The organism is Kosakonia oryzae, assembly GCF_001658025.2.
GTDB classification, from domain to species: domain Bacteria; phylum Pseudomonadota; class Gammaproteobacteria; order Enterobacterales; family Enterobacteriaceae; genus Kosakonia; species Kosakonia oryzae.
In genome coordinates this window covers 4,706,996-4,822,338 of the sequence record NZ_CP014007.2, presented here as the reverse complement: position 1 = coordinate 4,822,338, position 115,343 = coordinate 4,706,996, and the positions used below count along the sequence as shown (strand labels likewise).

General features: G+C 52.8%; 103 protein-coding genes, 1 tRNA gene and 1 pseudogene (2 of these 105 running past the window's edge). 47 read left to right on the top strand and 58 right to left on the bottom strand.

Features of this window, described 5'->3' with window-relative positions; translation table 11 throughout:
• The 5 genes in view from AWR26_RS22855 to AWR26_RS22835 are tightly spaced (at most 56 nt apart) and all read left to right on the top strand, a layout consistent with a single transcriptional unit that may run on beyond the window.
• Positions 1 to 938: the 3' portion of an amidohydrolase/deacetylase family metallohydrolase gene (locus AWR26_RS22855; RefSeq protein ID WP_064568658.1), read on the top strand. Its footprint begins 196 nt before the window's first position; only the last 938 of its 1,134 coding nucleotides appear in the window; its start codon lies off the left edge, out of view; it ends in the stop codon at positions 936 to 938.
• The gene (locus AWR26_RS22850; RefSeq protein ID WP_064568657.1) at positions 922 to 2,037 is read left to right on the top strand and encodes a DgaE family pyridoxal phosphate-dependent ammonia lyase; all 1,116 of its coding nucleotides are present in this window, start codon (positions 922 to 924) and stop codon (positions 2,035 to 2,037) included. Before AWR26_RS22855 ends, AWR26_RS22850 begins: the two co-directional genes overlap by 17 nt.
• Positions 2,034 to 2,774 (top strand): 2-dehydro-3-deoxy-phosphogluconate aldolase, encoded by a 741-nt coding sequence (gene dagF, locus AWR26_RS22845; protein WP_064568656.1) that lies wholly within the window; start codon positions 2,034 to 2,036, stop codon positions 2,772 to 2,774. The genes AWR26_RS22850 and dagF overlap by 4 nt, the downstream gene beginning before the upstream one ends.
• A gap of 56 nt (positions 2,775 to 2,830) precedes the next feature.
• Complete coding sequence (locus tag AWR26_RS22840; RefSeq protein WP_064568655.1) at positions 2,831 to 3,976, top strand: lactonase family protein; 1,146 nt, start codon at positions 2,831 to 2,833, stop codon at positions 3,974 to 3,976.
• Positions 3,977 to 3,990: 14 nt separating this feature from the next.
• Entirely contained in the window at positions 3,991 to 5,901 is a 1,911-nt protein-coding gene (locus AWR26_RS22835; RefSeq protein WP_064568654.1) for a BglG family transcription antiterminator, read from the top strand.
• A gap of 36 nt (positions 5,902 to 5,937) precedes the next feature.
• On the opposite strand, the gene AWR26_RS22830 is transcribed toward AWR26_RS22835, so the two are convergent.
• Positions 5,938 to 6,771, bottom strand: a complete 834-nt coding sequence (locus AWR26_RS22830) for an oxidoreductase (RefSeq protein WP_064568653.1) — start codon at positions 6,769 to 6,771, stop codon at positions 5,938 to 5,940.
• 109 nt (positions 6,772 to 6,880) lie between these two features.
• On the opposite strand from AWR26_RS22830, the gene AWR26_RS22825 reads away from it, so the two are divergent.
• From AWR26_RS22825 to AWR26_RS22815, 3 genes are all read left to right on the top strand, one after another.
• Positions 6,881 to 7,816, top strand: coding sequence for an AraC family transcriptional regulator (locus AWR26_RS22825; protein ID WP_064568652.1), 936 nt, complete (start codon positions 6,881 to 6,883; stop codon positions 7,814 to 7,816).
• 86 nt (positions 7,817 to 7,902) lie between these two features.
• The gene (locus tag AWR26_RS22820) at positions 7,903 to 8,145 is read left to right on the top strand and encodes a type II toxin-antitoxin system RelB/DinJ family antitoxin (protein ID WP_007372820.1); all 243 of its coding nucleotides are present in this window, start codon (positions 7,903 to 7,905) and stop codon (positions 8,143 to 8,145) included.
• Positions 8,135 to 8,419, top strand: coding sequence for a type II toxin-antitoxin system RelE family toxin (locus AWR26_RS22815; protein WP_064568651.1), 285 nt, complete (start codon positions 8,135 to 8,137; stop codon positions 8,417 to 8,419). The genes AWR26_RS22820 and AWR26_RS22815 overlap by 11 nt, the downstream gene beginning before the upstream one ends.
• A gap of 6 nt (positions 8,420 to 8,425) precedes the next feature.
• Here AWR26_RS22815 and nrdG read toward each other — a convergent pair whose 3' ends face one another.
• From nrdG to treR, 5 genes are all read right to left on the bottom strand, one after another.
• On the bottom strand, positions 8,426 to 8,890 hold the full coding sequence (nrdG, locus tag AWR26_RS22810) for an anaerobic ribonucleoside-triphosphate reductase-activating protein (protein ID WP_043955374.1): 465 nt from the start codon (positions 8,888 to 8,890) through the stop codon (positions 8,426 to 8,428).
• 262 nt (positions 8,891 to 9,152) lie between these two features.
• A complete protein-coding gene (gene nrdD, locus AWR26_RS22805; protein WP_064568650.1) occupies positions 9,153 to 11,288 on the bottom strand; it encodes an anaerobic ribonucleoside-triphosphate reductase in 2,136 nt (711 codons plus the stop codon).
• A gap of 380 nt (positions 11,289 to 11,668) precedes the next feature.
• Positions 11,669 to 13,324 (bottom strand): alpha,alpha-phosphotrehalase, encoded by a 1,656-nt coding sequence (gene treC, locus AWR26_RS22800; protein ID WP_064568649.1) that lies wholly within the window; start codon positions 13,322 to 13,324, stop codon positions 11,669 to 11,671.
• 46 nt (positions 13,325 to 13,370) lie between these two features.
• A complete protein-coding gene (gene treB / locus AWR26_RS22795; RefSeq protein WP_064568648.1) occupies positions 13,371 to 14,789 on the bottom strand; it encodes a PTS trehalose transporter subunit IIBC in 1,419 nt (472 codons plus the stop codon).
• A gap of 125 nt (positions 14,790 to 14,914) precedes the next feature.
• Positions 14,915 to 15,862, bottom strand: a complete 948-nt coding sequence (gene treR, locus AWR26_RS22790) for a trehalose operon repressor TreR (protein ID WP_043955370.1) — start codon at positions 15,860 to 15,862, stop codon at positions 14,915 to 14,917.
• 149 nt (positions 15,863 to 16,011) lie between these two features.
• Between treR and mgtL the strand changes: the two genes are divergently transcribed.
• Positions 16,012 to 16,116, top strand: a complete 105-nt coding sequence (gene mgtL, locus AWR26_RS25925; protein ID WP_139227943.1) for a mgtA regulatory leader peptide MgtL — start codon at positions 16,012 to 16,014, stop codon at positions 16,114 to 16,116.
• Positions 16,117 to 16,359: 243 nt separating this feature from the next.
• Positions 16,360 to 19,068 carry a magnesium-translocating P-type ATPase gene (mgtA, locus tag AWR26_RS22780; protein WP_064568647.1) on the top strand — a complete coding sequence of 903 codons (2,709 nt, stop codon included), beginning with the start codon at positions 16,360 to 16,362 and terminating at the stop codon, positions 19,066 to 19,068.
• A gap of 188 nt (positions 19,069 to 19,256) precedes the next feature.
• Here the strand turns inward: mgtA and ridA are convergent, their stop codons facing one another.
• From ridA to AWR26_RS22760, 4 genes are all read right to left on the bottom strand, one after another.
• Positions 19,257 to 19,643: a 2-iminobutanoate/2-iminopropanoate deaminase gene (gene ridA, locus AWR26_RS22775; RefSeq protein ID WP_035887044.1), complete on the bottom strand. Its 387-nt coding sequence runs from the start codon at positions 19,641 to 19,643 to the stop codon at positions 19,257 to 19,259.
• A gap of 82 nt (positions 19,644 to 19,725) precedes the next feature.
• Positions 19,726 to 20,187 (bottom strand): aspartate carbamoyltransferase regulatory subunit, encoded by a 462-nt coding sequence (gene pyrI, locus AWR26_RS22770; protein ID WP_043955368.1) that lies wholly within the window; start codon positions 20,185 to 20,187, stop codon positions 19,726 to 19,728.
• Between the two features lie 13 nt (positions 20,188 to 20,200).
• Positions 20,201 to 21,136: an aspartate carbamoyltransferase gene (gene pyrB, locus AWR26_RS22765; protein WP_043955367.1), complete on the bottom strand. Its 936-nt coding sequence runs from the start codon at positions 21,134 to 21,136 to the stop codon at positions 20,201 to 20,203.
• A gap of 35 nt (positions 21,137 to 21,171) precedes the next feature.
• Positions 21,172 to 21,276, bottom strand: a complete 105-nt coding sequence (locus AWR26_RS22760) for a pyrBI operon leader peptide (protein ID WP_071532031.1) — start codon at positions 21,274 to 21,276, stop codon at positions 21,172 to 21,174.
• Between AWR26_RS22760 and AWR26_RS22755 the strand changes: the two genes are divergently transcribed.
• The gene (locus AWR26_RS22755) at positions 21,256 to 21,372 is read left to right on the top strand and encodes a hypothetical protein (RefSeq protein ID WP_090135648.1); all 117 of its coding nucleotides are present in this window, start codon (positions 21,256 to 21,258) and stop codon (positions 21,370 to 21,372) included. The genes AWR26_RS22760 and AWR26_RS22755 overlap by 21 nt on opposite strands.
• A gap of 3 nt (positions 21,373 to 21,375) precedes the next feature.
• Here AWR26_RS22755 and AWR26_RS22750 read toward each other — a convergent pair whose 3' ends face one another.
• The 5 genes from AWR26_RS22750 to arcA all read right to left on the bottom strand — a co-directional run bounded on the left by AWR26_RS22750 (position 21,376) and on the right by arcA (position 26,579).
• Complete coding sequence (locus AWR26_RS22750; protein ID WP_064568646.1) at positions 21,376 to 21,855, bottom strand: arginine repressor; 480 nt, start codon at positions 21,853 to 21,855, stop codon at positions 21,376 to 21,378.
• 105 nt (positions 21,856 to 21,960) lie between these two features.
• Positions 21,961 to 23,364, bottom strand: coding sequence for a YfcC family protein (locus AWR26_RS22745; protein WP_064568645.1), 1,404 nt, complete (start codon positions 23,362 to 23,364; stop codon positions 21,961 to 21,963).
• A 48-nt stretch (positions 23,365 to 23,412) separates the two neighbouring features.
• A complete protein-coding gene (argF, locus tag AWR26_RS22740) occupies positions 23,413 to 24,417 on the bottom strand; it encodes an ornithine carbamoyltransferase (protein WP_064568644.1) in 1,005 nt (334 codons plus the stop codon).
• Positions 24,418 to 24,436: 19 nt separating this feature from the next.
• Positions 24,437 to 25,348 (bottom strand): carbamate kinase, encoded by a 912-nt coding sequence (arcC, locus tag AWR26_RS22735; RefSeq protein ID WP_064568643.1) that lies wholly within the window; start codon positions 25,346 to 25,348, stop codon positions 24,437 to 24,439.
• A 10-nt stretch (positions 25,349 to 25,358) separates the two neighbouring features.
• The gene (gene arcA, locus AWR26_RS22730) at positions 25,359 to 26,579 is read right to left on the bottom strand and encodes an arginine deiminase (RefSeq protein WP_064568642.1); all 1,221 of its coding nucleotides are present in this window, start codon (positions 26,577 to 26,579) and stop codon (positions 25,359 to 25,361) included.
• A 677-nt stretch (positions 26,580 to 27,256) separates the two neighbouring features.
• Here arcA and AWR26_RS22725 point away from each other — a divergent pair.
• On the top strand, positions 27,257 to 27,709 hold the full coding sequence (locus AWR26_RS22725) for a YhcH/YjgK/YiaL family protein (protein WP_064568641.1): 453 nt from the start codon (positions 27,257 to 27,259) through the stop codon (positions 27,707 to 27,709).
• A gap of 37 nt (positions 27,710 to 27,746) precedes the next feature.
• Here AWR26_RS22725 and argF (AWR26_RS22720) read toward each other — a convergent pair whose 3' ends face one another.
• Complete coding sequence (gene argF / locus AWR26_RS22720) at positions 27,747 to 28,751, bottom strand: ornithine carbamoyltransferase (RefSeq protein WP_043955358.1); 1,005 nt, start codon at positions 28,749 to 28,751, stop codon at positions 27,747 to 27,749.
• Positions 28,721 to 28,816 (bottom strand): putative translational regulatory protein ArgL, encoded by a 96-nt coding sequence (argL, locus tag AWR26_RS25920; protein WP_371813225.1) that lies wholly within the window; start codon positions 28,814 to 28,816, stop codon positions 28,721 to 28,723. The genes argF (AWR26_RS22720) and argL overlap by 31 nt, the downstream gene beginning before the upstream one ends.
• Before the next feature lie 97 nt (positions 28,817 to 28,913).
• On the opposite strand from argL, the gene rraB reads away from it, so the two are divergent.
• From rraB to AWR26_RS22705, 3 genes are read left to right on the top strand one after another with little or no spacing between them, the layout of a single operon-like run.
• Positions 28,914 to 29,345 carry a ribonuclease E inhibitor RraB gene (rraB, locus tag AWR26_RS22715; RefSeq protein WP_043955357.1) on the top strand — a complete coding sequence of 144 codons (432 nt, stop codon included), beginning with the start codon at positions 28,914 to 28,916 and terminating at the stop codon, positions 29,343 to 29,345.
• A gap of 45 nt (positions 29,346 to 29,390) precedes the next feature.
• The gene (miaE, locus tag AWR26_RS22710; protein WP_064568640.1) at positions 29,391 to 30,149 is read left to right on the top strand and encodes a tRNA isopentenyl-2-thiomethyl-A-37 hydroxylase MiaE; all 759 of its coding nucleotides are present in this window, start codon (positions 29,391 to 29,393) and stop codon (positions 30,147 to 30,149) included.
• 22 nt (positions 30,150 to 30,171) lie between these two features.
• The gene (locus AWR26_RS22705; RefSeq protein ID WP_064568639.1) at positions 30,172 to 30,996 is read left to right on the top strand and encodes a hypothetical protein; all 825 of its coding nucleotides are present in this window, start codon (positions 30,172 to 30,174) and stop codon (positions 30,994 to 30,996) included.
• Between the two features lie 39 nt (positions 30,997 to 31,035).
• On the opposite strand, the gene AWR26_RS22700 is transcribed toward AWR26_RS22705, so the two are convergent.
• A complete protein-coding gene (locus AWR26_RS22700) occupies positions 31,036 to 31,539 on the bottom strand; it encodes a GNAT family N-acetyltransferase (RefSeq protein WP_064568638.1) in 504 nt (167 codons plus the stop codon).
• A gap of 193 nt (positions 31,540 to 31,732) precedes the next feature.
• Here AWR26_RS22700 and AWR26_RS22695 point away from each other — a divergent pair, with 193 nt between their 5' ends.
• The gene (locus AWR26_RS22695; protein ID WP_064568637.1) at positions 31,733 to 32,935 is read left to right on the top strand and encodes a YjgN family protein; all 1,203 of its coding nucleotides are present in this window, start codon (positions 31,733 to 31,735) and stop codon (positions 32,933 to 32,935) included.
• Between the two features lie 127 nt (positions 32,936 to 33,062).
• On the opposite strand, the gene AWR26_RS22690 is transcribed toward AWR26_RS22695, so the two are convergent.
• The 3 genes from AWR26_RS22690 to pepA all read right to left on the bottom strand — a co-directional run bounded on the left by AWR26_RS22690 (position 33,063) and on the right by pepA (position 38,158).
• Entirely contained in the window at positions 33,063 to 35,918 is a 2,856-nt protein-coding gene (locus AWR26_RS22690) for a valine--tRNA ligase (protein WP_064568636.1), read from the bottom strand.
• Positions 35,918 to 36,361 (bottom strand): DNA polymerase III subunit chi, encoded by a 444-nt coding sequence (holC, locus tag AWR26_RS22685; protein WP_035887060.1) that lies wholly within the window; start codon positions 36,359 to 36,361, stop codon positions 35,918 to 35,920. Before holC ends, AWR26_RS22690 begins: the two co-directional genes overlap by 1 nt.
• 285 nt (positions 36,362 to 36,646) lie before the next feature.
• Entirely contained in the window at positions 36,647 to 38,158 is a 1,512-nt protein-coding gene (pepA, locus tag AWR26_RS22680) for a leucyl aminopeptidase (protein ID WP_043955350.1), read from the bottom strand.
• 153 nt (positions 38,159 to 38,311) lie between these two features.
• Here pepA and AWR26_RS25830 point away from each other — a divergent pair, with 153 nt between their 5' ends.
• From AWR26_RS25830 to AWR26_RS22665, 4 genes are all read left to right on the top strand, one after another.
• The gene (locus AWR26_RS25830) at positions 38,312 to 38,362 is read left to right on the top strand and encodes a hypothetical protein (protein WP_216637209.1); all 51 of its coding nucleotides are present in this window, start codon (positions 38,312 to 38,314) and stop codon (positions 38,360 to 38,362) included.
• A 63-nt stretch (positions 38,363 to 38,425) separates the two neighbouring features.
• Positions 38,426 to 39,526 carry an LPS export ABC transporter permease LptF gene (gene lptF, locus AWR26_RS22675; RefSeq protein WP_064568634.1) on the top strand — a complete coding sequence of 367 codons (1,101 nt, stop codon included), beginning with the start codon at positions 38,426 to 38,428 and terminating at the stop codon, positions 39,524 to 39,526.
• Positions 39,526 to 40,608 carry an LPS export ABC transporter permease LptG gene (lptG, locus tag AWR26_RS22670; protein ID WP_064568633.1) on the top strand — a complete coding sequence of 361 codons (1,083 nt, stop codon included), beginning with the start codon at positions 39,526 to 39,528 and terminating at the stop codon, positions 40,606 to 40,608. The genes lptF and lptG overlap by 1 nt, the downstream gene beginning before the upstream one ends.
• Positions 40,609 to 40,795: 187 nt before the next feature.
• The gene (locus tag AWR26_RS22665; RefSeq protein ID WP_064568632.1) at positions 40,796 to 42,433 is read left to right on the top strand and encodes a dihydroxyacetone kinase subunit DhaK; all 1,638 of its coding nucleotides are present in this window, start codon (positions 40,796 to 40,798) and stop codon (positions 42,431 to 42,433) included.
• Positions 42,434 to 42,636: 203 nt separating this feature from the next.
• Here the strand turns inward: AWR26_RS22665 and ahr are convergent, their stop codons facing one another.
• Positions 42,637 to 43,674: an NADPH-dependent aldehyde reductase Ahr gene (ahr, locus tag AWR26_RS22660; RefSeq protein WP_064568631.1), complete on the bottom strand. Its 1,038-nt coding sequence runs from the start codon at positions 43,672 to 43,674 to the stop codon at positions 42,637 to 42,639.
• A 235-nt stretch (positions 43,675 to 43,909) separates the two neighbouring features.
• Between ahr and AWR26_RS22655 the strand changes: the two genes are divergently transcribed.
• From AWR26_RS22655 to AWR26_RS22630, 6 genes are read left to right on the top strand one after another with little or no spacing between them, the layout of a single operon-like run.
• Positions 43,910 to 44,557, top strand: coding sequence for a DUF2589 domain-containing protein (locus AWR26_RS22655; protein ID WP_007372853.1), 648 nt, complete (start codon positions 43,910 to 43,912; stop codon positions 44,555 to 44,557).
• A gap of 54 nt (positions 44,558 to 44,611) precedes the next feature.
• On the top strand, positions 44,612 to 45,310 hold the full coding sequence (locus AWR26_RS22650; protein ID WP_064568630.1) for a DUF2589 domain-containing protein: 699 nt from the start codon (positions 44,612 to 44,614) through the stop codon (positions 45,308 to 45,310).
• A complete protein-coding gene (locus AWR26_RS22645; RefSeq protein WP_064568629.1) occupies positions 45,303 to 45,758 on the top strand; it encodes a lysozyme in 456 nt (151 codons plus the stop codon). The genes AWR26_RS22650 and AWR26_RS22645 overlap by 8 nt, the downstream gene beginning before the upstream one ends.
• A gap of 19 nt (positions 45,759 to 45,777) precedes the next feature.
• Entirely contained in the window at positions 45,778 to 46,248 is a 471-nt protein-coding gene (locus tag AWR26_RS22640; RefSeq protein WP_064568628.1) for a hypothetical protein, read from the top strand.
• A 56-nt stretch (positions 46,249 to 46,304) separates the two neighbouring features.
• Positions 46,305 to 46,718 (top strand): hypothetical protein, encoded by a 414-nt coding sequence (locus AWR26_RS22635; protein WP_064568627.1) that lies wholly within the window; start codon positions 46,305 to 46,307, stop codon positions 46,716 to 46,718.
• Positions 46,715 to 47,095 carry a hypothetical protein gene (locus AWR26_RS22630; protein WP_064568626.1) on the top strand — a complete coding sequence of 127 codons (381 nt, stop codon included), beginning with the start codon at positions 46,715 to 46,717 and terminating at the stop codon, positions 47,093 to 47,095. The genes AWR26_RS22635 and AWR26_RS22630 overlap by 4 nt, the downstream gene beginning before the upstream one ends.
• Before the next feature lie 140 nt (positions 47,096 to 47,235).
• On the opposite strand, the gene AWR26_RS22625 is transcribed toward AWR26_RS22630, so the two are convergent.
• Positions 47,236 to 47,835 carry a response regulator transcription factor gene (locus tag AWR26_RS22625; protein WP_007372859.1) on the bottom strand — a complete coding sequence of 200 codons (600 nt, stop codon included), beginning with the start codon at positions 47,833 to 47,835 and terminating at the stop codon, positions 47,236 to 47,238.
• Positions 47,836 to 48,246: 411 nt separating this feature from the next.
• Between AWR26_RS22625 and AWR26_RS22620 the strand changes: the two genes are divergently transcribed.
• Together AWR26_RS22620 and AWR26_RS22615 are read left to right on the top strand one after the other, a co-directional pair.
• Positions 48,247 to 48,331: transfer RNA gene (locus AWR26_RS22620), tRNA-Leu, on the top strand.
• A 342-nt stretch (positions 48,332 to 48,673) separates the two neighbouring features.
• Positions 48,674 to 49,109, top strand: a pseudogene (locus AWR26_RS22615) (tyrosine-type recombinase/integrase); the annotation flags it as partial.
• A gap of 266 nt (positions 49,110 to 49,375) precedes the next feature.
• Here AWR26_RS22615 and AWR26_RS22610 read toward each other — a convergent pair.
• The 10 genes from AWR26_RS22610 to AWR26_RS22565 all read right to left on the bottom strand — a co-directional run bounded on the left by AWR26_RS22610 (position 49,376) and on the right by AWR26_RS22565 (position 68,223).
• Positions 49,376 to 50,467, bottom strand: coding sequence for a hypothetical protein (locus AWR26_RS22610; protein WP_064568625.1), 1,092 nt, complete (start codon positions 50,465 to 50,467; stop codon positions 49,376 to 49,378).
• A gap of 38 nt (positions 50,468 to 50,505) precedes the next feature.
• The gene (gene brxL, locus AWR26_RS22605) at positions 50,506 to 52,593 is read right to left on the bottom strand and encodes a protease Lon-related BREX system protein BrxL (protein ID WP_064568624.1); all 2,088 of its coding nucleotides are present in this window, start codon (positions 52,591 to 52,593) and stop codon (positions 50,506 to 50,508) included.
• A gap of 10 nt (positions 52,594 to 52,603) precedes the next feature.
• Positions 52,604 to 55,201 carry a BREX-1 system phosphatase PglZ type A gene (gene pglZ / locus AWR26_RS22600; protein WP_082934128.1) on the bottom strand — a complete coding sequence of 866 codons (2,598 nt, stop codon included), beginning with the start codon at positions 55,199 to 55,201 and terminating at the stop codon, positions 52,604 to 52,606.
• 192 nt (positions 55,202 to 55,393) lie between these two features.
• The gene (gene pglX / locus AWR26_RS22595; protein WP_064568622.1) at positions 55,394 to 58,972 is read right to left on the bottom strand and encodes a BREX-1 system adenine-specific DNA-methyltransferase PglX; all 3,579 of its coding nucleotides are present in this window, start codon (positions 58,970 to 58,972) and stop codon (positions 55,394 to 55,396) included.
• A 44-nt stretch (positions 58,973 to 59,016) separates the two neighbouring features.
• A complete protein-coding gene (gene brxC, locus AWR26_RS22590) occupies positions 59,017 to 62,667 on the bottom strand; it encodes a BREX system P-loop protein BrxC (protein ID WP_064568621.1) in 3,651 nt (1,216 codons plus the stop codon).
• A 10-nt stretch (positions 62,668 to 62,677) separates the two neighbouring features.
• A complete protein-coding gene (gene brxB / locus AWR26_RS22585; RefSeq protein ID WP_064568620.1) occupies positions 62,678 to 63,280 on the bottom strand; it encodes a BREX-1 system protein BrxB in 603 nt (200 codons plus the stop codon).
• A complete protein-coding gene (locus tag AWR26_RS22580) occupies positions 63,277 to 63,879 on the bottom strand; it encodes a DUF1819 family protein (RefSeq protein WP_064568619.1) in 603 nt (200 codons plus the stop codon). The genes brxB and AWR26_RS22580 overlap by 4 nt, the downstream gene beginning before the upstream one ends.
• Positions 63,880 to 64,489: 610 nt before the next feature.
• Entirely contained in the window at positions 64,490 to 66,031 is a 1,542-nt protein-coding gene (locus AWR26_RS22575) for a methyl-accepting chemotaxis protein (RefSeq protein WP_064568618.1), read from the bottom strand.
• Between the two features lie 718 nt (positions 66,032 to 66,749).
• Entirely contained in the window at positions 66,750 to 67,466 is a 717-nt protein-coding gene (locus AWR26_RS22570; RefSeq protein ID WP_244256213.1) for an SDR family oxidoreductase, read from the bottom strand.
• Between the two features lie 10 nt (positions 67,467 to 67,476).
• Positions 67,477 to 68,223 carry an SDR family NAD(P)-dependent oxidoreductase gene (locus AWR26_RS22565; protein WP_064568616.1) on the bottom strand — a complete coding sequence of 249 codons (747 nt, stop codon included), beginning with the start codon at positions 68,221 to 68,223 and terminating at the stop codon, positions 67,477 to 67,479.
• Between the two features lie 199 nt (positions 68,224 to 68,422).
• Here AWR26_RS22565 and AWR26_RS22560 point away from each other — a divergent pair, with 199 nt between their 5' ends.
• On the top strand, positions 68,423 to 69,310 hold the full coding sequence (locus AWR26_RS22560) for an AraC family transcriptional regulator (RefSeq protein WP_064569091.1): 888 nt from the start codon (positions 68,423 to 68,425) through the stop codon (positions 69,308 to 69,310).
• Positions 69,311 to 69,433: 123 nt separating this feature from the next.
• Here the strand turns inward: AWR26_RS22560 and AWR26_RS22555 are convergent, their stop codons facing one another.
• The 6 genes from AWR26_RS22555 to AWR26_RS22530 form a co-directional block, all read right to left on the bottom strand.
• The gene (locus AWR26_RS22555; protein WP_064568615.1) at positions 69,434 to 70,705 is read right to left on the bottom strand and encodes an alanine racemase; all 1,272 of its coding nucleotides are present in this window, start codon (positions 70,703 to 70,705) and stop codon (positions 69,434 to 69,436) included.
• Positions 70,706 to 70,716: 11 nt separating this feature from the next.
• Positions 70,717 to 71,454 (bottom strand): amino acid ABC transporter ATP-binding protein, encoded by a 738-nt coding sequence (locus tag AWR26_RS22550; RefSeq protein WP_035889906.1) that lies wholly within the window; start codon positions 71,452 to 71,454, stop codon positions 70,717 to 70,719.
• Positions 71,451 to 72,095, bottom strand: a complete 645-nt coding sequence (locus AWR26_RS22545) for an amino acid ABC transporter permease (protein ID WP_064568614.1) — start codon at positions 72,093 to 72,095, stop codon at positions 71,451 to 71,453. Before AWR26_RS22545 ends, AWR26_RS22550 begins: the two co-directional genes overlap by 4 nt.
• On the bottom strand, positions 72,092 to 72,826 hold the full coding sequence (locus tag AWR26_RS22540; protein ID WP_064568613.1) for an amino acid ABC transporter permease: 735 nt from the start codon (positions 72,824 to 72,826) through the stop codon (positions 72,092 to 72,094). The genes AWR26_RS22545 and AWR26_RS22540 overlap by 4 nt, the downstream gene beginning before the upstream one ends.
• Positions 72,827 to 72,879: 53 nt before the next feature.
• Positions 72,880 to 73,716: an ABC transporter substrate-binding protein gene (locus tag AWR26_RS22535; protein ID WP_064568612.1), complete on the bottom strand. Its 837-nt coding sequence runs from the start codon at positions 73,714 to 73,716 to the stop codon at positions 72,880 to 72,882.
• A 200-nt stretch (positions 73,717 to 73,916) separates the two neighbouring features.
• The gene (locus tag AWR26_RS22530; RefSeq protein ID WP_007372873.1) at positions 73,917 to 74,309 is read right to left on the bottom strand and encodes a RidA family protein; all 393 of its coding nucleotides are present in this window, start codon (positions 74,307 to 74,309) and stop codon (positions 73,917 to 73,919) included.
• A gap of 404 nt (positions 74,310 to 74,713) precedes the next feature.
• Here AWR26_RS22530 and AWR26_RS22525 point away from each other — a divergent pair, with 404 nt between their 5' ends.
• Positions 74,714 to 75,466, top strand: a complete 753-nt coding sequence (locus AWR26_RS22525; protein ID WP_064568611.1) for an IclR family transcriptional regulator — start codon at positions 74,714 to 74,716, stop codon at positions 75,464 to 75,466.
• 168 nt (positions 75,467 to 75,634) lie between these two features.
• Here AWR26_RS22525 and AWR26_RS22520 read toward each other — a convergent pair whose 3' ends face one another.
• A complete protein-coding gene (locus AWR26_RS22520) occupies positions 75,635 to 76,327 on the bottom strand; it encodes a class I SAM-dependent methyltransferase (protein ID WP_064568610.1) in 693 nt (230 codons plus the stop codon).
• 310 nt (positions 76,328 to 76,637) lie between these two features.
• Between AWR26_RS22520 and mmuP the strand changes: the two genes are divergently transcribed.
• The 4 genes from mmuP (at position 76,638) to AWR26_RS22500 (ending at position 80,243) form a co-directional block, all read left to right on the top strand.
• On the top strand, positions 76,638 to 78,038 hold the full coding sequence (gene mmuP / locus AWR26_RS22515) for an S-methylmethionine permease (protein WP_064568609.1): 1,401 nt from the start codon (positions 76,638 to 76,640) through the stop codon (positions 78,036 to 78,038).
• Positions 78,025 to 78,957 carry a homocysteine S-methyltransferase gene (gene mmuM, locus AWR26_RS22510; RefSeq protein ID WP_064568608.1) on the top strand — a complete coding sequence of 311 codons (933 nt, stop codon included), beginning with the start codon at positions 78,025 to 78,027 and terminating at the stop codon, positions 78,955 to 78,957. The genes mmuP and mmuM overlap by 14 nt, the downstream gene beginning before the upstream one ends.
• A gap of 181 nt (positions 78,958 to 79,138) precedes the next feature.
• A complete protein-coding gene (locus AWR26_RS22505; protein WP_064568607.1) occupies positions 79,139 to 79,708 on the top strand; it encodes a TetR/AcrR family transcriptional regulator in 570 nt (189 codons plus the stop codon).
• Positions 79,709 to 79,766: 58 nt separating this feature from the next.
• A complete protein-coding gene (locus AWR26_RS22500; RefSeq protein ID WP_064568606.1) occupies positions 79,767 to 80,243 on the top strand; it encodes a nuclear transport factor 2 family protein in 477 nt (158 codons plus the stop codon).
• 192 nt (positions 80,244 to 80,435) lie between these two features.
• Here the strand turns inward: AWR26_RS22500 and AWR26_RS22495 are convergent, their stop codons facing one another.
• Positions 80,436 to 81,380 carry an AraC family transcriptional regulator gene (locus tag AWR26_RS22495; protein ID WP_064568605.1) on the bottom strand — a complete coding sequence of 315 codons (945 nt, stop codon included), beginning with the start codon at positions 81,378 to 81,380 and terminating at the stop codon, positions 80,436 to 80,438.
• A gap of 94 nt (positions 81,381 to 81,474) precedes the next feature.
• On the opposite strand from AWR26_RS22495, the gene AWR26_RS22490 reads away from it, so the two are divergent.
• A complete protein-coding gene (locus AWR26_RS22490; RefSeq protein WP_064568604.1) occupies positions 81,475 to 82,245 on the top strand; it encodes an SDR family oxidoreductase in 771 nt (256 codons plus the stop codon).
• A gap of 108 nt (positions 82,246 to 82,353) precedes the next feature.
• Here the strand turns inward: AWR26_RS22490 and AWR26_RS22485 are convergent, their stop codons facing one another.
• From AWR26_RS22485 to AWR26_RS22475, 3 genes are read right to left on the bottom strand one after another with little or no spacing between them, the layout of a single operon-like run.
• Positions 82,354 to 83,190 (bottom strand): MBL fold metallo-hydrolase, encoded by an 837-nt coding sequence (locus AWR26_RS22485; protein ID WP_064568603.1) that lies wholly within the window; start codon positions 83,188 to 83,190, stop codon positions 82,354 to 82,356.
• Between the two features lie 13 nt (positions 83,191 to 83,203).
• Positions 83,204 to 83,530, bottom strand: coding sequence for a hypothetical protein (locus AWR26_RS22480; protein ID WP_064568602.1), 327 nt, complete (start codon positions 83,528 to 83,530; stop codon positions 83,204 to 83,206).
• A 3-nt stretch (positions 83,531 to 83,533) separates the two neighbouring features.
• Positions 83,534 to 84,079 carry a hypothetical protein gene (locus AWR26_RS22475; RefSeq protein ID WP_064568601.1) on the bottom strand — a complete coding sequence of 182 codons (546 nt, stop codon included), beginning with the start codon at positions 84,077 to 84,079 and terminating at the stop codon, positions 83,534 to 83,536.
• 161 nt (positions 84,080 to 84,240) lie between these two features.
• Here AWR26_RS22475 and AWR26_RS22470 point away from each other — a divergent pair, with 161 nt between their 5' ends.
• Positions 84,241 to 85,152 carry a LysR substrate-binding domain-containing protein gene (locus AWR26_RS22470; RefSeq protein ID WP_064568600.1) on the top strand — a complete coding sequence of 304 codons (912 nt, stop codon included), beginning with the start codon at positions 84,241 to 84,243 and terminating at the stop codon, positions 85,150 to 85,152.
• A 100-nt stretch (positions 85,153 to 85,252) separates the two neighbouring features.
• Here the strand turns inward: AWR26_RS22470 and AWR26_RS22465 are convergent, their stop codons facing one another.
• Genes AWR26_RS22465 through AWR26_RS22440 form a run of 6 tightly spaced genes read right to left on the bottom strand, consistent with a single transcriptional unit; the run spans position 85,253 to position 92,999 of the window.
• On the bottom strand, positions 85,253 to 86,434 hold the full coding sequence (locus AWR26_RS22465) for a type III PLP-dependent enzyme (RefSeq protein ID WP_064568599.1): 1,182 nt from the start codon (positions 86,432 to 86,434) through the stop codon (positions 85,253 to 85,255).
• Positions 86,431 to 88,188 (bottom strand): IucA/IucC family protein, encoded by a 1,758-nt coding sequence (locus tag AWR26_RS22460; protein WP_082934127.1) that lies wholly within the window; start codon positions 88,186 to 88,188, stop codon positions 86,431 to 86,433. The genes AWR26_RS22465 and AWR26_RS22460 overlap by 4 nt, the downstream gene beginning before the upstream one ends.
• Positions 88,163 to 89,320, bottom strand: a complete 1,158-nt coding sequence (locus AWR26_RS22455; protein ID WP_064568598.1) for an MFS transporter — start codon at positions 89,318 to 89,320, stop codon at positions 88,163 to 88,165. The genes AWR26_RS22460 and AWR26_RS22455 overlap by 26 nt, the downstream gene beginning before the upstream one ends.
• Entirely contained in the window at positions 89,320 to 91,032 is a 1,713-nt protein-coding gene (locus AWR26_RS22450) for an IucA/IucC family protein (RefSeq protein WP_064568597.1), read from the bottom strand. The genes AWR26_RS22455 and AWR26_RS22450 overlap by 1 nt, the downstream gene beginning before the upstream one ends.
• On the bottom strand, positions 91,032 to 92,198 hold the full coding sequence (locus AWR26_RS22445; protein ID WP_064568596.1) for an ATP-grasp domain-containing protein: 1,167 nt from the start codon (positions 92,196 to 92,198) through the stop codon (positions 91,032 to 91,034). Before AWR26_RS22445 ends, AWR26_RS22450 begins: the two co-directional genes overlap by 1 nt.
• 33 nt (positions 92,199 to 92,231) lie before the next feature.
• Positions 92,232 to 92,999 carry an HpcH/HpaI aldolase family protein gene (locus tag AWR26_RS22440; protein WP_064568595.1) on the bottom strand — a complete coding sequence of 256 codons (768 nt, stop codon included), beginning with the start codon at positions 92,997 to 92,999 and terminating at the stop codon, positions 92,232 to 92,234.
• 273 nt (positions 93,000 to 93,272) lie between these two features.
• Here AWR26_RS22440 and AWR26_RS22435 point away from each other — a divergent pair, with 273 nt between their 5' ends.
• Positions 93,273 to 94,391 carry an ABC transporter substrate-binding protein gene (locus tag AWR26_RS22435; protein ID WP_064568594.1) on the top strand — a complete coding sequence of 373 codons (1,119 nt, stop codon included), beginning with the start codon at positions 93,273 to 93,275 and terminating at the stop codon, positions 94,389 to 94,391.
• 40 nt (positions 94,392 to 94,431) lie between these two features.
• Here AWR26_RS22435 and AWR26_RS22430 read toward each other — a convergent pair whose 3' ends face one another.
• Positions 94,432 to 96,498, bottom strand: coding sequence for a TonB-dependent receptor family protein (locus AWR26_RS22430; protein WP_043955244.1), 2,067 nt, complete (start codon positions 96,496 to 96,498; stop codon positions 94,432 to 94,434).
• Between the two features lie 487 nt (positions 96,499 to 96,985).
• On the opposite strand from AWR26_RS22430, the gene AWR26_RS22425 reads away from it, so the two are divergent.
• On the top strand, positions 96,986 to 97,591 hold the full coding sequence (locus AWR26_RS22425) for a glutathione S-transferase (protein ID WP_064568593.1): 606 nt from the start codon (positions 96,986 to 96,988) through the stop codon (positions 97,589 to 97,591).
• An 86-nt stretch (positions 97,592 to 97,677) separates the two neighbouring features.
• Here AWR26_RS22425 and AWR26_RS22420 read toward each other — a convergent pair whose 3' ends face one another.
• Together AWR26_RS22420 and AWR26_RS22415 are read right to left on the bottom strand one after the other, a co-directional pair.
• Entirely contained in the window at positions 97,678 to 98,457 is a 780-nt protein-coding gene (locus AWR26_RS22420; RefSeq protein WP_064568592.1) for an SDR family oxidoreductase, read from the bottom strand.
• Positions 98,457 to 98,783 (bottom strand): nuclear transport factor 2 family protein, encoded by a 327-nt coding sequence (locus AWR26_RS22415; protein WP_064568591.1) that lies wholly within the window; start codon positions 98,781 to 98,783, stop codon positions 98,457 to 98,459. The genes AWR26_RS22420 and AWR26_RS22415 overlap by 1 nt, the downstream gene beginning before the upstream one ends.
• 90 nt (positions 98,784 to 98,873) lie before the next feature.
• Here AWR26_RS22415 and AWR26_RS22410 point away from each other — a divergent pair, with 90 nt between their 5' ends.
• Positions 98,874 to 99,200 (top strand): winged helix-turn-helix transcriptional regulator, encoded by a 327-nt coding sequence (locus AWR26_RS22410; RefSeq protein ID WP_064569089.1) that lies wholly within the window; start codon positions 98,874 to 98,876, stop codon positions 99,198 to 99,200.
• A 537-nt stretch (positions 99,201 to 99,737) separates the two neighbouring features.
• Positions 99,738 to 101,651, top strand: a complete 1,914-nt coding sequence (locus AWR26_RS22405) for a methyl-accepting chemotaxis protein (protein WP_064568590.1) — start codon at positions 99,738 to 99,740, stop codon at positions 101,649 to 101,651.
• Positions 101,652 to 102,046: 395 nt separating this feature from the next.
• Here the strand turns inward: AWR26_RS22405 and AWR26_RS22400 are convergent, their stop codons facing one another.
• The 5 genes from AWR26_RS22400 to AWR26_RS22380 all read right to left on the bottom strand — a co-directional run bounded on the left by AWR26_RS22400 (position 102,047) and on the right by AWR26_RS22380 (position 108,034).
• A complete protein-coding gene (locus tag AWR26_RS22400) occupies positions 102,047 to 102,754 on the bottom strand; it encodes a fimbrial biogenesis chaperone (protein ID WP_064568589.1) in 708 nt (235 codons plus the stop codon).
• A complete protein-coding gene (locus AWR26_RS22395) occupies positions 102,751 to 104,094 on the bottom strand; it encodes a fimbrial protein (protein WP_082934126.1) in 1,344 nt (447 codons plus the stop codon). Before AWR26_RS22395 ends, AWR26_RS22400 begins: the two co-directional genes overlap by 4 nt.
• Positions 104,095 to 104,108: 14 nt before the next feature.
• Complete coding sequence (locus AWR26_RS22390; protein WP_064568588.1) at positions 104,109 to 106,631, bottom strand: fimbria/pilus outer membrane usher protein; 2,523 nt, start codon at positions 106,629 to 106,631, stop codon at positions 104,109 to 104,111.
• A gap of 48 nt (positions 106,632 to 106,679) precedes the next feature.
• On the bottom strand, positions 106,680 to 107,393 hold the full coding sequence (locus tag AWR26_RS22385) for a fimbrial biogenesis chaperone (RefSeq protein ID WP_064568587.1): 714 nt from the start codon (positions 107,391 to 107,393) through the stop codon (positions 106,680 to 106,682).
• 83 nt (positions 107,394 to 107,476) lie between these two features.
• On the bottom strand, positions 107,477 to 108,034 hold the full coding sequence (locus tag AWR26_RS22380; protein ID WP_064568586.1) for a fimbrial protein: 558 nt from the start codon (positions 108,032 to 108,034) through the stop codon (positions 107,477 to 107,479).
• Between the two features lie 839 nt (positions 108,035 to 108,873).
• Between AWR26_RS22380 and AWR26_RS22375 the strand changes: the two genes are divergently transcribed.
• The 7 genes in view from AWR26_RS22375 to AWR26_RS22345 are tightly spaced (at most 58 nt apart) and all read left to right on the top strand, a layout consistent with a single transcriptional unit that may run on beyond the window.
• The gene (locus tag AWR26_RS22375) at positions 108,874 to 111,552 is read left to right on the top strand and encodes a two-partner secretion domain-containing protein (RefSeq protein ID WP_064568585.1); all 2,679 of its coding nucleotides are present in this window, start codon (positions 108,874 to 108,876) and stop codon (positions 111,550 to 111,552) included.
• A gap of 58 nt (positions 111,553 to 111,610) precedes the next feature.
• Complete coding sequence (locus tag AWR26_RS22370; protein WP_064568584.1) at positions 111,611 to 113,230, top strand: ShlB/FhaC/HecB family hemolysin secretion/activation protein; 1,620 nt, start codon at positions 111,611 to 111,613, stop codon at positions 113,228 to 113,230.
• Between the two features lie 18 nt (positions 113,231 to 113,248).
• Positions 113,249 to 113,617 carry a holo-ACP synthase gene (acpS, locus tag AWR26_RS22365; RefSeq protein ID WP_064568583.1) on the top strand — a complete coding sequence of 123 codons (369 nt, stop codon included), beginning with the start codon at positions 113,249 to 113,251 and terminating at the stop codon, positions 113,615 to 113,617.
• Between the two features lie 20 nt (positions 113,618 to 113,637).
• On the top strand, positions 113,638 to 114,399 hold the full coding sequence (locus tag AWR26_RS22360) for an SDR family NAD(P)-dependent oxidoreductase (RefSeq protein ID WP_139227957.1): 762 nt from the start codon (positions 113,638 to 113,640) through the stop codon (positions 114,397 to 114,399).
• A gap of 3 nt (positions 114,400 to 114,402) precedes the next feature.
• The gene (locus tag AWR26_RS22355) at positions 114,403 to 114,951 is read left to right on the top strand and encodes a hotdog family protein (protein ID WP_043955227.1); all 549 of its coding nucleotides are present in this window, start codon (positions 114,403 to 114,405) and stop codon (positions 114,949 to 114,951) included.
• 19 nt (positions 114,952 to 114,970) lie between these two features.
• Complete coding sequence (locus AWR26_RS22350; protein WP_043955226.1) at positions 114,971 to 115,252, top strand: acyl carrier protein; 282 nt, start codon at positions 114,971 to 114,973, stop codon at positions 115,250 to 115,252.
• Positions 115,253 to 115,287: 35 nt separating this feature from the next.
• A protein-coding gene (locus AWR26_RS22345) for an aminomethyltransferase family protein (protein ID WP_064568581.1) crosses the window boundary here: on the top strand, positions 115,288 to 115,343 show its 5' portion. Its footprint extends 1,105 nt past the window's final position; only the first 56 of its 1,161 coding nucleotides appear in the window; the start codon lies at positions 115,288 to 115,290; its stop codon lies beyond the right edge, outside the window.

Sequence of the window (115,343 nt, the reverse complement as noted above, 5' to 3'; positions counted from 1 at the left end):
ACCACGATCAACCCGACAGCGTCGGTATCAACACCGGCGTGACGACGGTGATTGATGCAGGCAGTACCGGTGCTGATGATGTCGATGATTTTTATGCCATTACCCGCGAGGCGGCGACTGAAGTGTATGCGCTGCTGAACATCTCCCGCGTCGGGCTGATTGCCCAGAACGAGCTGGCCAACATGGCTAATATTGACGCGAACGCCGTACATGACGCGGTGAAACGCCACTCGGATTTTATCGTCGGCCTGAAAGCGCGCATGAGCAGCAGCGTAGTCGGCGAAAACGGCATCGCGCCGCTGGAACGCGCGAAGGCGATCCAGAAGGCCAACGGCGATTTGCCGTTGATGGTGCACATTGGCAACAATCCGCCGAACCTCGATGAAATCGCTGAGCTGCTGACCTCAGGCGACATCATTACCCACTGCTATAACGGCAAACCGAACCGCATTCTGGCGCCGGGCGGCGAGTTACGCGCTTCCGTGGCGCGCGCCATTGCGCGTGGCGTGCGTCTTGATGTCGGGCACGGCAGCGCCAGCTTCAGCTTTGCGGTGGCCAAACAGGCCATCAGCCTCGGCATTCTGCCGCAGACCATCAGTTCTGATATCTACTGCCGCAACCGGATCGACGGCCCGGTACGATCGCTGGCAAATGTGATGTCCAAATTCCTCGCCATTGGCCTGTCGCTGCCGCAGGTGATTGCCTGCGTGACCGACCACGCCGCCGCTGGCCTGCGCCTGAAGCATAAAGGGCGTCTTGCCGTCGGCTTTGATGCCGATCTGACCATTTTTGACCTGCGTCGCCAGTCGGTACTGTTCACCGATGCGGAAAACGACAGCCTGCAGGCCGAACAGTTACTCACGCCGCTGGCCGCCATTCGCGCGGGCAAAGGCTATCTGACCGAACAAGGGAGTGCAGAACATGCCTTCGATTTATGAAAAATACAATTTAAAACAGGTGATTAACGCCTCCGGCCGAATGACCGCGCTGGGCGTTTCCACCCCGCGCCCGGAAGTGGTGGAAGCCGTGCTTGGCGGCATGAATCACTACTTCGAAATGAAAGATCTGGTGAACAAAACCGGCGAATACATTGCGAAGCTGCTGGACGTGGAAGCGGCGACCGTTGTCTCCTGCGCCTCGGCGGGGATTGCGCAATCCGTTGCTGCGGTGCTGGTGCGCGACAGCGACTGGCTGCTGGAGAATCTGCACAGCACGGTGATGGAGAACAACGAAATCGTGCTGCCGCGCGGTCACAACGTGAACTTCGGTGCACCCGTTGGCACGATGGTGGCGCTCGGCGGCGGGAAAGTGGTGGAAGCGGGTTATGCCAACGAATGCTCCGCCGATCAGCTGGCGGCGGCAATCTCGCCGCGCACGGCCGCGATCCTCTACATCAAATCACACCACTGTGTACAAAAAAGCATGCTCAGCGTGGAGCAGGCGGTGGTGGTGGCGCGTAAGCATAACCTGCCGTTAATTGTCGATGCCGCAGCGGAAGAGGATCTGCAATGCTATTACCGCGCCGGGGCCGATTTGGTGATTTACAGCGGCGCGAAGGCCATCGAAGGGCCAACCAGCGGGCTGGTGATCGGCAAAACCCAGTACGTTGAATGGGTGAAACGCCAGACGGCGGGCATTGGCCGCGCCATGAAAGTCGGCAAAGAGGGCATTCTTGGCCTGACCTGCGCCATCGAACACTATCTGAGCGCCCGCAAAGAGAGCGGGGCGGAGATGGTCGCCAAGATGACGCCGTTTATCGACCAGCTCAACACGCTGCAAGGCGTGAGCGCTCGCGTGGTATGGGACAGCGCAGGGCGCGACATTGCCCGCAGCGAAATCAAGTTTGATGAGGCGGTAACCGGCATCGCCACCGGCGACCTGGTCAACGCGCTGAAACAGGGTGAATACGCCATCTATTTCCGTGGCTATAAAGCCAATGAAGGCATTATCGAAGCCGATGTGCGCAGCGTGAGCGCTGAGCAACTGGCGATTGTTTATCGCCGTATCGCCGAAGAATTGAAGGAGCAACACGCATGAAACTGACCCCGAACTTTTACCGCGATCGCGTCTGCCTGAACGTACTGGCGGGAAGCAAAGAGAACGCCAGCGCCATCTATGAAGCGGCTGAAGGCCATGTGCTGGTCGGCGTGCTATCCAAAAATTACCCGGACGTGGCGTCAGCAGTGGCGGATATGCGCGATTACGCAGCACGTATCGATAACGCGCTCTCTGTTGGCCTTGGCGCGGGCGATCCGAACCAGTCGGCGATGGTCAGCGCCATCTCCCGCGACGTACAGCCGCAGCACGTCAACCAGGTGTTTACCGGCGTAGCAACCAGCCGCGCGCTGCTTGGGCAGAATGAAACGGTGGTTAACGGTCTGGTCTCACCGACCGGCACGCCAGGGTTGGTGAAAATCTCCACCGGGCCGCTCAGCAGCCAGGCAGCCGACGGTATTGTGCCGGTGGAAACCGCCATTGCTCTGTTGAAGGATATGGGCGGTAGCTCGATTAAATATTTCCCGATGGGTGGGCTGAAGTGCCGTGATGAGTTTCAGGCGGTTGCCGATGCTTGCGCGCGCCATGACTTCTGGCTGGAGCCGACCGGCGGCATCGATCTGGAAAACTACAGCGAAATCCTGCGCATCGCGCTGGAGGCGGGCGTCAGCAAAATTATCCCGCATATTTACAGCTCGATTATCGATAAAGCGAGCGGTGATACCCGTCCGGCGGATGTACGCCAGTTACTGGCAATGACCAAAGCGTTAGTGAAGTAAACATTCTGCCCTCCCGCAACCGGTGGGAGGGAAACGCACACCATAAAGGAGCCACCATGCACACTGCCCGTCATCTGCTTGCTGCTTCACTCTCCCTGTTGGCGACCAGCGCCATTGCTCAGACGCAATACGCCTGGGTGGGAACCTACAACCCCAACGGCGAAGGCGTTTACCGCTTTACCGTTGACCCGCAATCGGGCGCGCTGAGCAACAAAACGCTGGTCAGTACGCTGCCGAATGCGGCGCAGCTTACCGTTTCGCAGGATGGCAAAACGTTGTATGTCGCCAGCGAAGTGGAAAAAGGCGTGGTGCAGGCGCTGCGTATTGGCGATAACGGCGCATTACAGGAGCTGAACCAGGTGTCATCCGGCGGTGCCGGGCCGGTTTATCTGGCGCTGACGCCGGATGGGCGTTATCTGCTGGTGGCAAATTATGTCAGTGGTTCGATTGCTGTACTGCCGGTAAAAGCCGACGGTAGCCTCGGCGAAGCAGTGGACAGCCATCAGGATCAGGGCGAACCGGGCGCCGCCAAACCCGCAGCAGCCGTGGAGGGCAGCTTTGCTATCAGCGATCATAACGGCCCGCATGCGCATATGATTGCCGCCGATCCGCAGGGGAAATTTGTCTTCTCAACCGATCTGGGCCTGGATCGCATTTATCAGTACCGCCTGGCGGCGCAGAGTGGCAAGTTAACGCCTAACGAGCCCCCTTTTATCAACGCGTCGTCAAAAGGCGCCGGGCCGCGTCACTTTGTCTTTACGCCAAAAGGCGATGGGCTGTGGTTGATCAATGAAGAGGCTTCAACGTTGACGTATTACACCCTGGACAGCGCAACCGGAACGCTGAAAGAGGGCAAAACTACCTCTGCGCTGCCAGCAACGTACAAAGGCACCAGCTTTGCCGCTGGTCTGGTACTCAGCCGGGATGGTAAACAACTGTATGTGGCTAACCGTCTGCATAACAGCGTGGCGCACTTTAGCGTACAGCCGGATGGTACGCTGGCGCATCAGGATGATATCTGGACACGCGGTGACTATCCGCGCTCGTTGACGTTGGATAAACAGGGGCGCTGGCTGTACGTCATGAATCAGCGCAGCGACAATATCACCCGTTTTCGCGTTGCGAAGGACGGTAAGCTCAGTTTTGTGCCGGATTACACCCCGGTGGGCAGCCCATCTCAGATGGTCATTTCCTCTCACTAAGCCAGGAGACTGACGTGCGATTCCCGAACCAACGTTTAGCGCAGCTGTTTATGATGTTGCAAAACGAGACACTGCCGCAGGATGAACTGGCACAAAGGCTGTCGGTCTCCACGCGTACCGTTCGGGCCGATATCACCGCCTTAAATGCGCTGCTGGAGCACCACGGCGCACAGTTTATTTTGACGCGCGGCAGCGGTTATCAACTGAAGATCGATGACGCTACGCGTTACCAGACACTACAGGCCTCCCGACCGCGCGCGCTGCGCATTCCCCGCAGCGGCCCGGAGCGCGTGCACTACCTGGTGGTGCGGTTTCTGACCTCGGCTTTTTCCCTGAAGCTGGAAGATCTGGCGGATGAGTGGTTTGTCAGCCGCGCCACGCTGCAAAACGACATGACCGAAGTGCGCGAGTGGTTTTCCCGTTATCGCCTGACGCTGGAAACCCGCCCGCGCCACGGCATGAAGCTGTTTGGCAGCGAGATGGCGCTGCGCGCCTGTCTGACGGATCTGCTGTTTGAACTGGCGCAGCAGAACGCCCACAACCCGCTGATCACCGAAGAGGCGCTCAATCCTGGCGTGCCGGAAGCGCTGGCTGCCATTCTGCATGACTGCTTTAGCCGCTATAACATTCGGCTGACTGATGAGGGTGATCTGTTTATCCGCCTCTATTGTGCAGTCGCGGTGCGGCGTATCAGCGAAGGGTATCCGCTCTCGGAATTTACCGCCGAAGATGGCGATGAGAACGTGCGCGATGCGGCGCGCGCCATTTCTGCCGCGCTACAGCAACTGGCGGGAAAACCGCTGGCGGCGTCGGAAGAGCACTGGCTGCGGGTGCATATTGCCGGGCGGCGCGTGCAGGAGATTGCGCCGAGCGCCATCAGCGCCGACGACGACGAAACGCTGGTGAACTACATCCTTGGCTATATCAACACGCACTATAACTACAATCTGCAAAATGACGATCAACTGCATGCCGATTTACTGACGCACATTAAAACCATGATCACCCGCGTACGTTACCAGATCATGATCCCTAATCCGTTGCTGGATAACATCAAACAGCATTATCCGATGGCCTGGGATATGACGCTGGCAGCGGTATCCAGTTGGGGAAAATATACGCCGTATGTCATCAGCGAAAACGAAATTGGCTTCCTGGTACTGCATATTGGTGTAGGGCTTGAGCGCCACTACAACATTGGCTACCAGCGCCAGCCGCGCGTGCTGCTGGTGTGCGATGCCGGGAATGCGATGGTGCGGATGATTGAAGCGGTGCTGGCACGCAAATATCCGCAAATTGTTGTCTCCCGTACCGTGACGCTGCGCGACTACGAGCAGTGCGACGGTATTGCGGAAGATTTTGTCATTTCCACCGCGCGGATCAGCGAGAAAGACAAACCGATTGTCACCATCGCGCCTTTTCCCACCGATTATCAACTGGAGCAGATTGGCAAACTGGTGCTGGTGGACAGAACGCGCCCGTGGATGCTGGAAAAGTATTTTGATGCCACGCACTTCCGCATTATCGACGGCGCGATGGATCAGCAGACGCTGTTTAAAACCCTTTGCGATCAGCTTCAGGATGAAGGTTTTGTCGGCGCAGAGTTTGTGGATTCTGTGGTGGAGCGTGAGGCGATTGTCAGCACCATGCTCGGCGAAGGCATCGCGTTACCGCATGCGCTGGGGCTGCTGGCGAAAAAAACCGTTGTCTATACCGTGCTCGCACCAAAAGGCATTCAGTGGGGCGAGGAGATCGCGCATGTCATCTTCCTGCTGGCGATCAGTAAAAGCGAGTATGAAGAGGCGATGGCGATCTACGATATTTTTGTCACCTTCCTGCGCGAGCGTGCAGCCTCAAGGCTTTGCGATTGCGCCAATTTCGCCGCCTTCCACAGTGTGGCGATGGAGTGTGTCAGCCGGTTTTGACACAACCGGGTAGTGGCTACCCGGTTGTTTACGAGGCTAACCGTCGGTGGAACGCGTCACGTTCTCCCAGGCGTTGATTTCTGTTGTTAGCGTCGCCAGTTTCTCCCGTACCAGCGTGAGCGCATCACTACCTAACAGCAGATGGGCGGGCGGCGTAGCGCTTTGCATAATGGCCAGCATCGCGCGGGCGGCTTTTGCTGTATCGCCCAGTTGCTTGCCGCTTTTCTCCTCGCGCGCTTTGCGAATAGGATCGAAAAGCGCATCGTAATCGGCAATCGAGCGGGGCGAGCGGATCATCGAACGGCCCGCCCATTCAGTACGAAACGAACCGGGCGCGACGGCGGTAACAAAAATGCCAAACGGCCGCACCTCTTTGCCCAGCGCGTCGGAAATCCCCTCCAGTGCAAACTTGCTGCCGCAGTAGTAAGTAATGCCCGGCATAGTAATAAATCCCCCCATTGAGGTGATGTTGATGATGTGCCCGCGACGCCGTTGGCGCATGCCCGGAAGCACCGCTTTCATCATGGCGACGGCGCCGAACACGTTAACCTCAAACTGGTGGCGCAGGGCGTCCAGCGATGACTCCTCCATCACTCCTTCATGACCGTAACCCGCGTTATTCACCAGCACATCAATTGGCCCGACGCTGGTTTGCACTTCGGCAATGACATTGTCGATCGCGGAGAAATCCGTGATATCCAGGATGCGCCCGTAAGCGCGGCCGGATGACAGCGCCTCAAACGCGTGTTTTGCCTCCGTATTGCGCACTGTACCGATCACGCGATAGCCTGCGGCCAGCGCTTCCTGCGCCAGCGCACGGCCAAAACCGCTGCTGACACCGGTAATAAAAACAATTTTTTCTGCGGACATTGTCGTACTCCCATGAAAAATGGAAGCTGCATGATATTGTCTGTACTGGATGTTTTTTAGGCCATATATTCTCTTTTTATTGCCTAAAATTCTGAGTGACTGTGTGACGATGCATTTCCCCGACCAGCCGCAAATGGTGGCGCTGTTGAAAGAACTGGCTCCGCAGGAGGGCTACAATCTGACGGCGCTCGCGGATATCCGTATTCTGCGATCCGATCGCCCGCTCGCCAGAACGCCCGTTCTCTACGATCCCGGCATTGTCATTGTCTGCCAGGGCAGTAAACGCGGCTATTTCGGCGATCGGCTCTATCTTTATGACGAACAGCATTATCTGGCCGTTTCGGTTCCGGTGCCTTTTGTGATGGAAACTGAGGCTTCTGCCGCTCACCCGTTGCTGGCTATCTATATGCATCTCGATTTTCAGGTCGCGGCGGAGTTGTTACTCCATATTGAGCAGCAGGGAGCTACGCATGCAGCGGCTGCGCCGCAAAGTATGATGTCCAGCCCGATGGACGGCGGGATGCGGAAATCGGTATTGCGGTTGCTGGAGGCGCTAAGCTCCCCGCTGGAGGCGTCGGTCCTTGGGCCAGCGCTGGTGCGCGAGCTCTATTTTCGCGTATTAACCGGCGCGCAGGGGCATGCCATGCGTTCCGCGCTGGCGCTGCAGGGGCAATTCGGCCGAATCTGCAAAGTGCTGCGGCATATTCATGCTGCGTATCATCAACCGCTGAGCCTGAGGCAACTGGCAGACGAGGCGGGGATGAGCGTGCCCACATTTCATAGCCATTTCAAAATGATGACGCAGATGCCGCCGATGCAGTATGTCAAATCAGTGCGGCTGCACCAGGCGCGAATGCTGATGGTTCGCCAGGAGATGACGGCTGCCGCAGCCAGCTATGCGGTGGGGTATGAAAGCCCGTCGCAATTTAATCGCGAGTTCAAACGGTTGTTTGGCCTGCCGCCTGCGCAAGAAGTGCAGAGAATGCAGCAGAGTTTCGCCGTCCCGCCGCCGCATCCGGCTTCTGACTTTATCTCTTCGCACTGAGTTTTTGCGAGCCGCTTTCCAGAACTGCATGTAATGCGAATGTAATGCTATATTGCATTACACATTCTCTTTTTACCGGAGGCATAATGGCCACGCTAAATGTACGACTGGATGACAATCTCAAGGAAGAGGCCTGGACCGTGCTGGAAAAACTCAATATCACGCCGACGGAAGCGGTTCGTATGTTGTTTCAGTATGTGGCGGAAAATGGACGTATGCCGATTAAGACCGTGACGGTGAGCGACGATGAAGAAGCGCTGTTGAAAATCGTCAGGGAGCGGCTGGCAAATCCGCAGAAAGGCATCAGGGTTAATCTGGATGACCTATGAACTGGTCTTTGATCCGCGGGCATACCGGGAGTGGGAAAAGCTGGGGGAGACAGTAAGAGCGCAATTCAAAAAGAAACTTGCGGACGTTCTGGTTCAACCACGGATTGAGGCTGCCCGACCGCATGACTTTCCGGATTGCTATAAGATCAAACTCAGGTCGTCTGGTTACCGGCTGATTTATCAGGTTTGCGATAACGTTGTGACGGTGTTTGTTATCGCTGTGGGAAAGCGAGAAAAGGCGACCGCTTACCGGCACGCCCGTAAGCGGTTGTAGTGGTATTCACCGCAAGTGATGCACAACCTGGTTGCTGCTGCCGCGCCAGATCAGCATTGGGTCTTTCAGATCCTGAACGAATTTACCGTCAACCAGCACGTTGATCAGGGCCACCACCTCAAGCTGGGCGGCATTCAGTTCATCCATTTTGTAACCGGTCCACACCCAGATATCTTTGCCTGGGCATTCGGCGCGGATGCGGGTGACCAGCTTTAAAATGTCCGGCACGTTCTGCGGATGCAGCGGATCGCCGCCGGAGAGCGAAATGCCCTGGCGTTTAACGCGCGTATCGTTGAGATCGGCGATGATGCGGTCTTCCATCTCCCGCGTGAAAGGAACACCGGAATTGAGCCGCCAGGTGCTTTTGTTGTAGCAGCCGGGGCATTCGTGTACGCAGCCGGAGACGAACAGGGTGCAGCGGGTGCCGGGGCCGTTGACGATGTCTACAGGGTAGTATTGGTGGTAATTCATTTTTCCTCGTCGCATTTGGCGTTGTAGCTGCGTTGGCTGCTCGAGCGCACCCGGGTCACTTACTGGAGTAAGCTCCCCGGGATTTACTCGTTTGCCGCCTTGCTACAACATCAACTGCTTAGAGGAAATGCATCAGACAGAAAATTGTAGCGGCAGAAAACGTAGGCCCGATAAGCGTAGCGCCATCGGGCAATCAGCTACGGTGGCTTCATTGACCGTGTGCCCGGCGCGGGTAAACGCCATTCACCGGGCAACGGAGGTGTTAACCGAGTTGCCCGTTACCGAGGTGTTTCACGCGGCGTTTAACTTCTTCCTGTTTACCGGCGTTAAACGGACGCGCATCCGGGCTGCCAAGATAACCGCAAACGCGGCGCGTGACCGAAACGCGCGCGGCGTCGTGGTTGCCGCATTTCGGGCAGGTGAAGCCTTTACTGGTGCACTCGAACTCGCCGGTAAAACCGCACTCATAACACTCATCAATGGGCGTATTGGTGCCGTAGTACGGCACATGCTGATAGCTGTAATCCCAGACATCTTCCAGCGCCCGCAGGTTGTGCTGAATGTTCGGATACTCGCCGTAGCAGATAAAACCGCCGCTGGCCAAAGGCGGATACGGCGCTTCGAAATCGATCTTGTCGTACGGGTTAACCTTTTTCTCGACGTCGAGGTGGAAGCTGTTGGTGTAATAGCCTTTGTCGGTTACCCCATCCACGACGCCAAACTCAGCGGTATCAAGGCGGCAGAAGCGATCGCACAGGTTCTCGCTCGGCGTACTGTAGAGGCTGAAGCCGTAGCCGGTCTCTTCTTTCCACTGATCGACCGCCTGGCGCAGGCGTTCAACAATCGCCACCCCTTTTGCCCGCAGCGCTTCGCTGTCGTAAATATGCTTATTGCCGAAGAGCGCGTTGATGGTTTCGTGAATGCCGATATAGCCCAGCGAAATTGACGCGCGGCCATTTTTGAAAATCGAGGAAATATCATCGTCCGCTTTCAGACGTACGCCGCATGCGCCTTCCATATAAAGGATCGGCGCTACGCGCGCTTTCACGCCTTCCAGACGGGCGATACGGGTCATTAGCGCTTTACGCGCCAGTTCCAGGCGGCTGTCGAGCAGTTTCCAGAACGCCGCTTCGTTGCCTTTCGCTTCCAGCGCGATGCGCGGCAGGTTCAGACTGATAACGCCCAGGTTGTTACGTCCGTCGTGGATCTGCTCGCCGTTCTCTTCATAAACGCCGAGGAAGCTGCGGCAGCCCATCGGCGTTTTGAACGAGCCGGTGACCTTAACCACTTGATCGTAGTTCAGAATATCCGGATACATACGCTTGCTTGCGCACTCCAGCGCCAGCTGCTTGATGTCATAATTCGGATCGTCAAACTTATGATTCAGACCGTCACGGATGGCGAACACCAGTTTCGGGAACACGGCGGTTTTGCGGTTTTTACCCAAACCGGCAATACGGTTACGCAGAATAGATTGCTGGATCAGACGGGATTCCCAGCTGGTACCCAGGCCGAAGCCAAAGGTGACGAACGGCGTCTGACCGTTGGCGGTATGCAGCGTGTTGACTTCATATTCCAGCGACTGGAACGCGTCGTAACACTCTTTCTCGGTACGACTGTGGGCGTAGCCGTCGGCGTCCGGAATCTGCCACTCTTCTGCTACCTTGCGATGTTTTTCGAAGCTGGCGGTGACAAACGGCGCCAGCACTTCATCGATACGGTTAATGGTGGTGCCGCCGTAAATATGGCTGGCGACCTGAGCGATGATCTGCGCGGTGACGGCGGTCGCGGTCGAGATCGATTTCGGCGGTTCGATCTCCGCGTTACCCATTTTAAAGCCGTGCGTCAGCATGCCTTTCAGATCGATCAGCATGCAGTTGAACATCGGAAAGAACGGCGAGTAATCCAGATCGTGATAATGAATTTCGCCACGTTCGTGGGCCAGCACCACATCGCGCGGCAGCAAGTGCTGACGGGCATAGTGTTTGGCTACAATCCCCGCCAGCAAGTCGCGCTGCGTCGGGATCACTTTACTGTCTTTGTTGGCGTTCTCGTTCAGCAGCGCCGAGTTGGTCTGCTCGACAAGCCCGCGAATATCCTGGTTCAGGCGGCCGCGTTTTTCACGCGCAATATCGCGATCGTGGCGATATTCGATATAGGCGCGCGCCAGCTGTTTGTACGGCCCGGACATCAACTGGTTTTCAACGGCCGTCTGGATCTCGCTGATGTCAACCTGCGATCGATCCTGCATTTGACGACTGATTACGTCTGCGACGGTGGCGCAATAATCTGCGTCATCGACTCCCGCTGCTTTAGCTGCACGCAAAATCGCTTCTTGAATGCGCTCTGATTTGAAAGGCACTTTACAGCCATCTCGTTTCATCACATGCGGTGTCATGATTACTCCATTTTAAAAAACAGGTTATCCACAATGGAAGACGCACTAATGGCTTAGCTATTCATCACTAAAACCAATGAGTTTGTCTTGTCTTGGCCCGTGTTATCCACAGCGTGTATAATTTCCCGTCGGGACGACTTGTTTGAATAGTAGACGGAAAATACAAGATATTGGGCCGGAGAGCATTCTAATTTCTATATATAGTGATTTGCATCAAACATGTTTGCGTTTTTATTGACTCAGGACAAAGTAAAAATTTGATAGCACAGAGGACGGGCACCCGGGCGGAATGTAAATTTTAGCGTTCTCATTTTGACTAAAAATCCAACAAAAACAGCAGGCTTATGCCTGCTGTTGTGTTTGCGTTTAGTCGAAGAAATCTATGGCTGTCGCCACCACACAGCTTCGAACGGACGAAGCACCATGTCGCCAGGTTTTGCGGAGATTTCGGCATAGTTGCTGATCACAACCTGCCAGTCGCCGGGCATCTCTTCCGGATGCCACGGCTGAAAAGTGCTGCTCAGATTTGCAATAACCAGCAGCGTTTCGCCCTGCCACTGGCGGCGGTAGCACCACAGGTACTGATGTGTAGGCAGCAGATCCTGGTAATCGCCCCAGGTGAGCAGCGGCAGCGTTTTACGCAAACGGATTAGCTTCTGGTAGGTATAAAACACCGAGTCCGGATCGCTGATAGACTTCTCAACGTTGATTTCACGGTAGTTGTCGCACAGGCCAATCCACGGCTCGCCAGTGGTGAAGCCGGCATTTGGGCGGGCGCTCCACTGCATCGGCGTACGGCTGTTGTCGCGGGATTTACTGGCCAGAATCGCCAGCAGTTCTTCCGGATCGCGTCCGGCGGCGCGCTGCTCAGCAAACATATTGTGGCTTTCGACATCGCGGTAATCGGTAATGCGGGAAAAGTGCGGGTTGGTCATGCCAATCTCTTCACCCTGATAGATATAGGGCGTGCCCTGCATGCCGTGCAAAATCATCGCCAGCATTTTGGCGGCCGGAACGCGCAGCGTGCCTTCATCGCCAAAGCGTGATGCAATGCGCGGCTGATCGTGGTTACACCAGAACAGCGCATTCCATGCAACGTTATGCATCCCTTGTTGCCAGTGGCGGAACAGCGCTTTCAGCGCCGCATAATCCGGACGGGCGAGAACCCATTTTTCGCCGTTGGGGTAGTCCACCTTCAGGTGGTGAAAATTAAAAGTCATCGACAGTTCACTGCCATCCAGCGCGCCATAGCGCTTACAGTTCGCCAGTGAGGTAGAGGACATTTCACCCACCGTCATCAGTTCGCGCGGCTGGAAAACCTCGCGGCTCATCTCCTGCAGAAATTCATGCGCTCGCGGGCCATCAGTATAAAAGCATCGTCCATCCCCGTCGTGATCGTCGGGGAAATCCTGCTCTTTGGAGATTAAGTTGATGACATCGAGACGTAAACCGTCAACGCCGCGATCCGCCCAGAAAGCGCAGACCTCTTTTAATGCGTCGCGGACCGCCGGGTTTTCCCAGTTGAGATCGGCCTGCTCCGGCGCAAAAAGGTGCAAATAGTACTGGCCGCTCTGGCTGTGCCAGCGCCATGCGCTGCCGCCGAATTTGGAACGCCAGTTGTTTGGCGGGATGTCTGGTTCGCTGTCGCGCCAGATATAAAAATTGCGGTAAGGGCTGGCGGGATCCTGCGCCTCCTGAAACCAGGCGTGCTGCGTTGAGGTGTGATTGAACACCATATCCAGAATCAGGCGGATTCCGCGTTGGTGCGCCTGCGCGACCAGTTCGTCAAAGTCTTCCAGCGTACCGTAAGCGGGGTCAATAGCGGTGTAATTCGCTACGTCATAACCGTTATCGATCTGTGGGGAAATGTAGAACGGTGTCAGCCAGATGGCATCCACACCCAGGGTTTGCAAATAGTCGAGGCGGGCGATAACGCCGCGTAAATCACCGGTACCGCTGCCGGTCGAGTCCTGAAAACTTTTTGGGTAAATCTGATAAATGACGCCGTTTTGCCACCAGTGGGGAAGGGTATTCATAACGATTCCTGCGAAAACAAAGGGGGGCGCAAACGCGCCCCAAACATTACACAATCTGCAAAGTGCCTTGACGGAACTTGCGCTGATAAACAAAGGAAGTGAGGGCAACAGGGATCACCACGGCGATGACCATCGCAAGCATATAGACCTGCCAGTAGGAGGGTTGAATGGAGAGAATGCCCGGCAAACCGCCGACGCCGATACCGTTCGCCATTACCCCGTTCAGACCGCACAGCAGCCCGGCTAAGCCGGAGCCAACCATGGCGCACAGCATCGGGAAGCGGTACTTCAGATTAATGCCGTACATCGCGGGTTCGGTGACGCCCAGAAAGGCGGAGATGGCGGCAGGCACGGAGACCTCGCGTTCATTTTGTTTACGGCTGGCGATGATGATACCGACCACTGCCGCCCCCTGAGAGATATTGGAGAGCGCAATCAGCGGCCATACCGGCGTGCCACCCATGCTCTGGATCATCTGCATATCGATCGCCAGCGTGGTTTGATGTACGCCAGTGATGACCAGCGGCGCATAGAGAAAACCAAACAGCGCCGCGCCAATCGGGGCAAAGCTGCCAGTCATCAGATGACGAACCGTATACGCCACACCATCGCCAATCATGCGGCCGAACGGGCCGATAAAGGCGTGGGCGAGGAACACCGCCAGGATTAACGAACAGACCGGTACAACCACCAGATAGAGGTAATCCGGCACCAGACGTTTTAAGCGCGTTTCAATCACGCCCAGCATCAGACCCGCCAGCAGCGCCGGGATAACCTGCGCCTGATAACCGACTTTGGCGATGGTAAACAGGCCGAAATTCCATGCTTCCGGCGTTTGCGAACCCAGCAGATAGGCATTCATCAGCTGTGGAGATACCAGCGTGATGCCCAGTACGATCCCGAGGATCGGCGTTCCGCCCATTTTGCGCACCGCTGACCAGCAGATGCCGACCGGCAGATAGAAGAAGATCGCCTCGCCAATCAGCCACAGGAAGTCATAGACCGTTTTCAGCGACGGAAACATCTGCGCCAGCGTCTGGCCATTGCTCATTGGCACATCGCCGATCACGTTACGAAAGCCGAGAACCAGGCCTCCGCTGATCAGCGCCGGGAGCAGCGGGAAAAAGATCTCGGCGAAATGGGAGATCAGGCGCTCATGCCATTTCATATTTTGCCGCGCCGCCAGCTTGGCCTGCTCTTTATCAGCATGCGCCAGACCGGTGGCTTCGCGCAGCGCCTGATAGTAGTCGCCGACGTTGGTGCCGATCACCACCTGAAACTGTCCGGCATTGGTGAAACAGCCTTTAACCATCGGCAACTGCTCAATCTCTTGCGGGTTGGCCGCTGCCGGATTGTTCAACACGAAGCGTAACCGCGTAATACAGTGGCTGACAGTCGCGATGTTTTCGCGTCCGCCCACCAGTGCGATTAACTTCTCAATATCTGATTGATTTACTTTGCCCATCAAGGTGCCTCTCGAAGGAGAAATGATGCGTAATGACCGGAGCAAAGCGTAACCAGAAGCAAAAAAATAAAAAATGGGAACGTTCCCGAAATCGGGCGAGGATCACAATAAACCGTACGGCACAATCAGGCGAGTTTGGCGGGGATCACAATTTGCCGTAAATCAGCGCGACCATTAACTTGTTCTATTAACTGGGCAGCGGCCTGGCGGCCAGCCTGAGCATAGCCGGGATCGACGGTAACAATTTCCGGATGCAGGAACTTCATCAATGGCGTATTACCTACGCTTGCAAGCTGCAGGTTTTCGATGCGCTGTTGCTGCAAATATTTGCTGGCACCCAGCGCCAGCGTATCGGTAGCGCACAGTAGCGCGGTGGTTTGTGGCGTCAGCACTTCAGCAACGTGGTCGTAACCCTGCTTCATGGCAAGACCTGGCAACACGGAGAGTGGTTCAAGCTGGTATTGCTGGCAGCATGCCAGATAAGCATCGTGGCGGCGTTTGCCGGTCGTGACATCGCTGTGCGGCACGCCGATAAAGCTGATATGGCGATGGCCCTGAGCGTAGAGTTTTTCCATCAATAATTCTATGGCGCCCTCGTCGTCATAACAAACCGAAGAAAAACCGTTCGCATCGCGCGCCAGCAGCACCAACGACGACTGCCAGGAGGCCAGCAGCTCTTCGGTAATGCCGGTAAAACCAAACAGCACGACGCCGTCGATATTGCGGTGGCTCAGCATCTGCAAATGCTCGCCGACCAGTTCCGGCGAAAACTGGCTCTCCATCATGATTGGGTCGTAACCCTGTTCGTAGAAGGCGGGAAGCATGGTCTGCACCGCAAGGTTTTCCGACAGGGAATCGAGACGCGAGACGATAATCGCCACCACTTTGTCGCTTTGCCCGCGCATGGCACGTGCGGAACGGGAAGGGGAGAAGCCGTGTTGATTGACGATGGCCTCCACTTTTTCGCGCGTCCGCTGGCTTACGCCGCTTTCATTATTCAGCACGCGGGAAACGGTGGATTTCCCCACTCCGCTTAAACGCGCAATGTCTTTGATTGTCAGCCGGTTTTGCATGCGTCCTGTCCTGTTCCTTATTAAGGCGGATTGCAGAATAGAGGAGTTTCGTTCAGGTTCCAACCGCTCAGCAATGAGCAAAGTCTGGTTTATGCACTTTGTGCGGCTAAATATCGTTGCGTATACGTTTGGTTTAATTCAGCGGAGCTATGATACCGCCACGTAATACTACGAATGCAATTCTTACCCTTACCGGAGGCCAGATGGATCCCGATCCCACACCTCTCCCGCGATGGAGAACTGTTTCCCGGTAAGCCTGCTTTTGCTGCCTTACCGGATGCGTAAGGCAGCGACGTTATTGTCCCTGCCCAAACAGAAACGCCTGCTGGCGCGGTGTTGCCACGCCACTTGCGTAAAATTTACACCCATCATTCATGCTGCATCGAGGCGGCAAGGTACTGAATTCCTCGCTTAGTGCCAGGGGTTTACCGCCGCGATCGGCTCTGAAAGATGATGTGCAGAAGGCACCCGCGTGATGCGGGGGCAAGGATATGACTATGCTGAAAAACTTCACCCGGCAGCTCTTCGCTCGCCTGAACCGCCATTTACCGCGTCGCCTGGTACAGCGCGATCCGCTGCCTGGCGTACAGACCGTCAGCCACGAGGATATTCCCGCGTCGATGGGCGAACGCTGCCTGTTGCTTGCTGCGATGGAACCGACGCTGTTATGGGAAACTTTTGCCAGCCACCCGGAAGGGCTCACCGCGCAGGAAGTGGCGCAGGCGCGCGAGACGCACGGTGAAAACCTGATCCCGGCGCAGAAACCGTCACCGTGGTGGGTTCATCTGTGGAGCTGCTACCGCAACCCGTTCAACCTGCTGCTCACCTGCCTTGGGGTGATCTCCTATGCTTCGGAAGATCTGTTCGCCGCTGGCGTGATTGCGCTGATGGTGGCGATTTCCACCCTGCTCAACTTTCTGCAAGAAGCGCGTTCTACCAAAGCGGCGGATGCGCTGAAAGCGATGGTCAGCAACACCGCAACGGTGCTGCGGGTGGTGAATGAGAAGGGCGAGAATAACTGGTGCGAGATCCCGATCGATCAACTGGTGCCGGGCGATATCGTCAAGCTGGCGGCGGGCGACATGATCCCGGCGGATCTGCGCGTCTTGCAGGCGCGGGATCTGTTTGTGGCTCAGGCGTCGCTGACCGGTGAATCGCTGCCGGTAGAAAAAGTGGCGATCAGCCGCCAGACGGCGCAGAAAAACCCGCTTGAGTGCGACACGCTGTGCTTTATGGGCACCAATGTGGTGAGCGGAACCGCGCAGGCTATGGTGGTTGGCACGGGCGGCAACACCTGGTTCGGGCAACTGGCCGGGCGCGTCAGCGAGCAGGAAAGCGAACCGAACGCCTTTCAGAAAGGGATCAGCCGCGTCAGCATGCTGCTGATCCGCTTTATGCTGGTGATGACGCCGATCGTTTTGTTGATCAACGGTTTTACCAAAGGTGACTGGTGGGAAGCGGCGCTGTTTGCCCTCTCGGTTGCCGTTGGCCTGACCCCGGAAATGTTGCCGATGATCGTCACCTCAACGCTGGCACGCGGCGCGGTGAAACTGTCGAAACAGAAAGTGATCGTCAAACATCTGGATGCGATCCAGAACTTTGGCGCGATGGATATTCTGTGTACCGACAAAACCGGTACCCTGACGCAGGATAAGATCGTGCTGGAAACGCACACTGATATCAGCGGCAAAGTCAGCGAATGGGTGCTGCACAGCGCATGGCTGAACAGCCACTACCAGACCGGGCTGAAAAACCTGCTGGATACTGCCGTGCTGGAAGGCGTCGATGCGGAAGCGGCGCAGACGCTCTCTTCCGAGTGGCGCAAGGTGGATGAGATCCCGTTTGATTTTGAACGTCGCCGGATGTCGGTGGTGGTTGCCCAACAGGCGGATGTGCATCAACTGATATGCAAAGGCGCGCTGACGGAAATTCTCAGTGTGTGCTCGCAGGTCCGCTTTAATGGCGAGATTGTCCCGCTGGATGACACCATGCTGCGGCGCATCGAACGCGTCACCAGCACCCTGAACCGTCAGGGGCTGCGCGTGGTAGCGGTGGCGACCAAATACCTGCCTGCGCGCACGGGAGATTATCAGCGTGTGGATGAGTCGGATCTGATCCTCGAAGGCTACATTGCGTTCCTCGATCCGCCGAAAGAAACCACCGCTCCGGCGCTGAAAGCGCTGAAAGCCAGCGGCATCACCGTTAAGATCCTTACCGGCGACAGTGAACTGGTGGCGGCAAAAGTGTGTCATGAAGTCGGGCTGGAAGTGGGCGATGCGCTGACCGGCAGCGAAATCGAACATATGAGCGATGATGAGCTGGCACAGATGGCGAAACATATCACGCTGTTTGCCCGCCTGACGCCGCTGCACAAAGAGCGCATTGTTCGCTTGCTAAAACGCGAAGGGCATGTGGTCGGCTTTATGGGCGACGGCATTAACGATGCCCCGGCGCTGCGCGCGGCAGATATTGGTATTTCCGTGGATAGCGCGGTCGATATTGCCCGCGAAGCCGCCGATATCATCCTGCTGGAAAAGAGCCTGATGGTGCTGGAAGAAGGCGTTATTGAAGGGCGCCGAACCTTCTCCAACATGCTGAAATACATCAAAATGACGGCCAGTTCTAACTTCGGCAACGTCTTCAGCGTGCTGGTGGCGAGCGCCTTCCTGCCGTTTCTGCCGATGCTGCCATTGCACTTACTGATTCAGAACCTGCTGTACGATGTGTCACAGGTGGCGATCCCGTTTGATAACGTTGACGACGAACAAATTGCCAAACCGCAGCGCTGGAACCCGGCCGATCTCGGACGTTTTATGATCTTTTTCGGGCCGATCAGTTCGATCTTCGACATCGTGACCTTCTGCGTGATGTGGTGGGTATTCAAAGCCAATGTGCCGGAAGCGCAAACCCTGTTCCAGTCTGGCTGGTTTGTGGTTGGTTTACTGTCGCAAACGCTGATTGTACATATGATCCGTACCCGTCGCGTGCCGTTTATCCAGAGCCGCGCCGCATGGCCGCTGATTGCCATGACGCTGATGGTGATTTGCGTCGGCATTGCGTTGCCGTTCTCGCCGCTGGCGAGCTACCTGCAATTGCAGGCGCTGCCGCTGGGCTACTTCCCGTGGCTGGTGGCGATTCTGGCCGGTTACATGACGCTGACTCAGTGGGTGAAAGGCTTTTACAGCCGTCGCTATGGCTGGCAGTAATGCGTTAATTGCCCGCTGGCGCTACGGTAGTGCTGAGAGTGGTGGGGAAAATCATTTTGCCGCGTTGCGCGCCGGATGACGGCGGGCTTAGCTGAGATGCGGAATGTTACAGGCCGGATGGCGGCTTCGCTTATCCGGCCTGTAAACCGGCTTGCCGGATACGTTTACGCGGCCATCCGGTTTGCGGATTAGCGACGTACGGCGATCGCTTCGATCTCGATTTTCACATCTTTCGGCAGGCGCGCGACTTCCACGCAGGAACGCGCCGGGAAGGTGGCGTTATGCTCAGCGAAAAAGGCTTCGTAAGTGGCGTTAACGGTGGCGAAATCGTTCAGATCTTTCACGAACACGGTAGTTTTCACAATGTCGCCCACTTTCAGGCCAGCGGCTTCGACGATCGCTTTCACGTTGTCGAGAGACTGGCGCGCCTGCGCAGCGACATCTTCCGGCACGCTACCGGTTTTCGGATCGACCGGGATCTGGCCGGAGGTGAGGATCATATTGCCGAGATCAACAGCCTGCACATAAGGGCCGATGGCAGCTGGCGCATTTTCCGTCGCGATAACTTTAGTCATGATGTTTCCTGAATATCAGCGGTAATAAGGTGGCGGTCATTATACACGTTATTGCGCAGACCGCCTTTTTACTGGCTGGAGGTTAATTGGCCAGCACGACGTGATGCGAGAACTCTTTCTCGCAATATTTGCACTTCAGCGCAATATCCTGCTCGCGTTGTTTCACCGCAAAGCTGGAAGCGACCGGCTCGGCATGGCTGATGCAGTTGCTGTTCGGACACACCAGCACGCCAGTGATGCGTTCCGGCAGGCTCGGGCGTGATTTGCCCACGACTTCATATTCATCAATCCGGTTAACGGTGGCCTGCGGCGCATACAGCGCAAGCTGGTTGACCTGCTCATCGGTGAGAAATGTGTTCTCGATTTTGATCAAATCCTTGCGGCCCATTTCGCCGGACGGCAGGTTAAGGCCGATGGTGATGCGCTGGTCAGTTTCCGTCAGTTTGAACAGCGTCAGCAGCTTGAACCCGACGCGGGCAGGGATGTGGTCAATCACGGTGCCGCGTTTAATGGCTTCGACCTGAAGTTTATTATCGTGTGTCATTGTCGTTTCCCCCTTACAGAGCCAAATCGCGATTGAGAACCAGCGCCAGCAGAGCCTGGCGGGCGAAAATACCGTTGCCGGCCTGCTGGAAATACCAGGCGTGCGGCGTTTTATCAACGTCAGTGGTGATCTCATCAACGCGCGGCAGCGGATGCAGCACCTTCATATTGCTGCGTGCGCCGGCCAGATCGCTGGCGCGTAAAACAAATTGCGCTTTGACGTTGGCGTATTCCGACGGGTCCAGACGCTCTTTCTGTACGCGGGTCATATAAAGAATATCCACTTCCGCCATCACCTCTTCGATGCTGGCGTGCACGCTCCAGGCCATGCCTTTCTCGTCGAGCATATCCAGAATGTACTGCGGCATTGCCAGCGCATCCGGGGCGATGAAGTAGAAGCGGTTGCCGCTGAATTTTGCCAGCGCCTGCGCCAGTGAATGCACGGTGCGGCCATATTTCAGGTCGCCGACCATGGCGATATGCAGGTTTTCAAGGCGTCCTTGTGTCTCCTGGATGGTGAAGAGATCGAGCAGCGTTTGCGTCGGATGTTGGTTGGCACCGTCACCAGCGTTCAGCACCGGAATACCGCCGGAAAATTCGGTCGCCAGACGCGCCGCGCCCTCCTGCGGGTGGCGCATCACGATGGCATCCACATAGGTGCTGATAACCGAAATGGTGTCTGCCAGCGTTTCGCCCTTCTTACCCAGCGAGGTGTTGCTGCTGTCGGAAAAGCCAACCACGCTCGCGCCGAGACGGTGCATGGAGGTTTCAAATGACAGACGCGTACGGGTAGAGGCTTCAAAGAAGCAACTGGCGATCACTTTATGCTTGAGCAGCTCTGGCTGGGGGTTGGCCTTCAGTCGTGCAGCGGTGTTAAGCACCAGTTCCAGTTCTTCGCGGCTGAGATCGTTTATGGAAATGATATGTTTCTGATATAGCGGATTAGCCATGGTTATCTCCTGACGACTGCGCAAAAAAAAGCCCCTCAATAGAGGGGCTGTGGAATAGGGTTCGCAACGGGAAAGAAAAACGGCAGGCCAGCGCCCTTTTTCAGACGCGGTAAGACAGTTTGTCGTACACACTGGACCATGCTTCCTCCCGGCAAATTGTCCCGGATTATACGCAGCTGCTTTTTTGGATCAAGCGATTGATGCACATTTTACGCAGTGCAAACGGTTCTCTTTGAATATTAATGCGTTCTAAGTAGATAATTAATTTGTTTATGCACTAGCGCCGTATGCTTTACCTCTCTGGGCGCAACCCAGACAATGCTGCTCCCCGCCACGACGCCGAGGATTTCCGGCAACTGGTGATAATCCAGAATGCGTGCCACGGCGCGGCCATATCCGGCCACGGTGTGAATAAGGATAAATTCGCTATTATGCTCGACGCTGACCACCATTTCGGAGACCGTGCGGGCGGCGTCCGGCACCGGGTGCAGCTGCGGATTCAGCGCATAAATTTTTTGTCCTTTGGCGTTGCGGATTTTTATCACACCGAGCAGTTTCAACAGGCGGGACACGGTGGACTGGCTAATAGCATCAAAACCGTGGTACTGCAAATCGCGACGGATCGCTTCCTGCGAAAGGTAGCTTTTTTCGCTAATCAGACGCTGGCAAACGGCTAATTGAAGCTGCTCTTTCGGTGAATACTCTCCATATTCCATCATCTTTTTTCCCGTATCAGTTGCCGAAACAAACTGCCCGGCAGCTCAACGCCTGCCGGGCCTGGTTACTCTATGCACGGCCGGTTAAGCGTTGAGCCACCCGACGTGTTACAGCAGGGCCCCAAGGCTCAGCGCCGCCATGATCACCACGGTTAATATCGCCAACAGCGGAGCAACCCACTTCAGATAGCGGACGTAAGGAACATGGGCGATAGCCAGCCCTCCCATTACCACGGCGGAAGTCGGGGTTACCAGGTTGACGATACCGGACGCGGATTGATAAGCGGTGACGACCAGATCGCGGTTGACGTTAGCGAAATCGGCCAGAGGCGCCATTATCGGCATCGTCAGAACCGCAAGGCCGGAAGAAGAGGGCACGAGAAACGACAACACCACTTCCAGCCAGTACATAACGTTAATAAACGCGACGGTGGATAACCCGCTGACCATGTCTTCGGCACTGTGCAAAATAGTATGAGTAATCATACCCTTATCCATGATTACTACGATACCGCGGGCAATTCCAATAATCAGCGCTACGCCCAGCAGATCCCGTGCGCCGTTGATAAATGTTGACGTCAGTTCCTCTTCGCTCATACGGGCGATCAGACCAACGATAATCGCGCTCGCCAGGAAAACCGCCGAGATCTGCGCCATCCACCAGCCCAGCACGGCGACGCCATAAATCATCACCACAAAGGCCAGCGCGAAAATCACCAGGATCAGCTTACGAAGCGGCGTAAATTCGAGGATCTCTTCTGACTTATGCCCAAGGAAGAAGGCCCGATCCTCTTCCTGCTTATCTGCGACGATCGACAGTGCAGGGTTCGCGCGGATTTTGCGGGCATAGTGCATGACCCAGCCGACACAAATCACCCAACCGATGACCAGCAGCGCTAAACGCAGGGCGATGCCGTGGGTAAACGGGATCCCGGCGGCGTTAGCGGCGATCACTGTAGCAAACGGGTTGATGGTTGATCCGAGCGTGCCGATCCCCGCGCCGAGCAGAACGGTGGATGCGGCGACGACCGGATCAAAACGGGCGGCGAGCATAACGGGAACCAGCAGGGTATAAAACGGCAATGACTCTTCGGCCATGCCATAGATGGTGCCGCCAGCGGCAAACAGCGCCATCAGGATCGGGATCATCCACTCTTCGTGGCCGCGTAAACGCGTAGTGACGCGCTCGATCCCGGCGTCGATGGCGCCTGTTTTGGTGACGATGCCCAGAAAGCCGCCGATGATCAGAATAAACAGCGCCACGTCGATAGCGCCTGCCTGGCCGCTATCCGGATCGTACAGACCGCTAATCGGTGCCATGATCACTGCGATAAGCCCCTGCGGTTGCGAGGCAACATGCGCATAGGTGCCGGCAACGGGCACCTCTTTGCCGAGCGCGGGGTTCATCGCCATATGATACTGACCCGCAGGAATGATCCAACTGAGCGCGGCGACAATGGCAATCAACACAAAGAGAATGGTGTAAGCGGAAGGGAATTTGAACTTGCCCATGATGTGCTCCTTAACCCCGGCACACCCCATGATGTGCCGGGGGAGTGGTTAGTCGCCGAGTGTCGCCACCATAACCGCTTTGATGGTGTGCATCCGGTTTTCAGCTTCGTCAAAGACGATGGAGTTCGGCGATTCGAAAACCTCTTCCGTGACTTCCAGCCCTTTCAGGCCGTAAGCCATTTCGATCTCGCCGCCCACTTTGGTGTGCTCGTTATGGAATGCGGGCAGACAGTGCATAAATTTCACCTGTGGATTGCCGGTGGCTTTTACCACCGCGCTATTGACCTGATAGGGTTTCATCAGGCTGACGCGCTCGGACCAGGCCTCTTTCGGTTCGCCCATCGACACCCACACATCGGTGTAGAGGAAATCCACGCCCTGCACGCCTTCTTCCACCTCTTCGGTGAGCATGATGCGCGCGCCGGTTTCACGGGCGATGGCCTGGCATTGCGCAACCAGTGCGGCTTCCGGCCAGAACGACCTCGGCGCGACCAGCCGGATATCCATGCCCATCTTGGCCGCGCCGACCATCAGCGAGTTACCCATGTTGTTGCGCGCATCGCCGAGGTAGGCAAAACGCAGTTCCGACAGGCGTTTGCCCGGTGCGTGTTCGAGCATGGTCATCAGATCGGCAAGGATCTGCGTCGGGTGAAACTCGTTGGTCAGCCCGTTCCATACGGGAACACCGGCATACAGACCCAGCTCTTCCACAATTTGCTGGCCATAACCGCGATATTCGATGCCGTCATACATGCGTCCCAGCACGCGGGCTGTGTCTTTCATCGACTCTTTATGACCGATCTGCGAACCGCTCGGCCCGAGATAGGTCACCTGCGCGCCCTGATCGAAAGCGCCTACTTCAAACGCGCAGCGGGTGCGGGTGGAGGTTTTTTCAAAAATCAGCGCGATGTTTTTGCCAACCAGCGTCTTTTTCTCACAGCCCGCTTTTTTGTCCGCTTTCAACTGGATAGCAAGATCGATCAGGTACTGGATTTCCGCCGGTGTGTAATCGAGCAGTTTGAGAAAGTTGCGATTTTTCAAATTGATACTCATGAGATCTTCCTTTTTTAAATCAGTGACGAATTAAGGTGCCTTTATCCCCGGCGAGAATGGCCGGGCCATCCACCAGTGCGCCAATACCCGCGATGCCGTTGCAGGCCTCGACAAACTGGCGGCAGGCGGCGACTTTCGGCCCCATCGAGCCCGCGTCGAACTGCATCCCTTGCAACATTTCCGGGGTTACCTGCGCCAGCGGGCGCTGCGTGGGTTTGCCCCAGTCGAGGTACACCGCGTCGGCATCGGTGAGGATCAGCAGAGCGTCCGCTTCGATTTGCCGTGCCAGCAGCGCCGCCGAGAGGTCTTTGTCGATCACCGCTTCAATGCCGTGGTAGCCGTTGGCGTTTTCCACTACCGGTACGCCGCCTCCGCCATTGCAAATGACCAGGTGATCGCGGTTTATCAGCGCACTGATGGCATCGCTCTCGACAATGCGTTTGGGCTGTGGGGAGGGAACCACGCGGCGGAAGTAGTGGCCATCTACCTTAAAGACCCAGCCTTTTTCCTGCTGCAGCGCATGGGCTTGCGCTTCGCTGTAAACCGGGCCGATGTATTTGGTGGGGTTGCTGAATGCCGGGTCGGCCGGGTCCACTTCCACCTGGGTGAGCAGTACGCTTACCTCGCGCTGCGGCAGGATGTTTTTCAGAGACTGTTGCAGCATGTAGCCGATCATCCCCTGGCTTTCGGCGCCAAGAATGTCGAGCGGGTAGGGCGTGACTTTGTCGTAAGCGCTGTTTTGCAGCGCCAACAGACCAACCTGCGGCCCGTTGCCGTGTACCAGCACCACGCGCCACTGCGCGGTCAGCCCGGCAATGGTGCGCGCGGCAAGATCAATGTTCTGGCGCTGAATGTTCGCTTCCAGCGGTTCACCGCGTTTCAGCAGTGCGTTGCCGCCGAGCGCGACAACCAGCGTAGGTTTTCTTTCCATGATGGCTCCTTTAAATCCCGTCGCGTTCTAGTGGGCAGCTCATGCAGCGTGCACCGCCGCGCCCGCGCCCCAGCTCATCGCCAGGAATGGGCAGCACGGTGATCCCGGCTTTGTCATACTTTTCGTTAGTCCAGATATTGCGTTCGTAACCGACTACCACGCCGGGGCGCAGCGTGAGGACGTTGTTGGCGTCATTCCACTGTTCGCGTTCGGCTTCGAAGGCATCGCCGCCGGTGGTGATGAGTCGCACCTGGTCAATGCCGAGCGCTTTCTCAATGGCGTGCAGCAGATCGTTCTCCTGCGTGCGTTGCAGGCCGCCGCGTCCGTCCGGGGTGAGCGTCCAGCAATGTGCGTCTTTGCGCACCACTTCGGGGTAGACGGAGAAGGTGTCGATATCGATATGCGTCATCACGGTATCGAGATGCATACAGGAGCGGTGTTTGGGGAGTTCGACGACGATAACCCGTTCTGCCTGGCGGTGTTTGAACAGGCTGTTGGCAAGAAACTCAACGCCCTGCGGCGTGGTGCGTTCAGACAAGCCAATTAATACCGCGCCGCGACCGATCACTAATACGTCGCCGCCTTCTAAAGTGGCATGGTCATAATTAATATTCTCGTCGCCAAAGTATTTAATAAATTCACCGTCAGCGAAGGCCGGATGCCAGCGATAAATAGCGCGCAGATTATTTGTTTCGCGCTGACGAGCCGGTTTGGCCATTGGGTTAATCGATACGCCGTTATAAATCCAGCAGGATGTATCGCGGGTAAATAAATGGTTAGGCAACGGCTTCATAATAAAATCATTCGCCGTGTGGATATCCACCACCATATTTTTAATAAATGCCGGGATTTCTCCGTAGGTTAATCCGCCGCTGAGCCGCCGCGCCAGCTCGCGATGCGGCATATCCGCCAGCCAGCTACGTACGTCTGCGGCGAAGGTAGGGCCAAGGCGATAATCGGAGATTTGCATGTCCAGCAGCCAGCTTTTCGCCTCAGCAATATCAAGTGTTTGGGTCAGAAGGTCGGTTAACAGCAGGACTTCCACACCCTGCTCGCGCAGCGTGTTTGCGAAGGCGTCGTGCTCTTCGCCGGCACGCTCGACCGATAACACATCATCAAATAAGAGTTCCTGGCAATTCGATGGTGTTAAACGTTTCAGACTTAAATTGGGGCGATGCAGCATAACGCTTCGTAATTGCCCTATTTCAGAACCGACGTAGTGCTTTTCCATAATTATTCCTTTAAGCGTTTTTTAAGAATAAAAAGGGGGTGCGCGATGAAATGTTTTTAATTTCGTCGCGGGTTAATGGTTGTTAATTTCACGACTCATAGTAGAAGCCGTATGAATTAATAATGTGATTGTGCGCACGTCGGATGGGATATTAAAGGGCTGTTGTTCGAATGCATGATTCGCGTCAGAGAATAGATAATTAGCCTTATTATAAAGATGAATGGCTACGCATTAACGGCTGATATTATTCATGGTTGTTATAATTTTGTTGATATGCATGGATTTCATTGATGTGTAACGCCTTGATTTTTATGCGCTAATCATGATGATTAGAATAAATATGCAAAATAGTGAATAAACCTGTTTCACAAGCGGGTGAAAAGGGAAATAACCAGTGAATTAGCACGCAAATAAATGAAGCGTCAAAGTGTGATTCAGGGAAGGGTTTTTAAATAATATTTTAAATATCAGTATCTAACAGATGAGGTGTTGTTCCCGCTGACCGGGTTTATGCACTATTACTGCATAAATCCCGCCTGAGGATTAACAGGCATATAACATATTTTCCGATAAACATGCGTTGTCACAAATCTCCCGTAAAAAGTGGTGGTATGGCAGGGTGAATTCTCGTATAAACATTTAAAAATGAAACGATGTTTTATATTGAGGGTTAGATCATGATCGTTGGTAATATTCACCATCTGCAATCCTGGCTGCCGCAGGAATTGCGCCAGGCTATTGAACACGTTAAACAGCATGTCACCGATGCGACGGCGATCGGCAAACACGATATCGACGGCAACCGCCTGTTTTATCTCATCTCTGAGGATACGACTCAGCCGCTCGCTGAGCGCCGCGCGGAGTATCACGCGCGCTATCTGGATATTCAGATCGTCCTGAAAGGCCAGGAAGGGATGACTTTCAGCACCTTGCCTGCGGGCGCACCGGATACGGACTGGCTGGCTGATAAAGACATTGCGTTTTTGCCGGAAGGCGGCGAGGAAAAAACCGTGGTGCTAAGCGAAGGGGACTTTGTTGTCTTCTGGCCAGGCGAAGTGCATAAACCGCTGTGCGCGGTGAACGCGCCTGCGAAAGTGCGTAAAGCGGTGGTGAAACTGCTGGTTGCCTGATAATGCCCCCTCACCCGCAGTGGGTGAGGGGTAAAACTTACTGGCTGAGCGTTGCCACCATCACGGCTTTGATGGTGTGCATCCGGTTTTCCGCCTGGTCGAATACCACGCTTGCTGGTGATTCAAACACTTCATCGGTGACTTCCATACCGCCGTGCAGGCCAAACTCTTCCGCCATTTTCTTGCCGAGCGTGGTTTGATCGTCATGGAAGGCCGGCAGACAGTGCAGGAATTTCACCTGCGGGTTGCCGGTCAGCGACAGCATCATGCTGTTCACCTGGTAAGGGCGCAGCAGCGCGATGCGTTCAGCCCATTTCTCTTTGGCTTCGCCCATCGACACCCAGACATCGGTATAGATGAAATCTGCGCCCTTCACGCCAGTGGCGATATCTTCTGTCAGCAGAATATTGCCGCCGTTTTTCACTGCCAGCGCGGTGCACTCCGCCACCAGGCTGGCATCCGGCCAGCAGGCTTTCGGCGCAACAAGACGCAGATCCAGGCCGACCAGTGCCGCCGCTTCCAGCATGGAGTTGCCCATGTTGTTGCGCGCATCGCCGGCATAGACCAGCGTCATCTGGTTGAACGGTTTGCCCGGCAGGTGCTCGCGCATGGTCAGCAGATCCGCCAGCAATTGCGTCGGGTGGAACTCATTGGTTAAACCGTTCCACACCGGTACGCCTGCATATTGCGCCAGCGTTTCGACAATCTCCTGGCCGTAGCCGCGATATTGAATGCCGTCGTACATACGGCCCAGCACGCGCGCGGTATCTTTAATCGATTCTTTATGGCCGATCTGGCTGCCGCTTGGCGCAAGATAAGTAACGCGGGCCCCCTGATCGTATGCGGCAACTTCGAAAGAGCATCGGGTGCGGGTAGAGTCTTTTTCGAAGATGAGCGCGATGTTTTTGCCGGTAAGTTTCTGCACTTCCTGGCCTTTTTTCTTATCAGCTTTTAATTGCGAGGCGAGTTGCAGCAGGGCGTTGATTTCCGCAGGTGTAAAATCGAGCAGTTTCAAAAAATGTTTCTGGTAAAACGCAGACATGTTTTCCTCACATGGCTAAGGCCACTTGTTGAATTAAAATTCAATTTATATGTATGAATATGCATTTGCAACCCCGGCGGATAAATCTTTTCGGCGAGGAGTGGAGGCAATGGCAGCGGTGTGTGACAATAAGTGTATCTGCCACATTATGAGGAACGAACCATGGCGAACCCGGAGCACCTGGAAGAGCAGCGCGAAGAGACGCGTTTGATTATTGAAGAATTGCTGGAAGACGGCAGCGATCCTGACGCGCTGTACACCATTGAGCATCATCTGTCGGCAGATGATTTTGAGACGCTGGAAAAAGCCGCCGTTGAAGCGTTCAAGCTGGGTTACGAAGTGACCGAGCCGGAAGAGCTGGAGCTGGATGAAGGCGAAGTGGTGATTTGCTGCGACGTTCTGAGCGAATGTGCGCTGAACGCCGAGCTTATCGACACGCAAGTTGAACAGCTGATCAACCTGGCGGAAAAAATCGGCGTTGAGTACGACGGTTGGGGGACTTACTACGAAGATCCTGACGGTGAAGAAGGCGAAGACGGCGAAGAAGGTGATGACGATTACGTCGATGAAGAAGACAACGGCGTGCGCCACTGAGTGACCGTTGCGGCAGCGCTTGCTGCCGCAAAGCAAGGAACTGCCATGGATTACCCGCAAATACTCGCCCCGGTTTTAGATTTTCTCCACTGCCCGACACCCAACGCCTGGATAGAAAAAGCCCGCGACCCGGCTATGCTGCCGCTGCTGCTGACCGACCATATGATCTGCGAACTGAAAGCAGCGCAAACCGCCATGCTGCTGGTACGCAAATATGTGGCGGATAAAGCCGGTTCGGATGCGCTACTGGAGTGGCTGAAACCCTACGAAGCCTTCGCCTTCCGCGAAGGGCCGGAACCGGATTTTATAGCCCTGCATAAACAGATCGGCAAAAGCGTCATGCCGCAGACCGACGATGCCTGGGGACGCCAGCTTATCGACAGCATGGTACTGCTGATTAAAGAAGAACTGCACCATTTCTGGCAGGTGCGGGAAGCGATGAACGCCCGTAATATTCCCTACGTCAAAATCACCGCCAGCCGTTATGCCAAAGGCATGCTGAAAGAAGTTCGCACTCATGAGCCGCTCACTTTGGTCGATAAACTCATTTGCGGCGCTTACATTGAAGCCCGCTCCTGCGAACGCTTTGCTGCGCTGGCGCCGTGGTTGGAGGCAGATTTGCAGAGCTTTTATTTGTCGCTGCTGCGTTCAGAGGCGCGTCACTATCAGGATTATCTGGCGCTGGCACAACAGATTTCCACTGTCGATATCAGTCCGCGCGTGCGCCATTTTGGCGAAGTGGAAGCGGCGCTGATCTCAACACCGGATACGGAGTTCCGTTTTCACAGCGGCGTGCCGGTGTAATCCAACGTTAAGGGAACAAAGGATGAACTGGACGCACGTAGTGATGGCGGGCTATGCCGGTGCGGCGATAACCATTGTCACCGGGCTGATGCGAAAAAAAGGGTGGCTAAGTAAGGGCAGCGCGGCAGTACTGGTGGCGGTATTTATCGCCCTGTGGAATTTTATCGACATCCGCTATTTGCAGGCACAAAAAAATGCGCAAACCGCCGAGGCGCGGTTTGATGCGATGGTGCAGCAAGTTCCCACCTGGCAATTAATGGCCGAACACGAACCAAAGCTGTTTAGCGAGCTGCGTAATCAGGTGGTGGTGCTGATGAAAGCCGGTGCCAATGAGCAAAAAATCATCGATACCATCCAGCCCCGGTTTAGCGCTTTGCAAATGCAGCGTATGCCGCTGGCGTCGGATCAACTGGTGGTCGCGGAAACGCGTGTGTTGATCGATCAAACGGTAGAAATGCAAAAAATCAGCGATGATGCCTGCTTCCGTTTCCATTATCCGGAGGTGAAAGGCGGCGTTAACCCGATGGCGCTTAACTCGCGCGCGACGCTGCAACGCCGTCTGGACACCGATTACGCCATGCTACAGGCGACCTACGGGCCGGATAAGCACACCATTACGCCACAAGAGGAGAAGCAGGCGCAGGCGGATCTCGAACCGATTGTGCGCCAGCTCTACAGCAAATATGGGCAGGATGTGCAATTGCTCAGCCATCCGGATCAGGCATCTGGCAAGGAGAAAGTGGTTTGCGACATGATGCTGGAGATTTTGCACGGGGTGCAGGCGCTGCCGCAGGAACGGGCAGCCGGTCTGTATCGTTCATTAATGCTTAAAGCGAGCCGCTCATAATCAGCATACGGAGCGGGTGCGCTACCCGCTCGTTTACCGTTACAGCGTTTTCAGCATGCGCACTTCACAGTCAACATGACCGGTACAGCCCAGCGGCCCATCGATATGTTCGAACCCCAGATGTTCATACAGGCCGATGGCGTCGGTTAAAAACGCGGTCGTTTCCAGGTAACAGCGGGTAAAGCCCTGCGTACGGGCGTGATCCATCGCCATCAGCGCCAGCTTTTTCGCCAGCCCCTGACCGCGTGCAGCGGGAAGAAAATACATCTTTTGCAGTTCGCAAATATCCGGCTCGCTACATTTTAGCGGCGCCACGCCGCCTCCGCCCACGACCTCGCCATTCAGTTCGACGACCCAATAGGCGCAACCCGGCTTACTGTAAAGCTGGTACAGCTCATCCAGTTCAGGGTCGGCAACGGTGTAGCCTTTATCGGCGGTGAGGCCATATTCCGCCGATACCTGGCGGATCACAGATGCGATTGCGGCATTGTCTGTTGCAGCAATCCGGCGCATTTTTACCTCTACCGGAGCGGTGACATTCATCTCTGATCTCTGTTAGGTTACTTTTCACGTGATCACGCTTAATACCACTCCCACGGCAATCTGGCAAGACCAGGAATATTGGTCGCTATTTTTTTATCCATCCGCTATTTAAACTTGAGGCTGGAAATAACTATTCCGTAACATTTTTGCGCCTTATTAGGCGGTGCTTTTCTTTTTTGCGATAAGGATTGTTATGACTTTCGATACTCAGGATTCCGCGACAACGCCGGTACGCCATTTCCTTTTTCAGGGAAGTGGTAGAGGCTATTTCCTGATCTGGCTGATTAATATTCTGCTAACCATGATAACGCTGGGGTTATATTTGCCATGGGCGTTAGTCCGCGCCCGCCGTTATTTCTACGCCAATACTGAACTGGATGGTGCGCGTTTTTCTTACCACGCGACCGGGCGTTCGGTATTTGTTGGCTGGCTGTGCATGCTGGTGCTGTATGCGGTTTTCATCATTAACATGGTGCATGGCAATATTGTTCTGCAACTGTGCATGATGGCGTTATTCCTGATCTTTTTCCCGTGGCTGATTACTCAGGGCTTGCGTTATCAATTTCTGATGACGGAAATTAACGGCGTCCGCTTTAGTTTTTACGCCAGCCCGCTGCGTGCGTGGTGGGTGATGATGGGCTGCCCGCTGCTGATCGTGGCTGCTGCCATTATTGTGTTTTCATTCTTTACCACCTCGGCGCTGAGCAGCGGTTCGTATACCGCTATTTTCACCATGATTGGCGCTGGTACCCTGGTATTATTGCTGGGCGTGGCGATAATGCAGGGCGTATATACTGCCCAGTGGTTTGGTATGCTGGTGAATAATCTGCAATACGGTAAGCTGAAATTCTCCGGCGAATTCGCAGTGAAAAAGTGCGTCACCATTATTGTGCTGTCGATGCTGCTGTTTGTACCGTTTATTGCCATCGCGCTTTATGTCACTATCCCGGCTTTCTTTATGCTCTCACAATATGCTTATGCGGTGGGCGACAATCCGGAGCAACTGGCGATGCTGATGGGGCCGTTTTATGGCAAATTGATCTTCAGCTACCTGGTTTATATCGTCGGCGCGATCATTTGTTATATTTTCGCCTTTGTGAAGCTGCGTAATTACCTTTATAGCCAGTTGGCGCTGGAAGGGAATATTCGTTTCTCTTCCACGGTTACGCTGGGGCGCGTGTTCTGGATCTCCGTTACTAATTTGCTGGTGTGTTCGGTAACGCTGTTCCTGGCGTGGCCATGGGCGAAGGTGCGTTTTACCCGCTATCTGCTGGAAAACACGCACTTGCACGGCGATCTGTCGTCATTACCGCTGGAGAACCACGATCAACACCCGGCGAAGGATCCGGCCAGCCTACTGGCGCGCGGTCTGTCGTTCTACCCGGCGCTGTTCTGAGTTTATTGTGCCGGATGGCGGCTACGCCTTATCCGGCCTACAGGCAGCGTTGTGTTGGCTGAAACGTCGATTATCGGGATAAAAAAAGCCGGGCATCGTAGCCCGGCTTTTTCATGCCTGAAGAGGATTACAGCGCAGCGATGACCGCCTGCTGTTCAATCAGCTTCGCTTTTGCCTGAGCGTAACCGTCCAGTTTTTCACGCTCTTTCGCAATTACCGCTTCCGGTGCGCGCGCGACAAAACCTTCGTTGCCCAGCTTGCTTTCGATACGGCCAATTTCCTGTTCGACCTTCGCCACTTCTTTCGCCAGACGCGCCAGCTCGGCTTCTTTGTCGATCAGACCCGCCATCGGGATCAGCAGCTCTGCGCCATCGATAATTTTAGTGACCGACACAGGCCCCTTATCATCTGCTGGCAGCACGGTGATGCTTTCCAGACGCGCCAGCGTTTGCAGGAAGTTGCGGTTATCGTTCACGCGACGTATCGCCTCTTCGCTGCAACCGCGCAGCAGCAGATCCAGCGGTTTGCCCGGCGCGATATTCATCTCAGCACGGATATTACGTACCGCGATGATCGCCTGTTTCAGCCACTCGGTATCCGCCAGCGCTTTTTCGTCAACCTGCGACGCATCGTACTGCGGGAACGGCTGCAGCATGATGGTGTCAGCGGTAATGCCTTTCAGCACTTTCACGCGCTGCCAGATGGTTTCAGTGATAAACGGAATGATCGGATGCGCGAGGCGCAGCAAACCTTCCAGCACTGTTACCAGCGTATTGCGGGTGCCGCGCAGTTCAGTTTCTGACCCACCGTTCATGACCGGTTTGGCCAGCTCCAGATACCAGTCGCAGAACTGGTTCCAGGTGAATTCGTACAGAATCCCTGCGGCAATATCGAAGCGGAAGTTGTCCAGTGCTTCGCGGTACGCTTTGATGGTCTGGTTGAATTCAGCGAGGATCCAGCGATCGGCCAGCGACAGCACCATTTCACCGCCATTAAAGCCGCAATCCTGATCTTCGGTGTTCATCAGCACAAAGCGGCTGGCGTTCCACAGCTTGTTACAGAAGTTACGGTAACCTTCCAGACGCTTCATATCCCAGTTGATATCGCGACCAGTGGAAGCCAGCGCCGCCAGCGTGAAGCGCAGGGCGTCGGTGCCGTGCGGTTCAATACCATCCGGGAACTGTTTCTCGGTGCGCTTACGGATTTTCTCCGCCAGCTGCGGCTGCATCATGTTGCCGGTACGTTTCTCCAGCAGATCCGCCAGCGAAATACCGTCAACCATATCCAGCGGGTCAATCACGTTACCTTTCGATTTGGACATCTTCTGCCCTTCGTCATCGCGGATAAGACCGGTCATGTAGACGGTCTTGAACGGCACCTGAGGCTTGCCGTTTTCATCTTTGATGAAGTGCATGGTCATCATGATCATGCGCGCGATCCAGAAGAAGATGATGTCGAAGCCGGAGACCATCACGCTGGTCGGATGGAACTGACGCAGCGCATCGGTGTTTTCCGGCCAGCCGAGCGTAGAGAAGGTCCACAGCGCGGAGGAGAACCAGGTATCCAGCACGTCATCGTCCTGACGCAGCGCGATATCGGCGGCCAGGTTATTTTCCTGACGCACTTCCTCTTCGCTGCGGCCAACGTAGACGTTGCCCTCGTTGTCATACCACGCCGGAATGCGGTGACCCCACCACAGCTGACGGGAGATACACCAGTCCTGAATATCGCGCATCCAGGAGAAGTACATGTTTTCGTACTGCTTCGGCACGAACTGGATGTCGCCGTTTTCCACCGCTTCAACCGCCGGTTTCGCCAGCACATCGGCACGCACGTACCACTGGTCGGTCAGCATCGGTTCGATAACCACGCCGCCGCGATCGCCGTACGGAACGGTCAGGTCGTGCGGTTTAATCTCTTCCAGCAGTCCCAGCGCGTCCACGGCGGCAACCATTGCTTTACGCGCGGCAAAACGCTCCAGCTTCTGGAATTCTGCCGGGATATCCGCCGGGTAAACGTCGGATTCGTTGCCGTTAGTATCATAAACCTGCGCGCTTTCACGGATATCGCCGTCAAAGGTCAGGATGTTGATCATCGGCAGCTTGTGGCGACGGCCTACTTCGTAGTCGTTAAAGTCGTGCGCCGGGGTGATTTTCACGCAGCCGGTGCCTTTTTCCATGTCGGCGTGTTCATCGCCAACGATCGGAATGCGACGGTTAACCAGCGGCAGCACCACGAACTTGCCAATCAGATCTTTGTAACGCGGATCTTCAGGGTTGACGGCCACACCGGTATCGCCCAGCAGGGTTTCCGGACGGGTGGTGGCAACCACCAGATAATCTTTACCGTCAGCGGTTTTTGCGCCATCGGCCAGCGGATAGCGGATATGCCACATTGAGCCTTTCGACTCGCGGTTTTCCACTTCGAGGTCGGAAATCGCGGTGCGCAGTTTCGGATCCCAGTTCACCAGGCGTTTGCCACGGTAAATCAGATCTTCTTTATACAGGCGGACAAACACCTCTTTGACCGCGTTGGAGAGGCCTTCATCCATGGTGAAGCGCTCGCGCTCCCAGTCCACGGAGTTGCCAAGACGACGCATCTGGTTGGTGATGGTGCCGCCGGATTCGGCTTTCCACTGCCAGATTTTGTCGATAAACGCGTCGCGACCGTAATCGTGGCGGGTTTTCCCTTCTTCTGCGGCAATTTTACGTTCAACCACCATCTGGGTTGCGATACCAGCATGGTCAGTACCCACCTGCCACAGGGTGTTTTTCCCCTGCATGCGCTGGTAGCGGATCATGGTGTCCATGATGGTCTGCTGGAAGGCGTGGCCCATATGCAAACTGCCGGTGACGTTCGGCGGCGGGATCATGATGCAGAAGCTTTCCTGGCTTTCATCACCGTTCGGTTTGAAATAGCCCTGCTTTTCCCACTGCTCGTACAGCGGCTGTTCGATATCTTTGGGGTTGTATGTCTTTTCCATTATTTCCAGGTTGCCGTGTTCAGGTTGAAACCGGCCACGCGGTAGGCTTTATAGCGTTCGCGCGCCAGTTGTTTCAGAGAGTCTTCGTAAGGGACGAAGTCTACCACTTCTGTGAAAGCGGTGGCAAAATCTGCAAATTCCGCGCGCAGGCTGATGAGAATATCGCGCGGGCTGCTGTTGCGCTTTTGCGGCCAGGCCAGCTCGACCGGCGCGCCGCCGCGCGGACCTTCGCCTGCCAGATTGTGCGGCACAAAACTCTCCGCCGGGCGCGCCCATAACGCTTCATCAAGCCGAATCGCCTGCTGCTCATCGGCACAGGCAATCAGCACGCGCTTGCCGTTACGCCAACGTTCTGCGGCAATTTCACACACCAGTTGCTCGACGGCGCTTAAGCCGTCAACGGCGTTATCATTGTCCAGAAGGTAAAAGGTCGCATTTTTCATATCTATACCCGTCGTCTTTCACGCTGCCTCTTTGTTGGCTGCGAATACTCGGCCCATCCCTGGGCCTCGCCCTCAAGGGGCCGCTGCAGGCAGCGTTCAAATCTGCTCCCGGCAGATTTGTTGCGCACCCCAGTCACATCGTTTTCTATGCTCCTGGGGATTTGCTCAGTTGCCGCCGCGATGCAACGCGAAATCCATAGGGTATAGAGTTCACATTGCGCGAGGTTCCAGGCCGGACAGGGCATAGCCGCCATCCGGCAATCATAGCCATCCGGCATTGACGACTTACTCTTCGCCGTTAAACCCGGCCCGGTTCAGCAGGAACTGCGACAGCATCGCCACCGGGCGACCGGTTGCGCCTTTGGCTTTGCCGGAGCGCCATGCGGTACCGGCGATATCCAGGTGCGCCCAGTTGTATTTACGGGCAAAGCGCGACAGGAAGCAACCCGCAGTGATCGCACCGCCAGGACGGCCGCCAATGTTCGCCATATCCGCAAAGTTGGATTCCAGTTGCTCCTGGTACTCATCGCCCAGCGGTAAGCGCCATGCGCGGTCACCAGCCTGCTCGGACGCGCCAATCAGTTCGTGCGCCAGCGGGTTGTGGTTCGACAGCAGACCGGTGATGTGATGGCCAAGGGCAATCACGCACGCGCCGGTCAGCGTTGCAACATCGATCACCGCTTCCGGCTCGAAGCGCTCAACGTAGGTCAGCACATCGCACAACACCAGACGGCCTTCGGCGTCGGTATTCAGCACTTCGACCGTCTGGCCGGACATGGTGGTCAGCACGTCCCCAGGGCGATACGCGCGCCCACCCGGCATGTTTTCACAGCCTGCCAGCACGCCAATCACGTTCAGCGGCAGTTGCAGTTCGGCCACCATGCGCATCACGCCGTACACTGCCGCCGCGCCGCACATGTCGTACTTCATCTCGTCCATGCCTTCGGCAGGTTTGATGGAGATACCGCCGGAGTCAAAGGTCAGGCCTTTACCGACCAGTACAATCGGGCGCGCGTCTTCCGACGGGTTGCCTTTGTACTCAATCACCGACATCAGCGACTCGTTCTGCGAGCCCTGGCCGACAGCCAGGTACGAGTGCATGCCCAGTTCGCGCATCTGCTGTTCGCCAATCACGCGGGTCAGGACGTTTTTGCTGTAGGTGTCCGCCAGCTGGCGCGCCTGCGAAGCGAGGTATGCGGCATTACAGATATTCGGCGGCATATTGCCGAGATCTTTGGCCGCTTTAATCCCCGCAGAGATTGCCAGACCGTGCTGGATAGCGCGTTCGCCGCTGGTCAACTCGCGACGTGTTGGCACGTTGAAGACCATTTTACGCAGCGGACGACGCGGTTCGATTTTGTTGGTTTTCAGTTGATCGAAGCTGTACAGGGTCTCTTTCGCTGTCTCAACGGCCTGGCGCACTTTCCAGTAGGTGTTGCGCCCTTTGACATGCAGTTCGGTCAGGAAGCAGACGGCTTCCATCGAGCCTGTATCATTCAGGGTGTTTATGGTTTTCTGAATGACCTGCTTGTACTGGCGCTCATCCAGTTCACGCTCTTTACCGCAGCCAATCAGCAAAATACGCTCGGAGAGGACATTCGGTACGTGGTGAAGCAGCAGGGTTTGTCCTGGCTTACCTTCCAGTTCTCCGCGACGGAGCAGCGCGCTGATGTAGCCATCGCTGATCTTATCGAGTTGCTCGGCGATCGGGGAGAGTCGGCGCGGTTCAAAGACACCCACAACGATGCAGGCACTACGCTGTTTCTCCGGGCTACCGCTTTTTACACTGAACTCCATGCACTACGCTCCTGAATCTTAAAGACAACGGCGGCGGCTACGGATAGAATTGCAAGCTTACGTAACGCATGTCCGCTGTTGCGATGACTTCGTGTTAATCTTAATGGTACTTCGGTTTCGGCACGTCAGAATCGGCTCTTACGCACCCATCCGCTGAGTATATTAATCTTAGCGATGATTTCGACGACTCAAGAGAATAAATGACGTTTAAGCCATGAAACAAGCGATTTTCCAGGAAAAAGACTGGTTTTTACGGGCGTATTTAAAGTGATAATCATAAGATATCTGGTGCGGGAGACGCTAAAAAGCCAGCTTGCGATCCTATTCATCCTGCTTCTGATTTTCTTCTGTCAGAAACTGGTGAGGATTTTAGGCGCAGCCGCTGATGGCGAAATCCCAACAAACCTCGTGCTCTCGCTGCTGGGGCTGGGCGTGCCAGAGATGGCGCAGCTTATCCTGCCATTGAGTCTGTTCCTTGGCCTGCTAATGACGCTGGGCAAACTCTATACCGAAAGTGAAATCACGGTGATGCACGCCTGCGGTCTGAGCCGCGCGGTGCTGATCAAAGCCGCCATGGTGCTGGCGCTGTTTACCGGCATTATCGCTGCGGTTAACGTCATGTGGGCTGGCCCCTGGTCATCCCGTCATCAGGATCAAGTGCTGGCGGATGCCAAAGCGAACCCCGGTATGGCGGCGCTGGCGCAGGGGCAGTTCCAGCAGGCGACAGACGGCAACTCGGTGCTGTTTATTGAAGGCGTCGAAGGCAGCCGTTTTCATAACGTATTCCTTGCGCAGATCCGCCCTAAAGGCAATGCGCGTCCGTCAGTGGTGGTGGCGGATTCCGGCCAGCTTTCCCAGCATAAAGATGGTTCCCAGGTGGTGACGCTCAACACCGGCACACGCTTTGAGGGCACCGCCATGCTGCGCGACTTCCGCATCACGGATTTCCAGAATTACCAGGCGATCATCGGCCACCAGACCGTTGCGCTCGATCCGAGCGATACCGAACAGATGGACATGCGTACGTTGTTCAATACGGACAACCCGCGCGCCAGCGCGGAGCTGCACTGGCGCTTAACGCTGGTCTTTACCGTGGTGATGATGGCGTTGATGGTCGTGCCGCTGAGCGTGGTTAACCCGCGTCAGGGGCGCGTGTTATCGATGCTGCCCGCGATGCTGCTGTATCTCGTGTTCTTTCTGTTGCAGACCACGCTTCGCTCAAACGGCGCGAAGGGTAAGCTGGATCCAATGATCTGGATGTGGGCGGTTAACCTGGCCTACCTGGCGCTGGCTGTGATGCTGAACCTGTGGGATACGGTGCCGATGCGCCGGGTTCGCGCCCGTTTTACGCGTAAAGGAGCGGTATAATGCAGGCTTTTGGCGTACTTGACCGCTATATCGGGAAAACCATCTTTTCCACCATCATGATGACGCTGTTCATGCTGGTGTCGCTCTCCGGCATTATCAAATTTGTCGATCAGCTGAAAAAAGCCGGGCAGGGGAGTTACGACGCGCTGGGCGCCGGGATGTACACCATTCTCAGCGTGCCGAAAGATATCCAGATCTTCTTCCCGATGGCCGCGCTGCTTGGCGCGCTGCTCGGTCTGGGCATGCTGGCGCAGCGCAGCGAGCTGGTGGTGATGCAGGCTTCCGGCTATACCCGCATGCAGGTGGCGCTGTCGGTGATGAAAACCGCTATTCCGCTGGTCCTGCTGACCATGGCGATTGGCGAATGGGTTGCGCCGCAGGGCGAGCAGATGGCGCGTAACCAGCGTGCGCAGTCGATGTACGGCGGCTCGCTGCTCTCGACGCAGGCCGGGTTGTGGGCGAAAGACGGCAACAACTTTATCTACATCGAACGTGTGAAAGGTGATGATGAGCTTGGCGGCGTCAGTATTTATGCCTTCAACGATCAGCGTCGTTTGCAATCGGTGCGCTATGCCGCGTCGGCTAAATTCGATGCGGAGAACAAAATCTGGCGGCTGTCGCAGGTGGATGAATCGAACCTGACCGATCCGAAGCAAGTGACCGGTTCGCAGACCGTCAGCGGGACCTGGAAAACCAACCTCACGCCGGACAAACTCGGCGTGGTGGCACTCGATCCCGATGCGCTCTCTATCAGCGGTCTGCACAACTATGTGAAGTACCTGAAGTCGAGCGGTCAGGATTCCGGTCGTTATCAGCTCAATATGTGGAGCAAAATCTTCCAGCCGCTGTCGGTGGCGGTCATGATGCTGATGGCGCTGTCGTTTATCTTTGGCCCGCTGCGTAGCGTGGCGATGGGCGTGCGCGTGGTGACCGGCATCAGCTTCGGTTTCGTTTTCTACGTGCTGGATCAGATTTTTGGCCCGCTGACGCTGGTATATGGCATCCCGCCAGTGGTTGGCGCGCTGCTGCCGAGCGCCTCGTTCTTCCTGATTAGCTTGTGGCTGATGATGCGCAAAAGCTAATACATATAATGTCCCGTATTGCATAAGAGAGGCTGCGGCCTCTCTTTTTTTTCGCCAAAGGCGCTGAGAGATTGCAGTGGCTTACCTGTCTTCGCGCCGTCATCGCTTTCAGTAAATTCTGTTCTTTGCCACGTCCATGGTGCTACGGGCTATGATTGAGTAACGATTCACAACATTTAGGGAAATTATGTCCAGGTTCTTTTTCAATGACCGCAAACAACTGGTCAATGACGCCATTGAAGGCTTAGTGATCTCCGCGCCGCACGGCAACCTTGTCCGACTCGATATTGATCCCGCCATTCGCATTGTTGCCCGCGCGGACTGGGATAAAAGCCGCGTAGCGGTGATTTCCGGCGGGGGGTCCGGCCATGAACCGGCGCATGCTGGCTTTGTCGGCAAAGGCATGCTGACCGCCGCCGTCTGCGGCGATGTGTTTGCTTCGCCCAGCGTCGATGCGGTGCTGAATGCCATTGTGGCGGTGACCGGCGATCGCGGCTGCCTGTTGATTGTTAAAAACTACACCGGCGATCGCCTGAACTTCGGCCTTGCGGCAGAAAAAGCCAAGCGCTACGGCCTGAAAGTCGAGATGGTGATCGTCGCCGACGACATCGCGCTGCCGGATAACAAACAGCCGCGCGGCATCGCTGGAACGGCGCTGGTGCACAAGATTGCCGGCCATGCCGCCGATCAGGGCAAATCGCTAAGTGAAGTGCGTGACATCGCGCAACAGGCCTGTGAAAACGTCTACAGCCTCGGGCTGGCGATGGAGACCTGCAACCTGCCGGGCAGCGATGAAGAGGAAGGGCGTATTCAGCGCGGTAAGGTCGAGCTGGGGCTGGGGATTCACGGCGAGCCGGGCGCTTCAATTGTCGATACGCAGAACAGCAAGTCGCTTATCGATACGCTGGTGAAACCGCTGAAAGCCGCAGTAGGCGACGATCGCGTCGCGGTGCTGATCAACAACCTTGGCGGCGTGTCGGCGCTTGAGATGGCGCTGCTGACCAAAGAGCTGGCGCATTCCGTGCTGAAAGATCAAATTGCGTATTTGATTGGCCCTGCGCCGCTGGTCAGTTCGCTGGATATGAAAGGTTTTTCCCTGTCGTTACTGCGCCTGAATGAAACGTTCGAGCAGGCGATTTGCGCGAATGTGCAAACCGTTGGCTGGCAAAAACCGGTGGCGTTCGCACCGATGAAAACCCAGCAGCACAATGCGGTGTATGACGGGCTGGAGATTGAACCTTCAGACAATCCACAGGTAAAAGCGCTGGTCGGTACGGCGGTGCAGACGCTGATTGGCCTGGAAAATCGCCTGAACGCGCTGGATGCGAAAGTGGGCGATGGCGATACCGGTTCGACCTTCGCCGAAGGTGCGCGTGAGATTGCCAGGCTGCTGGAAGAAGAGGCGCTGCCGCTGAATAACACCGCGCAGTTGCTGCAACTGATCGGCGAACGGCTGGCGACGGTAATGGGCGGCTCCAGCGGCGTGCTGATGTCGATCTTCTTCACTGCGGCAGGCCAGGCGATACATAACGGTACAGCGTTGCCAGAGGCGTTACTGCTGGGGCTAAAACAGATGAAGCATTACGGCGGGGCGGATCTGGGCGATCGTACGCTGATCGATGCGCTGCAACCGGCGCTGGAGGCGTTGCGCGACAACGGGCTGGATGCTGCCGTCTCTGCGGCGAAAAGCGGAGCTGCCAGTACGGCAACGATGCAAAAAGCAGGGGCCGGGCGCTCGTCGTACGTTAACCGTGAAAACCTTGATGGCGTGAGCGATCCCGGCGCGGTGGCGATTGCCGAAGTGTTTGCCGCTATCGCGAAATAAAGCACACTTGCCCGGTGGCTTACCGGGCTTACACACCTGTCAGAGCGACCCGCCATTCGGCATTTATTTCACCGTTGTGGAGTGGTGTCGTTGATCGGCATTCTGCGGTTTCTGAAAGCTTGCCGGTGATGAACGTAAAAAAGGGGGACCACAGCGTCCCCCTTATCACTCTCCGGCGCGATCCAGTTGCCGATCGGGCAAAGTTACGCTTCCACTTCGTTCTGGAAATCCGCTTTTAACACCACGCGGTAGCGGGCTTTCCCGTCGCGCACGTGCTGCAAGGCTTCATTGATTCGCGACATCGGGAACATCTCGGTGGTTGGCGCGACTTTGGCGCGCCCGGCAAACTTCATCAGTTTACGCAGCTCAAACGGCGTACCGGTTGCCGAACCCGATACGCTGCGATCACCAGCGATCAGGGTAAATGCCGGGACTTCCAGCGGTTTCAGCACGGCACCTACCGTGTGGAAATGGCCGCCGTGGGTCAGCGCTTCAAAATAAGGCTGCCAGTTAAGATCGACGTTAACGGTGTTGATGATCAGATCGTACTGACCGGCCAGCGCTTTCAATGCCTCCGGATCGCGGCTGTTCACGACATAGTCGGCGCCCATGATCCGCACTTCCGCCTCTTTCGCCGGATTTGAACTGAACGCCGTCACTTCACAGCCCATTGCATGCAGCAGTTTGATGGCGATATGCCCGAGGCCGCCAATCCCAATCACGCCGACGCGGCTGGTGGCGGTGATGTTGTGCATCAGCAGCGGTTTAAACACGGTAATGCCTCCGCACAGCAGTGGTCCGGCGGTTTCGATATCGATGCTGTCCGGCAACGGAATCACCCACTGCCAGTCGGCGCGGATCTTATCGGCAAAACCGCCGCGATTCAGAATGGTCGGCACCGCGCCTTCCAGACAGTTGATATGGTTGCCGTCGATACAGGCATCGCAGTGCCCGCAACTGCGCGCTGTCCAGCCGATACCCACGCGCTGGCCCACTTTTAACCCTTTGTTTTGCGCGGCGCTACCCAACTCCACCACGCGACCAATCACTTCATGCCCGGCAACCAGCGGGTACTGGGAGAAGCCCCATTCGTTGTCGATCATCGACAAGTCTGAATGGCAGATACCGCAATAATCCACCTGCACTTCCACATCTTCTGCCGCCAGCGGGCCGGCATCGTATTCCTGTAATTCAAGCGCGGCGCCGGCCTGCGGCGCGACGTAACTTTTGATGATGCTCATTACGGATTCCTTAGGTTTTTAGGGGGACGCATGAAGTGTAGGGCATCTGGCGCTTCCCCGGCAGAATGTCGCGCGTCTGACCGCCCGTTTCGCCAAAGCCATGCCTTCCGTCCTGGGCCATTTTCCCTGCTTTAACCCGTCATCCAGCCAATATTTTCACCCTTTCCCGGCCTGTAGTGTGGGTCCTGCGAATTCGCAACACGATGTTTCTGTACAACTCACAGGAGTACGCATTATGGATTCACAATTCATTGGATCGGTCATTAATGCACTACCGCTGGAACATATGATCGGCGGCCCGCTGCAGGCGATGATCAAAGCACAGGTACAGGCGAGTAAGGCCTACGCCGACTTCCTGCTCTCTGTCTGTATTAAGGATGGTAAAGCGGAGTCGGTGCAGTTCGATTACGACGAAACCGTGGTTGACGACAAAGGCGTGATTCAGGGCGTGGTGAAAAAAACCATGCGCATTCCGCTGCTGGCGGCCATCTCTCACCCGAACATCAGCATCGAAGAAGGGACCATCGATTTCGAACTGGAAGTCTCGCAGAGCGAAGCCAGCAGCAGCCAGACCGAAGCGGAAGCTTCGCTGGAAGCCTCCGTCGGTTGGGGACCGTTCAGCGTCAAAATCAGCGGACGTGTTTCGCATAAAGATCAGCAAACCCGCTCCACCGATACCCGCGCGAAATACAGCATCCACACCCAGGTCAAACGTCAGCCGCCGCCGGAAGCCCTGATGCGCGTGATTGATTTCCTGACGGATGCCGCAACACGCCCGGCTGTTCTGCCGTCTGAGGCGCAAAAGCTGGAATCGAAACAGCTTGATGCCTATCCCGAAACGCCTGCTGGCGCTGAAAAAGCCCCGGCTGACGCAACGCGTTAATTCTGATGTTCACGCTGAGGCTGCGTTGCAGCCTCATTTTTCACGGAGCGCACTATGTCAATGAAAGACTGGCTTCGCGGCAACCGGAATACGCAAGAGAAGGCGAGCGAGCAGCCTACGGCTCCGCCGGACGAGCGCGCCGGAATGTCGCCCGACGATCCGCCGACAGAAGAGACCGGCGGGTTGCCGCCTGCGGATCCGCCCTCTTCGGATCTACCGCCCGATCCGCCGCCGCCGGAAAGCCCGCCACCTGGCGGCCCGGTTGGGGTGCCTCTCTCGCTGGCGGATATCACGCGCGGGATGCAGCACGCCGCCTCGGCGGCAAACCAGCTTATCGCGCATCAATACATGCAGGCGCTGGACCCCTTTTTTGAGCACAGCGATGACGGCCGGCTGGTGCCAAAAGTCGTCGAAATGGCGCTGGATGATCAACATCACTTTGCCTTGCCGCTGGTGGCGCTCTCCACGCCGCGCGGGCTGATGCTGGAAAAAATGAAGGTCTTTTTGACAGTACGGACCGATGCCGTTGAGCAGCAGAGTGCGGTTTCCGGCACGCCCGATGACACGGTTGGCCGTTTCCTCGTCAGCATGTCGCCGCCGAGCCGCGAAGGCAACGCTCGCGACAGCGGACACGTGGACATTGAAATGCAGTTCACCGTGCTGGAACCACCAGAGAGTGTGATGCGACTGATTGAAGAGTACACCCGACAAGTTCTTCCCCAATCTAACGTGAGGAGTGATGACAATGGCTAACCAACCAGCAAACACCGGCGCTGCCGGATTAACTCTCATTAAGTCTTTTGAAGGGCTAAGCCTGGAGAAGTACCGCGATGCGGTCGGTAAATGGACCATCGGCTACGGCCATTTGATTTTGCCCAATGAGAATTTCCCGCAGGCGTTAAGCAAGGTGGAAGCGGAAGATTTATTGCGGGCGGATCTGGGGACGACCGAGCGCGGGATTCATCGCCTCGTGACGGTCGATCTCAACCAGAACCAGTTCGATGCGCTGGTGGCGTTTGCCTTTAACGTCGGGCTGGGCAATTTGCAGAACTCGACGCTGCTGCGCCTGCTCAACCAGGGGCAATACCAGGAGGCGGCGGATCAGCTTCCGCGCTGGAATAAAGCTGGCGGTAAAATTCTCGCTGGCTTGACCCGTCGCCGCGACGCGGAACGTGCGCTGTTTATGGCACCCGTAAACTGAACCGACTGGAGGGATTCCAATGAAATACACGCTGCCGATACTGTTTCTGGCTGTGTTAACCGCTGTACCGGTGTATGCCGACTTACCGCAATGCAGCGCGGTGGTTCAGGCGGCCAACCAGCAACTGGCGAAACAGAACAACAAGACCGTACAGGATGAGAAGAAACTGACGGCTCTGCTCAAAACGCTAAATCGTGATGATGTGCTGCCCGCTGAGTACGTGACCCGCGAACAGGCGCTCAAATTGGGCTGGAGTGGGAAGGCGGAAGATTCGCTGTGGAGCATCTGGGCGCTGAACAAGAAAGTGTTGGGCGGCGATCCCTGGACCGGCAAGCCTTTGCCGGGGAAAGGAAAATGGTACAGCGCCGATGTCGATAGCGTACGCGGTCTGCGCAGTAACAAACATCTGATCTACAGCCCGGAAAGCGCGACGCGTTATCTCACTACAGATAATGACGCGACAACCGTCACGCTTCCTCCTTGCCAGTAGTCAGTATTGCGGCCTCATCCTATTCGTTGAGGCCGCCTGTTGAGGAGGAGATTGCCATGGTTGACGGCATTCAGATGTTAAGTCAGGGACTGGCCGCGCTCGCCGGGTTATTTGGCGGGCTAAGCGTCTCGTTTTTCTGGCAACCAAAAAAATTGCATCAGCACGGTCGGCTGGCGGCAGGGGTGATCATCGGCGCCATTAGCGTCAGCACGACCTTCACGCTGGGCGGTTTTATTGCGCGCTGGCTGGGCATGAACTTCAAAGATAGCGATATCGCGATGGGTATTGGCTATTTTGTCGGCGCGATCAGCGTCGGGATGATTGCCTGGCTGGCGAACTTTTTTAACCGTCGGGAAGGGCACGATATTTTACAGGTTGCCGGCGAGCTAAAACGCGTCGCCCGTGGCGTAAAAGTCACCCCAACGCGCCGCCGCGCACCACGACGCCCTAAATCGGGAGATCCATCATGACGTTGAAACTCATTTTCTGGGCGGCCACGCTGGTGGACGGGGCAATTGCGGTGATTATTTTTGTCAGCGCCCTCAGCTCCCGTATGCCCAATATCCCCGTCTGGTATCGTATTGGGTTATTAATTACCGCGTTAGGATTTACCGTTCAGGGGTTTCTCAATCTTCCCTATTTGCTGTTCAATGTCATGTTAATGGCGCAAGAACTGCCGTTCTGGATATTAAAAGATGTCGGTGTCGGCGTGATTGCTATTTATTATTTCTGCCACACGATGCGTAAAGATGAGAAGCCGAAAAAAACACCAGTACGTAAAAAAACGCCGGCGGTTAAAAAAGCGACATCTTCCAGAGCGCCCCGCAAGACAACGCTCGCCAAATAAGAGTCACCGTGCATCTGCGCTGCTGTAAATGCTGATGTTAAATATCTCTGGCAGGAGCATTATGCACGGGCATAGTGCTCCTGTATTTGCTCAGTGAGAAATGTAGCAACAATTAAGTGTTAATAAAAATTCAGGCTGGACTATTCGTCCGAATACATCATCGCGGCTTGTGTACGGTTATTCACATTCAGACGGCGGAAAATAGATTCCAGATGCGCTTTCACTGTACCGGCGCTGATATTTAACTGGCGGCTGATTTGCTTGTTGGATTCCCCGGCAGCCAGCAGCTTGAGGATTTCGCGCTGACGCTCGCTGAGCCGCGCAATCGCGCCGTGTCCGCCATCCAGTAGCGTGATGCTTTCCTGCGGGAAGCAGAGCATTCCCAGCGACGCGGTACGCAGCGTCTGCGCGATGGTTTCCGGCGGAGAATCACGCCTGACAAACGCAATCGCATGGTGATGCAGAAACTGCCTGAGTAATGTCGGCTGGCATTTATTCATCAGCATCACCACCGGAATAGTGGGGTGGTGCAATGCCAGCGTATCGAGTAATTCAAGACTCTCTGTTTTATTTCCGTCACCATCCAGCAGAATTAACGATGCCGGAAATTCATTTAGTGTTTCATTAATTTCATTCTGATTATTCAGCCCTCGAATCTTCACATTTGGGATAAAGTGCGAAAGTACTGATGCCATTCCTTCAATAAATATCGACTGCTTGTCAATCATGAGTACATGCATGCGTCATCTCCACGTAATAGCGTTCGTCAATGAGCCTGGTAATCATCAGAGTATTAAATGAAATGAAAAAAATGAAACAGGCTAATTGTCATAGGTCTTTTAACCGATATGGCAAATTAGCGAAAATGAAATAGATAACCTGATTAGTAAAATATCATATATTAAAAATGGCCGTTTCGCTATTTTATAAATAATTAGCAGGGTGAGGATGATAAATAACGTGATAGAGGGGACCGGGGATTTCGAAAGACGGGTTAATGTAGCGCATAAAGCGCTGCGACAGGAAAAGGGAGTACCAACAGCTTGACGCAGCGCTGGTTTTTTCATCACTTAGCAACTGAACGCGAGATCGTGGCTTGCATAGCCGCGAACGGCAGGTATAATCCCACACGTTTCCGCATCCCCTTCAGTGCCGAAGTGGCGAAATCGGTAGACGCAGTTGATTCAAAATCAACCGTAGAAATACGTGCCGGTTCGAGTCCGGCCTTCGGCACCATCGGAACATCAATAGACGTCAACGGACGTCTATTTTTGTGCCTGAAATCCAGTATCCGCAAGGCTTTCCTCGCTTTTTTACTCAACCTAAGTCAACCTGATTCAATCTACATCAACTTACTGATGCGGGTACAACTGCGGGTATATCCCGGTTCGATAATGTTTGTACCCACACAGAACCCTTGAAAGGATACTCATCATGGCTCTGAGTGATGTGAAAGTTCGTACAGCCAAGCCTGAAGCAAAAGCCTAGAAGCTTACTGATGGTGACGGCATGGTATTGCTGGTTCACCCGAACGGTTCTAAATACTGGCGACTTCGTTATCGCTTCGGCGGCAAAGAGAAGATGCGAACTCCTCATCTTGTGTCTTTGTCTCGCCAGGCGCAGGCTATTCTGGAAAAGATCAAAAGCATCAGTGGGAATCGAGAGCTGATTTTCGTTGGCGATCACGATCCACGTGAGCCGATGAGTGAGAACGCGGTTAACAAAGCGCTGAGAGTGATGGACTATGACACGAAAACGGAAATGTGTGGGCATGGTTTTAGGACGATGGCTTGTAGTTCTCTGATTGAGTCAGGATTGTGGTCGAGGGATGCGGTGGAGAGGTGGATGAGCCATCAGGAGCGTAGCTCTGTTCGGGGCTGCTTATATCCATAAGGTGTAGCATTTAGAGAAGAGGAGACTGATGTTGCAGTGGTGGGCGGATTGTCTGGATGCGAATCGGGAGAAAGGGGTAAATACTTTTGTCTTTGGAAAACTGGAATTTTCCAGAGATTAACTGGTTGAGTTAGCATAAATTTGCGATGCAGACTAGTAGTGCGTTAAGAGCCTGTCAGTTTGTTGTGGCAAACAAATGGCCGAATTTAGTGACCTACGATAGTAAGGCTACACCATATGAATGGTGGGACATGGTTTTCCCACACGATGAGTGCCATCCTGCATGCGTAGGTCTGATTAGGCCAAGATTAAGATACAATTATGGAAATCACCTAGACGCTTAAAGCTAAGAAGGAACTGAAACGTATTATTTCGATGCTGATAACTTTAGGTACCTCTTGTTAAGAAAAAATTCTGTAAATCATTTTCGATTTTCTCTACAGCCAAATCAATCAACTTAGTAATATTAGGATTTGATTCCTTTTTTGAATACTTCCGGGATAAAAGTACAGACTGTGAAATACTATCAACAATTTTCCAGTATTGAAATGCAGTCATCTCATTTTCTCTACGGGAACTCAACGCCTTCATCGTTGACCCCTCATAGTAAATATGATGGATGTCTTGTGAGATGTAATATAATTTTTTGTCGTTTGTTCCAACCCAATGTTCAGTCTCAAACTTTACACCATTTATAGTGATGAAGGAACCTATATCTTCTGAAAAATTAGCTCCCGTAAGCCAGTGTAAATCCATCGCTGCATCAAATGCATACCATCGACATTTATCAAGATAGCTTCCGTTCTTATAAAAATTCTCTTTTATATATTTTCGACGCGTATGTATACTCTCTGGTAGCTGATTAATGGTGTTTGAGTCAAGATCCCAAAAAGCATATTTTGCTATTTCTAAATCATACGCACTAATCATGTCAATGAAGCTTATCATGCTATAAAGATATACTTCGAATCTTTTTTCAGGCGTGAGATGAGAATAGTTTAATTTTATATTTTGAATTTGAAGCATAGATATATAATGAAGACCATATACTGTCCTTGCTTCAACGGAAAGTTCCTGAAAATTAATTTTCTTTTTTTCAGAGACTGGAGCGTATTCCCTGAAAGTCGCCTCGGGATCGTCAATATGACCAGGCCAGAATCGGTGGCAAAAGTTCTGATAGGCCGTCATTGATTTCTCAACCCATATATCAGGCATTTCATTAACACCAATTGCGGTTAAACATACATTTCCTGATTGTAATAAATTTACTAACGGTAATAGACCAACTCGTTTTACATCCTCCAGGGTTGATGTCGATGATAATTCCTCCATTCTTTGTAAAGAGCAATTATCTAAGTTTATCTGAACAACTTTTTTCTGCGTCAAACACTGCAAAGCATAATCTGGAGTCAATACCTTATTATTTTCATATATGGAGAGGCAAGGTCTTATGAATTTAATTTCAGAGCGTTTTCCCATTTGTAGCCTCTTCAATTTTTTAAAAATTGGTTTTAATTCTAATTGACTCCCAGCGCCTTATAAACCGCATCTACAGGTTCAGAATAAAAACTGACCTGGAATTTGGTGAACAACTCGGCTGGCACCGTCGGGATATCTACCGCGGAAGACATCGGCAGAAGGACCTTTTTCGCGCCGCTATCGAAAGCAAGTTGTAAGCTAGCCGCCAGATCCTGAACAGGGTTGATTACTCCACCGAGCGTCATGCTACCTAACACGACCATTTGTTCCTGAACGGGTTTCGCCAGTAAAACGGAACACAGCGCAATAAGTGCTGCCAGACTGGTCGCGGTACTTGGCCCAGTATTGTGCAATTCGACTACGTGCAGGTGATACTCATGTTCAGAAAATTTCGCTGTTGCGCTAACGCGGCTGAGGTTGCCTTTGAAATAGTCAAATCCAACCCGTATAGCTTCCTTAGCCGAGGTGCTTGATCCAAGACCAGAAACGCTATGCTTACCATTACCTGCTGTCATTTGAGTTTCGAAGCGATACAGGCCCGTCATGCCACTTTCCGCTTGCGTAACTAAATGCACTACGCCTGGCTTTGGCATGCCAGCAGGAATTAATTCGCTGCCACCTTGTTCTGGTACGCTGACGAAGTATTCTTCCAGCGTCTCGTTATCGATATAGCTAAAGTTCACATCGAAAAATTCCAGTCCGCCTAGCTTTTTAAGCTGTTCTTTGACTCGACGGCGAGCTTCCATGGCGTAGGTCAGACAAACTCGGACATCTTCTTTGCTGTAAGAACCATTGGGATGAAGAAGTTTCAGTAAACCCGAAACTGTGCGCCTTACCGCGATAACGTCGCGCTGGTTGAGGTTGTTACCCAACTTGTAGAACTTATCAATCGCATCCGAGAAGCTTCGCTTGCGCATCTCCCGCATATATTCAGCGAGATAATCTGTGATAAGGCCGTAGCGATTGGTAAAGAATTCCGGACGCATTTTCGGAATTTCCCAGCCGGGAATATAGGCATGGAAACGGTCGAAAAATGCCGTGTCAATCATGGCGGTAGGGAAGGGGGCTAACAGATGGCTGGTTTTGACTAACGTCTCTACGCTTTGATTGATGTTGCCAACGAACACCATCGATGCTTTGCCTTCAATCGAATCTCTGCCGCGGGAAAACGAGCCTGACGCCATGTAATCTTTCATGATTTGCACGCCGTCCCGGTCTTTAAAAGTGATTCCCGCCACTTCATCAAACGCGACCACATCCCACATGCCAACCAGGCCAATCTGGCGGCTGGCCATGTTGTAAAACAGGTTTGCGACCGTGGTTTGCCCGCCGGAAACCAACAGTGAGTTTGGCGAACATTCTTTATAGACGTGACTTTTACCGGTGCCGCGTGGGCCCAGTTCGCAGACGTTATAGTTGTTTTCCACGAAAGGGATCATGCGAGTGATCAGGTGCCACTTTGTTCTCTGCTCAATGTTGGCAGGTTCCATACCCACAGAACGTAGCAGGACATCAATCCACTGGTCGCGGTTGAAGTGCGTACGTGCGGTAAACACCTCTTCCATGTCCATATTGGGCATCTGGATAGGTTTAAGCGTCATCAGGGAGAAAGGCGACGTTTTCTGCCCTTCCTCAAAGAAGTAATTCACGGTGATCATGCACCAGATGCCGCCGGTCAGTAGTTTCTCGTTGTCCTTGACCATCTGGGAAGGAACCAGTGCATCTTTAATGCCGAGGTTGGAAAGCTGGGCTTCGTAAACATCTTTCTTCTGATTCAGCCTTACTGAAACTTTGTCGATGATTTTGTAAGAGCCACGTTCGCGAATCAGGGATTTCACCTTCTCCGCTTCATCCGGGCGAACATAGTTATCAGAAAGGATACGCTTAACGTTCTGCAAACCTTGCTCAACAATACTGTCATCATCGGAAGCACAATACATACCGAGCAGGTACTCAAGTACGTAGACGGGAACGTTCGCACCTTCTTTGAGTTGCTTCGTCAGATCTTTGCGTACCACACGCCCCCGGAAATGCTGGTTCAGCAATGTATCCAGATCTTGCCCTTCGGTTGAGACGAGTTCCCCTTCGGATACGGCTGGAATGGGTAAATCATTATGGTTTTGCATATCGCCTCACTTAAAAGAAATCATCCTGAAACGCCAGATCGATAATGACAGGGTACTTCTGATAACCGGTTTCGGTTCGCGCATCTTCCAGCATCAGCCAGTACTGATTCCGCCGGTTAAAGTTCGCGCCGATCAATTTTAACGTGACATCGCGCACTCGTTTGTCCATGGCGTTGTTATCACTGTCGAAGCTCACTTTCTCTTTACCCGACACGACATTATTTTCTTCATCGACGATAAAGATATTTAATGTTCGGGGTTCGTAAAGTTCACCAACAGGATGTGTCTGCAGCAGGCTCACCTTATCAAGGTTGTTTACCAGCTTGATCACGGGATGGTAAGCAACAATATCGACCGGGCGACGCTGCGGTTGTTTTTCTGCGGCTGTTTTTTGCAACGCTTTTACCTGAAGTACCGGGACACAGACTTCCTGCAGCATTGCGCCACCGTGGACAAATCGCGCGCCGCCGGAAAAATGGAAACGCTGTACGCCTTTTGGCAACAGGAATTCACTGTCATCCGCGACGCCAGCGGTATCAGCCAGTTTGCCTTTCCAGCAAAAATCATCGGCAGGGAGCTGATGGCCGATAATAAAGCGCTTATGGTTTTTAATCGTATTTTCCGGCTTGATTGCCAGGGTCGTTTTATCCTGCGTGGAAAGCTGTTGTTGCTGGAACAGGAAGCCATGATCGGCGGTGACAATAATACGCGTGGCATGGAGACGGTTAATGACGCGGGTCACCAGATCTTTTAATTCGTCAACTGCGCTACGGCACGCTTCGAAGGTTTTCTCTTCCGTGGATGCACTGTCTCCCATCGCATCGATGGTGTTATGCCAGATGTAGACGACTTCAGCATCACGAATAATATCCCGGCCTTCCTGATTCTTCCATTTCAGCAGGTCGTCGGATTTTACCCCCATCCCCTTAAATTTCTTGAGGATAATATCTCTGTTAGGGATACCTGAAGTAGACAAGCCATCGGCATAGACAATATCGTTGTTACCTTGCTGGTAACTTAATTGCTCATGCGGTAGTAAAGCCGCCATCCCCAACTGGGTATAGCTTGGCAGAACGCCGGTCTGTGAACGCAACTCTGCGCTAAAGCGCTTCTCTTTATTGATCTGGTTGCTTAGCTCTTCGGCAACTTCATAACGCAGCGCATCTGAGATAATCACGAAGACACGCTTGATCTGCGGATTGTTAAATTGCGGCCTGACAACCTCTTTGTAAAAGTCCTGCTGCCGTGGAATGCCGGGGATGCGCCACTCCTGCATACGCTTTTCGGCTTCCAGGACTTTATTCCAGCTGCGGCTCAGCTCTGCCAGATACCAGTTGGAATAGAGCGCTTCAATATAATCATCCAGGCTTTTAAGGATCATTGCGCCTTTACTGTGTACCAACAGTGCAGATTCGTTAAACAGGCGATAGGCCTGATCGAAGCGGAACAGCTCTTCACAATAGGCTTTCCAGAAGGTTGCGCTATCCGGATAGTGGAAACCATCAATAAAGCGGTTACGTAAATGCAGCAGACGCTCTGCCTGACGCAGCGCATCGTAGATGGCGTAATACTCCTGCCGTGTCTGGCACCAGTATTTGCTCTGGCGCTCGGAAAGTAATTTCTTAAAGGCTTCACGATCCAGGGTGGTGCTCTCTTCCTGTAACTGAGTCACCAGCGCACGGATAATCGTCTGCTCAATGCTTTCTGTGGTTTCGCATTCGTGCAGAACGTAGGGAGAGCTCTGGCGATAGTGATCTTCAGGATGCAGTGCTTCTTGTATCCACCGGGCGCAGTAATCGTAGGCTGATTTATAGCGACGATCGGCACGCCAGCTAACCATAAACGCTAATGCTGAGGCCCGACCGGATGGTGTGAGCAGGACATTTTTCTCCAGCCATTCGCGCTGTTGCGGATCGGCCTGCGCAGACAGGTCAGTACAAAATAACTTCAGGATCAGGTTTTCCAGCGACGGTTGTTCTGTCGGATAACCCAATTCATCGTGCGCTATTTTCCACAATACACTGTCGAGATCGTGGCGCTTAAGCATGGCCTGGGTGTTTTCCAGCTCGCTGTCGTCATCTTGTTGCTGGTTCACATACTGATTAATCAGGCTGAACAGGATATCCTCTGTTTTAAAGGATTTAGCTCCCGCAATGACAGCCAGCATTTTTTTATCCAGTGAATCTTCTGTTTCCTGTTCGGTGATCCACTGCTTCAGGGCCTGCGGGCGTTTGCCTTTAAAAAATGATTTACGACGTTGAATATGATCCCGCAGGCTAAGCTGCGGAATACCTAATGCATTAAGCGTGATCGCCGCAAAGTCGGCATGAAATTCCGTGCTGTAAAGTCGGATATCACGCAGCCAGTCAAGTTCAGGGGATGGCACATCATGCGGGAACCACAGCAGGAATTGCTGCTCTGGCTCATCAATTTCAATACGTTTTTTAGTTGCCAGCTGCGAGGAGTTGTTCATATTGAGCAGCGTGACGTTTTCAAGCGCCAGCTGATCGAGTTCTTCAGCAAAACGTTGGTCGGGATCGTGCCAGAAAACGATGCGATAGTCGGTAAATTTTGCTTTCAGTCCGGCAATAAGTTCCTGATTTTGCAAGGTCACAATCCCATGTTGTTACAATGAATTTAGTGTAGAAAACAGAACCGCGATTGGCTCAATGTTTTGCTGTAAAAGCAAGTGTTGAGGTGTCTCTGAGGACATCAAGATCGGCATTTTAGCATGATCTGCGGATAGGTTGAGATGAATAAGCAAAGCACCACCGGTAGCAAACCGATGGTGCCAAGGAGATTAGATTATTTCAGGTGCATTACCGGTAATCGCTTTGACATCCGCTAACAGATCGCCAAATTTGCCATAGTTAACCTTTACGCCATCATCCAGATCGAGAGTGATGCGCATATCAGCGTAGTGGCGTAAGCGATCATCGAAGCTGCGCAGTTCGTTGAACTTTTTGCTTAAACTATCGCGTTCGCGCTTCAGCCGCGTTGCTTCGCCACCAGAAGAGGTGTCGATCTGCTCATTCAGACGATCGATATTCGCCTGATAGCGCGCCAGCAGCGGCACTACATACTCGGTACGCATTCTCGCCAGCGTCGCGTCGTTATAGCGATGCAGATAGACCAGGCACTCAAACGCTTTCTCTTTACCGGAGCTGAATAGCCAGTAGATTGGGCGCTTTTTGTACATCTTCAGATGATCTTTCCAGAACTGCGTGGAAAGATAGCGGCGGATAGTGTCCAGCGCAGATTCGCCTTTTTTCGGCTTGATCGCATACAAACAAAGATTTTCAGCGATAAATTCGAGGTTTTCCTGCAGGTGTTCTTCGCCCCAAACGGTAAGGACAAACTCTTTAACGCGGGAGGTGACATCGTCATCAAACCAGGCATCATCCATCAGTGGCAGGATGCCGTCATTATCGGCCGGGAAGGTTTTGTAAGCACCTTCGGCGACAAGATCGGCAAAGCCCTGGTTGCCTTCATGGGCGTAGACAAGGCCTTCACGATCGAGGGAGTAGCGGCCCATCATGCAGGCAATTATTATACTGACAAGACGTATGTTTATCTCTTTAATAAATGTATTATCTGTTGTTGTGCTGGATTGTGAATAGGTCATACCCACAAGTTTACAAATTCTTTCTTCATTAGCCTCAATTAGGCTATTTATTTCTTGCTCCATCATCAATATGCGCTCTTCAATTGACTTTAAACATTCTTTCAATATCCCTTTACCATTTATTATTTTTTTTATACTGAAAGTGCTAGAGTTTTCATAAAAAGTAGACATTTCTTCTTTGAGTGTTAATATTTTGTTTGTGTGGCTCCAATCATGCTCGCTTGCATTTTTAGGGATTGGTAGGGATGCAACTTCTCCAGGATTTAAATGTATCGATGGATTAATTATGTTGAATACATATTTCGCATAATTAGAATTCAAAAAACTCAAAACAAGATTTGCGTATTTATTATCTTTTAAGATCATAAAGTGAGATGTTGAATTTGCAATGCAACCCGGAGAAAATTTTGAAAAAGAGTAGTTTTCCGAGCTCACGTCAGCCCATGCAATACATTCTTTAAAGTAGTATTCCTTATTTCTAAGAGAACCATTGCTTGGTTTTGAATAACGCTCACCATTGTTTTCATAGTTTACTAAACAACTGCTCTCCCCATAATAACTTAACTTGTTAATTTGGTGGATTAAAGGTACCCATTTTTTATCACCGACAACTTCACTTGTGTTTGATAAACTTTTATTAATATTGTTTTTATTAACTTCATGTATTAAACGTATGAACTCATCGGTGCCCTTAGTAATAATTCCGCTTAAGCATTTAGCATAATCAGATATGCTATCCCAATCTTTAAATCCAGTTAAGATATTAGGTGTTAACCAATAGCAAATAGGGTGTGATGGGATTTTAAGGAAATCATTTTGTGTGTATTGATGATAATAAAATTCATGTTTGAAAAAAGAAGTTGGTTTCTCTTTAGTGTTCATAGATGTTAACTTTATGAACGTTGGTAAGTAATCTGTAATTTTTTCTTTGGTTATAATGAACGCAGTGGTTTGAACAACTTCACCAGTAATTTGCTCGAATGCCCTAGCGCCTAAATGTAGCATGCTAATGATGTTTTTATTTTTTAATATATCTTCCCTTAGAGATTTAAATGTTGACAAGAACATCCAGACTTGCATATTTATTTGAGCATTAAACCCATAGTCCTTTAAAAGATAAAATGCATGCTGCATAAACATTGCAAATAAATCTGATTTACTCGCGGGGAATAAGTTCTTTGCAAAATCTTTCAAGTCGTCATTCATTCCCTTACTATTCATATAGGGAGGATTGGCCAGCACCGCATCATATCTCTGAGCCAATATCCAAGCCTGTTGGATATACGGAATAAATGCCCTTGCCGCAGCCCTCTGCTGAATGTCTCCTTCCTGCCCCAGCCGATATAGCGCATCCAAAAACTTTTTCAGCTCCGCAGCTTCCTCATGCGGCACCTGAATAAGCGAGCCAAACGTTTTGGCATTGACAAATAATTTCAGTGTGCGCATCAACAGCTGATATTCCGGGCTGTCTGTATGCGCCAGCTCGGTATTTTCCGCAAACATATCGCCGATAGTGCCGGTCTGGCTCTGCTGGTGGAAGTTCAGCTGTTGCCACAGTTTAGCGATATCCAGATGCAGGCTCTCCTGCAGAGAGACAATATTCAGTCTTACATCGCGAGAAAATATCCGGCGGTCATCCTGCCGTGCCATCATCATTAATGCAAAGCCGGAAAGCTGGGCGGCGCGATCGTCGATATCGAGACCGAAGATATTATTTTCCAGGATTAGTTGCGGAATATCACGCCCACGGTAACCGCGCTCTTCATAGATATTTTTCAGCACGTTGTAGGCTTCAATCAAAATATGGCCGGAGCCACAGGCCGGGTCGAGCACTTTGATGTTTTCCGGTTCAATGCTGGATGGAGTAATCGCTGCCAGCTGCGCCTGTACTTCCGGCGTCTGCTCCGCAGGCTCAATATAGTAATCCATTTTACTTTTCAGCGGCGAATCCGGGTAGGTCTGTAACCACTGGCGACCCACCGAGTTCTGCACCAGATACTGTACGATCCAGTTTGGGGTAAACAGCTGGGTGGCGGCAGGGATATCTTCGCTTTTTACCACCTTGCCAATAACCGCATCCTTTTTCTCGGAGATATAGAACTGATATAGCCAGCCGATCACTTCGACCTGATCCCAGTCTTCAGGCGGGATGTCGTCTACCAGATTACGCAAGATAGAGTCGGTACGGGTCAGGTTATCCGGCAGCAGCAGTTCAGCTTCATCGTCAACTGCCTCAAACAGAAACGGCATGGCGCGATGCAGCGCATGGCACTGGCCCAGCAGTAACTCGCGGTACAGGTCTTCGTCCGGATTACCGGAAAGCTTCATCTCTACCAGACGCGCTTTGTCGAGCCCCAGGCTTTCGGCGACTTCTGGCACATGATCCAGCACCTCAAAACCCGTCGGGTTATCCGGGTGTGATAACACCTGGAAACCGTGATCGAGATAGCCGTGGCGTTCCATATAACGGATTGCGCACAGGCGGTTAAACCAGGTATAGGCGCTGCGCTCGACCAGCACATCAAAACCCTGTTCGCGCGCGCATTTTACCAGTTTATCACGGCGGGGGAGGGTGGCTTTTGGGGAGTCAAATTGTCCGTAGCGCACGGTTTCGCCAACGATTTCGGCATCAGCAATTTGTAGAGTGCCTTTTTTATCAACAGAGATACCCAATGAAATGAGTTTCTGGATCACCGCATCACGGAATTGATTACGTGCCTTCGGGGCATATTTTTTGATGTTATTGGTGTTCATAGAAAATCCTGCAAAGGGCAGCAGGATGCTGCCCTGAAATGGGTTTACTGAAGGCGAATGCGATCGCCCGCTTCAATGGTTGCCAGCAGTGTTTTACGCAGCATTTCCAGCGCTTTTTCGACCTGCTCTGCCGTTTCCAGCACCTCGCTACCTGTCGCTTTGCGCATTTCACCCGATACATTCACAAGGTGAGTTTTCTTCGGTACCGGCTGGATCGTGGCTGGTTTATCGGCGGTGTAGGGTTGCTGCGGTTCGGCAGCATGGTTTCCCTCATTGGCCTCATTTGACGCGCGCAGCTGTGCCTGCTGTTTTTTGCGTAGCTCATCAATCCACTGGTTGACCTGTTTGTCCGCTTCCGTTTGTAAAGCAATGGTTTCATGCTGTTCGGCAAGGATTTCAGGAATGGAGTGATTCTCTTCTGCACGCTTACGCGCTTTTTGCATCGGCAGCAGAACGCGGTTTTGCAGCTCCGCAGTGGCATGCGCTTCGAGTAACCGCTGGCGGGTCTCTTCAATTCGCATATCAATACGCTCTAATGCATGCATGCGGTGCTGTTCAACAAGCTGTTGGTTAACACGCTGCACCTGCTCAATAAGCGGCGTAATACGGTTCAGATGTTTATAGGGCTCTGGCATCTGCCAGATGCTTTCCAGCTCAGTGAGTGCTTTTAACGCATCAGCATCTTTTTCCAGCGCGCTACGGTTGGATTTAAAGCTGCCCTGTAATGCGGCTCCCAGCTTCTGCCAGGTATTGAACTGCTTGCGGTAGAAGTCGACCAGGTCTTCACGATCTCCGCTGAAATCCAGCAGTGCATCAGCCAGGGTCGTGACCTTTTCAACCAGCGCAAAGTCTTCTTTCTCATTCAGTATAGAGTTGAGCAGACTCAGCCCTTCATCAATCTCCTGTTTGCCTGGGTTGTTACCCCCTTCGGCTTTGGCTTTAAAAACATCCAGCTCTTGTTTCCATGCTCCCAGCACAGAACGAATATGTTCAACCAGCGCCGGTTCTTCACGTTCATTAAACGGTTGTTGAGCCACGTCCGCCATGATTTTGGCGGCTTTGCCGATCTGCGCTTCATCGTGGCGGCGAATTTTATGCAGACGTAACTCGCTATGGCGGCGGCTGTTATTAAACAGATCCCATGCCTGTTTTAATTCGAGATTATTATTCTGCTGACTGAAGCTGATTTTGCGTTTTTGCGCCAGCCGCGCCACCAGTAGTTTGACTTCGTCCTCGGGCCAGCCATAAGGACGCCGGGCAAAATGGTTAAGAACATCACGCAGGTAAACCGGCTTGTGGTAATCAATACCCATACTGATCCAGTTTTCCACTTCGCGCAGGGCGTTGGTATTGGATTCTTCCATCTCACCCAGATTGAGCTCAGTATCATTCTCCACCGTCAGAAAGGCGTGAATCTCACGGTTAATATCACCGTTAAAGGATTTCAGAAGTTTCAGTTTGCTAAACGTGTTTTCAATCACGTAACGGAATGCTTCATCCACAATGCTGGTTGGCGTAGAAGATTTCTTCGGTAAGCGTTCGCCAATGGCCCACAACTCTGCCTCGGCAAGCAGGGACTCTATCTGTACGCGTAGCATTTTTTCGCGTGCGCTATTTTCACGAGCTTTCTCTGATAACAAGCTGGCTTGTTCAGGGCGCTGCCCCGCATTGTCTCTGAGAAACTTCTCCGTCTGCACAACGAGATCGATATCAGTCCAGACTCGTGAATCTTCAGGTAAGCGAATCAGTACGCAACCAGTACCTTCACCGGAATAGGGGCGGCAGGCAGCATCACTGCTGTAAAAACTATATGTCGGATCTTTAGGTGTAATAATCTTCACCACCAGATCGTTAAGCATTGCGCCATCCAGCGGGTGACCGTTGAGGAAACGGCTGATATCGAAGTCCTGCTTATTTTCCGGATAGCGATAGCGTTTGTTCTTCAGGATGTCGTCAAAGATGATTGATGCGAGCTTTTTGTTGATCGCGGTAAAATCGACTTCAATGTTGCGGATTTCGTTTTCAATCTCTTTCTCTTCGTTGGTCAGGAAGACGTATTTATCTTCCACACGGGCAATCAGCATCTCCCGTTCCAGCTTATTCAGGCTGTTCTCAACGCGACGACGCAGCTCAACCTTGTCGGTATCAATCTTATCAATTGAGAGCGTAACCAGGTTATCAAGGGTACTTTTCAGCACATCGACATAACGGATCAGGAACAACGTTTTCAGCAGGTTGCCATCGAACTCGTCTAGCACACCATTTTGACAAGCCTGGGTAATGGTCCGGCTTACCGCCGGTTCCAGGAAACTTTCAATGGCTGCGTAGAAGCGCCAGAACGGTACCAGGGAGTCGAGACCTTGTGTGGAAATCTGCTGGGCCGCTGTCTGGAAAGCTTCCAGCTGCGAACGCTCTCCCATCGCCAGCTGTTTACCGGCAGCGCCTTTGGTACGAATAGACTCAAATACTTTTTGCAGGATCTGGTAATGCCACGGCACAAACGGGTAGTTATCAATAAACTCTTCTTCACTGGTGTAAGGGCGCAGTGAAGCCGTTGTCGTTGGATCAAACGCCAACTGGTTACGCAGAATATCGCCTTTCTTCTGCCACACTTTCGCCAGCGCAGTTTTTGCCGCATCGGTTTTTACCAGCAAACGTTTCTGGATAACTTCCGAGGTGTTGGAGCTGGAAAGCTGCAAGCGCGTGGAGAAACGCCCCTGGATTTTAGAGAAATCTTGCCCGTCGCGACTGCTCATACCGCCAATGGCGGCATTGATATCAGCCTGCGAAGTGACAATTACCCAGGCGCGCCCGCCGCAGATCACACCAAGGTTCTCGGTGATGGTCTGCAACTTAAGCATCATCTGCGTATTTTTACCGATGAACTGGCCGACTTCATCCACCATAAAGAGCAGGTTTTTACCGTTCTCATCCAGCCACTCTTTCACCCACTGGCAAAAATTATTGATATCCAACGGGAAATTTTTATCCAGCTGTTCAACCCACTGGCGTGAGGCATCAATACTTTGACCAGTCGCTTGGCTTAATGCCTCTGCCATCTCATCACTAATGAAGTAGTAAGAGTCGCGCTCTTCTTCCCAGCTTGAGCCGTTGATCTTTAGAAAAGCTTCTTTAAACGTTTCGTACTGACCGCGCTTATCCAGCTCGCGCTCAAGATGAGCAATATGCGGGAAGTCTGCACAATAACCGACGCGCTCGTTAAATACTTTCAGGAAGACTTTAAGGATAGCGTCTTCTTTATCATCGACGTTGGCGCGGGAATCGATATTGAACAGGATGACTTCGGTAGGATGATGTACCGCTTTGTTGATATCAGCCAGGAACAGCGCATCTTTAATTTTGTCTGCGAAGAAAGAGTAGGCATCGCGTTCTATATCGTTGTGGCTAACTTTACGGTTAGACAGCAAGTACGACAGAATCTTAATAAAATGCGATTTACCTGAACCAAAAAAGCCTGAAACCCATACGCCAATTTTGTTCTCCATCCGGATCCGTTCCGGGCCTGTTGCCGGAACATACGATTCGAAGAAATGGCGCAGGTGGCCTTCTAGCTCGCGGGTAATAACATATTCATCAAGTTCAATCCACGCGCTCGCATCATCTGTCTGTTCGGCTTTTACGACGCCATTAATATTGCGTTTTAATGCTTTAACAAAGATCTGTTCAATATCCATGCTGTGCTCTTCAATGAGGATTCAATGTTGCCGCTGGTTCATGCTCGGGCACCAGCCTGAAGGCGCGATAATAATTTCGTGAATCAATACCCGCTAAAGGGGAAAGATCATAGCCGCTGTAAGTGCCTGGATAGAACATTAACAAAGGAGTAAAACCCATGACGTCCTGTAAAGCGCTCATTAGTTCGTGTCCACGAACTAATGGCCAGGCATTACCCATACCGGTAAGAATGACGAATTCCTGCTTAGTCAGGTCTACTTTTTGAGCTATATAGTCGGCGATTTTTTTCTGATTAAGCGGACCCGCGAGCTGCTTTTTCAGGGCTTCGGGGCCAACTTTTACTTCTTGCTGACAAACGCGCTCAAACAGTCCGCGTTCGGTTAACATATCAATAATAACTTGAAAAACACTCAGATGCGTAAAGTGGTGATCCTTTTCCAGGTTGCGCAGCAAGTATTTCAGATGCTCACGAACCTGAAGTTCATACTGTGCAGGGTAATCAAAGATCCAGAAACCAATCTCATTACCTGAACCATTATTTTTAAGAAAACGATCTTCCTCAATGCGGCTCTGAATCTGCGAAAGGCGATAGTCAAGCACGGGATCGATCACCGTTTACCCTCCAGAATAGGAATCAAATCCTGTTGCCCAAGCCGTTGCAGCACTTCTTTAGTTTCCGGCAATAAAAAAAGCGGCTGCAGATTGCGACGGCGCGGTGTATCGAGATAACCCACCTCAGCAAGCGCTTTCACAAGATTGTTACCCATTTTAGTGATGGATGAGTCAGAGTACCTGGAAAGCACCGGGTACTGGCGTATGTGGTTAGCAACAAATTCATTCCAGCTATCGTTTGGCAGTTTTTCTTTAAACTGCCTGCGCAGGTCATTCACTGTTTCGGCCAGAAAATCTTTCACTATGGGAGAATGCAACATCAAAGCGATAAATAGTAGTTGCACCCGCTCCCGTTCACTCCCTTCTGAAATTAGCTTCCACGCGCCTTTATCCAGCATCATCAAGCGCAACCGGATCGTGGTTGCATATCTTTTAGCTGTATTAGAAGAGGAGGCCTGAAGGATGTTTTGGCTAACGATCTGGTGTTGCCAGATGTTTTCATCGGGCGCGGTCAACATCAGTTCAGCGATAATACGACTTTCCTTGCTCATCAGCGGCCCGCCCAGAAGGTCCCCAATCCATGTTTTGTCGTTATTCATCGTTGTATTCACCCTTAAAAGGCTGCTAACCAGCTCGCAAAAAGCATAAAGGAAGATTGTAATGGTTCGACGGGGGGATGTCATGAATGGATCACCCGGAAGCTAACGTTCGGAGGGTATGTATGTTGCTTTGAGGGAAAAGTCGTATAGTTTAATGACAAAGCGTTCAAAACATTCACTATAAATATGTCTTTAGTATTCAGATAGTTCTCAAGCCTGGAGGAATAATTCCTTATTTTAGTGCAATTGAAAAACACATTATGGCTGTACTGATGGCTTCCTGTAACTCTGTCTTCGAATGTGGGGGCTCCATTCGTGCGGGGCCCGCCTGTACTACCGTACGAACAAAAAATAGAGTATGAGTAAGATGCTGGTTTTTTGAGCTGCGACAGAGCGTTATTCACACAGAAATATCAGAAATCGTGACGTTCTTCCCAATGTTTGAATTTTAAGCCAAATTTGGGGGCAAGCTTAAAAATTAAAATTAAAGAACTCAATTTATTTCAATGCATTAAAAGAAAATTCGAGTCCGGCCTACCGCCCTTAATCCCGCGCAACGCAGCAATACACGCCGTTGCGCGGTTCAAGGCAAATTTCTTGCTCCCCTTTATCAAGCCGTGGTGAAGAAAGCCACGGTCTGCGTGAGCCGCCGGGTTTGTTTTTCCAGCGCATTCGCGGCAATAACCGCCTGCTGAACCAGTTGCGCGTTCTGATGGGTGACAGAATCGATTTGTACGATGGCTTCGTTGACCTGGCTAATCCCGATGCTCTGCTCATCCGTCGCGACGGAGATTTCCGACATAATGTCCGAAACACGCTGCACGGCTTCAATCATCTCGTCGATATTTTCGCCGGCGATTTTAATCTGCGACGAGCCACTGTTGACGCGGCTGACGGACTCCTCAATCAACTCTTTAATCTCCTGGGCTGCCTGAGAACTGCGTAAGGATAAGTTACGTACCTCGCTGGCCACCACGGCAAAGCCTTTCCCCTGTTCTCCGGCCCTGGCCGCTTCAACTGCCGCATTCAGCGCGAGAATGTTGGTTTGAAACGCAATGCTGTTTACCACATCGATGATATTGGCAATTTTACCGGCGCTTTCAGAAATGCCGTTCATGGTGTCATTGACATTCTGCATCATCACACCCCCGCGCGAGGCAATATCCACCGCGCCGCGCGCCAGTTCACGCGCCTGTCCTGCGTTTTCAGCGTTCTGTTTTACGGCTGCGGTGATCTCTTCCATGCTGGAGGAGGTTCTTTCCAGAGATACCGCCTGCTGATCGGTGTGCCCGGCAATTTCCTGATTACCGGCAACGATATCCTGGGTATTGGTGTTGATCCTCTCAGCACCATCGCGGATCTCCGCAATAACGGAAGTCAGTTGCTCGCGCATCACCCCCATCTCATGTAACAGGCTGGCGTTATCACTGGCTTTTTTATTTACGCTCTGCGATAAATCCCCGGCGGCAATTCGCGATACAACCTCAGCCGCATAACGAGGTTCCCCACCCAGTGTTTTCAGTGTGCTGCGGTTAATCAGATAAACCAGTATCGAGAGTAGAATGCTGATAGCGATAAATTGCGCGATATTCTGGTAAAGAGAACTGAGAAAGACGTCCTGAATATCATCAACATAAAGACCCGTCGTAATAATCCATCCCCAGGGAGACCATGGAATGTTATAGGCAATTTTGGGCTTCGGAACGGTGTCTCCCGGCCGCGGAAAATCATAGGCGGTAAAACCGTCATGGCCATCCTTCGTCACCGCGACCATATCCCTGAAAATATAGACGCCATTCGCATCGGCAATATCCGGCCCTTTGCCAATTAACGCGGCATTAATGGGATGCATGATGACCTGTGCCTGGTTGTTCAGAATAGTAAAATATCCTGTGTCGCCATAGCGTAAGTCTTTAATGATCTGGATTGAACGTTGTTGTGCTTCCTCTTTTGATATCAGTCCCTTATCAACAAGTGCAGCCTGCGTTTTCACCACGTTAAGAGCTAACTGGGAAACATACATTAATTCCTTTTTTCGTAGCGCTAGCTGGTCATCTTTAATTTTTACAGAACCAAAGAATAATGACCCGGCAAGGCTTAGCAGTGCGACAGCAAGTGGAAGCCACAGTTTATGCGCAAAGGATAATTTCATAGCATGCTAACCTGTTGTTGTTGTATAGGGCAGGTATTGCGCAGGTCCGCGGGTATCAGACTGCGCTTAATTTCTTTATCGGGAGAGGTAAGAGAAATAATTAATCGATAATATTGATATATGTGAAATTATATATTTCATTTTTGTTATTGAGAAGTTAACGCCATGATGTATATAGAGTTATTTTCCATAAAATCATTGGCGCGTTAAATTTTAGCGCATGAATGAACCTATTCACGGTAATCATTTCGGCCAAAATAATGAAATGCTTATACCTGCCTAACATGAATTAGCGCAAAGCAGTGTGATGGTTTTCACATTATTCCGGGCTGGCGCGGTGGCATCGAGCTCGCTTATCATCACGCCCGATATAATACCCGCTTAAACTAATTGCGCGGGAATAAAGCGCAGTTTGGCTGAGCGAAATATATCTGATAATCGAAAGTGCGCTAATTATCGCGTCCGTACGGATGCAACAAGCATAATGATGTGAGGCCTTTATTTATTCTGTAAGCAGGCGAAGAAATCCCTCTCCTCAAGACCCGCTGTTAAATATTTTCTCCAGACGCTTCAGCGCCTTTTTCTCATCCCTTTTCAAGGCGGTATTCAGGGATGTTTTGCCCGTCGGGGTAACATACCGGTTGGCCTGGGGAGTGAGTCATTTTCATATGCGAACGCAGGGTTTCAAAACGATAAAAAGAGGCGGCGTTGTCCGTTATCACCAGGGCCAACTGTTGTTCTCGTAATCGAGGAAGAGATGGTTTCTGGCGTTCCGGTGTTGCTCAATCACACTGACCATGCCGTTGACGCTGGTGTTCACATCGATCTCGGCATTTACTGTACCGTCCAGCGTGCCCATCGCTGTCGCCACCCAGCCTGGATGAATGGACAGAACCGTCTGCGCTCCCTGGCTGATATCCATATAAATGCAGCGAGCGAGCATGTTCAGCGCCGCTTTACTGGCCCGGTAAAGCTCAAGGCCTATTCCCGGTTCGGTATTGCTGGCAATACTGCCCCGGTGCGAAGACATAAAAACCAGGCTTCCATCAGGCTTAAGCATTGGCAGCAGGTGCCGGGCCAGGCGGGCTGGGCCAAAAGCATTGGTCATCATGATTTGCTGAAATTCAGCGTCAGAAGCCTGTAACACGGACTGATGCAAAGGGCCGTACATACCGGCAACCATAAAAATAATGTCAAACTGCCGTTCACGCATCTTGCCGATAAGCGGCCCGATATGGGACGTATCGGTGACATCAATCTCGCTGGTGGTGAGATGGCCTGGGTAAGTCTCTCCCAGGGCGAGCAGTGAGGAGGTATCCGCCGCCGGTAAGTGGGTGGCAAAAACTTCCCAGCCGCGCTCCAGATAGGCTTCTGTCAGCCCCAGCCCCAGCCCTTTCTCAGATCCGACAATCAAAATGCTCTGCTTTTTCATCATTGTCTCCCGGTTATTGTGCGGTATAACCGCCGTCAGCCATTAATACTGTTCCCGTCACGAAGCTGGCTTTCGGCGATGCCAGCCAGATAATCGCTTCAGCAATCTCTTCCGGCTGAGCCACCCGCCCAAGTGGATGAACGTGACCGTAGCTGGCCAGCGTGGCGCGGCTGTCTTCCACGATGCCGGAAAGAATATTCGTTTCGACGACGCCGGGAGCGACGGCATTAACCCGGATGCCATACTCAGCAGCCTCCAGCGCCAGCACTTTCGTCAGTTGGGCAATTGCGCCTTTAGAGGCCGAGTAAGCCGCCGTGGTTTTCATGCCCACCATGCTGACCACGGATGCCACATTGACGATCGCGCCCTGCCTGCGGGGCTGCATCACCTTCAGACTTTCCCGGCTCAGGAGAAAATAGCCCCTGGCATTGATGGTCATAATGCTGTCCCATTCTTCAACGGAGGTTTCAGTCGCCAGTTTATTCAGGGTTTTACCCGCATTGTTGATGAGAATATCCACGCCGCCGAATTCAGCCTGCGCGAGAGCGACTGCGCTGATGACTTCCTCTTCCTGGCTGACGTCGCAACGTTGCGTCGCCACCTGATTGCGCTGCGCCAGCGCATGAACCGCCGGGTCGATATCCAGCGCGATTACCTTCGTGCCATGGCTGACGAGAAGTTTTACGGTGGCTTTGCCAATATCCCCTGCGGCTCCCGTGACAATCGCCACTCGGTTCGCTAATCCCAAAAAATCTGCCATTTTTTGTTCCTCACATGCTGTGTCACGTTGTCCGCAAAGGGTATGAGAAGCAGCGCAATGCAACAATGAAGGTTCCTGTACAAAGATTATCTTTTTCTGTCAGAATTGGTTTTAGTGCGCTGTTACGGGCGGGGAAATTTATCCTTTTATATATTCAGGAGGCGCGGTGTCCGGAGTTTCTTCAAGCCTTATGCGAAAAATGATCCCCGCTTTGCTGGCGCTGGCGCCTGATGAAGGCTACACGCGCACCGGGATGAAGGAGATAAAACTGTTGCGGGTTAATGAGTCGATGCCCCATACGCCCGTCCTTTATGAACCGTGCATTGTTATTGTCCTGCAGGGAAAGAAAACCGGTTTGATGGGCGGGCAGGAATTCACCTACGATCCCGGGCACTATCTGGTTGTCTCGGCACCTCTGCCGTTTACCAGCCAGACGACGGCCAGCCAGCAAGAGCCTCTGCTGGCGATGTCTGTATCGCTTGATGTCGCCACGATTGCCGAATTACTGATTGAAATGGGCGAAGGAAAAGGAGATGAGAAGGCAGGGATCCTGTTTTCCACTCCGCTGGGAGAAGAGCTGGCCGATACGGTTTATCGCCTGCTGGTGGCGCTTTCTGATGAAGAGCAAAGCAGAATTCTGGGGCCGGGTATTCTGAAGGAGCTTTATTATCGTGTACTGATTGATACTCAGGGGGCTGCAATCAGAGCGGCGCTCTCCGGAAAGGGGCATTTCCGGCAAATTGCGGGGGCTATCCGCACGATGCATACCCGGTTTATGGATCCTATTGACGTTGACATGCTGGCGAAAGAGGCCGGAATGAGCGCGCCCTCTTTTCATCGCCATTTCCGGGCATTCACCGGTACGACGCCAAAACAGTATCTGATTTCCATCAGGCTGCATCAGGCGCGTTTTTTAATGGTAAAGCGTAATGTTACTGCCAGTGAAGCCTCTTTTCGGGTTGGCTACGTCAGCCCGACACAATTCAGCAGAGAATTTAGCCGGTTCTTTGGTTGTCCGCCGCAAAAGGAAGCTCACCGTTTACGCCATTTATTAAAAGTCAAAGCTGAATCGTACTGGCCGGAATAACCCCTTTTCGGCCTTGACGTTGCGTCATTTAAAGAACGGATGGGCGCAGTTCACTCCATCATTCATAGAGTATCCGTTCAAAAACAGCGCGAGACATCGCGCTGTTACGCGCCCATATCCCACTCAGAATGCGGTTTCCAGTGAATCGGTGACGCAATAATCATCATCCACCAGAGGCAAATACCGCCATTTATCGAATGCGGTGCAGGGGTGTGAAATACCGCAGCCTACCCAGTCGCCGGGCTTTAACGCATCCTCTTCCGGCAGCAACAAATATGCATGCTGATCGTTTACCTCGCTGATGCGCATGCCAGAAGCTGCGCGCGGGGCGCTGCCATCGACATTCCGCACCCACAGTGGATTCGGCAGATCTTGATCGAACGGCACATCACGGCGGCCGAAATCAACAAACGCCAGGCCTGGCTCGGGGCGCGACAACACCCGTCCCCAGATCTCCAGCGCGGCGGTGAAATGATGCGTGGCACCGGGCTGCGCGAAAGGCGCGATACGCGCGTACAGCCCGCTATCGTGCGCCATGTAGGCGCCTGATCGAATCAGCGGCGTCATCGGCAGCGGCAGGTTCGCGGCCGTAAAACAGGCCGAGACTACGTCAAACCACGCGCCGCCGCCAGCACTGAGAATAATATGCTGGCTGGCAAACAGCTGGTGTTCGGCCAGCAGCGCTGCCGTGGCGATCAGCATCTGGCAGTAATCTTTTACCCGCTGCACGCCCGCAGCATCGCGTCCGGCACCGAGCGCGCCTTCATACCCCGCTACGCCTACCAGTTGCAGGGCCGGGCTGGCGGCAATCGCGGCGGCAATCTCCAGCGCTTCAGCGGATGAGCGGCAGCCGGTACGCCCGCCGCTGACCGACATCTCCAGCAGTACCGCAATGCGGCTGTCGCCGAGATGTTGCTCCAGCAAACGAACCCCCTGCAGCGAATCGACGTAGCACAGGAAGCCATGATCGGGATGCTGTTTTTGCCATTCGCCGATCCAGCGAATGCCGCCGGGATCGACCAGTTCGTTGGCGAGGAAGACGTTACGAATGCCGAACTGGCGCAACGCGCGAACCTGCGCAGGCGTTGCGGCGCTCAATCCCCAGGCGCCGCCTTCCGTAACGGCGCGGCGCAGGATCGCCGGAGACATTGATGTCTTGCCGTGAGCTGCCAGCATCACGCCTTGTTCACGACAAAAATCCGCCAGTTGCCGCAGATTATTCTCCAGTGCTGATTGCTTCATGAGCATCAGTGGGGAAAACACCTCGGAGCTGCTAAAGATCGGCGTGCCGTTAGCCAGCGGCTGATTGCCGGAACCGGCGACCGATTTAAAACGCGGTGCAGGCTGCTGCGCATCCAGCGCGCCGTCCGCCTGCAATGGAAAGTGAATCGACATCATGCCTCCTGTTAGTGCTCAAGCACGCGTGATAAGAACTGCTGGGTGCGCGGATTCTGCGGATTAACGAAAATCTGCTCCGGCGAACCCTGCTCGGCTATCACGCCCTGATCCATAAACACCACGCGGTCAGCGGTTTTACGCGCAAAACCCATTTCGTGAGTGACCACCACCATGGTCATCCCTTCACGCGCCAGGCTGCGCATTACTTCCATCACTTCACCGACCAGTTCGGGATCGAGCGCTGACGTCGCTTCATCAAAAAACATAATTTTCGGTTCCACCGCCAGCGCGCGAGCAATCGCCACACGCTGCTGCTGACCGCCGGACAACTGGGCTGGATAATGATGCGCGCGCTCGGCCAGCCCGACACGCGCCAGGGCCGCGAGGCCGCGTTTATTGGCTTCGGCCTCGGACAGCTTCTGCGCTTTAATCAACGCCAGCGTCACGTTACCGAGCGCGGTTTTATGGGGAAACAGATTGAACTGCTGAAACACCATGCCGACGTGGCCGCAGATTTCGCTGCTGCGTTTGCGGTCATGCAGCGGCACTTCATTAACCCAGATTTCCCCGCCATCGGCAGTTTCCAGCCCGCTCATGATGCGTAACACGGTACTTTTGCCGGAGCCGGATGCGCCAATCAGTACCAGCACTTCGCCGGGCGAAACATCAAGGCTGATCTCTTTCAGCACCTGGGTTGAGCCAAAGGATTTGGTGATCCGGCTCAGCGTAATGGCGGATTTGCTCATGATAACTGGCTCCTGGTTTGATGATGTTGAACCCAACGGGAAAGCGGAAAGCAGACAACGAAGTAGAGCAGGGCGACGAGGCCGTAGATCACCACCGGCTGACCGATGCGATCGACAATCGCCTGGCCCTGGTGCATCAATTCTGACATGCCGATCATGCTGACAATCGACGTATCTTTAATCAGCGACAGATACTGGCCTACCAGCGGCGGCAGCACGATGCCGCGCGTTTGCGGCAGGATCACGCTAAGAAACGTCTGGCGCTTCGACAGGCCGAGGATCCACGACACTTCCCACTGGCCTTTAGGCACGGCTTCAATACCGGCGCGGAATACTTCAGCGATGTAAGCGCCCTGATAAATGCTCAGGCCGAGGATACCGGCAGCGAACAGATTGATTTCATAGCCGAAGTACGCCACGCCAAAGTAGATAAACATCAGCGTGATCAGGACTGGCGTGCCGCGAAACAGTTCGGTATAGAACACGGCGATTTGTCTGGCGACCGGCAAACGGCTGGTGCGTAGCACTGCCGCCAGTAAACCAAGCAGCGTGCTGCCGACGATAGCGGCGATGGAGAGCAGTAAAGTGACGGCCAGGCCTTTCAGCAGGATTGGCAGCGAGCCGATGATAAGTTCGCTCATAGCGCATTCTCCCGTTTCACTGGGTTAATCCATTTTCTTGCCCACCGCCAGCCGGGCTTTTTTACCGGCGTCACCAGCGGCGGATGAAACATCCGGCGTCCTGCCATGTTGCCGAGCCACGAGAACAGGTTGCTCAGCACCAGATAAACCAGCGCAACAACGCTGAAGGTCTGGATGTACAGCAGGGTGCGCGCATTGATCACCGTTGCGGTGCCGGTCAGCTCCGGCAGCGCGATGGCTGAGAGCAGCGAAGTGCCGAGCAGTAACTGAATCAGGTTGTTGATAATGGCCGGCCACACTGCCCGCGCGGCCTGCGGCAGCACCACGCTGAGGAAGATTTGCCGACGCGGAATACCGAGGATATACGCCGCTTCCAGTTGACCCTTCGCTACCGACTGAATGCCCGCACGGAAGGTTTCCGCCAGGTAAGCCCCCACGTTAATCCCCAGCGCGAGTACGCCTGCGGTAAAGGCGCTCATGGTGATACCCAGCGACGGCAGACCAAAAAAGATGATGAAGATTTGCAGCAGCACCGGCGTGTTGCGGATGAACTCGACGTAGCAGTGGCTGAGCCAGCGTAGCGGCGCCAGCGGCGAGGATTTCGCCAGCGCGGCCAGCAGGCCGAGCGCCACCGCCAGTACAAACGCCAGCAGCGTGACCTGTAGTGTTAGCCACGCGGCTTCCAGAAAGGTGTCGGCGTAGCGCCACAGGGTTAGCCATTGATAACTCATGGTGTGACTCCTTCAGGCGGCGCAGCATCGGCGGCTGCGCCGTGGGCGAACAATCAGTATTGCGGATTCAGCGGGTAGCGCGGTTTACTGCCGAACCATTTCTCATACAGCCGGGCGTTCTCGCCGGAAGCGTTGATTTCAAAAAGAAATTCGTTCAGATAGTTGGCCCATACCTGATCGCCCTGTTTCACACCGAAGGCGTTGTACTCCAGCGGCACCAGCGCTTCGTTGGTCACGGTCAGCGACGGATCGAGTTTCGCCTGATAGGCGAGGAAGTTGTTATCTTCGATCATGGCATCCGCCTGGCCCTGTTTCACCGCCAGAATTGCCGCCTGAGAGGAATCGTACTCCTGAATTTTCACGTCGATGCCGAGGTTGCGCACTTCATCGCCGTTAGTGGAACCTTTCACGGTGGCAATGGTTTTTCCGGCCATATCATGCGCGGATTGAATACCGCTGTTTTTGCGCACCAGCATCGCTTCGCTCGCCACCACATAGGGGTTGGTGAAACCGATCTCTTTGGCGCGTTCCAGATTGCGGGTGAAGTTACAGAACACCACGTCAACTTTATTGGTTTGCAGGTTAGGGATGCGGTTGGCGCTGGTGGTGTTGACCATTTCCAGTTTGACGCCCATCTCTTTCGCCAGCGCTTTGGCCAGATCGACGTCATAACCATCCGGATTGCCGTCTTTATCGTAAAAACCAAACGGGGCAAAGCTCAGGCAGTCACCCACGCGCAGCGTGCCGCGTTGCAGGACGGTTTGCAGCGCAGACTGTGGCGCAGCACCCGCCTCTTTTTTCTCTTCGGTCGGCGTACAGCCCGCAACAGCCAGCAATACCAGCGCGCCCGCCAGTGCTTTGGCACTTAATTTCAGCGATGTTGCATTCATTTTTATGCTCTCTTTTAATGTTTAACGAGACGGCGTAATACCGTGTCATCCGTTATAAGTCAGACGATCGCCGGCGCAGCGGCAGCGCTGATTATTTCGGGATATTTTAATGAACAAGCAAAAGCATCAATTAATAACAGGCTGTCCTGGTGTTGGCGAAGAAAGAAATAGAAACGCTCAGCCTGTTTTAACGGTTTTAATTATTTACGGTCGGCGCGGAAACATTTCATATCCACTTCCACTTTGCAGTCGACCACTAAATCCTGCACGCTACAAATACGCGCGGGTGGATTATCACTAAATATCTCTCTGAATACTTTATTAAATGAACTGAAATAGCGCGCGTCGGTTAATACCGCCGTCACGTGCACCACATCCTCCACGCGGTAACCGGCTTCCCGCATGATGGTCAGACAGTTGTCGAACGCCAGTTGCGTCTGTTCGATGATACCGCCCTCCACGACTTCGCCCTCGCGCATCGGTGTCTGGCCCGAGATATAGAGCCAGCCATCGGCCTCCACGGCCCGCGCGAACGGCAGTTTCTGCCCACCTGTACCGGTGCCGCCTTCAATGCCATAACGCTTAATCGTCATGCAACGCTGCTCCTTTTTGTTCTGAGATTACCCATTCGTACCGAGTGATAGTCGTCTGGTATATCAGACTACTATCTGCAATACCGGATAGGGCAAGATTTGCACAGGTTTTTTATTTTTGCAATATATCGCGAGGAATTTAATTTCTCGTGATGTCGTTGCGATCGCAAAATAAAAAAGGAACGCCGAAAATTCCTGTCTGGAAATGTTACCGCTGTCGAGGTTTAAAAAAATAACCTGCATGTAATGCGCTAAAATGAGGCCCCAAAATAGAACAAAGAAATATAAACTCTGGCGATGAAATTTTAATTAACGGGGATGGGTTAACGACGATGCTCGGTGTATGATGCTTTTCTTTTTTACTGTCTGGCGCGACCGCCCGACTGCATCAGGAGAATTTGCTTATGCCGGACGAGAAGCCATCGCGGGCGCGCGGTGTGGACCGTGTTATCGACATTTTTCGCCAGTTGCATATCGCTCGTCAGCCTATGGCGATGCGCGATTTGATCGACGCTACCGGCGCGCCGCGTTCCAGTGTATATGAACTCGTTAACCTGCTGAGTGAGGCAGGGTTGCTTGAACTGGATGCCGACGGCGCAGTGTTTTTTGGCCGTGAAATGCACTATTACGGTGCGGACTACATGGCGCATAACGACCTTATCCGCCGCTCGCATCAGTTAATGGTTGAGATCGTGGCCCGTCATGGCGAGACGGTGCAGCTCTGTATGCTGGAAGGGAATAAGTACACCGTTGTGCTGTCGGAAAGTAATGCTCACCCGTTCAAAATCACTTCTGATATCGGGGTGCGGGTGCCGATTACCTGGACGGCCACTGGTCGTCTGCTGCTCAGTAATTGGTCGGACAGCGCCATTCTCGATCTTATCCCCGAAGAGGATTACCGTCTGGCGAACGGGCAAGTCCTCGACAAGCAGACATTCCTCGAAGATATTCATCGTGCCGGGCAGCAGGGATATTGCCTGACCGAAGGCTTGTCAGAGAGTTTTACCTGCTGTATGGCGGCGCCGATTCGTTCCCGTAGCGGGCAGGCGGTCGCCGCTATCTGCTTTATGGTGAGTCGCGATACGCCGGAGGAGCGCCGTCAGATGCTGCTGAAAGAGCTGATCGTTTCCGGGCAAAAATTATCTGACTTCACCTGAGCCTCTATTCCCTGTGATTGAACATCCGCCAGGTGCCTGAAACCTGGCTCGCCGGGTTACACCATCAGGTGAAAGGGCGTGTCGCTATCGCCGTTGAACTGGAAAAGCCTGGCCGCTTTTTTGCCGGGGGGGGCGAAGGATGATCCGCAGAGCGTGAAGCGGATGTGACTAAGCTTGTGCATCTGCGGATGATGAATGCACCGAACACACCAGTGTGGCGTGATCCCACCACGCGTTGTGATTCACGCGTGCCGCCAGCACATTTAGCTGCTCTTCCTGTATCTCATGAATAAGATCCGAAAGCGGTTTCAACGTGCGCCAGGGTTGCCCCGCTTTCAGTAAATGGTGCCTGACGGGATCATAAGCGGTGATGTCTTCAGCGTACTGGGGAATTCCGCACATTGAACTGATCACCATGCGTCCTGCTGGTTTGAGCAATCTCCGCACCTCGGCGAAAAAGAGGCGGCGGGCGTCATCTATCAGGCAGTGCAAACAACTGCCATCAACAATCAACGCAAACATTGAATCCTGACATTGCGTGATGTGACAAACATTGCCGACAAAAAAGTGTGCGCAGAGGCCTGCTTGCCGGAAACGCTCTTCTGCCCATCCGATCGCGGTTTCAGACAGATCGACACCCCATACAGAGTATCCTCGTTCAGCAAGAGACTGCGCCGCCATTGCTCCGTTCCCACACCCCATTTCAAGTACCGGCGCGCCAGAGGGAGGTAAATACCCCTGAGCGTGAAGCCAACTAAGGGTTTTTTCCTGCTGTTGTTTTGCCCTGATAAAACCTTTCCCGGCCCAGGCGACAGCCCCGTTGGCCATCAGTTTCCTGTATTGTTCTTCATAAGGATTCATAGTGAAGAGGTCTTTTTACCCGCCATAATCCCCTTCACTTTATACGCCATAGGTTATTGAAATAAAGATTAAGGTTATGAAAACGGGGGGTAACGGAGGCGCAACGGAGTCTGCTTTCCGCTCAAAAAAGAAAGATGACAGTCGCTATCATTGACCAGTCACCACAGATATTGTCTCCTCTTTGCGTATTTCTTGCTCATTCCCTTCTTAGTTCATGCAGATACCCGCCTGGTGCTGGCCTTTTGTTAACAATAAAGATATAAATAACCCGGACATGGACATTTAGACATCTATACGTTTAGAAGGTGATATGCACGAGCAACAAGAGAATGGAGAGCTTAAGCGCACCATGAAAACCCGCCATTTGATCATGCTTTCATTAGGCGGTGTCATTGGTACAGGGCTATTTTTTAATACCGGATACATCATCTCTACCACCGGCGCGGCGGGCACCCTGCTGGCGTATTTGATTGGAGCGCTGGTCGTCTGGCTGGTTATGCAGTGCCTTGGTGAGCTTTCCGTGGCGATGCCCGTCACCGGTGCTTTTCATATCTACGCGGCGCGCTATATTGGCCCGGCGACAGGGTATGCCGTGGCGTGGCTGTACTGGCTTACCTGGACCGTTGCTCTGGGATCAAGCTTTACCGCCGCCGGGTTCTGCATGCAGTACTGGTTCCCGCATGTTCCGGTCTGGATATGGAGCGCCCTGTTTTGTGGGGTGATTTTTTGTCTTAACGCGATTTCGACGCGCTTCTTTGCCGAAGGGGAGTTCTGGTTCTCGCTCATTAAAGTCGCGACCATCCTCGTCTTTATCATCCTCGGTTGCGGGGTGATTTTCGGGTTTATCCCGCTGAAGGATGGTTCACCTTCGCCGGGGCTTGCTAACCTCACCAGCGAGGGCTGGTTCCCGCACGGCGGTTTGCCGATTCTGATGACCATGGTGGCGGTCAATTTTGCTTTTTCCGGTACGGAGCTTATCGGTATCGCGGCGGGCGAAACGGAAAACCCGCACCACGCTATTCCGGTCGCGATCCGCGCCACGATTGCCCGGTTAATCCTGTTTTTTATCGGTACCGTTTTTGTCCTTGCTGCGCTGATTCCGGCGAATGTGGCAGGGGTTGAGAAGAGCCCGTTTGTACTGGTCTTTGAAAAAATAGGCATTCCATATGCCGCGGATATTTTTAACTTCGTCATCCTGACCGCGATTCTTTCAGCGGCGAATTCCGGGCTTTATGCTGCGGGCCGCATGCTCTGGTCGCTGGCAAACGAAAAAACGTTGCCGGGCTGTTTTGCCCGCGTCAATAAGCGTGGCGTGCCGTTGATAGCCCTTTCTGTCTCGATGCTCGGCGGCCTGATGGCGCTATTATCCAGCGTGATTGCCCCTGATACGGTGTTCGTTGCGCTGAGCGCCATTTCTGGTTTTGCCGTTGTGGCCGTATGGCTCAGCATCTGCGCGGCCCACTTTGTCTTTCGCCGCCGCCACTTACAGTCGGGCAAGCCGTCTGCGGCGTTGCAATACCGCGCCCCCTGGTATCCGCTGGTTCCCGTACTTGGATTCGTGCTGTGTCTGATGGCCTGCATTGGTCTGGCGTTCGATCCGGAGCAGCGCATTGCGCTCTATTGCGGTCTGCCGTTTGTCGCCCTTTGCTATGGTGTTTATTTTCTTACCCACAAAACAAAATTGAAGGAGGCGGACTATGCCGCAGATTAACTCCCTTGCCGCGCTGCTTGAACGTCATCCCTTTGTCGTGCTTGATGGCGCACTGGCCACCGAGCTTGAAGCGCGCGGATGCAACCTTGCCGATAATCTCTGGTCCGCCAAAGTATTAATGGAAAATCCACAACGTATTCGGGACGTGCATCTGGATTACTTCCGCGCGGGCGCACAGATAGCGATTACCGCCAGTTACCAGGCCACGCCCGCAGGCTTTGCGGCGCGCGGGCTGACGGAGGCGCAGTCGAAAGCGCTGATTGAACAGAGTGTGAAGCTGGCAAAAGAGGCGAGTGACATTTATCGCGCAGAAAACCCTAATGCCGGTCCGCTGCTGGTGGCTGGCTCAGTTGGGCCATACGGCGCTTATCTGGCCGATGGCTCTGAGTATCGCGGCGACTATGTGCGTAGCCACGAAGCGTTTCAGGCATTTCATCGCCCGCGAATTGACGCGTTGCTCAATGCCGGTGCCGATCTGCTGGCCTGCGAAACGTTACCTTCCTTCGCTGAAATAAAAGCGCTGGCTGACCTGCTGACCGAATATCCCGATGCGCAAGCGTGGTTCTCATTTACCTTACGTGATGACAAGCACCTGAGCGATGGCACGCCGCTGGTTGAGGTGGTGAACGCGCTGTCTGCTTACCCGCAAATCGTCGCGCTGGGGATTAACTGTATTGCGCTGAGCAAAACAACCGCCGCGCTCAACCATCTGCACAGCCTTAGTGCGCTGCCGCTGGTGGTCTATCCTAACTCCGGGGAAACTTACGACGCGGTCACCAAGGCGTGGCATGCGCACAGCGATACCTGCGGATCCTTAGCGGCACAGTTGCCCCAGTGGTTAGAAGCGGGCGCGAGACTGATTGGCGGATGCTGCCGGACAACGCCACAGGATATTGCCGCACTGAGCGAGCGCCGCTGACGGCAGTTGCATCGCCACAACTCTTTGCAGCCTTGCTTCGGCCTTACCGCTTCATGCCATGCCCCTCGTTCCATTATAAAAAGGCAGTCCGTTAGTACCGACGGGCTGCCTTTTTCATTTTTGACCCTTTTCTTCGAGATAATAGTTGACCAGGTAGAACGATCGTTCTACCTTGTATCCCATGAACAAGAAAACGACCGATACCCGAGAAAAAATCCTGACTACTGCCGAGCAATTGATCTATCGGAATGGAATTCATGCCACCGGCATGGACCTTCTGGTCAAGACCTCAGGCGTGGCAAGGAAAAGTATTTATCGCTATTTCGCGACCAAAGATGACGTGGCCGCCGCCGCGTTGAATGAACGTGATGAACGCTGGATGCAGTGGTTCAGAACGGAATCTGATAAAGGCGAAACGCCTCAAGATCGCATTTTGAACATGTTCACGGTGCTCAAGGGCTGGTTTGAGTCAGAAGGCTTTCGGGGTTGCGCATTTATCAACACCGCCGGAGAAGTAGGAGACCCGGCAGACCCCGTTCGCCAGATAGCAAAACTGCATAAACAAAAATTGCTCGATTACACGCTGGGACTCACGGAGCAATTAAACATTGAGCAACCGGCAGCACTGGCCAGACAGCTGCTGATTCTGATCGAGGGCGCTATCACCACGTCCTATGTGATGGGCGATAGCAGCGCCGCCGAGAGTGCAAGGGACGTTGCGAAACTATTGCTGGAACAGACCTCTTCTTAAGGCCTGAGTATCAAAAACGGTTTCTACTGATATATCCATTTTTACAGGAGGCTTCACCATGCCCGCTACACAAACTCGCCCGCCACTGCCACCTTTCACTCGCGAGTCGGCGATTGAGAAAGTCCGGCTCGCCGAAGATGGCTGGAACAGCCGCGATGCCGAAAAAGTATCCCTGGCATACTCACTGGATACCAAATGGCGTAACCGCGCCGAGTTCGCCAATAATCGTGAAGAAGCGAAAGCCTTCCTCGAACGTAAGTGGAAAAAAGAGCTGGAGTACCGTCTTATCAAGGAGTTGTGGGCGTTTGACGGCAACCGCATCGCTGTCCGGTACGCTTATGAGTGGCACGATGACTCCGGTAACTGGTTCCGCTCTTACGGCAACGAAAACTGGGAATTTGGTGAAGATGGACTGATGCATCACCGCTACGCGTGTATCAATGACATGCCGATTAAAGAAAGCGAACGCAAGTTCCACTGGCCGCTGGGGCGTCGTCCGGATGATCACCCGGGTCTGTCGGAGCTGGGTCTGTAAATTTGTCGGTTATGTCGTGAAAAGCCCCCGTCTACTGTCCTGGTCGGGGGCTTTTTCTCAACTCCACTTATTAACGCCATGAGGTTATTCAGTTGAGGTTAATGGAGTAATAACGCCACCTTTCTGCGTTTAATGATTTCGTGACGGCACTGTCAGCGCAATAACCTACACTTTCTTACGCGCGGCGCAGGCTTATGGAAAAGCCCGTTCCTCGTTCAACGCAGGCACATGCGTTTGAGCGGTTCCATTCTGACGCCTGAAAACGCCCGGGGGAACGCCCACATATTGCGTGAAGGCCACGTTAAAGGCGCTCGCTGACTGATAGCCGATGTGAAAAGCAATCTGTTCGATTTTCTCTTTGCTGCTCACCAGCGCTTTTTTCGCTAACGACATGCGCCAGAAGAGAAGATATTGCCCTGGCGGCATGCCGACAGTCTCATTGAAAGCGGCGAAAAAAGCGGAGCGGGACATTGCAGCGTGGCGGGCGAGCTGTGCGATTTGCCATTCATCCCCCGGTTTTTCATGCATAAGATGCAGCGCGACAGCGATCTTTTCATGTTGCAGCCCCTTCAGAATGCCCGCCGCTTGCGGCAGTTCAGGATTACTGCGTAACGATTCCACTAACAGCAGTTGTAAAAGATGCATTAACACCACGTCGCGCCCGGGGCGCCTGGCCCGGCTTTCCTCACGGAGAAGTTCAAGCAAGGTGACGAAACGTCGCTGTCCTTTAATCAGGATCTCGTTTGGCAGTAAAGAGACGATAAGTTGTTTATCCGGGGTATCGAATTCACAATGGCCGACATGCATGACCAGCTCGGCTGGCCCGCTTGCTGCGCCAATTCTCACGTGCCCTTCGCTGATTATTGTTGGCATCGTGATTTCCGTGGGGCTGCATCTGCCCGCATTGGTGTTCTCGAAAGAGTAAGCGGCGGGTATCAGAATAAAATCACCGGCAACAAGCAACTTTGCACCTTGCCCGTTCACATTGATCAAGCATTCGCCTTCCAGCACCGCGCAGTAAAAAGCCTCTCCGCCAGACTCCCGAACAATACGCCACTCTCCGCGCCCCTCAACGAGTTTTGAATGCGAAGGTTTGGGATTGAGCAGGGCAACGATATCGGTCAACGGATCTGACATTGGACGATCTCTAAAGTTTGCGGGACTTTTGATTATATATTGTCCGGATAGCGGCGGCTATGATCACCGCTCTTGCCATCAAAGAGGATCCAATATGCCTACTGTACTGATTACCGGTTGTTCTTCTGGCTTTGGCCTTGCCGCCGCAAAACTTTTTTTACACCAGGGCTGGGAAGTGATTGCCACGATGAGAACGCCTGACCCGAGCTGTCTGCCGGAAAGCGACAAACTGACGATTTTGCCGCTCGATATTACTTCCGCGCAGAGTATCAGCCATGTGGTGAAAGAGGCGGGCGCGATTGATGTGCTGGTGAATAATGCGGGTTTTGGCGCGCCTGTACCGGTCGAACTCACCTCTTTTGCCACTGCGCAGCAGTTAATGAACACCAATGTCCTGGGAACATTGTCATTAACGCAGGCGTTTCTGCCGCTGATGAGAGAGGCGAAATCAGGCGTCATTATCAATGTCTCTTCATCTGTGACGACCAGAGCGATGCCGCTGATTGGGCTTTATCGCGCCAGTAAAGCAGCGCTGAATGCATGGAGCGAGTCATTGTCCCTTGAGGTCAGGCCTTTTGGTATTCGTGTTCATATCGTGTTACCGGGGCGCTCTCCGGAAACGAAGTTTGGCGAGAATGCGCGCGCGCATTTCGCCGGGATGGACGATCCCGCCTACGGGCAAATAGTGAAGGAATTTATCCAGATGGTGGGCGAGAGCAACTCACCCGTGACGCATGCTGATGATGTCGCGAAGGCCATTTTCGCCATTGCTAACGATGCAAATGCGCCGCTATACACCGCTGCGGGTGAAGATGCCGAGCTTTGGCTGAAAGAGGCGCAGCAGCATTCCCCCTTCTCTTACTGATGACGCCGAACGCAGAGCACGCGGGGATTATTCGCATTGCAACGCCCGGTGCAGGACATTACTCCTGCGCCAGGCGATTAAAGAGCAGGGCACTGAGGAACGGAATCCTCAGGAGCAGGAAAGGCGGTATCCCGTATCGGCTCGGGAAACGGTCGCAAACCCAGCCGGGCCCAGGTGCATGCCCGCAATAAGCAGTTTTTCCCGGACGGCTTGCGCCAGGATTTTTTGGCGGGTTGCTTCGGCCAACGCGGGATCGGCATCAAACAGAATGCTCACCGCCGGTTGTGCCGTCTGAATATGCGGGTAATGGACGATATCTCCCCAGATAAGTAAGCTTTTTTCCTCCGAGTCAATGCGAAACCCGGTATGCCCTGGCGTGTGGCCCGGCAGCCATACCGCAGAAATGCCCTCTGTTATGGTGCCCTCGCTAAATAAGCGGACGTTCCGTGCATAAGCCTCTAACGTCTGGCGCGCCAGCATGAAATTACGTTGGCTGCGTTCGCTGGCTATTTTTCGTTTTTCATCATCCCGCCAGTAATCCGCTTCGCGATGATGCAGGAGAAGTTCCGCATGTTGAAAGACCGGTTGCTTGTCGGCAGCAAGCAGGCCGCCAATATGGTCCGGATGGCAGTGCGTTAATAACACGGTGTCCACGTCGCTGGGGCTGATTCCGATGGCTGCGAGGTTGGCTTTGAGCTGCCCGCCCGCGTTGTTCAGCCCTCCTGTACCGGCGTCAACCAAAATGGTTCGTCCCCGCCCGCGAATAAGATAACCGTTGATATGGATATTCCCGGATTCAGCGATTCCGGCGCGATGCTGAATGAAGGCGGCATCCTCTGTGGTAATACCTGACAATAACTCCAGGCTGGCGGACATATTGCCATCACTCACCGCCGTGACCTGAAAATCGCCAATCTGGCGTGATGGAAAGGTAAGAGAGTTCATACATACCTCAGGATTAGTTTTTGGCGTACGGGTACGGAGCAGGGGAGCCAAAGCAGCGAATACGCGCCATTAGCCCCCAGGCCTGCTGCGTGGCGAGATCCAGTTCACGCATAAAGTTTTCCATCACTTCCTGCGTGCGCCAGGGTGTCAGCCGATAAAAGAGCTCGGCATAGACCGGATGCCCGCATCCCTGCTTTACCGTCACAAATATGATATGCACGTTGTCCGGCTCTGCGGCGAGAATGTCAGCGCAGAGGGCACCACAGGTGCGGGTAAAATCGGGAAGATCGGTATACCTGTCAGCGTGTTCTTCCGAAAGGTAAAACGTCAGATTAGGCATGACTTAATGGCTCCCCTGCTGGTGGTGCTCAACCGGACATTGCAGTTGCGATGTCAGCGGTTCGTAAAGATATACGCCGGGCACCTCCGCCAGCGGCAAGGCGCTTTCACGTGGCAGAACCCAGGCAACGCGATGTTCCGGGGATCGTTCCAGCCCTGCCGCGTGCATTTCCATCGCCGGGTTCCCCAGCGTTGTGGCTAAAGCGCTTACCGGCTGCGCGCTGAGAAGCAGAATTTCATCTGACGAGACGGCCGGAGCCGGTGCTGCGCATGCATACAGATTACGATGCCAGTCAGTGATATATGCCTGCCAACGGGAGAAATTACCGCCCCCTTTGCGCCGATAATCATCACTGCTGAGTACCTCTGCATCTTTTACGGTGTGAAGGGCGAGATAAGTCGGGCAGCCGGGGTTCACGGCGCGAAAGCGCTGAGAAGTACGGAACCCATTCACAGAGACCAGCGCGGGTAATTTTTCCAGGCTGTAAAATGCATTCCATTCTCCCTCGCTTTGGGGATCGGTATATGAGCACTCCACGATATACAACATTGTCCTGCCTCCGCATGATAAACAGCGGACAACGAATAATCCGCTTAATGACTTTTGATCATGCTATAAGGTGTATTCCGGCCTGAAAATCGACAATATTTCATTGTTTAGTGACATTAACTCACTAAGCGGCGTTATCAGCACAGCGGAAGGGCTCTTTTATGCGCAGAAAAATACCCAGTAGCACTTCTCTGCAGGCTTTTGATGCCGCCGCGAGGCACGGCAGTTTTGCCCGTGCCGCAGAGGAACTCTCCCTGACGGAAGGGGCCATTAGCCGCCAGATTGCCCGCCTTGAATCGTTGCTGAACTGCAGGCTGTTCGACCGTACGGGAAGCCGCGTAAAGCTTAATCCCGCAGGCGCACGCTATGCGCGGCACGTCCACGAAACACTGGCGCGGCTCGAAAGGGATACCCAATACATCATGGGGTTGCCAGAGGGAAATAAGAGTCTGGATATTGCCGTCCTGCCGACCTTTTCCAGCCGATGGCTGATCCCGCGCCTGGGCAGCTTCAGATCATTGCACCCGGACATAACGGTAAATATTGCGGCCAGTACCGACCCTTTTATTCTGAGCGGAAGTGGTTTTGACGCCGTGATCCATTTTGAACATCCCGCATGGACCGGCATGCGCATGCAGTTTCTGTTTCAGGAAAAGCTGGTTCCGGTGTGCCACCCCGCGCTGCTGGCGCAAGGTGACGTTGATGAACAGTTAAACACGCTGCCACGGATTCACCGACGGCAGAATCCGGATGCATGGCATCTGTATGCCCGCGAAAGCCACATAAACCTGGATAATCCAGGGCTGGGAGTGCGGTACGACCTGCATGAAATGGCCATCGCTGCCGTTATGGCGGGGCAAGGTGTGGCGCTGGTGCCGCGCATGTATATCGAAAATGAATTGAGGCGCGGTCTGCTTGTTTCACCCTGGCCAGAATCCGCCAGCCTGAGCAAAACATTCTGTTTAATCAAACCGACGGAAACCGGAATGAATGAAGCGGCGTTAGCGGATTTTGAACGCTGGCTGCTTGCTGAAATCACTCCCGCTGCAGGAGCATTGCAGCAAGAGGCTTAACGTTCATCATCGCCCTCTCCACACGGACATCGCTAAAATAAGGGCGGCCTGACTCTTTTTCAGCAGGCCGCCTGTCGTGTCAGAAGGTAAACCGTTTTCTTCAGTTTTCGAGCCAAATAAACTCAGGTGGAGAATGCATCAGGAAGTTCTGGTGCGATATGTTCCAGGCGTAAGCGCCCGCCAGGCTGAACACCAGCCAGTCACCTGGTGCCAGCGCGGCAACGGGCTGCTGGCGTGCCAGTACATCTTTTGGCGTACAGAGTTGCCCGACCAGCGTCACATGTTCATCTTTTATCCATTCAGCGTTTTGTTCGCGTCGCAATATGCTGAACGGGTGGTTGTGGCTTTGCGCCGCCGGGGTGCGAAAATGGTGCGTTCCCCCGCGACCAATCGCAAACCATTCGCCGAGATTCTTTTTGACGTCCAGCACTTCCATGACGTAATAGCCGCAGGCAGCAGCTATGAAACGACCACACTCAAAGCGCAGCGTCCAGCCTTGCGCCTGGCTGAATTGCGTCACGTCTGGCAGGCGCTGGCAAAAAGACGTCCAGTCAAAGTGATGCTGCGGTTCAAGATAGTTAATACCGATACCGCCACCGACGTTAATCAAGTCAATGTTCAGCGACCAGCGATCGCACCAGCTACGGACCTTGTCCAGATACAGACGGATCAACGCCAGATGATTATCCACATCCAGTTGGTGAGACATCAGATGGAAGTGGAAACCGCGCAGATTGATTTGCGGAGAGCTGGCGATTTCGCTTAATGCCGCAGGCAGATCATGCTCGTCGAGACCAAAAGGCGTCGGTTTGCCTCCCATCATCAGACGCGTACCGCCGATCCCCTCCAGCGCAATGTTCATCCGCAACAGTACGGAGACCGTTCGATTCTCATCAAGCGCGATAGCCTGTAAACGACGCAGCTCGGTCAAACTCTCCACGTGTAAAACGTCCACGCCGAGCTGCACCGCCTGGCGCAGTTCACTCTGCAGCTTGCCGGGGCCGCCGAAAATCAGCGGCTTGCCAGCCACCTGCTCACGTAACCAGTTGAGTTCGCCACCGGATGCCGCTTCAAAGCCATCAACGTATTCGCATAATGTACGCAGTATGGGGGCTTCAGGATTCGCCTTTGCGGCGTAAAACAGTTCACAACCTGCTGGCAATGCATGACGCATGCTGCGGATATGTTGGCGCAGTGCAACGAGATCATACACATAAGCGCAAAACGGCTCTGAGCGCTGTTGCTGCAACTGTTGCAGCGCCTCTTTGACTTTCGGCGTCATTGCGTGCTCCTCATTGGGTGTTGCAGCAGGGTGTAATCCGCGTGTTTATCCGCTTTGCGCAGCAGGCGGGTTTTCAGATTGTTTTTTGACGGAATAGGGCCGCCCTCAAGGATCGCAGCGATTTCCGGCTGATGCCGCCAACGGCCAAGTTGCGCCGCCAGTAAATCCCACAATTGCTGTTCCATTACCTGATCGTCATCGGCGAGGCGGAACAGCACTTCCGACAGGTGATTGATCAGCAGGCAATAGGCGACGCGACGCCAGCCCTGTTCCCGGTTGTACCAGACGGACTGTCTGGCACGCTCGGACATCATCGCTAAATCGGAGGCTGACCAGCGCTCGGTGGTGAGTTTTGTGCCTTCCAGATCGCGTACCCACAGTTGAGCCGGAAGGTAATTTTCAATGGAAACCAGAACGTTTTGCAGGTGTGGCTCAAACACCATTCCTTCCGTGAAGAACGCCTCCAGCACACCAGGAAGCAACACTGACAGATACCTGTCGAGCCACAATAAATTCGCCTGCTGTAGAGAAAGCCCCTGCGCTGTGCTCAACTGCTGAATTTGCAGGTGAAGCGGGCTGTGGCCCTGGTGGTCGAGTGCAAACAGCGATGCCGCCAGCCAGGGCTGTTGATCGGTGAGATTCTCACGATAAAGAATGCCGAAACACTCTTGTAAATGGCGCACTTCTTCCGCTTCGTCTGCTTGCGCCAGCGCGGAGAAATCAAGGCTGCTGGCGGCTGGCTCGCGCATGATGTGGAAGCCAGGCACCGTACTTTCCAGGCGCGCAAAACGTTCCTCAAGTAGCGTATTCAGCGCAACTGCGCTTTCCAGTTCATACCAGGCATTCTTGCGGACACAGTTGGTGAGCCGCACATGGATGGAGCATTTAAGGTAATAGGGCAGATCGGCGCGATACAAGGTGCGCACCGATGATGTCGCCGCGAATTCTGCACCCGTAAGCCCAAGCGGCGTGATGAGCCCACGGCTCACGGCACGCGTATAAAGCGGCGACTGCATGATGTGGCGAACCTCCCAGGGATGGCAAGGATAGCAGTGCTCGCCATGGAGGTTATCCAGCATTGCCTTAACTGGCGCACTGCCCCGAACCTGTAATAGCGAGGGGTGAATGCGGAACCAGAACAGCGGGAAGCGCGCTGCGACTTCGGGCGAGCAAGCCAGTAACGCCTCTGGCGTCACACCCTGACGGCTTTTCGGGCTCGGATGCATCGGATGGCCCCAAAGCAGGCGCTCTTCGCTTTGAATGTAGCTATGCTCGCTGGCCTGCTTTGGCAGATGCTGCAGGAAAGAGGCCGTCACCTGGACGCTGTTTTCAATTTGATCCAGCAGTTCTGAATCGGGTAATTGCCCGGTCTGCCGCACCATATCATTGACCAGCAACGCCATTGCTTCACTACAACGGACGGCCCGCCACGGGCGACCAAACTCTTTCACAAACGGAGTACCGATAAAGTCGCCGCGATCCAATAAACTCCAGCGGATAGCCCGGATGGCGAGTAACGTGCTGCCATCCTCTCCCATTTGCAGCAAAATCACTTTGCCCGCGACCATACGGCTGGCTAACGACAACGGAATATTGCCCTGGCGTACCTGTTTAACTCGTCCTGCCGGGCGAGCGAATTCGCGAATATAGCAGTTCAGCAGTGCTGTCAGCCCGGCAAATTCCGCCAGCTCCCTTTGCGGGGTGACTTTTGCTGTCAGCAGTGGGTTTTCACGAACGGCGAGTGATACGGACATAACCTGATCCTCGTAAAGGGGAAATAACAAAGAGTAAGACGGCGCCAGAAGCCGCCGCCGCTGAAGCCAGGAAAGGCGCCTGTAACGACACATGCGAAACCAACCAGCCCGCAGCAAGACCGGCAGCCACGCCAGCCCACTTGCCAGCGGCATCGATCTGCCCGAACTGCTTTCCGGCGCTGTGTTGGCGAATGGTGTCGCTCAGCATCTGATTGGCGCCGCTGTAAGCCAGCAGCATGCCGCAACCAAACAGCGTGCGAGCCGCCAGCAGCGATGACGCTCCGGTTAATTGGCTGTGCCACCATGCCGCTATCGCAATCAGCGCCATGCCGGGTACAAAATAAAGGCTGCGTCCCGCCAGACGGTGCCAGAGTGGCAAAAGCAGCAGATAGATCAGATGCGGCCAGCTATAGAACGTACCGATCAGCACTTCCGTAGGTAGCCAATGTGCGGCATAGGGCAGGAAGTAGGGGAACGTCACTACCATGGCGAAGTTGAACAGAAACTGCATCGCCCACAGATAATGAAACGTGGATTGGATGCCGTTGTTCTGCACTGCACGGTGTGTTGGCTCAACGGCCGGATCGGCGGGCAGCCGCAGGCTGAGCAGCAGGCCGCACAGCGATAACATTGCCAGCCCCAGCCACAGACGCTGCCCAATATCGGGTAGCCACATCAGAATTCCGCCTATTAGCGGTGGTGCGCTCAGCAGCGCCAACCGGGCGGATGATTGCGTCCAGTTAAGGGCTTTCGCCAGTTGTTCACCGCGCAGATGCAGGGAAAGATAGCCATTCGCCGCAGCCAGGGTTCCTCCCGCTATGCCCTGCAATGCGAGTGCGACGATCAACCAGGGTAACGAGGGCGATACGCCAGCCAGTAAAAATGCGCATGTCAGCCCGAACAAGGCCCGCTGCAGCGACAACCGCCGCCCGTAGCGATCGGCAAACCGTCCCCACCACGCGGCAGAAATTGCCGTCATCACTGAAGGCAGGCTGAACAGCACGCCTGCCCACAGGCTGCGTTCAGCGATGCCAAATGAAACCAGCAGCCGTGGTAGATAGAGCGGTACGCCAAGTACGGTAAATGCGGCCAGGAAGTGGCAGGACAGAACCACCTGCAACGTACTGCGCATTAGCGTTTTTCCCGCAGCAGGAAATTCGGCCCACTCTGGCCATAGAACTTGTTGATATCTGCAGCGCCGGACGCCTGTTTGCTTAACAGACTGCCGCTCAGCAACAGGTATTTCACTGGCTGCGTGGAGCAGGCAAACAACTGCTGTCGAGCAAAGGCTGTATCGACGCCTTCACTCTCCAGACGCGCCAGACTCTGCTCAAGCGCATGTCGTAACGTTTGATACCCCGCTTCACGATCGATCAGTGCGCCTGCGGTCAGACTTTCCAGCACGGCCGCCAGGCAGAGTTGCAGGGTGATGGTGATAAACATCTGCGCCAGCGCGGCTTCATCAGACACACAAATGCGCGGATCGCGCAGTGTGATGAGGCGCTCTGCCAGGTGCGGGCAGGCGGCTGCAAAACGCTCGGGCAGAATGCGCGCCGCATCGTTGTCTTTCATCACCAGTGTCAGGGCTTCATTTGGCGTAAGGCTCAGCACGGCATTCTGCTGATTGGATTCGAGGGCAATGCCGTAGCGTAACCACAGCGTCAGGTGAACATCCGCCATCAACTGGCAGTATTCACGCCACCACTCCGCGACGTCTGGCATACCGGGTTGTTCAAGCAGAGAAGAGAGATAATAACGTCCGTCCGGCAGTTTGCTTCCAAGCGCCGCAACCGGTAACAGCGTTTCACCGGTACGGGGCGCTGCGTAGCGCCGCAACAGGAAGGCTAACTGTTTATTCTCCGCAACATGGCCACAAAAACGCTCATCGACATGGCGATATTTGCCGCGCAGCAGGTTGTCCTGTTCCCCCAACATGGTCAGCACTTCAGCGAACCACTGGCCGTCATACAGAGTTGAGGGTTTGATCAGACGGATATTTTTCTGCCCCAGCGTGCGCATGCTGAGCGGCACTTTGAGATGTTGATCCGGGTAGTCCGCTAACTGCACGGTACGTACTGATAAGGTGGGGTAGACATCGAGCCAGGCATCAGGCGCGATTACCGCACCTTCGGGAAGATCATGTAATTGGCTCAACGTAAGAGGATGCACAGGGATCAATGCATGCCGGGCGAAGTGCTGTGGATCCAGGCCAACCTGTGACGGCAATGGCCACCAGTCCGGTCTGGCTTCCGGTGCCGTCAGGGTTAATTGCTGGTGGGGTAAAGCCAGCCAGCGCAGACGAAACGGCTGACAAAACTCAGGCGCGTATTGGCGCAGGTCGGCTTCGCTAAAACCAAATTTCGCGCGCGCAGTCGGGTAGTAAGGATGATCAAGGAAGCTTGCCAGTTGATCGGCATGACGCAGGCGCTCGCCCCAGTTCATTTCATGCGGTGAACGTAACAGTGATGCGCGCTGTTGTGTAAAAGCGAGGGCACAGAGTTCGCCTTGTGCCACGGCACTGTCGGCTTCCTCTTTATAGGTAGCAAAGAGCTCTCGCGTTTCCGGTTGCTGATCCGGCATTAACGCCGCCAGCCAGTTAGCATAGCCAGACTGCGAGTGCCATCCTTGCGCGGTTTTAATCTGCCATTCAGGGGATACCGCCCGCCATGGTTGCATGTAATCACAGGCATCCACCTGCAGGCGCAATGTCTGACTGGCCGACTGCCAGGTAAGCCACTGATGCTGAGAATCTTGTGTAATCTGCCCCTGGCTTATCAAACCACTGACGTTTTCGCGCAGGCAGGCGTTTATGATACGTAGCGTAATGTAGTCATGCTGATTCATCAGACAATCTCCCACTTTAGTGCGGCGAGAGTACGGTTAGTGAGCTGTTTGAGCTGCGTGTCATCGCTGGCTTCAAAGTACAGCACGCCGAGGTAATCTTTATTTGAGTGGGTGAGCTCGATGCGATCGCCGGTGGATTTGAGCGGACGGTAGTGGAGGCCCGGAGCGTTGAGCGGTTGAGGTGCGGTTTGCAAGGTGCCACTGCGATCGGCGACGAGATAATGGATGAGCGCTTCACCCTGTTCCGCTTTTATCGGCGGCAGCGGTTCGCCAAGATGCAGACGCAGGATCGGCGTGAACCACCCCTCCGGCAGCAGGCGGTCCAGCAGAAATTCGCGGCCATCGCCAATGCTGCGGTAATTGATTTCAACTAATACGGGGCCATTATCGGTAACGATAAATTCGCTGTGACAAGCGCCAAACCCCACGCCAAACTCACGCAACTGTGCCAGCGCCTGCTGCTTCCAGCGTGTGCTATGTTCACCGGCCCAACGCGCACTCATCTCCACAAAGTGCGGCGGCGCGGAGAGTTCGACATCGAAACCGCCAATTGCCACCAGCTCATTGCCATCACCGAGGGTTTCCAGCGTAAACAGCGGCCCTTGCATGAACGCTTCAACCAGCAATGTCTGGCGGACTGGCAGGGAGTCAAGGTAGTGCTGGCAACGCGTGAGATCCTCAATAAGCCGTACATCCATAGACGCTACGCCCTGGCCTGGCTTGATCACGACTGGCCACGGCCAGTCAGCGGCCGGTGATGCATCAGGAAGGAGTTGAGCAGACCAGACTGAAGGTTGCCCGAGTGCTTTCAGGCGCTGGCGCATGCGCCATTTCTCTTTCGCGGCGTAGCAAATTTGCCAGTTCTTGGCGGGCAGACCAAGTGCAGTGGCGGCAATAGCGGTAGCCGTTTGCAAGTGATCGCTATTGGAGAACAGCGCAGCAGGCGTGATCCCCCATTCGGTGAGCGTGTCGAGAATGGACAGTGGGTTAAATACTTCGCATTCGATAACCGTAACGCTGTCATCCACCTTGCTGTTATGCGCCATCGCGTGATCGGTAAGCAGGATCACCGAATAGCCCAGGTGTTGCGCTGCGGGAATAAAACCTTCTGTCACGGCCGCGTTAACAACGTGACTGATGATCACATAGGGCTTTTGGTTGAACATGTGTATACCTGTTTGGGTGTTGAGTAGGAAAGGTTAAAGAGACTGAACGTCAGTAAGCCGTTGCTTTAGCGCCCGAAACAAAAAACCGCGATCTTCGCCGCACAGCCAGCTATCCACGCCCTGGCGTTGCCAGTATTGCTGCTGCTCTGCGGTGCGGGGGTTGGCGCAAAAAGATTTCCCTGCGGCTTGGCAACGTGCAGCCAGTTGGCGAATAAGCGCTTCAACCTCAGGATGCGTAGGCTGTGGGCCAAGTTGCATGCTCATTGCCAGGTCAAGCGCACCTTCCATAACCATCGTGACCTGAGGGATAAGCACTATGGCGTCAATAGCCTCAATGCCGGCCGGCGTTTCAATCATGGGCACCAGCCATAACTTCTCATTGACCTGGCGGATATAATCCTCAAGGGGCAAAGTACCGAAGCCGGTAACGCTGCCGCCGGTGATACCTCGTGTTCCAATGGGGGGAAAGAACATCGCATTTTTCAGGGCGTTAACCTGTTCCGCACTTTCCGCCCGTGATAGTACAATCCCGCCTGCTCCCATATCGAGCAGGCGGCCAGCGCGCGGAATGTCGTCACAGGTGAGGCGTATCAATGGCGTGCAGTGGTTGAGCTGCGCCAGTTGAATACAGTGGCTAAGAAGCGTTTCGTTATGGGGAAGATGTTCCAGATCGAGTATCACGAAGTCATACCCGGCAATGGCAATCATCTCAACAAGGGTCGGGTGGGGAACGGAGTTGAGAATGCCAAATAGCCCATTGCTGGACCTGCGGCGTTCCCCTGGTAGTGCAAGCGAGATCATATAACTAGTCCATGTTGGTAATGCTTATCATTTACATTATCATTACTAATGAACTCGTGCTTTTCAAAAGATTTAAACAAGATCATTAAATAAATTCACTAAGTGATAGTTGCTGAATCGAAGTAGTCTGATTGCGATTTTGGTGTAAGCTTTTGATACGTATCAGATATTTAATAAAAGACCGTTTGGGGTTGCCATGTCGATGGCAGCAAAAATTAAAAACACTTATGTGTGTGGTTTAGTTAGCGGAAGCTCAGTAAGGAAATCGCCAACATGAAAGGCCAGTGGCTTATTATCATATTTACCGCTTTAGTGTGGCCGTGGGCGGCACAGGCACAATCGGTTACCGTGACCGATCTTGCCGGTCGCCAGGTCACGCTGAACGCACCCGCAACGCGCATCATTCTCGCTGACAGCCGAATGTTGTTACCGATGAGCCTGCTGCATCCTGGCGATGCGCTTAAAGGGATTGTCGGATGGGATGATTCGCTGCAAACCCGGGCGCCGGATATGGGGCGTTTTTTTACCCGGCATTATCCAGCGCTGCCTTCCATACCGGTATTTATTAACCCTTACCGGAGCAGCTTTAACGTTGAACAAGCCACGATGCTAAAACCGGATCTGATTGTTTTCGATACGGGGATCCTGAAGAAGCTCGAAAGTGAAGGGACGCTGGCATTACTGGAGAAAAGCGGAATTCCGGTGGTGTTTATCGATTTTCGCCAGCAACCCTTAACCCATACACCGGAGAGTATGCGGCTATTGGGGGAGGTGACAGCCGAACAGGAGAATGCCGGGCGCTTCATTCAGCGTTGGAATCAATTATTGGATCGTACCCGTCAGCGAGTGGCAAAAATCCCCCGAGAAGCGTGGCCTGGCGTTGTGTTTGAAAACCATGCCGGTATGACGGGCATGAACTGCTGTACCGTATTTGGTCGCAACAGTTTTGGCCAGTTCATTCCTGAAGCCGGTGGCCGCAATCTGATGGCGGACAAAGTGCCCCCTCAGGGAGCCGATATTAGCGCCGAATTGCTGATTGCGGTGCGCCCCGACATTTATTTAATGAGTGGCGCCGACTGGAGCCAGCGCGGGAGTTCTTCGCTGGCAGTGCCGCTGGGATATGAAGCCAGCCGCGCCAGTACCTTACCGAAGCTGCAGAAGCTGATGCAGCGAGAAGGGGTGAGTGTATTGCCCGTGGCGAAGGGCAAGCAGGTAATGGCCATCTATCACCAATTCTACGACAGCCCTTTCAACGTTGTGGCACTGGAAGCCATGGCTAAACTTTTCCATCCCCAGCAGTTTGACGATGTCGATCCGCAGGCCGATTTAGCATCGTTATACCGCGACTTTGTCGGCATTCCTTACAGCGGGTTGTTTTACGTCCAGCCTTAATGAAAGAAGCCCGTTCAACGTGACGGGCTTCTTTTTACTATCAGAACTTCAGGCTAACGCCCGCAGTGACTGAACGTCCCGGCGCTGGCTGACGCCCCCACGGGCTGGTATCAATACCGCGGAACCAGTAGTCACGATTGAAAATATTGTTAATTCCGACATAGCCGTTCAGCACAGTACTGCCCGACTTAAACAGATCGCGGCTCACTTGAGCATTCCATACCCAGTAAGACGGCATTTGACCAACGGAACCGGTGCTGTTCTCCGAAACGGTATTCGCTGCATCCGCATAGGATTTACTGAAGTAGTAGCCCGCCAGCGAGAAGGTGGTTTCACGCCAGTCATAGCTTCCATCCAGCGTCAGTTGCGTGCGCGAGGCATACGGCACTTCTTTACCACGGTTCACGCCGTTACGCTGTTCCGCTTGCAGGTAAGCATATCCTGCATGCAATTTGAGGCCTTCAATGGCTTGCGGGCTCCAGAACCCTTCCAGCTCAACGCCCTGATGGCGGGTGCGTCCGATGTTGAGATAGCTATCAGATACGCTGTCGTAGGAGATCTGGTCTTTATAATCAATGCGATACAGACCGGCATGAAGGCTGACATTCTCGGTTGGTTTGTAACGTACGCCACTCTCGTAGTTCCATGCCAGTTCAGAGCTGACGTCGCCGCCTTTCACGATTTGCGTAGCCTGTGCCGGACGCAGGCTTTTCTGCATATCTGCATACAGGAACCACTGCGAGGTAAGCTGGTAACCTACCGTCAGGCCGGGAAGCCACTGCGTGTCCGGCGTGGAGGTGCGCTGGCCCGTTTTTTTATCGGTGTATTTTTCGCTGATGTTCTCATAGCGCATACCCGGCGTAATGGTCAGCGTGTCATTGAACAGTTTGACGGCATTGCTGATATAACCTGCCCAGGCATTATTATCAAAGTCCCAGTCACGCGTTACCGCTGTCACGCCTGTAGCCAGCGTGCGCTGACGTACCTGGTAATCGATTTTTTCACTGACAAAGCGCCCACCCACAATCCATTGCTGGTTCACATTATCGCCGTTGATATCCATGCTGATACGCGGTTCAGTCCCCCAGACCCTGAAACTACGCGGCGAGTTTTGCACGATATCGGCAGGTAAGGCCGGGTTGAAGTTTTGCCCGGCGACTTTACTCATGCCGACGTGGAAATCACGATCCGACTCATGACCAAAGAACATCCAGTTAAATTCTGCGTTATCAATAAAACCCAGTGAACCGAGCTGCTGGTTATAAACTGCGCTATAACGCTTGGTGTGACCGTCGTAATCATCCCATGGACGGGTGCTTTGACGACGATCGCGATTATAGTCTGCGGTCGAAAGGGCACCCGCCAGATCGGCGTGTGCATCGTAGTATTGGTAGGAGAGATTTAAGGTGGTGTCTTCGTTGATGTTCCACAGGCCGCGTACGCGGAAGTTCTGAACTTTGCTGTCGCTATGCTCGCGGAACGAACTACCTTTTACCTGGTTAGCTTCGACCTGCAGCCCGAAGTCATCATTCAGCATGCCGCCGGTGCGAAGGTAGGTATCCCAAAGATTGTGTCCCTTACCGTAAAACGTGGCGCGCTCGGCAATCTCATTTTCCCATTTCAGCGGAATGGGTTTACTGATCAGGTTGATGACGCCACCAACGTTATTCGGGCCATATTGTACCGCCGCGCCACCGCGAACCACGTCAATGCGATCAATGGTCGAAAATGTTACAGGAAACAGTGACATTCCTTCCTGACCGTAAGGTGCAAGCACCAGCGGAATTCCGTCCTCAAGAATTTGTGCGCGGCCGCTGCGGCTGTCGTACAAACCTCGGACCGCAATTTGCGGAAGCACGCCTGTACCGGTTTCATCCTGTATCTTGACCCCTGGCACACGCTGTAACGCATCATCAAGGGTGCGATTGGCCCCTTTTTCCAATTGATCGTTGCTGATAACGGTGCGGCTCCCGGCCCAGGTTTTCACTTCTTCTGCGCGTGAATCGCCAAGAATATTCCCTGACACCGTTATGGTTTGTTCTGCTGCATAACTGCATTTACCGGCCATGAGCATGGCCACTGCTGCGGCAATTTTTGTGCGTCTCATCGTCAACCCTGAATATTGGTAATTTATGGTAATGATTCTGATAAATATTATCATTATCAAACAAAACTTAATATTGCTGGATTGAACGTAAGCCTATGTCAAGACAATAATAGGGGTGTTTTTGCGGGGGAAAACATGAAAAAGCATGAGCGAAGGAATGCGAAAACCCAGAGAAGGCGCTGGCTGCAAGAGGGTAAAACTAACCGGAATTGATGTCTGGCGTTAAAGTTCGAATTTTATGACGTTCATGTTTAATATTTTTGAATTAGTTACTGTGCCAACGTGACGTTTATTACCACTGCCACGATAAAAGAGGGGAGTTATCCTGTTGTCGGTAGGGTTTTGCCATTTCCAGAAGTACAGGGTGTCAGCACTAACGCGGTTATTTAGGCTTCTCGCGCACAACCGCCGGAGATCCTTACTGCCGAATCACCTGGTGCTGACAGGTAATCGATTAATGACAGTTGTATAGCAAACAGGAATAACGATGAAACTCATTGGTATGATGGATTCGCCTTACGTAAGGCGTGTTGCGATATCCCTGGAACTCTATGGCATTGAATTCAATAGCATGCCGCTCTCGGTATTTAGCACATTCGAAGAGTTTTCACGCATTAACCCGGTAGTCAAAGCCCCGACGGTCATACTGGATAGCGGTGTGCAGTTGATGGATTCAACGCTCATTCTTTATTATTTTGAAGCGCTGTCTGAAGCCAGGCACAAACTTTTGCCCGACAATGCTGACGCTCTGGCAAAAGATCTGCAGATTTTGGGGGTTATTCTCGCAGCCTGCGAAAAAGCGGTACAAAATATTTATGAGCACAAACTCAGACCAGAAGAAAAACAACATCAGCCGTGGGTTGAGCGCATTACCCGGCAACTGCTCGCCGCATGCCATGAATGGGATACTCTGCTTGATGGCCGCGCTATCGCGACTCGTCCTGACCAGGTCGCGGTAACCAGCACGGTGGTGTGGTCATTTATTCAGTTCATGATCCCAGGGGTAGTTACGGCAGATAATTTTAAAAACATTCGGTCGCTTGCTGAATCATGTGAAGCGCTGCCAGCGTTTAAAAAATATCCCTTATCTTAAACGCTGGCTAATGAGTGACGGTTACCTGGTTTCCAGAAATGAGCGATCGCAATCGGCGCACATTACGCGCCCATTGCGATACCGGGTCACACCGTCGGAATGGTGCCGCCATCGATGACATATTCGGTACCGGTGATGGCGGCGGCATGTGATGAGGCGAGAAAAGCGATGAGATTCGCCACCTCAATGGGCTTTGACGGACGCCCCAGCGGAATGCCCCCGAGCGCATTCATAATGATCTGCTTACCGCCTTCATAATCCGTTCCCGCCTGCTGCGCCAGCCGCTCCGCCAGCGCTACCGCCGCTTCGGTTTCGATCCAACCGGGCGCCACGCGCACTACCCGAACCCCCTTCGGTGAAACCTCTTTCGACAGGCTTTTGCTGTATGCCGAGAGCGCCGCTTTGGCGGCTGCATAGCCGGTGGTTGATTCCGGCAACGGCAATTCACGCTGGATAGAGGTGACGTGAATGATCACGCCGCTACCCTGTGCCAGCATCCCTGGCAACAGCGCACGATCTAAGCGTACCGCTGGCAACAGATTAAGGTTGAGTTCCTGCTGCCACTCCTCTTCGCCCAGCGCGGCAAAACCACCGGCGGGTGCGGTAGAACCGCCCACCACATGGATGATGGCATCGACACCGCCCAGGTGCGTCTGAACGGCTTGCGCTACGGAGGCACAGCCGTCGGCAGTGGTCAGGTCTGCCGCTACGAAGACATCGGCGAGACATTCCGCGGGAGCGTGGCGTGCAGTCGTTAACACCCTGGCGCCCAGTTGTTTTAATAGCCCGACAACCGCTTTCCCAACGCCTTTGGTACCCGCCGTCACCAGCACGCGCGTGCCCTGGAAATCAAGACCCCATGACATCAGACAATCTCCAGTGCGTTGATCTTGTCGCCGGCCAGGCCGAAAGTATGCTTAAGCACTACCGGGCTGCCGGGAAAATTACCGACGACGTTCGACATGACCGTCACCCGGTTGCCGTCGGTGAAAAGCTGTACCGGCTCAACGCTGTAGTCAAACGCAGCCTGCGCGGCACGTTGCCATGCCTCGATCGCCGCATGTCCCTGATGAGTTTTACCTTCATCTGTCACGACGGCGTCTGCGGTAAAACAGTGTTTAATGTTGGCGATATCACCACCATTGCTGATGGCGAAATAGGTAGAAATAGCGTGCGGTAGTGATAATGACATGGCTTTATACTCCCGTAATTTACAGTACGGGAATTTTCAACATAGACTGTGAAATTAACAAGTACGCACGAAAAAGTGAGTGACTATATTATGAGTAAGTTATATAGCCCGGAATCTGCCGCAAGCGGCGTGGAGCAAGTCCTGCAATTGCTGGAAGGCCGCTGGAAATTAATTATTCTTTTTCATCTCTTCGACGGAAAGGTGCAGCGCTATTCCGATTTCGAAAAACTGATCCCCGCTATTTCGCAGAAGATGCTGGCGCAGCAATTGCGACAGCTTGAAGCCGACGGAATCGTGTCGCGGACGGTCTATCCTCAGGTGCCGCCGAAAGTGGAATATCGGCTCACCGAGTGGGGGCAAGCGCTGTGCCCTGCGCTCGATGCCATGCTGAAGTGGGCAGAAAAACGCGAGGTTTAGGTATAGCCCTTTGTTGCTGAGCGAAAATCACGGATGCCTGCTTTTCGCTCCTTGCTGGCACGATGAATGTTGCCGATGGTGAGTGCTGAAAAAAGTTGTGGCCTGTTCCGGCGGGTAAATAGCGAAGCAGGTCAGTATATTATCGTAAACAGACATCACGGGCAGTGCCCAACCATAATTAATAACAGGCTAAACAGTCACGCAAAATATCAATCAAAAAGTGAATATATTATACGCCAGGCGATGGCAATAAAAAAATAAAAACTTTGCGGGATCATCATTATCACGATAACCGCATAGTAATCTGTAGACTTGTCCACATTATTTTATGCAACGCCATTCATTTTATTAAGATATATTTTTGGTAGGTCTCTTTTCCTGTTTTTTTATTAAAAGAAATTGCGCAATTGACGATAAGTAAGTAGATAGCCAACTTCACCTGCGTCCTCAAAAAGAAGTGAATAAATTTGTGATCAGATATGAAGTAAAAATGAAACCATCTTTCGAAAATTAAGAAAGATTACTGAGGATACCTCTATGTCAAAGCTGTTACCGTCAATAAAAAACCTGCCTGTGGCTGCTAAGCTGTTTGGCGGGTTTGCAGTTTTAATTGTTATTATTGTGCTGTCGTCACTCATCAGCATACAGCAGTCTGGCAATATCCGTGACCATGCCTTAAAGGGTAAATTAATCAATGAAATCAGCACGGAGCTTAATACTGCACGACGTAACCGTTTGACTTATCAACTGAACCATGATGAAAAATCACTTCAGGCGAATAAAGTCGCCATTGAAAAGATGGATCAAAAAGCAATTACTGGCCTCGACTTTACCTGGGACAGCGATGCCCGCGTTTTGTTTGAAGAATTGCGCAGTACTATTCCGGACTATGCCAGCCACCGCGACACCTTCGTTAAACTGGAACAAGTGACTGTCGGGAAAGCGCAGGGGTTGACCTCTCCCGAGCTGAAAACCTTGCTGGATAAATTCAGTACCCGCTTAGAGCAGCAAGAAAATACGTCAAAAGATGAAGTAGCGTTACTCAATCGCCTCAATAACGTATGGGCGGCCGCTTATGAAATCCAGTCATCGGCAGGTAAGCAGGGGGTAGATGTTTTCAAGGCACAATCCGATGCCGCGTCGAAGATCGTCCATTCAGAAAACCTGAGCCTTAATGCGGAAGATAAAGCGATGGCGCAGGCATTTCTTAACGGCATGCAGGATAACGTTGCCTCCTATGTTAATGCTCTGCAGGAGTCGCAGAAAGCCGCTACAGAACTCACCGGCGTGGCAGAAAAAATCAATACCATCACTGCAGATTTGGTGACTGGCCAGACTCAGAAGAATATCGATATTATTCAGCGGGTCATGATTATTATGGGCATCGTTGCCATTTGCGCCGTGCTGACGGGGTTACTGGTCGCCTGGCTGCTTACCCGGCAGATGACGCGCCAGATAAAACACAATTTGACGTTGGCAGAACGTATTGCCGGTGGTGACCTGACCGCCATCATTGAGCCGCAGTCAACCGATGAACTGGGCCGCCTGACGCAGGCAATGGGCATGATGAATGACAGACTGCGCGACATGATCACCCAAATTAAAGAGTCGGTAATTCATGTGGCGAATGCATCGTCGGACATTTCGGCAGGCAATATTGACCTGGCTTCCCGCACGGAAGAGCAGTCTGCTGCGGTGGTTGAAACGGCGGCAAGCATGGAAGAGCTGACCTCAACGGTTAAGCGCAACGCAGACAATGCGCGTGAAGCCAGCCAGCTCGCTGGAGTGGCGGCAGAGCATGCGCGTTCCGGTGGGAAAATTGTCTGGGACGTCGTCAGCACGATGGAAACCATCACTGAAAGCTCCAACAAGATCACGGATATTATCAGCGTAATAAATGGTATTTCTTTCCAGACCAATATCCTTGCGCTTAACGCTGCTGTTGAGGCGGCACGCGCAGGTGAACAAGGGCGTGGATTTGCGGTGGTGGCGGGCGAAGTAAGAAACCTGGCGCAACGCAGTGCTAACGCCGCTAAAGAGATCGAAGGGCTGATAAAAGAGTCCGTGCAACGCGTGACGACCGGTTCAGAAATGGCGAATAAAGCCGGTACGACCATGGAGCAGATTGTATCCTCAGTCACTAACGTGAGTGGGATCATGAATGAAATTTCAAGCGCCTCAGAAGAGCAGAGCAGAGGTATTGATCAGATTGGTAAAGCCGTCACGGAGCTGGATTCAACAACCCAGCAGAATGCGGCGCTGGTTCAGGAGTCGTCGGCGGCCTCATTATCCCTGGAACAACAGGCTGAACAGCTCACTCAACTGGTTTCCGTGTTCAAGTTGAGTTCTGAGACCGCGAAGCCGAAACTCGCGCCCGCAGCGGCTCGCGGCAAGGTTAGCCTGCGGCCCGCAACGTCAACAGGCAACGGGGCTGACTGGGAATCGTTCTGACACGTTTCCCATCAAAAAAGTGCCCTCCTGATGCGTGAGGGCACGACTTAAAGCGCAAAGATATACGTTACCGAATAGCGAAACGCAGGAATAACTCATCTGCGCCCCTGTAGCGGATGTGAGTTATTCCTGTTCGTCCTGCGGCTTATTGAAAGTTTTAGTCATCGCAACGTTATTTGCCTCTCCGGGTTTATATGTCGATTTTTAATTTCGCCGGTGAATACCGTTTCAGGAGGTGTACCGCAAAGACGTTTGCTGTCAGATCGGAATCGATGAAACCTCGTTTTACAACTCGCGGTTTGCTAAATAAGCCCATAAATAAAATGAAATTATATTTAAAGAGCTGGATGATTCCGCTGCGTTTTAATATCCCTTGCCAGTAACACGCCCAGGGTTTATTTCATAAACCGATGTTTTAATATTTCCCCACTATCATTTATCCAGACCGCTTCCACGTTTATTGCTTCACTGCCGACATTGCGTTCCAGCAAATAACGCCGCTGGCTGAAGGGCTTAATCATCATATCGTCCTGCTGGTACGCTTTCGTCTGCCCGCTGCGGCCTGTCACGCTGATTGTGGTAAACGAAATGCCCAGCGGCGTTGGGTTGTTGAATTCGAGCCAGGAGTTTTCACCCTCCGCATACAGGCGAAAGGTCAGTTTGCCGATCGCTTCTTCGGGCGTCAGGGTGAGCGTTTGCGGACGGTAAAAGATCTTTAGCTGGGTGTTCATTGCCAGCTTCAGATACGACTTTTCCAGGTCTGCGCTATCCGGCGGCACTTCATACACATTGAGCCAGAAAACCGATTCCCGATCCGTCGGCAGCGGATCGTGGTTATAAATGATGCGTAACCCCTGTGTGCTTCCAGGAGCCAGGCGAAAGACCGGCGGCAGAATGACAAAGGGCGCAGCGCTGTTATCCGGCGAGCCTTCGCCGTTGTCTGCCCAGGTTTGCACAATCACCGGCCAGGCATTGGTGTTCACCAGCATCAGCGTTTTTTCGCGCGCGTTCGGTGGATAAATCACCCGTGTCACGGCTGGCATTACGCCAGCCAACGTCGCCGGTACGAACAGGACGAACAGCAGAATGAAGAACCGGCTCATTGCATTTTCACAATCACGTACGCGGTGGCATGAACGCGGCCTGCGGTGACCGTCATTCCAGGCAGTTTTTGCAGGCTGGCGATAAAGGAAAGACTGTAATTGCTGAAGCCGGGGTATGAACTGCCGTTCGACGTTGCGCCAGCAAGTACCGGATACCAGCCCGCGTTATTGCCCGCAGGCGTGGGCGAAAGCGGGACATTCGTGGACTGGCCGAGAAACGTCATTGGCTGCCCCGGACTGGCGCTGTTGGCAATGGTTATCCCCACGCCTTTTGCCATCTCCGGCGCGTTATAGTTATCAGAAACCAACGCCCTGACGCCGCCGCTGGCATTGACCAGATTCAGGCTCTGCGCCGCGCTGTAAGCGCCTTCGGAAACCTGAAAACCCAGCGCAACCTGAGTGTCATTCAGCCCGGAAACGACCGTGTTGTTGCACTCCAGTTGTACATTGAAATTCGCGCTGCTTGCCATACCAGCGTCCAGATCTCTCACGCTGATAGTGGGTAACAACACCAGCGGCGTGGCGTTGCGTACCGTGCAGGTAGGATTGTTATAAAGTTTGTTCGCATCGCGCATGCCGTAACCAAAGCCATTGTCAGCAAGCCAAAATTTGAACGAAGTGGCGCTATCCTGACCGGCCTCATCATGACCAAAAGGTATGATAGTGGCGGGCCCGGAAAGCTGGATATAGGCATTAGGCTGCGTGCAGGTATACAGCTCGCCCGACGGGGTGGCAAAGACAATGCCCGAACCGTTGTTATTGTTGTTGCCGCAATAGCTGGAGAGCGCTGCGAGACCGGGTAATGTACTGACCCGATAAAGCTCAGACTGCAACGGTGGGATATCCTGTAAGCGGATCTGAATTTTTGAGCCGACGGTGGCATACGTCGTCACGGGGATTTTTTGCCAGTTGCGCGTCAAGGTTATGCCCGACATTGACTGCTTGATGCCTACATAGGCAAACCATGTAGCATACACATTGGTCAAATTATCGTTTGCGCCGATGTCGTAATAGCCGCCCACGCGATCGTCGCCATTGGTCGCCACCAAAAAATAGATACTGGCCAGGTCGGCCCGATCGCATTCCCACAATACCGATGCGCCCGAGGCTCCGCCGGTGATGTAGTTTGTCGGTGGCGTTACCGTGGTGGCAATTAATGTTCCGACCGGCGCGAAATAGGTATCGATCAGGTTAATTTTGCCGAACGTGATCTTCGCGGAATTGAAATCTTCGGTCTGGCTAACATTAGTCTTGGTACAGATCGCCCACGCCGATGCGTGCAGCAGTGCTAACAATACAAGCAAGCAGAGTTTCAGGAACAAAATAGCGTGCTTTGTCATGCCGGTTTCTCCCTTTACTGGCAGATTGCATTCAGGCGGATTAAAGGGCTCGCCGTCTCTTTTCCGGAGAAGTCGTACGGGAGATAACAGCGATCCTGCGGCTCATTTCCCCAACGCAGCGTTAACCGCCCTTTGGGTCGATCGGTGCGCAAGTAAATTTGCCCGTTTTGCCCGGCGATGCCGATCAGCGTGTTGTTCTCATCAAGGACATCCGCGCCTGCTGGCGGCTCTGAGCCATCCGGCCGCGTCGCTTTGATCAATAAGGCTTTCCCGTTGCGGGTACGGAAGATGACTTTGGCCGACGCCCCGGCAATCGGCGCTATCTGTTTTTCATTGTCGAGCAGTTCTACATCGCCCTCCATATCTTGCGGATCGAGGGTGATGCGGTTGTAACGGTAAGGGGTAATGGCCGGGAGCAGCGCATAACCACTGTCATTGATCTCAAGGTGTTCCGAATTGAACACTTTTGCCCCGGCAGCGCCTTTGGCTTCGACCAGCGCAAAGGTGTCGCCGAGATACGGGCCAAATGTGATGCCGCCGGAATGCGCGACCACCGCGCCCTGGACATTACCGGCAGCCTGCCAGTAGTCATTCCCGCGCGAGGCGCTCACGCCGACGGTGGCTTGAGAGAACCGTTTTTGTACACCGCCGCTGAGCGTCGTCTGGTGATATTGCTGGTCGCGCATGACATCCAGGTTGTAGCTTGCGGTCTGCCCGGTATCGAGCATGCCGGAAAGCGAGCTCTGGTATTGATCGCTGCCGTCCGTCGAGTGCATCCATGAATTACTCAGGCTGGGTATGCGCGGACCGCTCCCGCCGAGCGGAAAAGAGAGGGAGAGCGAGGTGAACGTCTGCATATCCCCGGCATTCTGATAACCGCCAGTGTGCTGTCGGCCAACGGAAAGGTTTATTGAGATCCCGTAGCGGAAACTGTTGCTGTAACCCAGTTGAAGCTGTGTGTCACGGCTTTTTCCGCCGCGATAATTCTGCGTGGAGCTGGAGATAAAAACGTTGCCGAAATCCGCCAGGCTCTGGTTCATGGTCAGTTCAAAGCGCGATTGTTGGCGCCAGCTATCTGACTCCCACAACTGATTATTGCGCTGCGCTTCTCGCGCTCCCAGCACGTCCATCAGGTCATGATAGCCGCGGGTGGAATAGCGATATCCCGCCATAGAAATCGTGGTGTTGGTCGGCTGGAAGGTTTTACTCCAGCGAAGTTGCGACATCCAGCCGTCGGTATAGCCGGTATCAGGTAGCCGCGCGTGTGACCAGGTTAGATCCGCGCCGATGGCGCCGAAAGCGCTGGCATATACACCGCCTAGCATCAGCGCCTGGTAACCGTCGGCAATGCGCGTCGCAGTGTTGAAGGTGACGGCATTGGTGAGGCCGTGCTGCCAGGTCACATCGCTGAAAAACGAATCATCGCCGTTGTCCTGAGTTTTGCCCATTTCCAGATTGAAGCGGGAAATCCCCGGCCGCATCGATTCCGGAACGGCAGAGAAGGGCACGCTGAAGCGGCTCACGGAGCCGTTGGCTTCGGTTACCGAGACATCAAGATCACCACTAAAGCTGGTGGGATAGAGATCGGTAATTTCAAACGGCCCCGGCGCGACGGTGGTCTGATAAATTTCAGTGCCATTCTGCATGACCGAGACGCGGGCATTGGTCGTCGCCACGCCGCGAATCACAGGCGCATAACCGCGCATCGAATCCGGCAACATTCGTTCGTCGGTGGCGATGCTGGCACCACGGTAGTTCAGTCCGGAGAAAAAACGCCCCTTCGTGATGAGCTGGCCGAACATAAGCTGGCTATTCAGGCCAGGCAGCGGGTGCTGGACGTAACTGCGGATATTGTTCCAGCGGTTACCGTTCTGGTTATCCCATGTGAAATTGGATAATTGCCGGTATTGCCAGGAGCCGAGATTCATACCGCCGCTTAATGACATCCACAGTGAGCGCTGATTCGGGGTAGATGGCTCTGAGTAGGAGACGTTGTAGTAATTCGTGAGGTAATTGATAAATGCCATCGATGCGCCATCATCGAGTTCATTCGGGTCAACGTATCCGCGTGGTGGAATACGTATCTGGTTTTGCGGCACGGAGAGATCCAGCCGCAGTTGCGGTAAGTTTGTCCGGCTGGTGCCGCCAGGCGCAGCCTCCTGAATTAATACGCAATTATCTTCAGTCGAGCTGGAAGCGGGGCTTTGGGCGTTTTTAATATGTGCGGACTCAAGAACCTCCGGGCTCAGACAAGGTTGGCTTGTGCCGTCAGCAAAACCTTTAAAATAGACATCGTATGTACCCGTCAATTTATTATTGGTGTACACATCCATCTTGTAATTGCCCGGAACAATCGATCGCGGCGCAGCAAGCCGCGTTAATGAATCCTGGCTAAAACGGCTGCCACGAAAGAGTTGTGGATCAAAGGTGTAACGGTCTTCGCTGGAGTCGAGGGTTGCAGCTATTTCTTTGCCCCAGGCCGGCAATAAAATAAAAAAAAAGGCGCTAGCCGAAAGTAAAACAGCGAATTTATTCATCGAAGATTGCCCATACCGAAAAGAGTCCTTCATTAGCACAAGCAAACGTTATAAGGGGTGTCTGGAATCCACATTTACGCCGTAATCATTCACCGTCACCAGCGCGATGGATGCATTCTGGGTGTTTATGTTATTGGCGTGCAAAGGCCATTCGACTTTGCTTTTAGGGGGAACCATGACCGCATCGGCAAGGGGATATTTTGTGCCGTTAGCAATAAGCTCGGCGCGGCGAATAACGGAGTAATAACCGGTAGGATTCGTTACCTCAATGCCATGTGGTTTTACCTGGAATGACAGCTTTTCTACCGTTTCATACGAATTTCCGGGAATAGTGTGCGGACGATAGAAAATTTTGAGGCGATTAGTCAGTGCCAGCACTAATTGATTTCGCTCCTTGTCTTTATTGTCCAGGTACGGGAGTTGACTAAAACTGAAGTAAAAAATCGATTCACGATCCTGAGGCAATTTATCCCCTGTGAAGATCAATCTCACGGATTGCCCACTCTCTGGTTCCATTCTGAATATTTGCGGGGTGGTAATAAAAGGCGCTTCAGGATGTTTTGCTTTTTCAATATCAGAACCATCATCAACCTGGATACTGACGATAAACGGCTGCGAACTGGTGTTTCTTAATTGGATTGTTTTTTCTTTGATATCATCGGGGTAAATGATCCGTGTACCGGTCATGATTACGTTTGCCGCTGCGTTCACAGAAATGGTGATGGAAAATAAAAATACAGTAAAAACTATTAACCTATCCATTTTCACATTATCCCTGCGCTGATTATTTATTGCGTAATATTGAGTGGGTTTCTGGCTGACGTCGTCACGCAGCCAGTTTTGGTTTAGAGATAGCTCAGCGAATATTCAGCAATGGCGGTAATTTTACCGGGGGTGGCAGCGGCGCTATTGCTGACATAGTAGCGTGCACCATAGTCATAACTGGCTTCCGTCTGGTTGGCCGGGAGGCTCAGCCCTGGCACGGAGGTAACACCGGAAAGCCGAATTGCTGTACCGCCGGAACCCGCATCCATCAACTGAATGCCGAAACCTGTCGCAGCATCTGCACCTGAATAGCCGTTGCCAAGTACGCCCATCGCATCAACGTTATAACCGAGGAAATTGGTGCTGATATTCGTTACGGTGGATGTCGCCTGGCAACCACTGACTGAAACCGTGAACGGGGTTTGGCCGTAAAATTGGCCGTTGGCTAATGTGGCGCCGAAGTCAGTCAGAGACACGGTAGGTAATAAGACGACGGAATCTGTGCGGCCATTGATCTGTATGTCGCAGGTCTGGCCCGAGACTTCGCCCTGAAAGGTCACTGTCGGCGCGGCAAAAAGTGGTAACGGTAATGTCATAACGCCCAGTAACGGTAACGCTTTCTTAATTCCGGTTTGCATATATATATCCTTATGTTTTAAAACTCATTTAGAAATAATGATGTGGCAAATAATATTTGCCAATGGCAGTTTCTGTCATTGCATCATTAATATCACCGCTTAGGAATTTTATTACATATTATTTAAAGCAAGGAACATAGGCAATATGTTGTCTTTAATTATGGGATTATTCAGAAATCACAATTATATTATCTGTTTTATCTTATTTTTTTATTAATTAATACACGAAAGTAATAAAAAAAGATGACCGTGAGAGGAGTGAGAAATGTGAACTGTTCTCATGGAACTAATTGTAAAATAAGTGATTCATGAACGGTATATTGAAAAATCCTGGTTGGGTTGCTTAATGATATGAAATGTAATAATGAGGAGGCAGGTGGTATGCCGAAGGCTATAGCGTGGCAGTCAGCGTTTTTTATTTTCTTCATTAAATCTTGTGAATCATTTTTGAATTTTATTTCAAATCACTTAGTGTCAGCTTTATAAATATAATTCTGTCATTTATTTTTTCATGTTTAATTAAAATGAAAAGTCTGATTTGGTTTTTGATATATTGTTTTGTATTTCTTTTCCTGTTAAGTTTTTTTGGATCTTAAATAAGATCTGCTGCATTTCATTGTTGCATCACTCAAAAATATGAGACGCATATTTTTAATAAGCCTTAATATTAATGTGGCTTACGGTAATCTGCTTTTCTATTCATTGAACCTTCTTGGATATAACACATTTATCAAGTTAAATGTTATGTCGGGAAGATACATTGCAATATTTATTTCAAAGAATACAGCAAAAAAATATATATATTCAATTTTCAAACCAGGTAAAAGGAATTCAATAACATGAGTGCATTGGATAAAAAAGTTCAACGGTTTGTCAGCTCAAAGCTCGGGCCGCTGACGGTTGCGATGATTTGCGCATTGCCGGCAGTAGCAAATTCAGCCGGGTTAGTAATGAAAAATGGCACCGTTTATAACACCAATGGGGTACCGGTCGTTGATATTAATACGCCAAATTCCAGTGGGTTGTCTCATAACTTCTGGGATGATTTGAACGTTGATAAAAACGGCCTCATTTTCAATAACGGTACTTCGGCCTCGGATACCGTGCTGGCTGGTCAGATTGAAGGGAACAGTAATCTGGTTGGCGGCCCGGCTAAAGTGATATTGAACGAAGTGGTTTCGAGAAACGCCTCCGTCATCAATGGCATGATGGAAGTTGCGGGCAATAAGGCGGATTTAATTATCGCCAACCCGAATGGTATTACGGTGAATGGCGGTGGCTCTATCAACACCGGCAAATTAACGCTGACCACCGGTAAAGCACAACTGGAGGACGGCGAATTGACGGGATATAACGTCAATGGCGGCACCATTACCGTCGGTAAACTGAGCAATGCCAGCCCGACAGAGATCCTGTCACGCAATGTTGTCATCAATGGAAAAGTCACCGCCGATGAACTGAACATCGTCGCGGGAAATAACTATGTCAATGCGCGCGGTGAGGTTGCGGGTACGGTTGCGGCATCCGGGCTGCGCAACTACTACAGCGTTGACGTTTCTGCGCTGGGCGGGATGTATGCCAACAAGATTAACCTGGTCAGTACCGAAGCCGGTGTCGGCGTGCGTAACCAGGGCACAATTGCTGGCGGCGTAAACGGTATCAAAGTTGATACCAAAGGCATCCTGCTGAACAGTAATGCGAAAATCCAGTCTGCCGGGCTTATTGATATCAAAACCAATGGCCGACTTGATAATACGACCGGCGAAATCTCATCAATTGATACTATTTCTATCTATACAAACAAGGGTGAGATTGTAAACAGCCGCGCAGGTCGCATTGCGACTGGCGGTAATATCAACATTAACAGCGGCGCGCTGACTAACAGCAATGGCAAAATCGCCGCTGCCGGTATGCTGGCTGTCGATACCAATAATTCTACGCTGACTAACACGGGCAAAGGTAAAACCGTGGGTATTGAAGCGGGTATCGTGGCGTTAAAAACCGGCAACCTGAACACTCGCGACGGACAGATTAGCGGTGGCTATGTGGGTATTGAAGCGGCGTCAATCGATAACTCTGGCGGCAACTTGCAGTCCGCTGGCGATATTGACATCTTAAGCGCAGGCAATATCTACAATAACAAAGGGTTGATTCGCGCAGCTAACGGCCATCTCACGCTGGGTTCTGGCGGTACGATCAGCAATGAAACGACCAAAACCGCAGATACCAACAGTTCTGATTCTCTGGGGATCATTTCACAGAAAGAGCTTAACATCGGTGCAAAAAGGATCGTTAACCGTGGCGGCCAGATCGCGTCGAACGGTTCTGTCACTGTTGAGAGCACCGGTGATATCGATAACTACACCGGCAAGATCGTCTCCAGCGTTAGCGTATTGGCCCGTGGCACCTCGTTGAATAATGACCAGGGCGGTCTGAGCGCAGACCATGGCGTCGATGTCGCTGTCAGCGGTACGGTAAGCAACAACATCGGGGTTATCAGCTCGAACAAAAGTGATGTGGAGCTGAATGCTGGCGATATCGATAATGTTGGCGGTTTGATGCTGGGGGAAAATATCACCCTGAATGCTAAAAATAACGTCAATAATGATACCGCACTGATTGTGGCTAGAAAATTACTGAAGGTGAATGTATTAGGTACTATTTCTAATAACAACGGTAACGATTTTGGTGACAAATACGGTGAATATTTCGGCATCCCTCAGCAAATCGGTGGCATGATTGGTAACGAAGGCGTCTCTTTTTCTGCCCGAAATATCAACAGCACCAATAGCCGTATTATTTCTGACTTCGGTGATATGAAACTCGAGGCTGCCAGCACGCTGAACAATACGCATGGTTTGCTGTACAGTGCGGGTAATATGGCGATTGATGTCGGTTATATGTTCTACAATAACTATGCGACAACCGCCAGCGCTGGCGACATGTATATCAGCACCGTTTCTCTGCAAAACTACAGTAACGGTTCCATTATTGATAATGATGCTACCGGGATTATTTCTTCTGAAAAGAATGCCACTCTGAATGTGAATAATAGCTTCACGAACTACGGCTTTATCAATGCAGAAGGCGATCTGAAATTCAACGTGACTAAAGGTATTCTGTATAATTCGAATGCCATTGCTGCGGGTAAAAATCTGAATATTGATGCGCTGAATGGTATTGATAACAACGGTGATATTGCTGGCGGTAATATTGTGTCGCTGAAAACTGAAGGCAGCGCGAACAACCGTGCCAATCGCAATATTGTTGGTCAGCAGGTGATCATTTCTGCTGGTCAAAATATTACGAATCATGGCAATATCGTCAGTGATAATTATATGGATGTCACCGCTAACGGTACCGTCTATAACTATCTCAATATGCTGAGCTATGGTTCGGCTAAAATAACGGCCAATACTGTCACTAACAGCGGCAGAGATGCATTGTTAGGTGCGTATGAAGATTTCTCTCAGGATGTGAAGAAATTGAATAACACCGGCACTGTTCTTGGTATGTAAGGTGTAAAAAAAGGCAGTGGCAAACTGCTGCTGCCTTTACTTCTTTCAGAGTGAATTCATGGAATTGCGATTTATAGCTCTTTGTATGCTCATGATTGTGGGCGCTCGGGTATCAGCAAAGGATAATGTTGATAACCTGATAAAACAGCAAAAGAATGCAGATGCCAGCGTGCTGCATGAACAACAATTTGAGAAAAAAGATGTTTTCTCAAATGCCGAACGGAAAGTCTTTACTCTGCAAGATCTTCCAAAGGAAGAAAACTGTTTTACTGTCAAGGATATTATTCTTGAAAATGATTTTCTAAAAGCTAAAATCACGCAATCTATCAATGAGCATATCGCCGGGCGCTGTATCGGTGTTGCAGGTATTAATGCAGTCGCATCAGCTTTGCAGGATTATTATATTGACGCGGGATATGTAACTACGCGTGTTATCATTCCGACACAGAATATCTCTACCGGTGAACTCAAGTTTACCGTCGAGGCAGGTAAGATTGAAAATATCATTATTGCTGGTGATGATATTCGGACATGGATGTTGCCTTTCAAAAATGAAGATATTCTGAATATCCGTGATATTGAGCAAGGGCTGGAAAATCTGCAATTTGTTCCCGGCGTGAATGTTAAAATCAATATAGAGCCGGGTAGCAAAAATGGTTATAGCAACGTCAGTATTAACACTAACCGCTTTAAAAAGTGGAGCGTAAGAGCAAGTTATAACAACTGGGGTGATGAAGCGACCGGTCAGTATTTAACCTCTGCAGTAGGCTACCTGTTCAATACGGCAAAATTAGGCGATCTCTTTTACCTGGCCGGCACCAGTAGCACCACCGGTAAGTATCAGAACATCAGTGGCTACTATTCATTCCCGGTCGGCTACTGGAATTACACGTTTTTCTATAGTAAGAGTGATTCGCGACAAACGGTTCCGCTCTCTTACTTTTCGCTGGATTATGCCGGTAATAGCGAATACCTGAGCGCGAAAGCGGCAAGAACGATCTATCGCGATAAAAGCAGGAAGATCGCGGCAAGTGCTGAGCTTATCCGCAGAACCTCCGGATACACCCTCGACGGCGAAGAGCTGGTATTACAAAGCCGCGACATGGGGAACGTGAAGTTCGGGCTTAATTATAAGCAGCAGTTTGCTGATGCTTCGCTGGATGCCACCCTCTCGTGGCAGCGTTTCTTAACATGGTTTGGCGGCGAACAAACGCCCGATATGCAGTATGGCGAAGTCAGCCCCATAAGCCAGCTATTTAACTTTCAGGGAAATTATACCCAGTTGTTTGCCAATGGTTACTACAACGGGGTGTTCTATGCGCAATATGCGCCGCGCCAGTTGACCTTGCAGGATCAGATGACCGTGGGCGATCGGTGGAGCGTACGTGGATTTGAAAATAGCTATGGCCTGACAGGCAACAGCGGTTTTTATCTGCAAAATACATTCTCTCGGCCCATCGGTACGACTAATGCCAGACTCTATTTCGGCATGGATTTCGGGCAGGTGAAAGACGATGGCTTCTATGGCGATGAAACTATTTTGGGTGGCGCCATGGGTATTGAAGGGAATATAAAGAGCCTGGGATATGATTTCTCCATCACTGCGCCGCTGAAATATCCTGGCGATCTGGTGGTGAATAAGGCTAACTTTAATTTCAACTTCTCGTATCAGTTATAATTTTGAGTGTGCAGTACGATGCGTATTGGTACGGATATTGTAGAAGTTGCGCGCATAAGTCGGGCGATTGCCAACGGGAAAATGGATTTTATTGAGCGCGTTTATACTGAAAAGGAAATCATAAAAATTGATCCTTCTGATATAAATTATGAACGCGCATCCGGTTTCTGGGCAGCGAAAGAAGCGGTGGTAAAAGCGGTAGGCTGTGGTTTTCGCGATGGTATTCGCTTTCATGATATCGAAATTATTCATGACGAGTATGGCTGTCCGCAATTTGTTTTTACCGGAAGACTGAAAGAGATTCTTGCAGAGAAAGGGATGGAAAATGTATCCCTGAGTATTTCGCATTGCCGGACTCACGCCGTGGCGACGGTCATTATTTATTAACTCAAATTCTCATCATGAATATATATATGTATAAGTACAACGATCTTAATGAAAATACCGTGCTGGTGACGGGCGCGAGTGGCGATATTGGGCTGGGTATTTGCGCGAAGTATTTAGAGCAAAACTGTGTTGTTTATGCACTTTATAAATCAAATGCCACACAGCTCAACGCGCTGAAAGCGTCGCACCCGGCGGGTGACAAACTGCACATTATGCAGTGCGATTTGGCCGATCCGCAGAGCGTAGCGGCGCTCTGCTCCCATCTCGCTGAAGTGGCCGGGAAGATTGATGTTCTGGTCAACAATGCGGGCATTGTCAAAGACAGCCTGTTTGCCTCAATGAGCTTTGAGGATTTCAGCCAGGTGATGGACACCAATATGCTCAGCGTCTTCCGGCTAATCAAAGCTGCGTTGACATTACTGCGTTCAGCGCAGAGCCCGACAATTATCAATGTTGCCTCTGTTGCCGCCATTATCCCGAGCGTCGGCCAGTCCAACTACAGCGCCTCCAAAGGTGCCATGCTGGGCTTTACCCGTACGCTGGCGGCCGAACTGGCTACTTATGGCATCCGCGTCAACGCGGTCGCTCCGGGGATGATTGAATCGCGTATGGTGAAAAAAGTCTCGCGCACCGTTGTGCGCAACGTGGTTGGCTCCATCCCGTTAAAACGGCTCGGTACGTGTGAAGAAGTGGCGAACGCCATTGTTTTCTTAAGTTCCTCAGCTTCCAGTTATATCGTCGGCCAAACTATCGTTATCGATGGTGGTCTGGTAATGCGGTGATTTATGTCTAAATACAGAATTCCTACAAAGATCTTTCTTGAGATGGGCGGCTGGCGACAGCCCCTGATAATGGTCGACAAAATTGATGACTATAAATACGGTGAAAATGGCTACGTGAAAGTCGTCAAACATGTCACCTATAATGATCCGTGGTTATCCGGGCATTTTCCTGACGATCCGATTATGCCCGGCGTCATTATTTCAGAAATTTTTGGTCAGGCCAGCGAGTATTTTTCTTTCCTGACGGATATTTGCGACATTTATCGTGAAAAATATCATGTCGAACTCTCTTCGTTGCGTGATATCCATGCGCGGATAAATGAACCTGAAATGCTGGATATTATTCGTACACGGCGTGCGCAGGTACGTGGGGTGCTTGCTGCGCAAAATCTGAAATTTAAAGAAATAGCCTTCCCGGGTGATTCTATTGAGGTCGTAAGTAAATTATCATTTTCCGACGCTAATGGTTTTAAACACTATTCCGTTACGGCCCATGCAGGGAAACGGCTAATCAGTCACGGTACAATTATTAATTTTCGTGAATCTAAGTAATTAACATGGAGAGTTAGTTATGTTTACAATTAAAGACGATATTGAAAAGCGCAAAGATGTATTGCTGACCATCAAAACTGAAATTATTCAACGATTGAATATTCAAAGGGATGAATCTCAAATCGATGATGATACAGCGCTGTTTGGCAATGGTTTGAAGCTGGATTCTGTGGACGCCACAGAGATTGTTGTTCTGCTGGATAAAGTCTTCGACATTAAAGTCACGGAAAGCGACGATCCTTCCTATATGAGAAGCATCAATAGTCTGGCGACATTTATCATTCAGAAGAAAAATTCGTAATCTGCATTTAAAAGGGAATTTAACAGGATACTTATATGACATCTCTTAATGATATTCATTTGAAAAATAATGCCATGATGGGCATTTATAA

Bases quoted from the DNA above. Each gene is read 5' to 3' on its own strand.
- AWR26_RS22850 (WP_064568657.1), top strand. From the start codon at position 922: ATGCCTTCGATTTATGAAAAATACAATTTAAAACAGGTGATTAACGCC.
- dagF (WP_064568656.1), top strand. From the start codon at position 2,034: ATGAAACTGACCCCGAACTTTTACCGCGATCGCGTCTGCCTGAACGTA.
- AWR26_RS22840 (WP_064568655.1), top strand. From the start codon at position 2,831: ATGCACACTGCCCGTCATCTGCTTGCTGCTTCACTCTCCCTGTTGGCG.
- AWR26_RS22830 (WP_064568653.1), bottom strand. From the start codon at position 6,771: ATGTCCGCAGAAAAAATTGTTTTTATTACCGGTGTCAGCAGCGGTTTT.
- AWR26_RS22825 (WP_064568652.1), top strand. From the start codon at position 6,881: ATGCATTTCCCCGACCAGCCGCAAATGGTGGCGCTGTTGAAAGAACTG.
- AWR26_RS22820 (WP_007372820.1), top strand. From the start codon at position 7,903: ATGGCCACGCTAAATGTACGACTGGATGACAATCTCAAGGAAGAGGCC.
- AWR26_RS22815 (WP_064568651.1), top strand. From the start codon at position 8,135: ATGACCTATGAACTGGTCTTTGATCCGCGGGCATACCGGGAGTGGGAA.
- nrdG (WP_043955374.1), bottom strand. From the start codon at position 8,890: ATGAATTACCACCAATACTACCCTGTAGACATCGTCAACGGCCCCGGC.
- nrdD (WP_064568650.1), bottom strand. From the start codon at position 11,288: ATGACACCGCATGTGATGAAACGAGATGGCTGTAAAGTGCCTTTCAAA.
- treC (WP_064568649.1), bottom strand. From the start codon at position 13,324: ATGAATACCCTTCCCCACTGGTGGCAAAACGGCGTCATTTATCAGATT.
- treB (WP_064568648.1), bottom strand. From the start codon at position 14,789: ATGGGCAAAGTAAATCAATCAGATATTGAGAAGTTAATCGCACTGGTG.
- treR (WP_043955370.1), bottom strand. From the start codon at position 15,862: ATGCAAAACCGGCTGACAATCAAAGACATTGCGCGTTTAAGCGGAGTG.
- mgtL (WP_139227943.1), top strand. From the start codon at position 16,012: ATGATACCGCCACGTAATACTACGAATGCAATTCTTACCCTTACCGGA.
- mgtA (WP_064568647.1), top strand. From the start codon at position 16,360: ATGCTGAAAAACTTCACCCGGCAGCTCTTCGCTCGCCTGAACCGCCAT.
- ridA (WP_035887044.1), bottom strand. From the start codon at position 19,643: ATGACTAAAGTTATCGCGACGGAAAATGCGCCAGCTGCCATCGGCCCT.
- pyrI (WP_043955368.1), bottom strand. From the start codon at position 20,187: ATGACACACGATAATAAACTTCAGGTCGAAGCCATTAAACGCGGCACC.
- pyrB (WP_043955367.1), bottom strand. From the start codon at position 21,136: ATGGCTAATCCGCTATATCAGAAACATATCATTTCCATAAACGATCTC.
- AWR26_RS22760 (WP_071532031.1), bottom strand. From the start codon at position 21,276: ATGGTCCAGTGTGTACGACAAACTGTCTTACCGCGTCTGAAAAAGGGC.
- AWR26_RS22750 (WP_064568646.1), bottom strand. From the start codon at position 21,855: ATGATGGAATATGGAGAGTATTCACCGAAAGAGCAGCTTCAATTAGCC.
- AWR26_RS22745 (WP_064568645.1), bottom strand. From the start codon at position 23,364: ATGGGCAAGTTCAAATTCCCTTCCGCTTACACCATTCTCTTTGTGTTG.
- argF (WP_064568644.1), bottom strand. From the start codon at position 24,417: ATGAGTATCAATTTGAAAAATCGCAACTTTCTCAAACTGCTCGATTAC.
- arcC (WP_064568643.1), bottom strand. From the start codon at position 25,348: ATGGAAAGAAAACCTACGCTGGTTGTCGCGCTCGGCGGCAACGCACTG.
- arcA (WP_064568642.1), bottom strand. From the start codon at position 26,579: ATGGAAAAGCACTACGTCGGTTCTGAAATAGGGCAATTACGAAGCGTT.
- AWR26_RS22725 (WP_064568641.1), top strand. From the start codon at position 27,257: ATGATCGTTGGTAATATTCACCATCTGCAATCCTGGCTGCCGCAGGAA.
- argF (WP_043955358.1), bottom strand. From the start codon at position 28,751: ATGTCTGCGTTTTACCAGAAACATTTTTTGAAACTGCTCGATTTTACA.
- argL (WP_371813225.1), bottom strand. From the start codon at position 28,816: ATGCATATTCATACATATAAATTGAATTTTAATTCAACAAGTGGCCTT.
- rraB (WP_043955357.1), top strand. From the start codon at position 28,914: ATGGCGAACCCGGAGCACCTGGAAGAGCAGCGCGAAGAGACGCGTTTG.
- miaE (WP_064568640.1), top strand. From the start codon at position 29,391: ATGGATTACCCGCAAATACTCGCCCCGGTTTTAGATTTTCTCCACTGC.
- AWR26_RS22705 (WP_064568639.1), top strand. From the start codon at position 30,172: ATGAACTGGACGCACGTAGTGATGGCGGGCTATGCCGGTGCGGCGATA.
- AWR26_RS22700 (WP_064568638.1), bottom strand. From the start codon at position 31,539: ATGAATGTCACCGCTCCGGTAGAGGTAAAAATGCGCCGGATTGCTGCA.
- AWR26_RS22695 (WP_064568637.1), top strand. From the start codon at position 31,733: ATGACTTTCGATACTCAGGATTCCGCGACAACGCCGGTACGCCATTTC.
- AWR26_RS22690 (WP_064568636.1), bottom strand. From the start codon at position 35,918: ATGGAAAAGACATACAACCCCAAAGATATCGAACAGCCGCTGTACGAG.
- holC (WP_035887060.1), bottom strand. From the start codon at position 36,361: ATGAAAAATGCGACCTTTTACCTTCTGGACAATGATAACGCCGTTGAC.
- pepA (WP_043955350.1), bottom strand. From the start codon at position 38,158: ATGGAGTTCAGTGTAAAAAGCGGTAGCCCGGAGAAACAGCGTAGTGCC.
- lptG (WP_064568633.1), top strand. From the start codon at position 39,526: ATGCAGGCTTTTGGCGTACTTGACCGCTATATCGGGAAAACCATCTTT.
- AWR26_RS22665 (WP_064568632.1), top strand. From the start codon at position 40,796: ATGTCCAGGTTCTTTTTCAATGACCGCAAACAACTGGTCAATGACGCC.
- ahr (WP_064568631.1), bottom strand. From the start codon at position 43,674: ATGAGCATCATCAAAAGTTACGTCGCGCCGCAGGCCGGCGCCGCGCTT.
- AWR26_RS22655 (WP_007372853.1), top strand. From the start codon at position 43,910: ATGGATTCACAATTCATTGGATCGGTCATTAATGCACTACCGCTGGAA.
- AWR26_RS22650 (WP_064568630.1), top strand. From the start codon at position 44,612: ATGTCAATGAAAGACTGGCTTCGCGGCAACCGGAATACGCAAGAGAAG.
- AWR26_RS22645 (WP_064568629.1), top strand. From the start codon at position 45,303: ATGGCTAACCAACCAGCAAACACCGGCGCTGCCGGATTAACTCTCATT.
- AWR26_RS22640 (WP_064568628.1), top strand. From the start codon at position 45,778: ATGAAATACACGCTGCCGATACTGTTTCTGGCTGTGTTAACCGCTGTA.
- AWR26_RS22635 (WP_064568627.1), top strand. From the start codon at position 46,305: ATGGTTGACGGCATTCAGATGTTAAGTCAGGGACTGGCCGCGCTCGCC.
- AWR26_RS22630 (WP_064568626.1), top strand. From the start codon at position 46,715: ATGACGTTGAAACTCATTTTCTGGGCGGCCACGCTGGTGGACGGGGCA.
- AWR26_RS22625 (WP_007372859.1), bottom strand. From the start codon at position 47,835: ATGCATGTACTCATGATTGACAAGCAGTCGATATTTATTGAAGGAATG.
- AWR26_RS22610 (WP_064568625.1), bottom strand. From the start codon at position 50,467: ATGGGAAAACGCTCTGAAATTAAATTCATAAGACCTTGCCTCTCCATA.
- brxL (WP_064568624.1), bottom strand. From the start codon at position 52,593: ATGCAAAACCATAATGATTTACCCATTCCAGCCGTATCCGAAGGGGAA.
- pglX (WP_064568622.1), bottom strand. From the start codon at position 58,972: ATGAACACCAATAACATCAAAAAATATGCCCCGAAGGCACGTAATCAA.
- brxC (WP_064568621.1), bottom strand. From the start codon at position 62,667: ATGGATATTGAACAGATCTTTGTTAAAGCATTAAAACGCAATATTAAT.
- AWR26_RS22580 (WP_064568619.1), bottom strand. From the start codon at position 63,879: ATGAATAACGACAAAACATGGATTGGGGACCTTCTGGGCGGGCCGCTG.
- AWR26_RS22575 (WP_064568618.1), bottom strand. From the start codon at position 66,031: ATGAAATTATCCTTTGCGCATAAACTGTGGCTTCCACTTGCTGTCGCA.
- AWR26_RS22570 (WP_244256213.1), bottom strand. From the start codon at position 67,466: ATGATGAAAAAGCAGAGCATTTTGATTGTCGGATCTGAGAAAGGGCTG.
- AWR26_RS22565 (WP_064568616.1), bottom strand. From the start codon at position 68,223: ATGGCAGATTTTTTGGGATTAGCGAACCGAGTGGCGATTGTCACGGGA.
- AWR26_RS22560 (WP_064569091.1), top strand. From the start codon at position 68,423: ATGATCCCCGCTTTGCTGGCGCTGGCGCCTGATGAAGGCTACACGCGC.
- AWR26_RS22555 (WP_064568615.1), bottom strand. From the start codon at position 70,705: ATGTCGATTCACTTTCCATTGCAGGCGGACGGCGCGCTGGATGCGCAG.
- AWR26_RS22550 (WP_035889906.1), bottom strand. From the start codon at position 71,454: ATGAGCAAATCCGCCATTACGCTGAGCCGGATCACCAAATCCTTTGGC.
- AWR26_RS22545 (WP_064568614.1), bottom strand. From the start codon at position 72,095: ATGAGCGAACTTATCATCGGCTCGCTGCCAATCCTGCTGAAAGGCCTG.
- AWR26_RS22540 (WP_064568613.1), bottom strand. From the start codon at position 72,826: ATGAGTTATCAATGGCTAACCCTGTGGCGCTACGCCGACACCTTTCTG.
- AWR26_RS22535 (WP_064568612.1), bottom strand. From the start codon at position 73,716: ATGAATGCAACATCGCTGAAATTAAGTGCCAAAGCACTGGCGGGCGCG.
- AWR26_RS22530 (WP_007372873.1), bottom strand. From the start codon at position 74,309: ATGACGATTAAGCGTTATGGCATTGAAGGCGGCACCGGTACAGGTGGG.
- AWR26_RS22525 (WP_064568611.1), top strand. From the start codon at position 74,714: ATGCCGGACGAGAAGCCATCGCGGGCGCGCGGTGTGGACCGTGTTATC.
- AWR26_RS22520 (WP_064568610.1), bottom strand. From the start codon at position 76,327: ATGAATCCTTATGAAGAACAATACAGGAAACTGATGGCCAACGGGGCT.
- mmuP (WP_064568609.1), top strand. From the start codon at position 76,638: ATGCACGAGCAACAAGAGAATGGAGAGCTTAAGCGCACCATGAAAACC.
- mmuM (WP_064568608.1), top strand. From the start codon at position 78,025: ATGCCGCAGATTAACTCCCTTGCCGCGCTGCTTGAACGTCATCCCTTT.
- AWR26_RS22505 (WP_064568607.1), top strand. From the start codon at position 79,139: ATGAACAAGAAAACGACCGATACCCGAGAAAAAATCCTGACTACTGCC.
- AWR26_RS22500 (WP_064568606.1), top strand. From the start codon at position 79,767: ATGCCCGCTACACAAACTCGCCCGCCACTGCCACCTTTCACTCGCGAG.
- AWR26_RS22495 (WP_064568605.1), bottom strand. From the start codon at position 81,380: ATGTCAGATCCGTTGACCGATATCGTTGCCCTGCTCAATCCCAAACCT.
- AWR26_RS22490 (WP_064568604.1), top strand. From the start codon at position 81,475: ATGCCTACTGTACTGATTACCGGTTGTTCTTCTGGCTTTGGCCTTGCC.
- AWR26_RS22485 (WP_064568603.1), bottom strand. From the start codon at position 83,190: ATGAACTCTCTTACCTTTCCATCACGCCAGATTGGCGATTTTCAGGTC.
- AWR26_RS22480 (WP_064568602.1), bottom strand. From the start codon at position 83,530: ATGCCTAATCTGACGTTTTACCTTTCGGAAGAACACGCTGACAGGTAT.
- AWR26_RS22475 (WP_064568601.1), bottom strand. From the start codon at position 84,079: ATGTTGTATATCGTGGAGTGCTCATATACCGATCCCCAAAGCGAGGGA.
- AWR26_RS22470 (WP_064568600.1), top strand. From the start codon at position 84,241: ATGCGCAGAAAAATACCCAGTAGCACTTCTCTGCAGGCTTTTGATGCC.
- AWR26_RS22465 (WP_064568599.1), bottom strand. From the start codon at position 86,434: ATGACGCCGAAAGTCAAAGAGGCGCTGCAACAGTTGCAGCAACAGCGC.
- AWR26_RS22460 (WP_082934127.1), bottom strand. From the start codon at position 88,188: ATGTCCGTATCACTCGCCGTTCGTGAAAACCCACTGCTGACAGCAAAA.
- AWR26_RS22455 (WP_064568598.1), bottom strand. From the start codon at position 89,320: ATGCGCAGTACGTTGCAGGTGGTTCTGTCCTGCCACTTCCTGGCCGCA.
- AWR26_RS22450 (WP_064568597.1), bottom strand. From the start codon at position 91,032: ATGAATCAGCATGACTACATTACGCTACGTATCATAAACGCCTGCCTG.
- AWR26_RS22445 (WP_064568596.1), bottom strand. From the start codon at position 92,198: ATGTTCAACCAAAAGCCCTATGTGATCATCAGTCACGTTGTTAACGCG.
- AWR26_RS22440 (WP_064568595.1), bottom strand. From the start codon at position 92,999: ATGATCTCGCTTGCACTACCAGGGGAACGCCGCAGGTCCAGCAATGGG.
- AWR26_RS22435 (WP_064568594.1), top strand. From the start codon at position 93,273: ATGAAAGGCCAGTGGCTTATTATCATATTTACCGCTTTAGTGTGGCCG.
- AWR26_RS22430 (WP_043955244.1), bottom strand. From the start codon at position 96,498: ATGAGACGCACAAAAATTGCCGCAGCAGTGGCCATGCTCATGGCCGGT.
- AWR26_RS22425 (WP_064568593.1), top strand. From the start codon at position 96,986: ATGAAACTCATTGGTATGATGGATTCGCCTTACGTAAGGCGTGTTGCG.
- AWR26_RS22420 (WP_064568592.1), bottom strand. From the start codon at position 98,457: ATGTCATGGGGTCTTGATTTCCAGGGCACGCGCGTGCTGGTGACGGCG.
- AWR26_RS22415 (WP_064568591.1), bottom strand. From the start codon at position 98,783: ATGTCATTATCACTACCGCACGCTATTTCTACCTATTTCGCCATCAGC.
- AWR26_RS22410 (WP_064569089.1), top strand. From the start codon at position 98,874: ATGAGTAAGTTATATAGCCCGGAATCTGCCGCAAGCGGCGTGGAGCAA.
- AWR26_RS22405 (WP_064568590.1), top strand. From the start codon at position 99,738: ATGTCAAAGCTGTTACCGTCAATAAAAAACCTGCCTGTGGCTGCTAAG.
- AWR26_RS22400 (WP_064568589.1), bottom strand. From the start codon at position 102,754: ATGAGCCGGTTCTTCATTCTGCTGTTCGTCCTGTTCGTACCGGCGACG.
- AWR26_RS22395 (WP_082934126.1), bottom strand. From the start codon at position 104,094: ATGACAAAGCACGCTATTTTGTTCCTGAAACTCTGCTTGCTTGTATTG.
- AWR26_RS22390 (WP_064568588.1), bottom strand. From the start codon at position 106,631: ATGAATAAATTCGCTGTTTTACTTTCGGCTAGCGCCTTTTTTTTTATT.
- AWR26_RS22385 (WP_064568587.1), bottom strand. From the start codon at position 107,393: ATGGATAGGTTAATAGTTTTTACTGTATTTTTATTTTCCATCACCATT.
- AWR26_RS22380 (WP_064568586.1), bottom strand. From the start codon at position 108,034: ATGCAAACCGGAATTAAGAAAGCGTTACCGTTACTGGGCGTTATGACA.
- AWR26_RS22375 (WP_064568585.1), top strand. From the start codon at position 108,874: ATGAGTGCATTGGATAAAAAAGTTCAACGGTTTGTCAGCTCAAAGCTC.
- AWR26_RS22370 (WP_064568584.1), top strand. From the start codon at position 111,611: ATGGAATTGCGATTTATAGCTCTTTGTATGCTCATGATTGTGGGCGCT.
- acpS (WP_064568583.1), top strand. From the start codon at position 113,249: ATGCGTATTGGTACGGATATTGTAGAAGTTGCGCGCATAAGTCGGGCG.
- AWR26_RS22355 (WP_043955227.1), top strand. From the start codon at position 114,403: ATGTCTAAATACAGAATTCCTACAAAGATCTTTCTTGAGATGGGCGGC.
- AWR26_RS22350 (WP_043955226.1), top strand. From the start codon at position 114,971: ATGTTTACAATTAAAGACGATATTGAAAAGCGCAAAGATGTATTGCTG.